The sequence below is a fragment of the Actinorhabdospora filicis genome, assembly GCF_030269765.1.
Lineage (GTDB): Bacteria > Actinomycetota > Actinomycetes > Mycobacteriales > Micromonosporaceae > Actinorhabdospora > Actinorhabdospora filicis.
The window spans coordinates 167995-282553 of sequence record NZ_BSTX01000003.1; the positions used below are offsets into that span (position 1 = coordinate 167995).

The 114559-nt window shown below is 72.2% G+C and carries 100 protein-coding genes, 1 tRNA gene, 1 pseudogene and 1 riboswitch (2 of these 103 running past the window's edge); of the genes and pseudogenes, 52 read left to right on the forward strand and 50 right to left on the reverse strand.

The window, feature by feature from the left end; all coding sequences use genetic code 11:
- Window positions 1-330, forward strand: the 3' portion of a protein-coding gene (locus tag QSK10_RS21085; RefSeq protein ID WP_285664635.1) for a Gfo/Idh/MocA family protein. 846 nt of this gene lie to the left of the window's left edge; only the last 330 of its 1176 coding nucleotides appear in the window; its start codon lies off the left edge, out of view; it ends in the stop codon at window positions 328-330.
- A 7-nt stretch (window positions 331-337) separates the two neighbouring features.
- On the opposite strand, the gene QSK10_RS21090 is transcribed toward QSK10_RS21085, so the two are convergent.
- Both QSK10_RS21090 and QSK10_RS21095 read right to left on the reverse strand, forming a co-directional pair.
- Window positions 338-1555, reverse strand: a complete 1218-nt coding sequence (locus QSK10_RS21090) for a chymotrypsin family serine protease (RefSeq protein ID WP_285664636.1) — start codon at window positions 1553-1555, stop codon at window positions 338-340.
- A 290-nt stretch (window positions 1556-1845) separates the two neighbouring features.
- Window positions 1846-1918, reverse strand: a tRNA-Asn gene (locus tag QSK10_RS21095).
- Window positions 1919-2079: 161 nt separating this feature from the next.
- Between QSK10_RS21095 and QSK10_RS21100 the strand changes: the two genes are divergently transcribed.
- Window positions 2080-2328, forward strand: a complete 249-nt coding sequence (locus QSK10_RS21100) for a hypothetical protein (RefSeq protein ID WP_285664637.1) — start codon at window positions 2080-2082, stop codon at window positions 2326-2328.
- On the opposite strand, the gene QSK10_RS21105 is transcribed toward QSK10_RS21100, so the two are convergent.
- Window positions 2329-3177, reverse strand: a complete 849-nt coding sequence (locus tag QSK10_RS21105) for a ThuA domain-containing protein (RefSeq protein WP_285664638.1) — start codon at window positions 3175-3177, stop codon at window positions 2329-2331.
- Between the two features lie 225 nt (window positions 3178-3402).
- Between QSK10_RS21105 and QSK10_RS21110 the strand changes: the two genes are divergently transcribed.
- Together QSK10_RS21110 and QSK10_RS21115 are read left to right on the forward strand one after the other, a co-directional pair.
- Complete coding sequence (locus tag QSK10_RS21110) at window positions 3403-3588, forward strand: hypothetical protein (protein WP_285664639.1); 186 nt, start codon at window positions 3403-3405, stop codon at window positions 3586-3588.
- A 19-nt stretch (window positions 3589-3607) separates the two neighbouring features.
- The gene (locus tag QSK10_RS21115) at window positions 3608-4555 is read left to right on the forward strand and encodes a DUF389 domain-containing protein (protein ID WP_285664640.1); all 948 of its coding nucleotides are present in this window, start codon (window positions 3608-3610) and stop codon (window positions 4553-4555) included.
- Here QSK10_RS21115 and QSK10_RS21120 read toward each other — a convergent pair.
- Window positions 4542-4949: a RidA family protein gene (locus QSK10_RS21120; protein ID WP_285664641.1), complete on the reverse strand. Its 408-nt coding sequence runs from the start codon at window positions 4947-4949 to the stop codon at window positions 4542-4544. The two genes, QSK10_RS21115 and QSK10_RS21120, sit on opposite strands and share 14 nt — an antisense overlap.
- 34 nt (window positions 4950-4983) lie before the next feature.
- Here QSK10_RS21120 and QSK10_RS21125 point away from each other — a divergent pair, with 34 nt between their 5' ends.
- Both QSK10_RS21125 and QSK10_RS21130 read left to right on the forward strand, forming a co-directional pair.
- The gene (locus tag QSK10_RS21125) at window positions 4984-6174 is read left to right on the forward strand and encodes an alanine racemase (protein WP_285664642.1); all 1191 of its coding nucleotides are present in this window, start codon (window positions 4984-4986) and stop codon (window positions 6172-6174) included.
- Window positions 6171-7706 carry an N-acyl-D-amino-acid deacylase family protein gene (locus tag QSK10_RS21130; protein ID WP_285664643.1) on the forward strand — a complete coding sequence of 512 codons (1536 nt, stop codon included), beginning with the start codon at window positions 6171-6173 and terminating at the stop codon, window positions 7704-7706. The genes QSK10_RS21125 and QSK10_RS21130 overlap by 4 nt, the downstream gene beginning before the upstream one ends.
- Here QSK10_RS21130 and QSK10_RS21135 read toward each other — a convergent pair.
- Window positions 7703-8206, reverse strand: a complete 504-nt coding sequence (locus tag QSK10_RS21135; protein ID WP_285664644.1) for an ABATE domain-containing protein — start codon at window positions 8204-8206, stop codon at window positions 7703-7705. The two genes, QSK10_RS21130 and QSK10_RS21135, sit on opposite strands and share 4 nt — an antisense overlap.
- A 92-nt stretch (window positions 8207-8298) precedes the next feature.
- On the opposite strand from QSK10_RS21135, the gene QSK10_RS21140 reads away from it, so the two are divergent.
- From QSK10_RS21140 to QSK10_RS21150, 3 genes are all read left to right on the forward strand, one after another.
- The gene (locus QSK10_RS21140; protein ID WP_285664645.1) at window positions 8299-8739 is read left to right on the forward strand and encodes a VOC family protein; all 441 of its coding nucleotides are present in this window, start codon (window positions 8299-8301) and stop codon (window positions 8737-8739) included.
- Between the two features lie 3 nt (window positions 8740-8742).
- Complete coding sequence (locus QSK10_RS21145) at window positions 8743-9627, forward strand: pyridoxamine 5'-phosphate oxidase family protein (RefSeq protein ID WP_285664646.1); 885 nt, start codon at window positions 8743-8745, stop codon at window positions 9625-9627.
- A gap of 158 nt (window positions 9628-9785) precedes the next feature.
- Window positions 9786-11141, forward strand: a complete 1356-nt coding sequence (locus QSK10_RS21150; RefSeq protein WP_285664647.1) for a C39 family peptidase — start codon at window positions 9786-9788, stop codon at window positions 11139-11141.
- Between the two features lie 648 nt (window positions 11142-11789).
- Here the strand turns inward: QSK10_RS21150 and QSK10_RS21155 are convergent.
- Window positions 11790-14333, reverse strand: coding sequence for a tetratricopeptide repeat protein (locus QSK10_RS21155; RefSeq protein ID WP_285664648.1), 2544 nt, complete (start codon window positions 14331-14333; stop codon window positions 11790-11792).
- A gap of 237 nt (window positions 14334-14570) precedes the next feature.
- Here QSK10_RS21155 and QSK10_RS21160 point away from each other — a divergent pair, with 237 nt between their 5' ends.
- Window positions 14571-14708: a hypothetical protein gene (locus QSK10_RS21160; RefSeq protein ID WP_285664649.1), complete on the forward strand. Its 138-nt coding sequence runs from the start codon at window positions 14571-14573 to the stop codon at window positions 14706-14708.
- Between the two features lie 260 nt (window positions 14709-14968).
- Here the strand turns inward: QSK10_RS21160 and QSK10_RS21165 are convergent, their stop codons facing one another.
- The 8 genes from QSK10_RS21165 to kdpF form a co-directional block, all read right to left on the reverse strand.
- Complete coding sequence (locus QSK10_RS21165) at window positions 14969-16087, reverse strand: DNA glycosylase AlkZ-like family protein (protein WP_285664650.1); 1119 nt, start codon at window positions 16085-16087, stop codon at window positions 14969-14971.
- Between the two features lie 88 nt (window positions 16088-16175).
- Window positions 16176-16700, reverse strand: a complete 525-nt coding sequence (locus QSK10_RS21170; protein WP_285664651.1) for a GNAT family N-acetyltransferase — start codon at window positions 16698-16700, stop codon at window positions 16176-16178.
- Between the two features lie 18 nt (window positions 16701-16718).
- A complete protein-coding gene (locus QSK10_RS21175) occupies window positions 16719-17393 on the reverse strand; it encodes a response regulator (RefSeq protein ID WP_285664652.1) in 675 nt (224 codons plus the stop codon).
- Entirely contained in the window at window positions 17390-19918 is a 2529-nt protein-coding gene (locus tag QSK10_RS21180) for a sensor histidine kinase (RefSeq protein WP_285664653.1), read from the reverse strand. Before QSK10_RS21180 ends, QSK10_RS21175 begins: the two co-directional genes overlap by 4 nt.
- Before the next feature lie 58 nt (window positions 19919-19976).
- A complete protein-coding gene (locus QSK10_RS21185; RefSeq protein WP_285664654.1) occupies window positions 19977-20873 on the reverse strand; it encodes a potassium-transporting ATPase subunit C in 897 nt (298 codons plus the stop codon).
- Between the two features lie 2 nt (window positions 20874-20875).
- Window positions 20876-23002: a potassium-transporting ATPase subunit KdpB gene (gene kdpB / locus QSK10_RS21190; protein WP_285664655.1), complete on the reverse strand. Its 2127-nt coding sequence runs from the start codon at window positions 23000-23002 to the stop codon at window positions 20876-20878.
- A 14-nt stretch (window positions 23003-23016) separates the two neighbouring features.
- Entirely contained in the window at window positions 23017-24666 is a 1650-nt protein-coding gene (kdpA, locus tag QSK10_RS21195; protein WP_285664656.1) for a potassium-transporting ATPase subunit KdpA, read from the reverse strand.
- Window positions 24666-24755, reverse strand: coding sequence for a K(+)-transporting ATPase subunit F (gene kdpF / locus QSK10_RS21200; RefSeq protein ID WP_285664657.1), 90 nt, complete (start codon window positions 24753-24755; stop codon window positions 24666-24668). The genes kdpA and kdpF overlap by 1 nt, the downstream gene beginning before the upstream one ends.
- Before the next feature lie 302 nt (window positions 24756-25057).
- On the opposite strand from kdpF, the gene QSK10_RS21205 reads away from it, so the two are divergent.
- Both QSK10_RS21205 and QSK10_RS21210 read left to right on the forward strand, forming a co-directional pair.
- Window positions 25058-25642: an ArsR/SmtB family transcription factor gene (locus tag QSK10_RS21205; RefSeq protein WP_285664658.1), complete on the forward strand. Its 585-nt coding sequence runs from the start codon at window positions 25058-25060 to the stop codon at window positions 25640-25642.
- Between the two features lie 75 nt (window positions 25643-25717).
- Window positions 25718-26986, forward strand: coding sequence for an MFS transporter (locus QSK10_RS21210; protein WP_285664659.1), 1269 nt, complete (start codon window positions 25718-25720; stop codon window positions 26984-26986).
- Here QSK10_RS21210 and QSK10_RS21215 read toward each other — a convergent pair.
- A complete protein-coding gene (locus QSK10_RS21215; protein WP_285664660.1) occupies window positions 26954-27556 on the reverse strand; it encodes a nucleotidyltransferase domain-containing protein in 603 nt (200 codons plus the stop codon). The genes QSK10_RS21210 and QSK10_RS21215 overlap by 33 nt on opposite strands.
- 51 nt (window positions 27557-27607) lie before the next feature.
- On the opposite strand from QSK10_RS21215, the gene QSK10_RS21220 reads away from it, so the two are divergent.
- The 4 genes from QSK10_RS21220 (at window position 27608) to QSK10_RS21235 (ending at window position 31105) form a co-directional block, all read left to right on the forward strand.
- A complete protein-coding gene (locus QSK10_RS21220) occupies window positions 27608-28411 on the forward strand; it encodes a MerR family transcriptional regulator (protein WP_285664661.1) in 804 nt (267 codons plus the stop codon).
- A gap of 34 nt (window positions 28412-28445) precedes the next feature.
- A complete protein-coding gene (locus tag QSK10_RS21225; RefSeq protein WP_285664662.1) occupies window positions 28446-29378 on the forward strand; it encodes a hypothetical protein in 933 nt (310 codons plus the stop codon).
- A gap of 69 nt (window positions 29379-29447) precedes the next feature.
- The gene (locus QSK10_RS21230; protein ID WP_285664663.1) at window positions 29448-29942 is read left to right on the forward strand and encodes a copper chaperone PCu(A)C; all 495 of its coding nucleotides are present in this window, start codon (window positions 29448-29450) and stop codon (window positions 29940-29942) included.
- 8 nt (window positions 29943-29950) lie between these two features.
- Window positions 29951-31105: a Dyp-type peroxidase gene (locus QSK10_RS21235; protein WP_432705362.1), complete on the forward strand. Its 1155-nt coding sequence runs from the start codon at window positions 29951-29953 to the stop codon at window positions 31103-31105.
- Here QSK10_RS21235 and QSK10_RS21240 read toward each other — a convergent pair.
- The 7 genes from QSK10_RS21240 to QSK10_RS21270 form a co-directional block, all read right to left on the reverse strand.
- Entirely contained in the window at window positions 31091-32518 is a 1428-nt protein-coding gene (locus QSK10_RS21240) for a pyridoxal phosphate-dependent decarboxylase family protein (RefSeq protein ID WP_285664665.1), read from the reverse strand. The two genes, QSK10_RS21235 and QSK10_RS21240, sit on opposite strands and share 15 nt — an antisense overlap.
- 555 nt (window positions 32519-33073) lie before the next feature.
- Entirely contained in the window at window positions 33074-36034 is a 2961-nt protein-coding gene (locus QSK10_RS21245) for an AfsR/SARP family transcriptional regulator (protein ID WP_285664666.1), read from the reverse strand.
- A gap of 58 nt (window positions 36035-36092) precedes the next feature.
- On the reverse strand, window positions 36093-37868 hold the full coding sequence (locus QSK10_RS21250) for a tetratricopeptide repeat protein (protein ID WP_285664667.1): 1776 nt from the start codon (window positions 37866-37868) through the stop codon (window positions 36093-36095).
- Between the two features lie 123 nt (window positions 37869-37991).
- A complete protein-coding gene (locus QSK10_RS21255; RefSeq protein ID WP_285664668.1) occupies window positions 37992-41498 on the reverse strand; it encodes a M28 family peptidase in 3507 nt (1168 codons plus the stop codon).
- A gap of 325 nt (window positions 41499-41823) precedes the next feature.
- Window positions 41824-44202, reverse strand: a complete 2379-nt coding sequence (locus QSK10_RS21260; protein ID WP_285664669.1) for a S8 family serine peptidase — start codon at window positions 44200-44202, stop codon at window positions 41824-41826.
- 134 nt (window positions 44203-44336) lie between these two features.
- On the reverse strand, window positions 44337-44837 hold the full coding sequence (locus tag QSK10_RS21265; protein WP_285664670.1) for an ArsR/SmtB family transcription factor: 501 nt from the start codon (window positions 44835-44837) through the stop codon (window positions 44337-44339).
- A gap of 140 nt (window positions 44838-44977) precedes the next feature.
- Entirely contained in the window at window positions 44978-45808 is an 831-nt protein-coding gene (locus tag QSK10_RS21270; protein WP_285664671.1) for a hypothetical protein, read from the reverse strand.
- A 444-nt stretch (window positions 45809-46252) separates the two neighbouring features.
- Here QSK10_RS21270 and QSK10_RS21275 point away from each other — a divergent pair, with 444 nt between their 5' ends.
- Complete coding sequence (locus tag QSK10_RS21275; RefSeq protein ID WP_285664672.1) at window positions 46253-48253, forward strand: SPFH domain-containing protein; 2001 nt, start codon at window positions 46253-46255, stop codon at window positions 48251-48253.
- 497 nt (window positions 48254-48750) lie between these two features.
- On the opposite strand, the gene QSK10_RS21280 is transcribed toward QSK10_RS21275, so the two are convergent.
- A complete protein-coding gene (locus tag QSK10_RS21280; RefSeq protein WP_285664673.1) occupies window positions 48751-49263 on the reverse strand; it encodes a MarR family winged helix-turn-helix transcriptional regulator in 513 nt (170 codons plus the stop codon).
- Between the two features lie 93 nt (window positions 49264-49356).
- Here QSK10_RS21280 and QSK10_RS21285 point away from each other — a divergent pair, with 93 nt between their 5' ends.
- Window positions 49357-50466 carry an epoxide hydrolase family protein gene (locus tag QSK10_RS21285; RefSeq protein WP_285664674.1) on the forward strand — a complete coding sequence of 370 codons (1110 nt, stop codon included), beginning with the start codon at window positions 49357-49359 and terminating at the stop codon, window positions 50464-50466.
- A gap of 98 nt (window positions 50467-50564) precedes the next feature.
- On the forward strand, window positions 50565-50756 hold the full coding sequence (locus tag QSK10_RS21290; RefSeq protein ID WP_285664675.1) for an Lsr2 family DNA-binding protein: 192 nt from the start codon (window positions 50565-50567) through the stop codon (window positions 50754-50756).
- Here the strand turns inward: QSK10_RS21290 and QSK10_RS21295 are convergent.
- Window positions 50722-52998: a toxin TcdB middle/C-terminal domain-containing protein gene (locus tag QSK10_RS21295; protein WP_285664676.1), complete on the reverse strand. Its 2277-nt coding sequence runs from the start codon at window positions 52996-52998 to the stop codon at window positions 50722-50724. The two genes, QSK10_RS21290 and QSK10_RS21295, sit on opposite strands and share 35 nt — an antisense overlap.
- 119 nt (window positions 52999-53117) lie before the next feature.
- A complete protein-coding gene (locus tag QSK10_RS21300) occupies window positions 53118-55865 on the reverse strand; it encodes a helix-turn-helix transcriptional regulator (RefSeq protein WP_285664677.1) in 2748 nt (915 codons plus the stop codon).
- Between the two features lie 146 nt (window positions 55866-56011).
- On the opposite strand from QSK10_RS21300, the gene QSK10_RS21305 reads away from it, so the two are divergent.
- Window positions 56012-56506, forward strand: coding sequence for a hypothetical protein (locus QSK10_RS21305; protein WP_285664678.1), 495 nt, complete (start codon window positions 56012-56014; stop codon window positions 56504-56506).
- Here QSK10_RS21305 and QSK10_RS21310 read toward each other — a convergent pair.
- Window positions 56503-57165, reverse strand: a complete 663-nt coding sequence (locus tag QSK10_RS21310; RefSeq protein WP_285664679.1) for a hypothetical protein — start codon at window positions 57163-57165, stop codon at window positions 56503-56505. The genes QSK10_RS21305 and QSK10_RS21310 overlap by 4 nt on opposite strands.
- Window positions 57166-57511: 346 nt before the next feature.
- Here QSK10_RS21310 and QSK10_RS21315 point away from each other — a divergent pair, with 346 nt between their 5' ends.
- Complete coding sequence (locus QSK10_RS21315) at window positions 57512-57955, forward strand: hypothetical protein (protein ID WP_285664680.1); 444 nt, start codon at window positions 57512-57514, stop codon at window positions 57953-57955.
- Between the two features lie 141 nt (window positions 57956-58096).
- Here the strand turns inward: QSK10_RS21315 and QSK10_RS21320 are convergent, their stop codons facing one another.
- From QSK10_RS21320 to QSK10_RS21345, 6 genes are read right to left on the reverse strand one after another with little or no spacing between them, the layout of a single operon-like run.
- Window positions 58097-58612 carry an SUKH-4 family immunity protein gene (locus QSK10_RS21320; protein WP_285664681.1) on the reverse strand — a complete coding sequence of 172 codons (516 nt, stop codon included), beginning with the start codon at window positions 58610-58612 and terminating at the stop codon, window positions 58097-58099.
- Window positions 58609-59196: a hypothetical protein gene (locus QSK10_RS21325; protein ID WP_285664682.1), complete on the reverse strand. Its 588-nt coding sequence runs from the start codon at window positions 59194-59196 to the stop codon at window positions 58609-58611. The genes QSK10_RS21320 and QSK10_RS21325 overlap by 4 nt, the downstream gene beginning before the upstream one ends.
- Window positions 59196-59774, reverse strand: a complete 579-nt coding sequence (locus QSK10_RS21330) for a hypothetical protein (protein ID WP_285664683.1) — start codon at window positions 59772-59774, stop codon at window positions 59196-59198. Before QSK10_RS21330 ends, QSK10_RS21325 begins: the two co-directional genes overlap by 1 nt.
- Window positions 59767-60261, reverse strand: a complete 495-nt coding sequence (locus QSK10_RS21335) for a WXG100-like domain-containing protein (RefSeq protein WP_285664684.1) — start codon at window positions 60259-60261, stop codon at window positions 59767-59769. The genes QSK10_RS21330 and QSK10_RS21335 overlap by 8 nt, the downstream gene beginning before the upstream one ends.
- Window positions 60262-60273: 12 nt before the next feature.
- The gene (locus tag QSK10_RS21340) at window positions 60274-60597 is read right to left on the reverse strand and encodes a hypothetical protein (RefSeq protein ID WP_285664685.1); all 324 of its coding nucleotides are present in this window, start codon (window positions 60595-60597) and stop codon (window positions 60274-60276) included.
- Window position 60598: 1 nt separating this feature from the next.
- Complete coding sequence (locus tag QSK10_RS21345; RefSeq protein WP_285664686.1) at window positions 60599-61003, reverse strand: YbaB/EbfC family nucleoid-associated protein; 405 nt, start codon at window positions 61001-61003, stop codon at window positions 60599-60601.
- A 247-nt stretch (window positions 61004-61250) separates the two neighbouring features.
- On the opposite strand from QSK10_RS21345, the gene QSK10_RS21350 reads away from it, so the two are divergent.
- From QSK10_RS21350 to QSK10_RS21365, 4 genes are all read left to right on the forward strand, one after another.
- On the forward strand, window positions 61251-61715 hold the full coding sequence (locus QSK10_RS21350) for a hypothetical protein (protein WP_285664687.1): 465 nt from the start codon (window positions 61251-61253) through the stop codon (window positions 61713-61715).
- A gap of 117 nt (window positions 61716-61832) precedes the next feature.
- On the forward strand, window positions 61833-64598 hold the full coding sequence (locus tag QSK10_RS21355; protein WP_285664688.1) for an AfsR/SARP family transcriptional regulator: 2766 nt from the start codon (window positions 61833-61835) through the stop codon (window positions 64596-64598).
- A 302-nt stretch (window positions 64599-64900) separates the two neighbouring features.
- Window positions 64901-66370 carry a glycoside hydrolase gene (locus QSK10_RS21360; protein ID WP_285664689.1) on the forward strand — a complete coding sequence of 490 codons (1470 nt, stop codon included), beginning with the start codon at window positions 64901-64903 and terminating at the stop codon, window positions 66368-66370.
- Window positions 66371-66439: 69 nt separating this feature from the next.
- Entirely contained in the window at window positions 66440-67711 is a 1272-nt protein-coding gene (locus QSK10_RS21365) for an alpha-hydroxy-acid oxidizing protein (protein WP_285664690.1), read from the forward strand.
- Here the strand turns inward: QSK10_RS21365 and QSK10_RS21370 are convergent.
- Genes QSK10_RS21370 through QSK10_RS21380 form a run of 3 tightly spaced genes read right to left on the reverse strand, consistent with a single transcriptional unit; the run spans window position 67701 to window position 69954 of the window.
- A complete protein-coding gene (locus tag QSK10_RS21370; protein ID WP_285664691.1) occupies window positions 67701-68351 on the reverse strand; it encodes a response regulator in 651 nt (216 codons plus the stop codon). The two genes, QSK10_RS21365 and QSK10_RS21370, sit on opposite strands and share 11 nt — an antisense overlap.
- Entirely contained in the window at window positions 68321-69460 is a 1140-nt protein-coding gene (locus QSK10_RS21375) for a sensor histidine kinase (protein ID WP_285664692.1), read from the reverse strand. Before QSK10_RS21375 ends, QSK10_RS21370 begins: the two co-directional genes overlap by 31 nt.
- Before the next feature lie 5 nt (window positions 69461-69465).
- Window positions 69466-69954, reverse strand: a complete 489-nt coding sequence (locus QSK10_RS21380; protein ID WP_285664693.1) for a hypothetical protein — start codon at window positions 69952-69954, stop codon at window positions 69466-69468.
- A 500-nt stretch (window positions 69955-70454) separates the two neighbouring features.
- On the opposite strand from QSK10_RS21380, the gene QSK10_RS21385 reads away from it, so the two are divergent.
- On the forward strand, window positions 70455-71147 hold the full coding sequence (locus QSK10_RS21385; protein ID WP_285664694.1) for an SGNH/GDSL hydrolase family protein: 693 nt from the start codon (window positions 70455-70457) through the stop codon (window positions 71145-71147).
- Here QSK10_RS21385 and QSK10_RS21390 read toward each other — a convergent pair.
- On the reverse strand, window positions 71139-71954 hold the full coding sequence (locus QSK10_RS21390; RefSeq protein ID WP_285664696.1) for an alpha/beta fold hydrolase: 816 nt from the start codon (window positions 71952-71954) through the stop codon (window positions 71139-71141). The two genes, QSK10_RS21385 and QSK10_RS21390, sit on opposite strands and share 9 nt — an antisense overlap.
- A 68-nt stretch (window positions 71955-72022) precedes the next feature.
- Here QSK10_RS21390 and QSK10_RS21395 point away from each other — a divergent pair, with 68 nt between their 5' ends.
- Entirely contained in the window at window positions 72023-72760 is a 738-nt protein-coding gene (locus QSK10_RS21395; protein ID WP_285664697.1) for a TetR/AcrR family transcriptional regulator, read from the forward strand.
- Between the two features lie 163 nt (window positions 72761-72923).
- Window positions 72924-73601 carry a CHAP domain-containing protein gene (locus QSK10_RS21400; RefSeq protein WP_285664698.1) on the forward strand — a complete coding sequence of 226 codons (678 nt, stop codon included), beginning with the start codon at window positions 72924-72926 and terminating at the stop codon, window positions 73599-73601.
- Between the two features lie 57 nt (window positions 73602-73658).
- Here QSK10_RS21400 and QSK10_RS21405 read toward each other — a convergent pair whose 3' ends face one another.
- The 5 genes from QSK10_RS21405 to QSK10_RS21425 all read right to left on the reverse strand — a co-directional run bounded on the left by QSK10_RS21405 (window position 73659) and on the right by QSK10_RS21425 (window position 79196).
- A complete protein-coding gene (locus tag QSK10_RS21405) occupies window positions 73659-74117 on the reverse strand; it encodes an Imm1 family immunity protein (protein ID WP_285664699.1) in 459 nt (152 codons plus the stop codon).
- Window positions 74118-74185: 68 nt separating this feature from the next.
- A complete protein-coding gene (locus tag QSK10_RS21410; RefSeq protein WP_285664700.1) occupies window positions 74186-76729 on the reverse strand; it encodes an ATP-binding protein in 2544 nt (847 codons plus the stop codon).
- A 179-nt stretch (window positions 76730-76908) separates the two neighbouring features.
- Window positions 76909-78159, reverse strand: a complete 1251-nt coding sequence (locus QSK10_RS21415; protein ID WP_285664701.1) for a hypothetical protein — start codon at window positions 78157-78159, stop codon at window positions 76909-76911.
- Window positions 78159-78608, reverse strand: a complete 450-nt coding sequence (locus QSK10_RS21420; RefSeq protein WP_285664702.1) for a hypothetical protein — start codon at window positions 78606-78608, stop codon at window positions 78159-78161. The genes QSK10_RS21415 and QSK10_RS21420 overlap by 1 nt, the downstream gene beginning before the upstream one ends.
- Before the next feature lie 54 nt (window positions 78609-78662).
- Window positions 78663-79196 (reverse strand): hypothetical protein, encoded by a 534-nt coding sequence (locus tag QSK10_RS21425; RefSeq protein ID WP_285664703.1) that lies wholly within the window; start codon window positions 79194-79196, stop codon window positions 78663-78665.
- Between the two features lie 122 nt (window positions 79197-79318).
- Between QSK10_RS21425 and QSK10_RS21430 the strand changes: the two genes are divergently transcribed.
- From QSK10_RS21430 to QSK10_RS21495, 14 genes are all read left to right on the forward strand, one after another.
- Window positions 79319-80302 carry an aldo/keto reductase gene (locus tag QSK10_RS21430; RefSeq protein ID WP_285664704.1) on the forward strand — a complete coding sequence of 328 codons (984 nt, stop codon included), beginning with the start codon at window positions 79319-79321 and terminating at the stop codon, window positions 80300-80302.
- A 202-nt stretch (window positions 80303-80504) separates the two neighbouring features.
- Window positions 80505-80891, forward strand: a complete 387-nt coding sequence (locus QSK10_RS21435) for a hypothetical protein (protein WP_285664705.1) — start codon at window positions 80505-80507, stop codon at window positions 80889-80891.
- 90 nt (window positions 80892-80981) lie between these two features.
- Window positions 80982-81620, forward strand: coding sequence for a hypothetical protein (locus tag QSK10_RS21440; protein WP_285664706.1), 639 nt, complete (start codon window positions 80982-80984; stop codon window positions 81618-81620).
- 141 nt (window positions 81621-81761) lie between these two features.
- On the forward strand, window positions 81762-82301 hold the full coding sequence (locus QSK10_RS21445) for an EXLDI protein (protein ID WP_285664707.1): 540 nt from the start codon (window positions 81762-81764) through the stop codon (window positions 82299-82301).
- A 74-nt stretch (window positions 82302-82375) separates the two neighbouring features.
- Window positions 82376-83305: an ATP-binding cassette domain-containing protein gene (locus tag QSK10_RS21450; protein ID WP_285664708.1), complete on the forward strand. Its 930-nt coding sequence runs from the start codon at window positions 82376-82378 to the stop codon at window positions 83303-83305.
- Complete coding sequence (locus QSK10_RS21455; protein ID WP_285664709.1) at window positions 83302-84069, forward strand: ABC transporter permease; 768 nt, start codon at window positions 83302-83304, stop codon at window positions 84067-84069. Before QSK10_RS21450 ends, QSK10_RS21455 begins: the two co-directional genes overlap by 4 nt.
- Window positions 84070-84124: 55 nt before the next feature.
- Window positions 84125-84598: a hypothetical protein gene (locus QSK10_RS21460; RefSeq protein WP_285664710.1), complete on the forward strand. Its 474-nt coding sequence runs from the start codon at window positions 84125-84127 to the stop codon at window positions 84596-84598.
- 4 nt (window positions 84599-84602) lie between these two features.
- Window positions 84603-84808: riboswitch (cobalamin riboswitch) on the forward strand.
- Between the two features lie 117 nt (window positions 84809-84925).
- Window positions 84926-87163 (forward strand): 5-methyltetrahydropteroyltriglutamate--homocysteine S-methyltransferase, encoded by a 2238-nt coding sequence (gene metE, locus QSK10_RS21465; protein WP_285664711.1) that lies wholly within the window; start codon window positions 84926-84928, stop codon window positions 87161-87163.
- Between the two features lie 297 nt (window positions 87164-87460).
- Window positions 87461-89005 (forward strand): aldehyde dehydrogenase family protein, encoded by a 1545-nt coding sequence (locus QSK10_RS21470; protein WP_285664712.1) that lies wholly within the window; start codon window positions 87461-87463, stop codon window positions 89003-89005.
- The gene (locus QSK10_RS21475; protein WP_285664713.1) at window positions 89002-90336 is read left to right on the forward strand and encodes an aminotransferase class III-fold pyridoxal phosphate-dependent enzyme; all 1335 of its coding nucleotides are present in this window, start codon (window positions 89002-89004) and stop codon (window positions 90334-90336) included. The genes QSK10_RS21470 and QSK10_RS21475 overlap by 4 nt, the downstream gene beginning before the upstream one ends.
- Entirely contained in the window at window positions 90333-91238 is a 906-nt protein-coding gene (locus QSK10_RS21480; protein ID WP_285664714.1) for a CoA transferase subunit A, read from the forward strand. The genes QSK10_RS21475 and QSK10_RS21480 overlap by 4 nt, the downstream gene beginning before the upstream one ends.
- Window positions 91235-91945, forward strand: a complete 711-nt coding sequence (locus QSK10_RS21485) for a CoA-transferase subunit beta (RefSeq protein WP_285664715.1) — start codon at window positions 91235-91237, stop codon at window positions 91943-91945. The genes QSK10_RS21480 and QSK10_RS21485 overlap by 4 nt, the downstream gene beginning before the upstream one ends.
- On the forward strand, window positions 91942-93231 hold the full coding sequence (locus QSK10_RS21490; RefSeq protein WP_285664716.1) for an aminotransferase family protein: 1290 nt from the start codon (window positions 91942-91944) through the stop codon (window positions 93229-93231). Before QSK10_RS21485 ends, QSK10_RS21490 begins: the two co-directional genes overlap by 4 nt.
- 34 nt (window positions 93232-93265) lie before the next feature.
- On the forward strand, window positions 93266-94009 hold the full coding sequence (locus tag QSK10_RS21495; RefSeq protein WP_285664717.1) for a hypothetical protein: 744 nt from the start codon (window positions 93266-93268) through the stop codon (window positions 94007-94009).
- Here QSK10_RS21495 and QSK10_RS21500 read toward each other — a convergent pair.
- Together QSK10_RS21500 and QSK10_RS21505 are read right to left on the reverse strand one after the other, a co-directional pair.
- Window positions 94006-94389, reverse strand: coding sequence for a nuclear transport factor 2 family protein (locus tag QSK10_RS21500; protein WP_285664718.1), 384 nt, complete (start codon window positions 94387-94389; stop codon window positions 94006-94008). The genes QSK10_RS21495 and QSK10_RS21500 overlap by 4 nt on opposite strands.
- 74 nt (window positions 94390-94463) lie before the next feature.
- Window positions 94464-97622, reverse strand: a complete 3159-nt coding sequence (locus tag QSK10_RS21505; protein ID WP_285664719.1) for a CHAT domain-containing protein — start codon at window positions 97620-97622, stop codon at window positions 94464-94466.
- A gap of 144 nt (window positions 97623-97766) precedes the next feature.
- On the opposite strand from QSK10_RS21505, the gene QSK10_RS21510 reads away from it, so the two are divergent.
- The 4 genes from QSK10_RS21510 (at window position 97767) to QSK10_RS21525 (ending at window position 103997) form a co-directional block, all read left to right on the forward strand.
- Window positions 97767-98507: a DUF8817 family protein gene (locus QSK10_RS21510; protein ID WP_285664720.1), complete on the forward strand. Its 741-nt coding sequence runs from the start codon at window positions 97767-97769 to the stop codon at window positions 98505-98507.
- Window positions 98508-98559: 52 nt separating this feature from the next.
- On the forward strand, window positions 98560-99675 hold the full coding sequence (locus QSK10_RS21515; RefSeq protein ID WP_285664721.1) for a hypothetical protein: 1116 nt from the start codon (window positions 98560-98562) through the stop codon (window positions 99673-99675).
- Window positions 99676-99706: 31 nt separating this feature from the next.
- Entirely contained in the window at window positions 99707-102136 is a 2430-nt protein-coding gene (locus tag QSK10_RS21520) for a helix-turn-helix domain-containing protein (RefSeq protein ID WP_285664722.1), read from the forward strand.
- 91 nt (window positions 102137-102227) lie between these two features.
- Complete coding sequence (locus tag QSK10_RS21525) at window positions 102228-103997, forward strand: S8 family serine peptidase (RefSeq protein WP_285664723.1); 1770 nt, start codon at window positions 102228-102230, stop codon at window positions 103995-103997.
- Here the strand turns inward: QSK10_RS21525 and QSK10_RS21530 are convergent.
- Both QSK10_RS21530 and QSK10_RS21535 read right to left on the reverse strand, forming a co-directional pair.
- Window positions 103994-105493 (reverse strand): serine/threonine protein kinase, encoded by a 1500-nt coding sequence (locus QSK10_RS21530; RefSeq protein ID WP_285664724.1) that lies wholly within the window; start codon window positions 105491-105493, stop codon window positions 103994-103996. The two genes, QSK10_RS21525 and QSK10_RS21530, sit on opposite strands and share 4 nt — an antisense overlap.
- 48 nt (window positions 105494-105541) lie before the next feature.
- Window positions 105542-106183 (reverse strand): helix-turn-helix transcriptional regulator, encoded by a 642-nt coding sequence (locus QSK10_RS21535; RefSeq protein WP_285664725.1) that lies wholly within the window; start codon window positions 106181-106183, stop codon window positions 105542-105544.
- A gap of 87 nt (window positions 106184-106270) precedes the next feature.
- Between QSK10_RS21535 and folE the strand changes: the two genes are divergently transcribed.
- Window positions 106271-106873 carry a GTP cyclohydrolase I FolE gene (gene folE, locus QSK10_RS21540; protein WP_285664726.1) on the forward strand — a complete coding sequence of 201 codons (603 nt, stop codon included), beginning with the start codon at window positions 106271-106273 and terminating at the stop codon, window positions 106871-106873.
- 64 nt (window positions 106874-106937) lie between these two features.
- Here folE and QSK10_RS21545 read toward each other — a convergent pair whose 3' ends face one another.
- Both QSK10_RS21545 and QSK10_RS21550 read right to left on the reverse strand, forming a co-directional pair.
- Window positions 106938-108233, reverse strand: a complete 1296-nt coding sequence (locus QSK10_RS21545) for an FtsX-like permease family protein (protein ID WP_285664727.1) — start codon at window positions 108231-108233, stop codon at window positions 106938-106940.
- 1 nt (window position 108234) lies between these two features.
- Window positions 108235-109017: an ABC transporter ATP-binding protein gene (locus tag QSK10_RS21550; RefSeq protein ID WP_432705353.1), complete on the reverse strand. Its 783-nt coding sequence runs from the start codon at window positions 109015-109017 to the stop codon at window positions 108235-108237.
- Window positions 109018-109079: 62 nt separating this feature from the next.
- On the opposite strand from QSK10_RS21550, the gene QSK10_RS21555 reads away from it, so the two are divergent.
- Window positions 109080-109634 (forward strand): TetR/AcrR family transcriptional regulator, encoded by a 555-nt coding sequence (locus tag QSK10_RS21555; protein WP_285664728.1) that lies wholly within the window; start codon window positions 109080-109082, stop codon window positions 109632-109634.
- Between the two features lie 41 nt (window positions 109635-109675).
- On the opposite strand, the gene QSK10_RS21560 is transcribed toward QSK10_RS21555, so the two are convergent.
- Both QSK10_RS21560 and QSK10_RS21565 read right to left on the reverse strand, forming a co-directional pair.
- Entirely contained in the window at window positions 109676-110035 is a 360-nt protein-coding gene (locus tag QSK10_RS21560) for a hypothetical protein (RefSeq protein WP_285664729.1), read from the reverse strand.
- Complete coding sequence (locus tag QSK10_RS21565) at window positions 110032-110739, reverse strand: SDR family NAD(P)-dependent oxidoreductase (RefSeq protein ID WP_285664730.1); 708 nt, start codon at window positions 110737-110739, stop codon at window positions 110032-110034. Before QSK10_RS21565 ends, QSK10_RS21560 begins: the two co-directional genes overlap by 4 nt.
- A 71-nt stretch (window positions 110740-110810) precedes the next feature.
- On the opposite strand from QSK10_RS21565, the gene QSK10_RS21570 reads away from it, so the two are divergent.
- The 4 genes from QSK10_RS21570 to QSK10_RS21585 all read left to right on the forward strand — a co-directional run bounded on the left by QSK10_RS21570 (window position 110811) and on the right by QSK10_RS21585 (window position 113898).
- Window positions 110811-111611, forward strand: a complete 801-nt coding sequence (locus QSK10_RS21570) for a helix-turn-helix transcriptional regulator (RefSeq protein WP_285664731.1) — start codon at window positions 110811-110813, stop codon at window positions 111609-111611.
- A gap of 154 nt (window positions 111612-111765) precedes the next feature.
- Entirely contained in the window at window positions 111766-112584 is an 819-nt protein-coding gene (locus QSK10_RS21575; RefSeq protein WP_285664732.1) for a peptidoglycan-binding domain-containing protein, read from the forward strand.
- Window positions 112585-112744: 160 nt separating this feature from the next.
- Window positions 112745-112912: a hypothetical protein gene (locus tag QSK10_RS21580; protein WP_285664733.1), complete on the forward strand. Its 168-nt coding sequence runs from the start codon at window positions 112745-112747 to the stop codon at window positions 112910-112912.
- Between the two features lie 89 nt (window positions 112913-113001).
- Window positions 113002-113898 (forward strand): aminoglycoside phosphotransferase family protein, encoded by an 897-nt coding sequence (locus tag QSK10_RS21585; protein ID WP_285664734.1) that lies wholly within the window; start codon window positions 113002-113004, stop codon window positions 113896-113898.
- Window positions 113899-114242: 344 nt separating this feature from the next.
- On the opposite strand, the pseudogene QSK10_RS21590 reads toward QSK10_RS21585, so the two are convergent.
- Window positions 114243-114559, reverse strand: a pseudogene (locus QSK10_RS21590) (class I SAM-dependent methyltransferase); its annotated part runs 25 nt beyond the window's last position; the annotation flags it as partial.

A 114559-nucleotide genomic window follows, 5' to 3' on the forward strand; every position in this document is an offset into this window, starting at 1 on the left:
GAACGCCCCAACGAGCTCGACTTCCACGACACCGACGTGGCCACCGTCGAGCAGGGCTTCCGGCGCATCCTCGTCACCGAGAAGTCGCACCCCTACTTCGACGTGTGGTGGCCGCCCGGGCACACCATCGGCTACCAGCAGCCCTTCACCCACCAGGCCCACGACTTCCTGCGCTCCATCATCGACGGCGTCCCCGCCAGCCCCTCCTTCGCCGACGGGCTGCGCGTCCAGCGCGTGCTCGACGCGGTGGAGAAGAGCGCGGCGAGCGGGGGCTGGGTCGAGGTCGGCGAGGAGAAGAAGCGGCGGGGACGCCGGGGGCGCAAGGGGTAGCCGCCGGTCAGGCGATGTGCATCCCGAAGGAGCCGAGGATGTCGGTCGCCTCCGTCCAGCGCACGAGGGAGCGGCCGCCCCAGCTCACGATGCCCCGGACCTGACGCGAGGAGCCGGTCGTGGTCCACACCGTCCCGCCGGAGTCACCGGGGCGGGCCGCGTCGCCGGGGGTGTCCTTGGCGGCCTCGACACCGCGGTGCCCCTTGCCGTTCTCGCCGGTCCACGTGACGTCCTGGTTGATGACGTGGATGTCGCAGACCTGCCCGGAGCTGAAGCCCGAGTGGCAGACCCAGTCGCCCTGGTAGGAGTAGCGGATCCCGCTGATCTGGCGGTCGACGGTGGAGTCCTGCCCGCCCTCCCACACCCACGCGGCCGTGGTGCCGGTGGAGGAGGTGTCGATGGCGGCGGCGTCCCACCAGTCGTTGACCCCGGAGACGTAACCGATGCGGTTGCGGCCGTAGTTCTCCCAGCCGGTCCACACGTCCTGGCCCGAGCCGAAGCAGTGCGCGGCGGTGATCAGGTACGAGCGGTTGTCGGAGTTGGCGCGCGCCGGGATGCCCGACGTGCACAGCCAGCCGTCGCCCGCCGTCGTCCCCGAGCCGCTCAGCGCGGCCCCGCCGATCCAGGACGTGGTGTCGCGCCGCCGCGAGGTGTCGCCGCCTGCGGCCGCGGCCTGCTCCACCCGCACGCTCACCCCGAACAGCTCCGGGGCGGCGCGCAGGCCCGCCGGGGCCGCCGCGAGGTCCCGGACCCGCAGCGTCAGCCCAGAGCCGGTGGGCGCGACGACGATGGACTCCACGTCGAGCCCCAGGGAGGCGCGCTCGGCGAGGACGCGGTCGCGGGCCGCGCCCAGTCGGGCGCGGGTGTAGGCGGCCCGCTCGAAGCGGAGCAGCCCGAAGTCGGCGCCCTTGTCCAGCCGCCGCGCGGCGGCCAGGAGGGCGCCCTTGCGGGAGGGGTCGGTGAGGTGCGCGAGGACCGCGCCGTGGTTGGCGTCGAGGACGACACCGGCGTAGTAGGCGGCACCGGTGTCGCGGCCGGCGGCGTCCACGGCGTCGGCGACCCGGCGCAGCGGTTCCAGCAGCTCGTTCTGCTCGGCGAGACTCAGCTCGGCGATCTCGGCGTCGGTGCGGACGGTTCCGGCCGCCTGGGCGGTGCCCGCGTGGAGCAGGCCGGCCAGCGTGGCGGCCGTCGCGAGGACGGCGAGCGCCCTTGCCCGAATGCGCATGAGGGGTTCCTTTCGAAGCCGCGCGTGGGGGTGAGGGCAGAAAGCTAGGCCGGGGGCGGCCCGTCCGGCAAGATCGGCGCTCCAGTGTGGAGCGGGCGGGCCGGGAACGCGTCAAGGGCCTGAGCTGGGCGAAGTAACTTGACAATGGCTAAATTCCGGCGCGCCTTGATGTGATCGACCGCACGAAGGCCTGGACGATCGATCATCGCCGGGCTAGCCGTGAGCCACGTCATGCGCACGGCGGGTACGCAAAAAGACCCGGCCATCGGCCGGGCCCTTCCCCTCGCTCGCTCCCTGTGATGGACTCGAACCATCAACCTGCCGGTTAACAGCCGGCTGCTCTGCCAATTGAGCTAACAGGGATCAGCGCCTCGTTCGGCGCCGGACCAACAATACAGGAGCCCTCCGGGGGTCGTTCAAGGGGATATCCCATGTCCGGTTCGGCGGCTCTGCCAGCCAAGACGCATGATCCCCGGCAAAATGGGCACCCGACGGGCAAACGGGTACGACGAAAGGGGTGTGCCATGCGGAAAGTGGCGTTCGCGGCCGGGCTGGCGATCGGTTACGTACTCGGTGCCAAGGCGGGCCGGGAGCGTTATGAGCAGATCCTGCGGGGCTTCAAGCGGTTCCGCGACAACCCGACGGTCCAGAGCACGGCGGGGCTGGTGCGCGGCCAGGCCACGCGGCTGGCCGACAAGGGCAAGGACGCCTTCGCGCGCACCAAGGTCGGCGCGGCCGTGATGGGCGCGCAGGACGAGCACGGCGGCTTCTAGTCAGGCCGCGGGCACCGGGCGTCCGGTGCGGGTGACGGCGATGACGCCGCCGACGACGATCGCGCCGATCCACAGCACGAAGGCGACCACGTAGGGCCAGGCGGGCGCGGCCTGGTCCGTTCGCTGAAGCTGCGGCTCGGACGTCCCGCTGGCCCACCAGAGGCCGCCGCGCAGCAGCTTCAGGAAGTCGCCCTCGCCCCAGGCCTCCCAGTCGTTGCCCATGGACGTGACGAAGACGCGGCCGGAGTCGAGCTCGTGGCCCCAGGCGGAGGTGGTGGGCTTGCCGCCGGGGCCGGGGTAGGTGGCCAGCTGCGTGAAGCCGGGCAGGTCGACGGGGTCGGTGGAGGGCGTCCACCAGGTGTCGATCACGTCGAAGGAGCTGGGGGACTTACCCGTGGCCGGGTGCGAGGGGTAGACCGTCACGTCCCGCTTCTCCGCCGACTGGTCCTTCGTGGACACCCGGGTGCCGACCAGTTCCTCGTACCAGGTCTCGGCCGGCTGGGCGTTGACGCTGCCGGCACCGGCGATGACCAGCCCGTGCCCGGCGCGGGTCCAGGCGCCCAGGGCGTCGCCGCTGAACGAGGTGACACCGGCCAGTAGGACGGCCTGATAGCCCGCCAGGCGCTCGGGGGTGAGCGCGGTGTCGTGGCTGACGTCGAAGCGGACGCCGTAGGTGCGCCCGAGGATCGCGGTGGCCTGCTCGGCGCGCTCGGAGACGATGTCGTCGGGCAGGTCCGGGGTCAGCATGAGCACGGTGAAGGCCGGCTTCTCCTCGGCCGCGGCGGCGGGCGCGCCCGCGAGCAGGGCGAGGAGCAGCGTGAGAGCGGAGAGGACGACCCGGCGCACCATGGGGTCAACCTACCGGGTCCGGCCCGCGCCGCGCATTGTGCGGCCGATCGGCGACGGCCGTCACGAAAACGCGAGGTACATCTGTCGGATCAACGACAAACGGAGTCGCACGGATCCGTCCGGCCATTCCTCAGAATCACCCTTCTGTGACACCCCACGGGTACTTCGGCGCTGCGATATTTGAAGCACGCAGCAGGCCGACAAGGACCAGCGCAAGGGGTTGCCGTGACCGCCATCGACGAACTTCGCTCCCGGATCCGCGCCGCCGAGACCGCGCTCATGGCCCACGCCCCCGACCCGTTCTCCGGCTGGTGCCACACCTGCCGCGTCCCCGGACCCTGCCCCGCCTACCGCCCCGCCGCCAGACGGCTCGGCGAGCTGCGCGAGCTGCGGGACCGATCCGACGGGTGACTGCCGTACGGTGACTCGCGTGCTGCACCTGCGAATCATCGTCCCGGCCGACCGCACCGACGCCGTCTGCGAGCTGCTCCTGGCCCACGAGGGCGTCACCAACCTCGTCGTGCTCCCCAAAGCGGCCCGCGAGCCCGCCGGCGACGTCGTGATGTGCGACGTGGCGCGCGAGGCGGCCAACGGCGTCCTCGCCGGACTCGACGAACTCGGCATCGACCACGACGGCTCCATCGCCGTCGAACGCGTCGACCTGTCCATCTCCGACGGCGCCGAACAGGCCAAGGAGACCGCGCCCGGCCACTCCGACGACGCCGTCGTGTGGGAGGAGTTCGGCAGCCGCGTCGAAGAGGGCAGCCACCTCACCTGGTCCTACGCGGCCTTCCTGGCCATCGCCGTGCAGATCGCCGCCATCGGCGTCCTCGTCGACTCGCCCATCCTCATCGTCGGCGCCATGGTCCTGGGCCCGGAGTTCGGGCCCATCGCCGCCATCTGCTTCGGCCTCCTGCGCCGCGAATGGCGCCTGGTCGGCAAGGCCACCTGGACCCTCGTCGCCGGATTCGCCTCCGCCATCGCCGTCACCTGGCTGTGCGCCTTCGTCTCCCACAAGATGGGCTGGTTCGACGGCTCCTGGCTGGAGGGCGTCGGCCGCGAGACCCAGTTCATCGTCAAACCCGACCGCTGGTCCTTCATCGTCGCCCTGCTGGCCGGCGCGGCCGGGATGCTGTCGATGACCTCCGACAAGTCCACCGCCCTGGTGGGCGTGTTCATCTCGGTCACCACCGTCCCGGCCGCCGGGTACATCGCCGTCGCCCTCGCCGTGTCCCACTGGGAGGAGGTCACCCCCTCCCTCGTGCAGCTCGGCGTCAACATCGCCGGAATGATCGTGGCCGGACTGGCCACCCTCATCGTGCTGCGCGTGGTCTGGGGCAAGGCGCGGTTGCGCCAGCGCCTGGTCAGTCCGCGATGACGGCCAGCGCGTCGATCTCGACCAGCATCTCCTCACGCGGCAGGCCCGTCATCACCGTCGTCCGCGACGGCAGCACACCACTGGGCACCCGCGCCGAGACGAACTCGCCGTAGGCCTCGTTCATCTCCGCGAAGTGATCGCGGGTGGTCAGGTACACGCGCAACATGATGACGTCGTCCAGGCTCGCGCCACCCGCCTTGAGGATCGCCTCGACGTTCTCCAGGGTCTTGATCGTCTGCGCCTTCACGTCACCGGGGAACAGGTACTCACTCGTCGCCGGATCCACCGGCCCCTGACCCGAGACCTGCAGGAGCGGTCCTTTGCGGACACCCTGTGAGAAGGTGTGGGCGGGGGCTGGGGCGGCGTCGGTACGGACAGCGGTCTTGTCGGCCATGCGGGTAACTTACATCCGTGATCTAGGAGGCGCGATGCTCGACGAGTCGATCCTGCGCGGTGAGCGGGACATCCGGCTGGACTGGCGATGGAAGGCCGTGCCGCCCTCGGCGCACGGGCTCACCCTCGACGAGTGGCTGGCCACCCGGCCGCGCCTGGACGACCTCGGCACGCCCCTGCTGACCCTCGACGCCGACGCCCTCGCCCACAACATCACCGCCATGGCCGCCTGGTGCGCCGAGCGCGGCGTCCTGCACGCGCCGCACGGCAAGACCACCATGGCCCCCGCCATCTGGGACCGCCAGCTGCGCGCCGGAGCCCACGCCCTCTCGCTGGCCACCGTCCCGCAACTGCGGGTCGCGCGCGCCTTCGGCGTGCCGCGCGTGCTGCTGGCCAACGAGCTCGCCGACGCCGCGTCCGCGCGCTGGATCGCCGAGGGCGACACCGAGGTGTGGTGCCTGGTCGACTCCGCGGACGGGGTCGCGGTGCTGGACGCCGCGGGCGCGCCGCTGCGGGTGCTGGTCGAGCTGAGCGCGCCCGGCGGGCGGGCAGGCGCGCGGTCGGTCGAGGACGCCCGCGAGGTCGCCGCGGCCGTCACCGCCTCGCGCAACCTGAGCCTGGCGGGCGTCTCGGGCTGGGACGGCGGTGTCGCCCACGACGCCTCGGCGGCCGACCTGGCCAAGGTCGACGACCTGCTGAACGGGCTGCGGACGCTGCACGAGAGCCTCGACTACGGCGTGGACCGCCCGATCGTGACCGCCGGCGGCTCGGTCTACTTCGACCAGGTAGCCGATCACCTGGCGGGGCTGGCGGGCGCCGACGTCCTGGTGCGCTCGGGCTCCTACGTCACCCACGACGACGGGACCTACGCCGAGCTGAGCCCGGGCCTGCGCGGCCACAGTGGACCCGCGCTGCGTCCGGCGCTGCGGGCCTACGGGCGGGTCATCTCGCGCCCGGAGCCGGATCTGGCCATTGTGGACGCCGGTCGCCGCGACGTGCCCTTCGACAACGGCCTGCCGATCCCGCTGGACCTGCCCGGCGCGCGGGTGACCCAGCTGAACGACCAGCACATCTTCCTGGCCGGTGAGCTGGACGGCGTGCGCGTCGGCGACCGGGTGCGCTTCGGCATCTCGCATCCGTGCACGGCCTTCGACAAGTGGGACCTGATCCCGGTGCTGGACGCCGAGGGCGTCGTGGTCGACGCGATCCGGACGTACTTCGGGTGATCGTCTCCGGCGCGACCATCGTGGACGGCACCGGCGGCCCCGGCCGGGTCGCCGACGTGCGCATCGCCGACGGCCGCATCGCCGAGATCGGCCGCATCGGCGGCGGTCTCGACGCCACCGGGCTGGTCCTGGCCCCGGGTTTCGTGGACATGCACTCGCACTCCGAGGCGCGGCTGACCGACCCGGGCTTCACCGCCAAGGCCCGGCAGGGTGTGACCACCGAGCTGGTGGGGCAGGACGGGCTGTCCTACGCGCCGGTCTCGCCGTCCACTTCGGACGGTGTGCGGGCCACCATCACCGGCTGGCACGGCGCCGGGCATCCCGGCTTCGCCTCGGTGGCCGACTATCTGGCCCACTTCGACGCCGGGACCACCGCGAACGTCGCCTACCTGGTGCCGCACGGCAACATCCGGGCGATGGCCGTCGGCTTCGAGAACCGCGCGGCCACGCCGGAGGAGCTGGACGTGATGCGCGGCCTGCTGGCGCGCGGGCTCGACGAGGGCGCCTTCGGGATGTCCACCGGGCTCACCTACGTCCCGGGCATGTACGCCGGCACCGGCGAGCTCGTCGAGCTGTGCAAGGTGGTGGCCTCGCGCGGCGGATTCCACGACACGCACCACCGCTCCTATGGCGCGGGTGCGCTGGAGGCCTACGCCGAGATGATCGCGGTGGCCCGGGAGTCGGGCTGTGCGCTGCACCTGGCGCACGCGACGATGAACTTCCCGCCGAACAAGGGCCGCGCGGCCGAGCTGCTGTCCCTTGTGGACGAGGCGGTGTCCGGCGGGCTCGACCTGAGCTTCGACACCTACCCGTACCTGGCCGGTTCGACCACGCTGGCGGCGCTGCTGCCCAGCTGGGTGGCCGCCGGTGGACCGGCGGCGACGCTGGAGCGGCTGGCCGATCCGGCGCTGCGCGAGCGCATCCGCCACGACATGGAGGTAGTGGGTCCCGACGGCTCGCACGGCGTCCCGATGGACTGGTCCACAGTGGAGATCGGGGGAGTGGCCGACCCGGCGAACTCCCACGCCGTCGGCAAACGGGTCAGTGAACTCCCCGGTGAGCCGTTCATCGCCTATGTCGAGCTGCTGCTGGCCGACCGGCTCGGTCCCACGATCCGCCAGCACGTCGGGCACGAGGAGAACGTGCGGGCCATCATGACCCACCCGGCGCACACCGCCGGGAGCGACGGGCTGTTCGCCGGTGCGATGCCGCATCCGCGCGCTTTCGGGACCTTCCCGCGCTACCTGGGCCACTACGTGCGCGAGACGGGCGTCCTGACGCTGGAGGAGTGCGTGCGGCACCTGGCGGCCACTCCCGCGCGGCGGCTCGGGCTGCGCGACCGCGGCCTGGTCGCCGAGGGCTATGCCGCCGACCTGGTGCTCTTCGACCCGGCGACGGTGGCCGACACCGCGACTTACGACGACCCGTTCGGTGAGCCGGAGGGGATTCCGTGGGTGTGGGTCAACGGCGAGGCGGTGGTCGCCGACGGGAAGCCGACGGGCGCGCTGCCCGGTAAGGCGCTGCGTTCTTAGAGCCCTTTGACCTTCTCGTAGTGCCGGGCCGCGCGGACCTTGTTGCCGCAGCCGGGCGAGCACCACTCGCGGCGCGGGTGGTCCTTGACGAACAGCAGGACGCATTCCTTGCGCCCGCACACCCGCACGTGCCCCTCGGTGAGCAGTGTGATCGCGTCCTCGGCGAGGGCGGCCAGGGCCGCGGCGACCGGGGGGCCGGTGCGCGCGTCGCGCGTGGTCAGCGCGGGCGTCAGCTCGCGCCAGTGGGGTGCGGCGGCGGTGGTGGCGTTGATGACGGCGAGGTCGCCCGGGGCGGGCGCTTCGCCCTCGGCGAGGGCGGCGGCAGCGGCGCGGAAGGCGTCGCGCAGGGCCCGCGCGGCGTCCAGGTCGTCCCCGGTCGGCGTGGCGTCGACTGTGAGGAGGGCGGCCAGCTCGGCGGTGGTGGTCAGGCCGTCCCGGAGCTTGCCGCGCACGGCGTAGGTGGTGTTGGCCAGCCCGATCGCGGGCGGGGGAACCGTCATGGTCTAACGGTAGCGCGGCCTTGCGTCCGTTAGATATCCATGGCAGGATTCTCACGGATGGAGTTGAGTGTAACCGTGAGAAAAGAGGGATCATGAGCCTGAAAACTTCGCATGTCGGCATCAACGTCACCGAGCTGAGCCGCTCGGTCGCCTTCTACGAGACCGTCCTGGGCCTGACGTCCGGCGGTGAGCGGACGCACGAGGGCCTGCGCTTCGCGATGCTCGGCCGCGACGGGCAGCTCGTGGTGACGCTGTGGCAGCAGAGCACCGGGACCTTCGCCGCCGACCGGCCCGGCCTGCACCACCTCGCCTTCGAGGTGCCCGACCGGGAGGCCGTGGAGGCGGTCGCCGCGCTCGTCGAGGACGCCGGTGGCGCGTTCGTCCACGATGGAGTCGTCCGGCACGGCGAGCACGGCCATTCCGGCGGGATCTTCTTCACCGACCCCGACGGGACGCGCCTGGAGGTGTCCACATCGGACGTCGGTGACGCGCCGGTGCCGGTCTCCGGCGCCCCCACCTGCGGATTCTTCTAGACCATGCTGCACACGGGAGAAGTCGCCGTCCAGCAACGCGCGGGCGTGCGGGCGCCGAAGATGGGCTCGGCCCGCGTCGGCGCCGACATCCCCGAGGTGGCCGCCGGGTTCCTGGCCGCCCAGGCCGTGGTCGTGATCGCCGGGGACGACGCGTCCGGCGACCGCTGGGCGGGCGCGGTCTTCGGCGCGCCGGGCTTCGCCACCGCGCCCGACGCGCGGACCGTCGACCTGCGCGCCCTGCCCGGCGAGCCCCTCGGCGGGGCCTTCGACAATGGCGCGGAGATCGGCATGATCGCGATCGAACCGGCCACCCGGCGGCGGATGCGCGTCAACGGCCGGGCCGAGCGCGACGGCGAGGGGCTGCGGGTGCGGACCACTCAGGTCTACTCCAACTGCCCCAAGTACATCCAGGCCCGCGAGACCACCGGCCTGTTCACCGATCCGCCCGGACCGGCCGTGCGCGGCGGCGCGCTGACCACGGGGCAGCGCGAGCTGATCGCGGCCGCCGACACGTTCTTCATCGCCACCGGGGCCGAGGGCGTCGGGCTGGACGCCTCCCACCGGGGCGGCGCGCCGGGCTTCGTGACCGTCCACAGTGGCTCGCGACTGTCCTTTCCGGACTACCGGGGCAACGCGATGTACATGACCCTGGGCAACCTGGAGCTCGATCCCCGCTGCGGCCTGCTGTTCTGGGACTTCGAGGGGGATCGCGCGCTGCACGTCACCGGCACCGCGAGCACCGATTGGGACGCCGATCGGGCGGCGGCGGTGCCGGGGGCGATGCGCATGGTCGACGTCGAGGTCACCGGTGTGGTGGAGGTGCCCGGCGGGCAGCGGCTGCGCTGGGACTTCCACGACTACTCGCCGGCGAATCCCGCGCTGGTCTGACGGGGGCGGCGCGCGGTCCTCTTGGCGGGCCGCGCGCCGGATCCGGTGGTCCCTATCGGATCCCGGGCCCGTACGGGAGCCCCTTTTCGGTGCTTGCCTACGCCATGCGCGGTTGGGATAGTAGGAATCCTTCATTCACGCACGCGTAAGGGAAGCCCATGAGTCAGTCCGTGTCCCGCCGGACCGTCCTCGCCGCGGGGCTCGCCGCGGCCGCCTCCACCGTCGCCGTCCCCGCGCTGGCCGGGACCGCCGCCGCCGGGCACGGCGACCCGATCGACGCCCCCGTCGACTACCGCGGCTGGGAGTCCATTCTCGACTGGCTGCACGGCCGGGGCCAGGGCGTCCGCGTCGAACCGCGCGGCCGCGACGGGATCGTCATCTCGCGTCCACAAGGGATGTTCGATTACACGGACCCGCACACCGGCACCACCGCGAGCTGGGAGTACGGGACCTGGACCGGGCCGTGGCACGAGCTGCCCTTCGGTGCGAGCGAGCTGGTGGCGTCCTGGAACGCCGACACCCCCGCCGGAACCTGGATCCAGATCGAGATGCTCGGCCGCTACCAGGACGACACCGAGACCCCCTGGTACGTCCTGGGCCGCTGGGCCGCCGGTGACGGCGACATCCGCCGCACCTCCGTCGACGGTCAGGGCGACCCCCGGTCCACCATCTACACCGACACCTTCTCCATCGACGACCCCACCGTCAACCGCCTGGCCGCCTACCGGCTGCGCGTCACGCTCTACCGCCGTCCCGGCAGCCACCTCAGCCCGCGGGTGTGGCGGGTGGGCGCGATGGCCTCCGACATCCCCGACCGCTTCGAGGTGCCCGCGTCCACGCCCGGCGAGGCCGCCGGGATCGAACTGGTCGTGCCGCGCTTCTCCCAGAACATCCACGCCGGTCAGTACCCCGAGTACGACAACGGCGGCGAGGCCTGGTGCAGCCCGACGTCCTCGCAGATGATCCTGGAGTACTGGGGCAGGAAGCCCACCGCCGAGCAGCTCGCCTGGGTCAACCCTGCCTACGCCGACCCGCAGGTCTGCCACGCCGCCCGCTTCACCTACGACTACCAGTACGAGGGCTGCGGGAACTGGCCGTTCAACGCCGCCTACGCCACCACCTACAACGGCATGGACGCCATCGTCACCCGCCTGCGCTCGCTGGCCGACGCCGAACGGCTCATCGCCGCCGGGATCCCGGTGATCACCTCGCAGTCGTTCCTCAAGACCGAGCTGGACGGCGCCGGCTACGGCACCTCGGGGCACCTGATGACCGTCATCGGCTTCACCGCCGAGGGCGACGTCATCGCCAACGACCCCGCCTCGCCCAGCGACGAGGCCGTCCGGCACGTCTACAAGCGACGCCAGTTCGAGAACATCTGGCTGCGCACCAAGCGCTACAACTCCTCCGGCAAGGTCGTCGGCGGCAGCGGCGGCGTCTGCTACCTGTACAAGCCGGCCGGCAAGAAGTGGCCGCGCCTGGTCGACCGCCGCGTCCGCGTCTGGGGCGACTAGGGAGTGTCCGGTGGATCGTCGGTGCCTGATCATGATGGCGGCGGTGGCCCAGGCGGCGTTGCGGCGGGCGTAGAGGGTCCTATCAAAGGCCGGTAGCCGCCCGCTGCGGAGCCCTTGATGGGGTGGTGGTTGCCTGCGCTGGCCGGGGATCACATGCCAGATCCCCTGTCGGCACAGGTGCCTTCAGGCTAGGTAATGGATGTGTAGCCCAGAGTGTCGATTAGTATCTCGGGACGCCGCCTTGGTGATCTGCGCTTCCCTTCAGAACCGCGATTGCATCCAGCAACGGGAACAACGTCGGGTGTCCCCTGCCTGGCCCGGGGTGGCCAGAATCGACAGGGGCCAACCTGGCCATCGACGGCAAAGTGGATCTTGGTGGACGGCCCGCCATGCGGGTAGCGACGACCCTGGAGGTTCCTCCTTGATACGGGTAGCGGCCGCATGCTGATGCACCCGCACCATCGAAGAATCCGCACTGATGACCCACTCCTCCGGCTGTCCGTCGTCCTGAACGATCACTTGGGCGAGGATGTTGTCCCACACGTCACGAGGTTGAGGGGTGGTGGTTTGGATTTGACGGCCTTTGGCATGCTTTTGCCGAAGGGGAGAGGGAGGTGACTCTTCGGGCGGCCGCAGAACCCCAGCTAGCTACGGGCCGAAATCCAGCTGAGTCGCGATTTCCCCTGCTCCTGTCAGCCCGAACCTCGACGCACGATCAGTTGCCCCGGCGTCCCCAGCTTTCTCCCGGAGTCCGGCCAGCTTCAGCAGCGCTGAGGAATCGCCGCGGTCGACTGCCTGCTGGTATAGGGCCTCGGCGCTCCCTAGATCCCCTGACTCCTCCCGGAGCTCAGCCAGCTCTCGCAGCGCGTCGGGGCGTCCGTCATCGGCGGCTTGGAGCGCCAGGGCTTCAGCGCCTACTCTGTCCCCAGATTTCTCTCGGAGTTGGGCCATGGTCACTAGCGCGCCGGGGAGGCCGTACTCGGCGGCCAGAACAGCCAGAGCGAGGGCGCCTGAGGTATCGCCGCGGGCCTCCCTGAGCTCGGCCAGGTCTAGCAGCGGGTAGAGGCGGCCACGGTCGGCGGCTTGAATGGCCAAGGCCTCGGCACCCGCAGCGTCCCCCGCTCGCTCCCGGAACTGCGCCACGACTTCTAGTGCAACGATATGGCCGCTGTCGACGGCCTGCTGGTACAAGGCCTCGGCACCCGCAGTATCCCCGCTCAACTCCCGTAGCTGGGCCAGGTTCAGTAGCGCGTGAGGGTGGCCGTCGTCAGCGGCTTGGATGGCCAAGGCCTCGGCACTCGCAGCGTCCCCCGCTCGCTCCCGAAAATAGGCCAGGGCCACGAGTGCGTTGATATCACCGCTGTCGACGGCCTGCTGGTAGCAGGCCTCGGCACCCGCAGTATCCCCGCTCATCTCCCGAAGCAAAGCCAGGATCTGCAGTGCGAAGGTGTCGCCGCCGTCGACGGCCTGCCGGTAGTAGGCCTGGGCACTTTCTCGGTCTCCAGCGTTTTCCCGCAGCTGAGCCAGATTCAGGAGCGCGCTGGTATCGCCGCCGTCGACGGCCTGCCGGTAGTAGGCCTCGGCACTTTCTCGGTCTCCAGCGTTTTCCCGCATCTGGGCCAAGGCCCGCACCGCGTAGGAGCGACCCTGGGCGACGGCCTGCTGGTACAAGGCCTCGGCCCCCTCGCGGTCCCCGGCGCTTTCCCGCAGCTGCGCCAGGGCTAGAAGTGCGTGGGAGGCGCCTTGGTCAGCGGCGGCGGTGTAGAACCAGATGGCGTGCTGGTAGCGGCCGCGTTGGCGGGCATGCTCGCCGAGGCTGCACTGCAAGGCGAGGTCGGTGATGGACGTAGCAAATGCCTGCCAAAGACTATCGGGCGGGTAGTTGGCGGCACGTTCGTGGCGGCCTATCTGTTCAAGGTAGTCGGCCAGGCGGTAGCTAGGCTGGTCGCTGTCACTAGTGGGCTCGCTGGGGCGCGACCGGATACGTGTTAGCGGACCGCGGGTCCCTTTGCAAGGCTTGGCCGTGTAAGCCAGGGCCTGTTCCAGCCAGTCCTCGCCGATGGCGTCCCAGTCATGGTCATCGAGATAGCCCGGTGCCGCCCGTTCGAGTAGGGAGTGGGGCAGCGCGAGCGGGTGACCGAGTCGGCGGGCGTCCATAGCTACTTGCAGAATTGCGCGGACAGGCGGCGATGCGGTGCGGTAGCGGTCTTCCAGCTCCGGCGCACCGGCGAGATACTGGGTAATGCGGCCATCTGGCGCGTGCTCGGCCGCCTGACGCATCCGTGCGTCCATACCCACCCCCAGCAGGCGTGCAACGTCGGCGGCGGTGAACCTATCCTCCACATTCACCCTGGTGCCGGCCAGTAGTTCACGAGTTTGCGGATAGCGGTCAGTGCCTCCGGGCTCGGGCCGCGCGGTCAAGGTATCCCAGTACTGGGGCCACAAGGTGGCCAGGACCAGTACTGGGCTTCGGACCCGGTCGTACAGCAGGGTCCGAAGCCCCGCAGCGATGCGTTCACCCAGACTGGCCTCTGTCGGGGCGAGGTAGAATTGGGCTTCGTTGAGCCACACGATCGTGTGCGGCCCGGCCCGATCCAGCGCAGCCAGGGCCGCCTCCGGCCGGGTCGGGTCATACGGGTGCCACAACCGCCACCGGCCAGGATCGCGCTCCTCTAGGTGGCCAACGAGCTCCCAGCAAGCCCGAGTTTTGCCGGTCGAGGACCCGCCCACCAGCGTCACCAGCCGCGACCCCCCACCATCCAGCATCCGGTCTGCGATCTGACGCAACTGCCGGTCATGAGCGCGCGGTAGGTATTCCGGTAGCGGATCCCTCGGGGCGCCGACAGCGTGGATCGCCGGGTGCACCTCCAGCGCCAGCGGGTCGCACTCGGCGACTAGGCGTCCCAACCGCTCCAACGGTGCAGGCGCCATTGGTGTCGGAGCGACGCATGCCTCAACCCAAAGACCGCGGACCCGATCGGCCACCAAGCCAGCATCGTCGCGGCCAACTGCGCGGACCAGCGCCACCGCCACGGTTACCGTGTCCTGCTGCGTAGCCAAGGTACTGCCCGCGATAATCGCGCCGATCAAGTCCTTCTTCGGCGCCCCTGGCAGATCATCGTCGGCGCTGATGTCCGCAGCCAGGTCCTCAAGCCGGGGACGGTCCGCCTCGGCGTACAGCCGGTACACCACGTCCCGCAGAGCGCGCCGAGGTCCCGGCGGCAAAACGACCCGCTCGACTGCGCGACTACGCCGGACACCTGATCGGGACTCATCGGCACTCGTCACCTTCCCAGCATGCCCGACCCGATTTTCCGGCGAGCCCATCGGCACTCATCGACGTCTAAATCAGCCCTCACCTGTGGGCCTGATCCTGAATACAGCCCGGCGCCGGGCCTAGATTCCCGATCCAGACCTACGGAGCACCCGATGGACCGATCTCGTCGCCGTCCCAGACAGAAGCACATCCACGCGCCTATGACGCGCGCCGCGATCACCGGAGTGCTCGCCGGAGTCGCACGTGCCGTGACCGACTGGCTCCTCGACCAGCTCACCGCTGGCGGCTAACACCTCCACGAGCGGGATCGACATGGCACCGCAGATCCCGCCCACCCCCGACCATCGACTTCCGCCCGCCTCCAGGTCAGCGGCTACCGGCCTTTGGCGTGGCCTTCTACGCCCGCCCCAGCGTCATTGAACGCTGCTTCAACCGGCCGAAGCAGTGGCGGGACCTGACCACCCTCGACACCAAGAGAGCCTGCGTCTACCACGCCTGCCCGACCGCTGCCGCCATCATGATCAGGCACCGACGATCCACAGGACTCCCCCTAACCCACCCCGGCGAACACCGCCAGCTCGGCGAGCTCGGCCTCGACCTCCTCGCGGAGGCCGGGGCCGGGCTCGCCCTTTTCGAAGAAGAGCCCCTCGACGGTCAGCTCGCCCTTCTTGCGGTCGGCCCGCAGCGCCGCCCGCCCGGCGAGGTCGTTGCCGCGCAGCAGCGGCAGCACGTAGTAGCCGTACTCGCGCTTGTCCTTGGGCACGTACATCTCGTTCTTGAACGCGAAGCCCCACAGCCGCTCGGCGCGCTTGCGGTCGGCGATCAGGCCGTCGAAGGGCGAGAGGAACACCGTCCGGCCGCCCTCGGCGACCGCCGGATCCGCCGGCGTGAACCAGCGCTCGTCGCCGCCCTCCACGCGCACCTCGACCGCGCGGCCCTGGGCGAGCAGGGCGTCCAGGACCTCGCCGGTGAGGTAGAGATCGCCCAGGAAATGCGACTTCAGGTCGGCCGCCCGTGCCACGCCCAGCGCCTTGAGCGCCAGCTCGATCGCGGTCTCCGCGGCGTCCCCGGCCTCCATGGGCGCGACGATCGCCCCGGCGGGCAGGCACGCCTCCGGCAGCGCCCACAGCCGGTTCTTCTTCACCCGCCCGGCGACCATCACCCGGCCCTGCCGCCACAGGAAGGTGAGCATCCGCTCGACGTTGCGGCCCTTCGTCCAGCCCGTCGACTCCCACGGCCGCACCGCCAGGTCCTCGAAGCCCGACGTCGCCGTCGGCACGCCCTCGCCGAGCCGGGTCAGGATGTGATCGCGCAGGACGTGATTGTCGGCGATCCACTCGCGCACCACCGGCCAGCGCGGGTAGGCGTCCATGTCGACCCGGTGCAGCGGGTAGTCCTCGGTGAGGACGATGGCGGCGGCGTGCGTCCAGTACTCGAACATCTCCCGCCGCGCCATGACCGCGGCGAACGCCGCCCGCACGTCACCGGCGACACGGCTGCGCAGCACCAGCTCATGGCTGGGCGCGACCACCGAGATCGGGTCGAGCTGGAGGAACCGCAGCGCGCGCAGCACGTCCGGCAGCGCCTCCGGCCCGGGGCGCGGACCACCGAGCCGCTGCCCGGCCACGGCCAGCGCCCGCGCTTCGGGGAGGGAGAGGGTGTCGATCACCGGGGGAGCGTAGCTCGGGGGGCTGACATGGGACGGGGAGCGCGGAGAGGGCGGGGGTATAGGGGATGGCGGGTCGAAAACCGCCCGCCTAACCCTCCCACCCCTCGTTCACCACCTGAAACAGCACATGGTCCTGCCACTCCCCGTCAATCCGCAGGAACTTCGGCGCCAGCCCGATCCGCTCGAACCCGTTGCGCGCCAGCACCCGCTGCGAGCCGTGGTTGTGCAGCAGCGTCTCGGCCTGCACCCGGTGCAGCCCCAGCTCGTCGAACGCCACCCGCAGCATCGCCGCGACCGCCGCGGAGGCCACGCCGCGTCCGTTCGCCGACGAGGCCACCCAATACCCCACGCTGCACGAGTGGAAGGGGCCGCGGACGATGCCGGCCAGCATGATGCGCCCGGCGAGCTCGCCGTCCAGCTCGATCACGTGGACCTCGGCGTTGCCGGAGGCCTGGAGCAGCAGCTGCGCCTCGATGACCTCGCGCTGGCCGTCCTCGGTGTAGTACTCCTCGGTGCGGGCCGGTTCCCAGGGCTTGAGGAACTCGCGGTTGGCCGTGACGAGCTTCGCGAGGGCGGGCGCGTCGTCCATGGTGAGGCGGCGGGTGGTGATCATCGTGGCACCCTACCGGCGTTAGGGGCGGAAGCGGTAGCCCATGCCGGGTTCGGTGAGCAGGTGGCGGGGGCGGGACGGGTCGGCCTCCAGTTTGCGGCGCAGCTGGGCCAGGTACTGCCGCAGGTAGTTCGTCTCCTTCTCGTACGCCGGGCCCCACACGTCGTGGAGGAGCTGGCGCTGGCTGACGAGTTTGCCGGGGTTGCGCAGGAGGATCTCCAGCAGCGACCACTCCGTCTTCGTCAGCCGGATCGCCTCGCCGTCGCGGACGACGGTGTGCGCCGACAGGTCCACCACGGCGTCGCCGAGCTGGACGGTGGGGGACTCCTCGGCGGCGGCGCGGCGGCGGGTGACCGCGCGGACGCGGGCCAGCAGCTCGCCGATGTCGAAGGGCTTGGTGACGTAGTCGTCGGCGCCGGCGTCGAGGGCGCGGACCTTGTCGGGGCTGCCCGCGCGGCCCGATAGGACCAGGATCGGGATGTCGGTCCAGCCGCGCAGGCCGCCGATGACCTCCGCGCCGTCCATGTCGGGCAGCCCGAGGTCGAGGATGACCAGGTCCGGGGGCGAGGCCGCCGCCGAGCGCAGGGCCGCGGCCCCGTCGGCGGCCACGGCGACCTCGTAGCCGTGGGCCGAGAGGTTGATGCGCAGAGCGCGCAGGATCTGCGGTTCGTCATCGACGACGAGGACGCGCGTCATTCTCCGGTCTCCGGAAGTGTCAGCACCATGGTCAGCCCGCCGCCGGGCGTGTCCTCCGGCAGCAGGGTCCCTCCCATCGACTCGGCGAGCCCGCGCGAGAGCGCCAGCCCGAGACCGACACCGGTCCCGGCCTGCTGGTCGCCCAGGCGCTGGAAGGGGGTGAAAATGAGCTCCTGGGCGTCCTCGGGGACGCCCGGCCCGTGGTCGATCACACGCAGCTCGACCAGCCCGGCGTGCGCGCTGGCGCTCACCAGCGGCGGACGGTCGGGCGGGCTGTGCCGCAGCGCGTTGCCGATGATGTTCACCAGGATCCGCTCCAGCAGCCCCGGATCGGCCGAGACGGCCGGCAGGTCGTCGGCGATGCGGATGGTGACACCGGCGGCGGGCTCGCCGATCTCGTCCAGCGCGGGCGGGACGGCCTCCTCCAGCCAGATCGGCACCGGCCGCGCGCCCAGGACGCCCGCCTGCAGCCGGGACATGTCCAGCAGGTTCGCCACCAGCCGGCCCAGCCGGTCCAGCGACTCGTCGGCGGTGACCACCAGCTCGGCGCGCTCCTCGGGGGAGAACATCTCGGCGGTGTTCCGCAGCCCCGCCACCGCGGCCTTGGCCGAGGCCAGCGGCGTGCGCAGGTCGTGGGAGACGGCCGCCAGCAGCGCCGTGCGCATCTTGTCGGCCGCCGCCACCGGGCGCATCGCCGCCGCCTGCGCCGACAGCCGCTCCTGCCGCAACGCCACCGCCGACTGCACCGCGAAGGCCTCCACGATCCGCCGGTCGGACGCCGGGAGCGTCCGCCCCCGCAGCGCCAGCGACAGCTCGTCGCCGACCGGGATGTCGGTCTCGGCCGCGCCCGGGGACGTGCACGGCTCGCCCACGCACGCCACCACCCGCCAGTCGTTGGGGTCGCGGCGCTCGCCGGGGCCCACGCCGGGCTCGGGGCCCAGCTCCAGCAGCGTCACCGAGGTCAGCCCGAAGGTCTCCCGGACCTGCTCCAGCAGCGCCTGGAGGGGATGGTCGCCGCGCAGGACGCTCCCGGCCAGCGCCGCCAGGGTGTGCGCCTCGGCGCGGGCCTGCGCGGCCTGGGCGGTCTTGCGCGCCGAGATGCCGACGATCACCGCCACCAGCACCGCCATCAGCACGAACAGCAGCAGGTTGAACAGGTGCTCGCGCGTGGCGATCGTGAGCGTGTTGTACGGCTGGACGAAGTAGAAGTCCAGCAGCGCGAACCCGGCCAGGGAGGCCACCAGCGCGGGCCAGATGCCGCCGATGAGCGCGATGAGCAGCGTCGCCGAGAGGTAGACCAGCAGGTCGGTGGTCAGCGACAGGTCGTCGCGCCAGGGATGCATGATCGCCGTCAGCGCCGGCAGCCCCAGGACCGTGAGCGCGAAACCGGCGATCATCCGCATCCGCGAGATCGCCCCCGGCAGGCCCGTGCGGCGGGAGCCGCGCCCGACCTTCTCGTGGGTGACCAGGTGGACGTCGATGGAGCCCGACTGCGCGGTGGTCGTCACGCCCACGCCCCGGGAGAACAGCTGCGCGGCCCGTCCCCGCCGCGACGCCCCCAGCACCAGCTGGGTGGCGTTGACGCCGCGCGCGAAGTCCAGCAGCGCCTGCGGGATGTCGTCGCCGACGACCTGGTGGTAGGTGCCGCCCAGGCTCTCCACCAGCAGCCGCTGGCGCGCCAGGTGCCGCGTGGAGCCGGTGCCGTTGAGGCCGTCGCCACCGGCCACGTAGACCGCCTGGAGGTCGGCGCCCGAGCGGGCCGCGATGCGCGCGGCGCGGCGGATGAGCGTGTCGCCCTCCTCGCCGCCCGACAGCGCCACCACCACGCGCTCGCGCGCCTCCCACGTCTCGGAGATGTCCTTGTCGCGGCGGTAGGCGGCCAGCTGCTCGTCGACCTTGTCGGCCAGCCACAGCAGCGCCAGCTCCCGCAGCGCCGTCAGGTTCCCCACCCGGAAGTAGTTGGACAGGGACGCGTCGATCTTGTCCGGCGGGTACACGTTGCCGTGCGTCATCCGCCGCCGCAGCGCCTCCGGCGTCATGTCCACCAGCTCGACCTGATCGGCCCGGCGGACCACCTCGTCGGGGACCGTCTCCTGCTGCGGCACGCCGGTGATCTTGGTGACCACGTCGTTGAGGGACTCCAGATGCTGGATGTTCACCGTCGACAGCACGTCGATCCCGGCGTCCAGCAGCACGTCGATGTCCTGCCAGCGCTTCTCGAAACGCGAACCCGGCACGTTGGTGTGGGCCAGCTCGTCGACCAGCACGACCCTCGGTGCCCGCGCCAGGACGGCGTCCAGGTCGAACTCGGTGAACGACGCCCCCCGGTACTCGATCGTGCGGCGCGGCACGATCTCCAGATCGCCGATCATCGCGCCGGTGTGCTCCCGGCCGTGCGTCTCGACGAACCCGACGACCACGTCGGTGCCCCGGGACGCCCGCCGGTGCGCCTCCTCCAGAGCCGCGTACGTCTTGCCGACGCCGGGGGCGGCCCCGAGGTAGATGCGAAGCTGACCGCGTGCCATGACCACGATGGTCCCTCACTCTCACCTCGGAGCCGCCCCGAAGGCGGCCGAATGTCGGCTAGCTCGCGTACGGACGCGCTTTGTCGAGCGCCAGGTTCAGCTCGACGACGTTCACCGCGGGCTCGCCCATGAACCCCAGGAACCGCCCGGTGGTGTTGTCCTCGATGAGCTTTTCCACCGCCGTGACGTCCATGCCCCGCTCCTTGGCGATCCGCTTCGCCTGGAGCTCGGCGTAGGCGACCGAGATGTGCGGGTCCAGGCCCGAGCCGCTGGCGCTGACCGCGTCGGCGGGCACCGCCGGGTCGGCCGGGGCGTCACCGCGGATCGGCGTGACCAGCGCCTTGGCGTAGTCCTCACCGAACTTCGCGCACTCGACCGTGACGCCCTCATAGGTCGCCATGAACGGCGCCGGCGTGCTCGCGCAGTCCTCGTTCAGGCTCACCACGCGGGTGATCGCCCCGGTCAGGCCCTCGGCGCGGAACACGCCCAGGACCGCCCCGACACCGGCGTCGGTGCAGTACGGACGTGAGCCGTCCACGCCCTCGCGCTCGCCGATTTCGACGCTGCGGGCGCAGACCTGCGTGAGCAGGCTCGGCGCCCCCGACTCCTCTGGATTGGCGGGGTCGGCGAGGGTGTCGACGATGTTCTCCGGGCCGAGGTTGGACGCGCCCGAGGCGAGCGGGTCGTAGCCGTCCCCGGCGGCCGAGGGACGCGACTGGAAGTACTGCTTGAGCGCGGCGCCGTCGGCGTCGGTGTAGGCCTGCCCGATCAGCGAGGAGCCGATCACGTTGCCCTTGTCGTCGTAGATCAGCGAGCCGTCGGCCTTGTCCTTGAGGCCGGGGATCTGGCCGATGGCGACCATCAGCAGCGGGTAGGCCAGGCCGAGCAGGAGGGTGAAGACCAGCATCGCCCGCAGCGCGGCCAGGTGGGAGGAGATCCAGTTCGGGAGTCGCATGGCTAAAGCCCCGGAATGAGAGAGATGAGGAGATCGATGAGCTTGATTCCCACGAACGGGGCGACGATGCCGCCGACGCCGTAGATCAGCAGGTTGCGGCGCAGCAGCGACGAGGCGCTGGCCGCGCGGTACTTCACACCCTTGAGGGCGAGCGGCACCAGCAGCAGGATGATGATCGCGTTGAAGATGACCGCGGAGATGATCGCCGAGGTCGGGCTGGACAGGCGCATGACGTTCATGGCGTCCAGGCCCGGGTAGACCGCCGCGAAGATCGCCGGGATGATCGCGAAGTACTTGGCGATGTCGTTGGCGATGGAGAAGGTGGTCAGCGCGCCGCGCGTCATGAGCAGCTGCTTGCCGATGGCCACGATCTCGATGAGCTTGGTCGGGTCGGAGTCCAGGTCGACCATGTTCCCGGCCTCCTTGGCGGCCGAGGTGCCGGTGTTCATCGCGACGCCGACGTCGGCCTGGGCCAGCGCGGGGGCGTCGTTGGTGCCGTCACCGGTCATGGCGACCAGGCGCCCGCCGTCCTGTTCTTTCTTGATCAGCTCCAGCTTGTCCTCGGGGGTGGCCTCGGCGAGGAAGTCGTCGACACCGGCCTCCTTGGCGATGGCCGCGGCGGTCAGGGGGTTGTCGCCGGTGATCATCACCGTGCGGATGCCCATCGAGCGCAGCTGCGCGAAGCGCTCGGCCATGCCCTCCTTGACGATGTCCTTGAGGTGGATGACGCCCAGGACCTCGGCGTCGTGGCCCGCCTTGTGCTCGGCGACCAGCAGCGGCGTGCCACCGGCGTTGGAGATCCGGTCGACCAGTTCGGTGACCTGACCGTCGGGGTTGCCGCCGTTGTCCTTGACCCACTGGATCACCGAGGCCGAGGCGCCCTTGCGGATCTCGTGGAGGCCGTGCTCCTCGGCCAGGTCCACGCCCGACATGCGGGTCTGGGCGGTGAACTCCACCCACGTGGCGTGCGAGAGCTCTCCGGCGGAGCGCTCGCGCAGGCCGTAGGTCTCCTTGGCGAAGACCACGATGGAGCGGCCCTCGGGGGTCTCGTCGGCGAGGCTGGACAGCTGGGCGGCGTCGGCCAGGCGGGCCGCGGCGACGCCGGGGACCGACAGGAACTCACTCGCGCGGCGGTTGCCGTAGGTGATGGTGCCGGTCTTGTCCAGCAGCAGCGTGTTGACGTCGCCGGCGGCCTCGACGGCGCGTCCGGACATGGCCAGGACATTGCGCTGGACGAGACGGTCCATGCCCGCGATGCCGATCGCCGACAGCAGCGCGCCGATCGTGGTGGGGATCAGGCACACCAGCAGGGACACCATGACGATGCCGGTGACGCCGCTCGCGTTGAGAACCTCGGTGTCGGGCGCCGCCGCCATCCAGTCCTTGGAGAAGATCGCCACGGGCTGCATGGTCACGGTGGCCATCAGGAAGATGATGGTCATCGCGGCCAGGAGGATGTTCAGCGCGATCTCGTTGGGGGTCTTGCGCCGGTTGGCGCCCTCCACCAGCGCGATCATGCGGTCCAGGAAGCTCGCTCCCGGCTCCTGGGTGATCTTGACGACGATCCAGTCGGACAGCACCTTCGTGCCGCCCATGACCGCCGAGCGGTCGCCGCCCGACTCGCGGATCACCGGCGCGGACTCACCGGTGATGGCCGACTCGTCGACGCTGGCGATGCCGGTGACGACGTCGCCGTCGCCGGGGATGACCTGCCCGGCCTTGACCAGCACGAGGTCGCCGCGCTGGAGGCCGGGGGCGGCCACCTCGGTGACCGTGATGTCCCTGGGCGAGGTGATGGCCGAGGAGGCGACCTTGTAGGCGATGGTGTCGGTCTTGGCCTTGCGCAGGCTGTCGGCCTGCGCCTTGCCGCGGCCCTCGGCGATGGCCTCGGCGGCGTTGGCGAACAGGACCGTCAGCCACAGCCAGACGGTGATGATCCACGCGAAGGCGGAGGGGTCGGCGATGGCCAGGACGGTGGTGAACACCGCGCCGATCTCGACGATGAACATGACCGGGTTGCGCCACATCAGGCGCGGGTCGAGCTTGCGGAGGGCGTCGGGGGTGGACGCCAGCCACTGCTTGGGGTCGAGCAGCCCGTTCTTGGAACCGGCCGCCGTAACGTTCGACATTGACGGGCGTCCTTTTAGAAGAGTCCCTCGGCCACCGGGCCGAGCGCGAGTACGGGCAGGAAGGTCAGCGCGACCAGGATCAGCGTGGTGAAGACGACCATGCCCACGAACAGGGGCTTGTGCGTCGGGAACGTGCCCTCCGACGCCGGGGTGGCCTTCTGCTTGGCCAGCGATCCGGCCAGGGCGAGCACGAAGATGATCGGCAGGAACCGCCCGAAGAACATGCACAGGCCCAGCGCGGTGTTGAACCAGTCGGTGTTGGCGCTGAATCCGGCGAAGGCCGAGCCGTTGTTGTTGGAGGCCGAGGCGAAGGCGTAGAGCATCTCCGACAGCCCGTGTGTGCCCTTGTCCTGCATCGACGTCAGGTTGTCGGGTACCGATATGGACGCCGCCAGCCCGATCAGCACCAGCGCGGGCGTGGTCAGGAAGTACATCGAGGCGAGCTTGATCTCGCGGGCGCCGATCTTCTTGCCGAGGTACTCCGGGGTGCGCCCGACCATGAGCCCGGCGACGAACACGGTGATCACGGCCAGCACGAGCATGCCGTAGAGACCGGCGCCGACACCGCCGGGCGCGACCTCGCCGAGGAGCATGTTCAGGGTCAGGACCCCGCCGCCCCAGGCCGAGTAGGAGTCGTGGAAGGAGTCCACCGCGCCCGTGGAGGTGAGCGTGGTCGCGGCGGCGAAGAAGCTGGAGTTGGGGGTCCCGAAGCGGACCTCGCGTCCCTCCATGGCCGCGCCGATCGCGGTGGGCACGGTCCCGTCGGCGGCGTTTTCGAAACCGACCACCAGCAGGACGCTGGCCAGCGCGATGACGGCCATGACACCGGCGATCGCCAGGCCCTGGCGCTTGTCGCCGACCATGCGCCCGAAGGTGCGGGTGAGGGCGAAGGGGACGCACAGGATCAGGAAGATCTCGAAGAAGTTCGTCCACGAGGTCGGGTTCTCGAAGGGGTGGGCGGAGTTGGCGTTGTAGAAGCCGCCGCCGTTGGTGCCCAGTTCCTTGATGACCTCCTGGCTGGCCACCGGCCCGCCGGTGATGTGCTGCCCGGCCTGCGTCACCGTCTCGGCGGTCAGGTTCTGCACCGCGCCGCCGATGATCAGCACGACCGCGCCGACGATGGCGATGGGCAGCAGGACCCAGATGGTGATGCGGGTCAGGTCCACCCAGAAGTTGCCGAGCCGGTCGGTGAGCTTGCGGGCGAAACCGCGGACCAGCACGATCGCCACGGCCACGCCGACGGCGGCCGAGACGAAGTTCTGCACCGCCAGGCCCGCCATCTGCACGAGGTGACCCATGGTCGACTCGCCCGAGTAGGCCTGCCAGTTGGTGTTGGTGGTGAAGCTGACGGCGGTGTTCCACGACAGCGCCGCCGGGACCTCGGCCATGCCGTTGCTCCAGGGCAGGTGCTCCTGGAGGCGCTGGAGTCCGTAGAGGAAGAAGATCGACAGGGCCGAGAAGGCCAGCACCGAGCGGGCGTAGCCGCCCCAGGTCTGCTCGGTGTCGGCCTTGACGCCGACGAGCTTGTAGACGAACCGCTCGGGCGCGCGGTGCTTCTCGCGGGTCACGACCCGGTAGATGTAGTCGCCGAGTGGTTTGTAGACGGCGATGAGCGCGACGATCATCGCCGCGATGAAGACGTAGCCGGCAGTGGTGGTGCTCATCAGAATTTCTCCGGCCAGATCAGGGCGGCGACGAGGAAGATCGCGAGGCCGACGGCGATGACCCCGCCGACGATGTTGACCGCGCTCACAGCTTCTCCACCGCCTTCACCACGAGCGCCAGGACCACAAAGCCCACGACGGTGATGGCCAGGTACACAAGGTCGGGCATCGCCTTCTCCTACGAGGGGAACCGCGTCCGTTGACGGACGCGTTTGCGAGTGAACGTCGCCTTGAGCGCTGCGTACAGGGGGGATGACGGGCTCCATACGGGGCCCTTGCGCTTCTTGACGGGGCGTTGACGGGGGCGTGACCGGGCCGCCGCGCGGAGATCGCAGAGAGAATTTTGCAGAAATCTCTTTGCAGAATTCTCTCTGCGGTGTACGGTCATCCCATGAGCAAGCCCGACCGCACCTCCGTCAAGCGCGTCACCGACGCCGCGACGCTCAAGGCCATCGCGCACCCGCTGCGCGTCCGGATGCTCGGCGAGCTCCGCATGGAGGGCCCGGCCACCGCCTCCGAGCTGGGCCGCCGCTTCGGCGAGAGCTCCGGCACCACCAGCTACCACCTGCGGGTGCTGGAGAAGGCCGGGTTCATCGAGGCCGACCCGGAGCAGCCCAATGCGCGTGACAAGCGGTGGCGGGCGATGCACATGTACACCTCCTGGAAGAACTCCGAGTTCCAGGACGGCAGTGAGGGCGCCGAGTTCGCCCGCGCGATGCGCCGCCGGCAGCTGGAGAACGTCATCGCCGCCACCGAGCGCTTCGAGGAAGAGGCCGCCACCTGGGGCCCGGCGTGGATGGACGCCGCCGGCCACTCCGACCACGGCGTGCGCCTGACCCCGGCCGCCGCCGGTGAGCTGATCAAGCGGATCGGCGAGATCGTCCGCGAGTACGAGACCCGCAGCGAGAACGAGCCCGGCGCCGAGCTGGTCCGCGTCTTCGTCGCCGGGTTCCCCGTCGGCGACACCGACAACTAGACCCCACCGACACCCCACGCGAGGCCGCGCCGGTCATCGCGCGATGCCCCACGCCTTCCAGAGGGAGCCACCCCGATGCACGACCTCACCGTCCTCCGCCGCCGCTACGTCGCCATCAGCGCGCTCGCCTGGCTCGGCACCAGCCTGCTGATCCCCGTGATGGTCCTGCTGATGACCGACCGGGGCCTGGACCTGGCCACCATCGGCCTCACCTTCGTCGTCCACGGCATCGTGGTGACCACCCTGGAGCTGCCCACCGGCGGACTCGCCGACGTCATCGGGCGCCGGGGTGTGCTGGCGGTCTCGGCGGCGCTGGGGGCGGGCGCGGCGGTGTGGATGATCTTCGCCGGTTCGGCCTGGGAGTTCATCGCCATCACGGTGATCCGGGGTGTGGCGCGCGCCTTGTCGACCGGCCCGTCCGAGGCCTGGTACGTCGACGCCGTGCACGCCGTCGACAAGAACGGCGACATCCGCTCCGGGCTGGCCGCCGGGCAGACCGCCGGTTCGTGGATGCTCGGGATCGGCACCGTCGCCGGTGGCGCGATCCCGCTGCTGCCGATCGCCGGAGCGCTGGCCGCCCCGGTGGTGCTGAGCGCGCTGGGCTACCTGGTGCTGATGGCCGCCGTCATGGTCTACATGAAGGAGGACCGGACGCAGGCGGCCACGCCCAGGTTCGGCGAGCTGTTCCGCTCACTGCCGTCCACCATCGCCGCCGGTGTCAGGCTCGGGCTGCGCAACTCCACCCTGGCCCGCGTCATGGCCGGGATGGCCGCCGTCGGCATCGCGCTGGACTCCGTCGAGCTGCTGGTCCCCGGGCGCGTCGCCGAGCTCACCGGCGACACCGCCACCGCCGCGACCGGCTACGGCGTCATCACCATGATCGGCTTCGCGGCCAGCGGCATCGGCTCGGCGATCTCCACCAAGGTCACCCGCTGGACCGGCGGCAGCCCCGGCCGGGCGGCCATGACCGGCGTGGCCGTCACGGGCCTGGGCCTGGCGCTGCTGGCCGCCACCGGCTCCATCGGCGGCCCGGCCGGCTACGTCACCATCGGCGGCGGGTACGCGCTGCTGTTCATCGGCCTGGGCATCGCCGGTCCGGTCCGCGCCGAGATCATGCACAACCAGGTCGGACCCGAGCAGCGCGCCACGGTCGTCTCGGTGCAGTCGCTGGCGATGCAGGCGGGCGGCTTCCTCTCCGCCCTGGGCTTCCCGTACCTGGTCGCGGCCACCTCCCGGCCGGTGGCCTGGGGCGTGGCGGCCGCGGTCATCGCCGCCTCGGCGCTGCTCTTCCGCCGCCTGGACGCCGCCGCGTCACAGCCGCTGGAGCCAGCCGTGGCCCGGTAGGTGCCGCTCGATCGACTCCCGCAACCACGACCTCGCCGCCGTCGTGAGCCCCGGCTCCGCGGCGGCGAAGTCGTGCTCGTCCTTCTCGCGCATCATCCGCGCCTTGTACAGCAGCGCCAGCTCCGGCGCCAGGTAGCGGACCCCGTCGCGCTCCCAGCCCGCCCGCTCCAGCGGCAGCCCGATGGCGTGGTCGCGCTTGAACAGCAGCCGCTCGCCGTCGTCGGGGGTGAGCAGGACGTCCAGCAGCCACGGCGAGTACGCGTCATCGCGGAGCCACAGCTGCTCGCGCTCCTCCTCCAGCTCCCATTCGGGCAGCAGCGGCCGGATCGCCCCGGCGTGGGCGGTCCACAGGTGCCGCCCGGCGAAGAACTCGCGGATCGCGGGCAGGTCGCGGCGCAGGACCACCACGTCGATGTCCTCGTGGAAGCGCGAGACGCCGGTGAACGCGTCCAGCGCCCAGCCACCGGCGACCCACCACCGGAACGGCGCGCCCGCCAGCAGCGCCGCCGCGCCCGCCGGGTCCGGCGCGGCCCACGGCCCGTAGATCGACTGGAAGGTGGCGAAATCCATGTCATTCATGGTCGGCTGCGGCATCCCGCGATTCTGCCGCACACTGTCACCATGCGCGAGGGCCTGCTGCTGCCGGGGGCGTTCGGGGCGGCCACCAAGCTCTCCCCGAAGGCCCTGCGCCTGTACGCCGACCAGGGACTCCTCCCGCCCGCCGAGGTCGACCCCTTCACCGGCTACCGCTACTACGAGCCCGCGCAGATCCCGCGCGCCCGCCTCATCGTCCGGCTGCGCGAACTCGGACTGCCGCTGGCGCGCGTCGCGCACCTGGTCGACCTCGAACCCGCCGCCCGCGACGCCGAGCTCCAGGCCTGGCTCGCCGCCCGCCGCGCCCAGCTCGACCGGCACACCGCCACCGTGGACGCCATCGCGCGCGCCGACGGCGGCACCGCCGCCCTCGCCGAGCGCGTCACCGTCCGCGCCCGGCCCGAGCGCAAGCTCCTCTACCGGCAGGCGCACGTGCGCATAGACGGCCTCGACCCGTTCATCGACGAGACCAGCGAGGCCCTGCGCGCCCACCTGCGCGCCGCCGGGCTCGACGACGGCGGCCCGCTCATCGTCCAGTTCCACGCCATCGTCGGACGCGACGGTGAAGGCCGCGTCGAGGTCGCCGTGCCCTTCACCGGCAGCGCCGAACCCGCCGGTGACCTGCGCCTGCGCGTCGAACCGGCCGGGACCGAGGCCTACCTGCCCGTCCCGGCCGACATGGAGGACTTCCCGCTCGTCCTGCGCGTCTACGACGCCGTGACCGCCTGGATCGCCGACCACCCCGGCATGACGGCCGTCGACAGCCCCTACGAGGTCTGGCCCGGCGCGGGCGGCGCGCGCTTCGACGTGGTCTTTCCCGTCGCGGCTTGACCTCGCCCCAGGGGCGAGGCCCACAGTCGTCGGCGTGACCTACTACTTCGGCTCCGGCCCGTACTGCTACTCCAACTCCTTCGCGATGATGATGGGCGAGCACGCCCCCGCCACCGCCGTCCTGGAAACCCTCACCGGCTCGCCCTTCGGCATGCAGTACCTCGGCGGCGGCATCGACACGTTCTTCTTCGACCCCTACGCCTGGGACCCCGCCGAGGGCTTCGCCAACGTCCTGGCGGCCACCGGCTGGACCAGCGAGACCGCCTCCGGCGGCGACGCCGAGGCGGCCCTCGACCGGCTCCGCGCCGCCCTCGCGTACGGGCCGGTGTGGATCGGCCCGGTCGAGATGGGCCACCTGCGCCACCAGCCCGGCATGACCGGCCCCATCGGCGCCGACCACTACGTCGTGGTCCTGGAGGCCGACGACGAGACCGTCCTCATGCACGACCCGCAGGGCCACCCCTACGTCGCCATGCCCACCACGCCGTTCATGCGCGCCTGGGCCAAGGAGACCGTCGGCTACGGCGAGCCCTACTCCATGCGCTGGGGCTTCACCCGCGTCGAGGAGGTGGACGAGGTGACGGCCCTCCACCGGGGCCTGCCCGAGGCCGCGACCTGGCTCGCCGGGAAGGACCTGCCCGCCCCGCCCGGCAGCCTCGCCAACGGCGACGCCGCCGAAGCCCTCGCCGCCCTCGCCGACGACGGCCTCAAGCCCGGCCTGCGCGGCCACCTCGCGCACTTCGCCGTCCGCGTCGGCGCCCGCCGCCTCGACGACGGCGCCCGCTCCCTGCGCCGCGCCGGGCACGAGACCGCCGCCGCCGTCATGACCCGCCAGGCCCGCCTCGTCGGCGGCCTCCAGTACCCCGTCATCGCCAAGGACGACGCCGCCGTCGCCCGCGGCCTGCGCGAACTGGCCACCACCTACCCCGAACTGAGCGCGGCCCTGGCCACGTCGTTTGGATCATGATTCTGGTTCCCGCGTGTCGCGAGATCGACACGCGGGAACCCGGACCGCCCCCGGGCCGACTCGTCCGGCATGAGACTGCGCGTACTGGCGATCCTCGGCCTGACCCTCCTGCTGGCCGCCTGCGGGGCCAAAAAGGACCCCGCACCCCAGCCCGAGGGCACCCCGGCGGGCCTGAGCGTCACCGACCCCTGGGCCAAGGCCGCCGACCAGGGCATGTCCGCCGTCTTCGGCGCCCTCGTCAACCACTCCACCAAGGACATCACCGTCGTCAAGGCCGAAGGCCCCATCGGCCCGATGGAACTCCACGAGGTCGTCGACCAGAACGGCGACATGGTCATGCGCCCCAAGGAGGGCGGCTTCGTCATCCCCGCCGGAGCCACCGTCCGCCTCGAACCCGGCCACGACCACATCATGCTCATGGCCCCCGCCAAGCCCCTCAAGCCCGGCGACGAGGTCGCGGTGACCCTCACCTTCGCCGACGGCGGCACCATGGCCTTCACCGCCATCGTCAAGGACTTCGCCGGCGGCGGCGAGAGCTACATGCCGGGCATGGACCACTCGTGAGCGGAGGCATCAGCCGCCGGGGAGCTCTGAGCAGGGCAGTACTTCTCGGCGGCGCCGCCGGACTCACCGCGGGCGCGGGCGGCACCGCCCTCGCCCTCTACCGCAAACCACCCGCCGAGACACCGGCACCGGTCACCGTCGAGCCCTTCCACGGACCCCACCAGGCAGGTGTGGCCACCCCACCCCAGGCCCACGCCCTCCTCCTCGCCCTCGACCTGCGCGAAGGCGTCGACCGGGACGCCCTGGCGCGCATGATGCGGCTCCTCAGCGACGACGCCGCCCGCCTCACCCAGGCCCGGCCCGCGCTCGCCGACACCGAGCCGGAACTGGCCACCGCGGCCCGCCTCACCGTCACCTTCGGCTTCGGGCCCGGCCTCTACCGCGCCGCCCGCCTGGACGCCCCCGTCGCGCCCCTGCCCGCCTTCGCCATCGACCGGCTGGAGGCCCGCTGGTCGGGCGGGGACCTGCTGCTCCAGCTCTGCGCCGACGACGCGCTGCTGCTCGCCCACGCCCAGCGCATGCTCGTCAAGGACGCCCGCGCGTTCGCCACCGTCCGCTGGACCCAGCGCGGCTTCCGGCGCGCCCCCGGCACGTCCGGGACGCAGCGGAACGTGCTCGGCCAGCTCGACGGCACCGGCAACCCCGTCCCGGGCGCGCCCGGCTTCGACACCGCGCTGTGGCGTCCCGATGGCGGCACGACCCTGGTGGTGCGCCGGATCCGCGCCGAACTCGACGCCTGGGACGCCGTGGACCGGCCCGTCAAGGAGATGGCCGTCGGCCGCCGCCTCGACACCGGCGCTCCGCTGACCGGGACGAACGAGTTCGACACGCCCGACTTCGACAAGCGCGACGGCCTGGGCCTGCCCGTCATCCACCCCGACTCGCACGTGCGCCTGGCGACCATCGGCGACCCGGCGCGCAAGATCCTGCGCCGCCCCTACAACTACGACGACGGGCCCCGGCCCGACGGCTCACCCGACACCGGGCTGATCTTCGCCTCCTACCAGGCCGACGTGGAGCGCCAGTTCACCCCGATCCAGAAGGCGCTGGCCGAACGCGACCTGCTGAACAAGTGGATCACCCCGATCGGCTCGGCGGTCTTCGCCGTGCCGCCCGGCTGCGAGCCGGGCGGCTGGATCGGGCGGGGGCTACTCGGCCAGTAGCCGCGCGGTCAGCTCGGCGATGACGTCCAGGATCAGGTCGATGTCGGCCCCGGTGGTCCGCCAGTTCACGATCGCCGGGCGCAGCACGACGGCACCCCGGTAGATGCTGGTGCCCAGGTAGACCCGGCCGTCCTCAAGGATCGCCCGGCCCAGGCGCCGGTTGAAGTCGTCGAGGTCGGCCACGCCCGCAGGGGTCGCACGGAAGCACACGATGTTCAGCCTCACCGGGGCCATCAGCTCCAGCTCCGGGGACGCCTCCACGCCGTCCCCCAGGCGCCGCGCCAGGTCCAGGTGCCGCTCCACCATCGCCCGGTGCCCCTCGCGGCCGTAGGCGCGCAGGGTCGCCCAGATCGGGAAGGCCCGCGCCCGGCGCGAGGACTCCGGGCCCAGCCGGTTGTAGTCGAGCCGGTCGGGATCACCCATCGTCAGGTACGCCGCCGCCGCGCCCCAGCTGCCGAAGGCCAGCTTGAGCATCTCGGGGTTCTTCACGAACGCGAAACCCGACTCGTAGGGCACATTGAGCCACTTGTGGCCGTCGGAGGCCACCGAGTCGGCGCGCTCGACACCCGCCAGCAGCCCGCTGGTGCGCGGGGACAGCGCGGCGAACAGCCCGAAGGCACCGTCCACGTGCAGCCAGGAGCCGTGGCGCTCGGCCAGCTCGGCCATCGCCTCGATCGGGTCGAAGTCACCGGCGTTGACCTCACCGGCGTTGGCGATGATCACCGCCGGACCCGACTTCCGCAACGCGTCCTCAAGGGCGGCCAGGTCCAGCGAGCCCCTATCGTCGCCGGACAGCGTCACCACCCGGTCGCGGCCCAGCCCCAGCAACTGCATCGCCTTGCGCGACGAGGCGTGCACGTACCCGCTGGAGAACACCGGCATCCGCGGCAGACCCGCCAGCCCGTCGGCCACCACGTCCACACCGTGCTCCGAGGCCCACCACATGCGCGCACACGCCAGACCCGTCAGGTTCGCGAACGTCGCCGAAGGCGTCAGCACACCACCGAAGGACTCCGGCAACGCGAACAGGTCCTTGAGCCAGTCCAGGACCACCGTCTCGGTCCGCGTCGCCAGCTGCGAGGCCGTCTCCAGCCCGCCCGCCTGGTCCAGCAGCGAGGTCAGCCAGTCCGCGCCCTGCGCCGCCGGAGTCGAGCCGCCGGTGACGAAATGGAAGAACCGCGGCCCGGACGAATGAGTCGCGGCCACCGTCCCGACCCGCGCCAGCTCCTCCAGCGCACTGATCGAGCCGTGCCCCTTCTCCGGCAGCGGACCGGCGAGCGCGTCGAGCAGGGGAGCGGTGGAGTGGTCGCGGACGGGCCGCGCGTCGAGTCCGTCGAGATAAGCGGGCGCGACCCCGGCGATGACGCCGAGGGCCTCGGCGGCCAGGGCCGCCTCGAAGATCGGATCGCTCATCGCCGAAGCAAACCACGCGCGCGTGGCGCCGTCCAGAAAGGATGGTCAGCGCTCGCCGGTCTCCCGGATCGTGGTCGCCACAACCCCGTCGGGTGTCCACGGTGTCCTGCCGGTGAGCCGCTAACCGCGACCGGCTCGCGATCGCCGCCGCCATCGCCGCCTCGATGTCATCGGTCACCGTCACCACCGGGCCGTCCTCCAGCAGATAGCGGACGTCGGCGAGGACCTCCGGGGCGGGTCCGGCCAGCATCAGCACGTCCAGCCGCTCGTGCCCGAGCCCGGCCAGCAGCCCGCCCACCGGCGTGTCGCCGATGACGGGGAACGCCCGGCCGCCCGACTCGCGGACCGCCGCCACGATCGCCTCGGCGTCGGGCCCGTGCACCGCCACCAGCGCGCCCTCGGCGGCCAGCCGCAAGGCCACCGCCCGTGCCGCGGCCCGGCGCGGGCCGGTGACCAGCGCGGTCCGCCCGGTCAGTCTTCTCATGTCGTCCTCCTCGGTTCACGATCAACATCGCCAGCGTGGCCGCGGGCGCTGACCGGAACCTGACGGCGGCCTTACCGGGTGCCAGTCAGGAGCGTGACCGCCTCGTCCCGGTCCAGCTCGCGGCCACGGGCGTAGGTCTCGGCGTGGCCCTCGGGGACGGGGGTGGGATGCCCGTGCGCGGCGGCGAAGCCGCGCAGCAGCGCGGCGCCCTCGGCGTCCCCGCGCGCCAGTAGCCAGTCGGCGCGGGTCTCGGCCAGGATCGCCACGCTCGGCAGGTACCAGCGCGCCACGGCCGCCACCGCCGCCTCCCGAAGCGCCGCGTCGGCCTCGTCGAGGCGGCCCTCGGCGATGTCGAGCGCGGCCAGCCCGCACCGGACCTCGATGCCGATGAGCTCGGCGACGAACGTCTTGCTCGGCAGCCCCGCCAGGACGCGCTCGTACAGCTCCCGGGCCCTGGCGCCATCGCCGTGCAGGCCCGCGATCCGCGCGAGTCCACTGTGGGCGGCCGCGCGGCCCAGCGGGCTGCCGTCGCGGCGGGCCAGCTCCATCGCCTCCTCGTAGGCGGCCATCGCCGCCGGCAGGTCACCGGCCAGGATCAGCTCGTCGCCCTTGCGCCGGGCCAGGTCCGCGCTGTCCGATGTGGACCCAAGCTCGGCCGACATCACCAGCGCCTCATCGAACATCGCCAGCGCCACCCCGTGCTCGCCGCGGCCCGAGGCCAGCCGCGCCAGCTCGTCCAGCGCCTGCATCTGGCCCCACCGGTCCCCGCTCTCCCGGAAACCCGCCAGGGCCTCCCGGAACGCCGACTCACCCCGGTCGCCGTGCCGCCCGAAGTAGCGCATCATGCCCGAGCCCAGCGCCATCAGCGCCCGCGACCACACGTCCCGCGCGAACAGGTGATCCGGCGGCGCCTCCTGGAAGGACGTGTCGCTCGGCCCGGCCGTCAGCGCCCAGATCACCGTGGTGAACGCGTGCTCCGGCGGGCGGCTCAGGTCGTCCATGACCGCCGCGGCCCGCGCGAACAGCTCCGGCGGCACCTCCTCGGTGACGGCGGCGTTGGCCACGCACAGCACGAGGTGCTCGCCGTCGGCGTCGGCGCCCAGGTGCGGCAGCAACCGCCGCGCGCGGCTCGCGCCGTCCAGCCGCCGCCCGCGCAGCCACCAGTACGACGACAGCTCGGTGAGCAGCGCGAAAGCGGTCGGGACGTCCTCGGTGACGGCCCAGTCGAGCGCGGCGTGCAGGTTGCCGGCGTCGGTGTCGAGGGCGGTCATCGCGTCGAGCTGCCCGGCGGTGCGCAGCACCGGCTCCAGCCGCTTGGCGAGGGCCAGGTGGTGGAGGGCGTGGGCGCGGCGGGCCGCGGCCTCCTCGCCCGCCTCGGCGAGCTTCTCCGACCCGAAGGCGCGCACCGTTTCCAGCAGCCGCGCCCGGCCGTCCCGGATGTCCACAAGGGACTTATCGGCGAGGTCGGCGATCAGCTCCTCGGCGGCGAAGGTGTCGAGCCCGGCGACCGCCCCGGCCGCCTCGACGCCGGTGCCGCCGGTGAAGACGCTGAGGCGGCGCAGCATCAGCTGCTCCCCGGGCGACAGCAGGTCCCAGCTCCACTCCACGACCGCCCGCAGCGTGCGGTGGCGCGGCGAGGCGGTGCGGTCCCCGCGCGAGAGCAGCCGGAAGCGGTCGTCGAGCCGCTCGGCGAGCTCGGCCGCCGACAGCTGCCGCAGCCGCGCGGCGGCCAGCTCGATGGCCAGCGGCAGCCCGTCGAGGGCGGCGCAGATGCGGCGGACGTCGGCGTCCCCGGCGTCGAAGTCGGGACGCACGGCCCGGGCCCGGTCGGCGAACAGCCGCACCGCCGCGTCCTCGGTGTCCAATGGGGACAGTGGAAAGAGGACCTCGCCGGTGATGCCCAGGGCCTCCCGGCTGGTGGCCAGCACCCGCACCCGCGGGCAGCCCGCCAGCAGCCGGTGCGTCAGCGTGGCGACGGCGTCGATGACCTGCTCGCAGTTGTCCAGGACCAGCAGCAGCTCCTCCTCGGCGAGCGCCGCCGTCAGCCGCCCCGCCGGGTCCGGCGCCTCGCCGCCGCCCAGCAGCGCGCTCTGCCGCAGCCCCAGCGCGTTCAGCAGCGCCTGCGCCAGCTCTCCGGGACCGGTGACTGCGGTCAGGTCGGCGAAGACCGCGCCGGTCACCGACTCCACCGCCAGCCGCGTCTTGCCGACCCCGCCGGGACCGGTGATGGTCACCAGGCGGTGCGCGGACAGCAGTTCCCGCAGCCGCCGGTGCTCCTCCTCGCGCCCGATGAAGCGGGTGAGCTGGGCCGGGACGGTCGTGCGCGCCCGCTCGGGCACCGCCCGCAGGATCGCAGTGTGCACCGCCGTCAGCTCCGCCGAGGGATCGGCGCCCAGCTCGTCGGCGAGCAGCTCCCGCGCCTCCTCGTACAGCCGCAGCGCCTCGGCCTGGCGGCCCTCGTCGGCGAGCGCGCGCATCAGCTGCGCCCGCGTCTTCTCATTCAGCGGATCCCGCGCCAGCCGCGCGGCCAGCTCACCCGTGTCGCCCCACCCCAGGGCCAGCGCGGCATCGGCCTGCGCGCTCTCGGCGTCCCGGCGCAGGCCCGCCAGCCGCACCGCGTACTCGGCGAGCTCCGGGACGTCGGCCAGGGCCTCGCCCCGCCACAGCGCCAGGGCCCGGGTGAGCAGGTCGTGCGCGGCCCGCGCGTCACCCGCGGCGAGCTTCTGGCGGCCCTCCCTGGCCAGCCGCTCGAAGAGGAGGGCGTCGACGTCGTCGGGCTCGGCGGCGATCCGGTAGCCCGCCGGGTGCAGCTCGATCGCCGGAGCGTCGGGACCCAGACGACGGCGCAGGCGCGAGACCTGCGACTGGAGCGCGTTGGCGGCGTTCTGGGGAGGGGCGTCGCCGTAGATCCCGGCGAGCAGGCGGTCGAGGGGGACGACCCGGCCGGCGTCGAGGAGGAGAAGTGCGAGGAGGGCGCGGGGGCGCGGGGAGAGGTCGGCGGGGGTGAAGGGGGCCAGGAGGGTGAAGCGCACGGGGGGAGTTTACGGCGGGGTGGGGGAGGGGTGAGGTGGCTCTGGGGGTGGCGGCTCGTTACGAATCGTCAGCTTCATCGGCCTTCTGGAACCATACGCGAGCTTCATCGAGGTCCCCGCGCTGTTTGAGCAGGATCCCGAGGTTGTTCATCGCGTTGGTGTGCCCGGTGTCGGTGGCGCGCCGGTACCACTTCTCGGCTTCATCGAGGTCCCCGCGTTGTTCGAGCAGGACCCCGAGGTTGTTCATCGCGCCCGTGTCCCCGGTGTCGGTGGCGCGCCGGTACCACTTCTCGGCTTCATCGAGGTCCCCGCGCTGTTCGAGCAGGATGCCAAGGTTGAACGTCGCGTCGGTGTGCCCGGTCTCGGTGGCGCGCCGGTACCACTTCTCGGCTCCATCGAGGTCCCCGCGCTGTTGGAGCAGGATGCCGAGGTTGTACATCGCTGCGGGGTGCGCGTCGGGTGTCTGTGCTGCGCGGGTGATGGCGCTGAAGGCGATGTCGGGGCGGTCGTGGCGGAGGTAGGCGGCCGTGGCGATGGCACTTGCCTGCATAGGTGTGGCGTGGGTTTGGAGGATGGTCCAGGTCGCGTCGGGGACGGATTGCCCGTGCAGGGGGCTGCCGGGCTGGTCGGCGCGGTCGGTGAGGTAGTCGGCGGCGGTGTAGGTGCCACCGGGAAGGGGTATGAGGCAAGAACTCGCGGTGGTGCCGGTGACGATCTCGGCGGCCCAGTCCCTTCCAGCCGCAGCTGAGGGGGTAGTGGCGCGCTGGCGGTACTTGGGCGGCAGGTACGCCGGGGTGAGCAGGTCCAGGACATGCCCGGGCAGGGGATCGTCGAACCCGGCGCGGCGGGCGTCGACCGCCGCGCTGATCACCGCCCGCCCCACCGCCTCCAGCACCTCACCGGTGTCACGGGACCAGCGGGCCATCTGGGCCGGGCCTGCGATCAGGTACTCCCCGAACCCCACATCAGAGTCCACCGCCCGCCAGATGCGCCCATCACCGTCCAGTGCCCGCGCGCGCTTGGTTTCCCCCGGGCTCAAACCGGAGGCGACCTCGATGATCCGGTCCTGCCGGCGCAGGCCCTTCAGCAACTCCACACCGGGCCGGTAGAGCGCCAGGCCCGTGCGGGACTCCAGCCCCCCGTCGAGTCCCTCTTCCAGCCGCGCCAGCACGTTGGCGCGGATCGTGGCGACCACCACCGTCGACGGCCCGGCACAGATCCCGGCCAGCAGAGCCGCGTCCAGGCCACCATCGCTCAGGAAGTGCTCCAGATCGTCCAGGACCACCACCGTGTCGGCGAACCGATACCCGGCCGAATGCAGGGCCCGCAGGGACCCCGCACCGACTGGGACCAGCAGCCGCCGCCGGGAACGTGACGCGAGACGGTGGACGGCCTCGGCGGCCAGCCGCGACTTGCCCGCCGCGGCCGGACCGGCCAGCACCAGCATCCCCCCGGCCGCCACCAGCCCATCCACCCGCTCGTCCACGTCACGAGCCACATACGGGGTCTGCCCGGCCTCAGCCGAACCGATTGGCGGCTTGGCGCCCAGCCCGGTCACATCGACCTCACCCGCCCACGGCACCCGCCCCCGCACCAGATGCCGGACCTGACCGGCCACATCCGGACGAGCCGCCAGCCGCCGCCGGTACCCGGCCACCGCCTGCACACCCGACGTCGCCCCCGACACCGCCAGGCCCACCAGGCCGACCACACCCGCCCACACCGTCGTCCACGCCGCCACAGACTGAGGGTCCAGCCGTCCCCACAGCCACACCCCACCCGCCACGACGGCCGCCACCACCGCCACCACACCGACCCGCCCCAGCCATCGCACCCCATTACTGTTCCGGAGCCGTCCACAAGGTCACAAGACCGGACCCGCCCGCACACAAAAACGGGGCGCGCCCTCTCGGACGCGCCCCGCCTTACCGTGCGGTCTTGCTACTCGCTCATTCCACTACGAAACCGTGAAGGTCACGTCGTCCACGACGAAGCTCGTCTGGAGCGACGCGTCCTCGACCCCGGAGAACCGGACGGCGACGGTCTGGCCGGCGTAGGAGCCGAGCGGGACGGTCACCTGGACGTAGCCGCCGGCCGCGTCCTGGTTCGAGAAGGTCTGGACGGCGGTGCCGCCGACCGAGACGGTCAGCACGTCGTAGTCGACGGCCTCGGTCTCATCGGTGTCGATGTGGATCCAGAAGGACAGGCTGGTGCTGCTGCAGCCCGCCGGCACGGTCACGTTCTGCGTGATCGTGTCGGTGGCGGCGTAGCCGTAGCCGTCGATCCAGGCGGCGCGGGTGCCGCCGTGGGCCGGCTGGCCCTGCGAGCCCCAGGCGCCGATGGCGCCGGTGGAGCCGGTCCAGGGGGAGGCGCCGGATTCGAAGCCGCCGTTGGTGATCTTGTTACCGCCGCCGGTGCAGCCCGGGCCGCCACCGACGGTGACGGAGTAGGTCGTGCTGTGCGAGAACTGGGTTCCCGTACCGGTGATGGTGACGGTGTAGGTGTTGTTGGGGGTGCCCGTCGGGACGTTGATCGTCGCCGAGGAGCTGCCGCCGGAGGTGACCGACGACGGGTTGAAGCTGACCGTGATACCGGCCTGGGCGGTGTAGCTCAGGTTGACCGTCTGAGCCGGGGCGACGACGGTCGAGGTGTTCACGGTGGTGCTGACCGAGCCGCCGGCGGTGGTGCTGCCGGAGGACGAGCTCAGCGAGATCGAGAAGTCCGGGTCGGTCGGCGTGGTCGTGCCCACCGAGGTCTTCCAGATCGCGTACGCCACGCCGTCGGCCGAGCGGTCGAGGACGGTGGTGTTGATGTTGCTGGGGTAGGAGTCGCACGACGAGTGGTAGCAGGCGTCGTACGCGGCGTTGGCCGTGCCGCCCCACTTGGTCGCCTGAGCCGACGTCTTCCGCGCGCTCGCACCCGCGGCGTAACCGGAGGTGGCGATGCCCGCGTTCTGGAAGGAGTAGTCGTCGGAGCGGCCGGCGCCCTCGGTGTTCTCCTCGGGCGACAGGTTCAGCGGCGCGGTCGACCAGTAGGCCTTGAGGTGCGTGGCGGCCGCGGAGTTGATGTTGTTGATGAAGTAGCCGCCGTTGGTCGAGCCCACCATGTCGAAGTTCAGGTAGGACTTGATCTTCGAGCGCTCGGTGGAGGACAGGTTGTTGACGTAGAACTTCGAGCCGTTGAGGCCCTGCTCCTCGTCGGTCCACCACGCGAACCGGACGCGTCCGGTCATGGTCGGGTTCTTCGCGGCCAGGGTCAGCGCGACCTCAAGGAGGGTCGCCGAGCCGGAGCCGTTGTCGTTGATACCGGGACCGGCCGAGACCGAGTCCAGGTGCGCGCCCAGCATGAGGACGTTGTTGGCGTCGCCCTGCGGCCACTCCGCGATCAGGTTGTTCGAGGGGTAGGTGCAGGAGGAGCAGTTCTGCTCGGACACGGTGTAACCCGCGGCCTGCAGCTTGCCCTTGATGTAGGCCACGGACGCGGTGTAACCGGCCGAGCCCGCGCGGCGGTTGCCGCCGTTGTTGGACGCGATGGTCTGCAGCTGCTGCAGGTGGGCCTTGACGTTGTCAACGCTCACGTCCGGCACGCCCGGGTTCGGGTTGGTGCCACCGATGGTCAGGTTGTAGGTGACCGAGTGGGTCGCGGTGCCCGTACCGGTGACCGTGATGGTCCGCGTGCCCGTCGATCCGGCGGCCACGGCGATCGACAGGGTCGCCGAGTTGCCCGTGGTGACGGAGGTGGGGCTGACGGAGGCGGTCACGCCGCTGCCGCCGGAGACCGCGGTGGTCAGGTTGATGGTCTGGGCGGTGCCGATGGTCGTGGTGCCGACCGTGGCGGTGCCGCTCTGGCCCGGGTCGATGGTGCCGGACGACGGGCTCAGGGTGATGGTGAAGTCCTGCGAGGGACCGGAGCAGGTCGGGTCACCCGGCTGCGCCGGCACCGAGACGGCGTCCCAGGCGGCCTTGGTCTTGTTGAACAGACCACAGGTGCTGTCCAGGTTCTTGGCCGAGGTGAGGGTCGCGGTGCGGTACTTCTTGTAGGTCATGCCGCTGGTCTTCAGCAGCATGCCGCCCATCCAGATCTTGCCGGCGGTCTGCACGGTGACACCGGTGACGGCCTGGCTGTTGCAGGTGGGGCTGTTCGGCTTGCCGCCACCGGGCGCCGAACCCTCGGCCAGCAGGTAGAACCAGTGGTTGAGAGGACCGGCGGCCTTGTGGACCTCGGTGTTGGGGATCGACGCCGAGTAGCAGTTCGGGTCGTTGTTCACCAGCGACGGGTTGTACATGTTACGGATCGGGCCGGTGCCGACGAGGTTGATCTCCTCGCCGACCAGGTAGTCCGGCTCGTCGTAGGTCGTCGACTGGTTGGCGTAGGCCTCGGTCAGCGCGCCGAAGATGTCACCGGTGGCCTCACCGAGACCGGCTTCGGAGCTGGTGCCGCCCGGGGTGAACTGGTCGAGACCGTGGCCGTACTCGTGGCCCACGACGTCCATGGACGAGATCCAGTTGCCCGCGCTGTTCTTGCCGATCGTGACGGACGAGCCGTCCCAGTAGGCGTTCTGCTCGTTCAGGCCGACCGACACCGGCCAGGAACCGCCGGAGCCGTTGTGGCTCGTGCGGCCCAGCCAGTCGCGGAGCATGTTCCACTCCGTCTGCGCGCCGTACATGGCGTCCACGCAGCCGGTCTCGGTGCTGGTGCCGGTGCCGTTGCCCCAGCTGTCGTCGGGGCCGGAGTAGACCGAGCCGTTGTAGGGCGAGCACTGCAGGCCGGGACGCGTGGTGTCCCGCATGTAGTACGTGGAGCCCTGCTGGCTGGTCTGGATGGTCAGCGGGCTGGGGCCGTTCCACTTGCCGGTGCCGGAACCCTCGCTGACGTCCTCGCGCTCACCGAGGACCTTGCCGGTCTGGGCGTCGACCCACACCGTCAGGTGGCTCGGGGCGCCGTTCTTCTGAGTACCGCGGAGGACCGTCTCCCAGGCGAGCCTCTGCGTGTCGTCCTTGACGTGGACCACCAGGCGCTTGGACTCGACCGTCTGGGTCGCCCCCTGCTCCTTCTTCGAGGTGGTCACGGCCTTGTCGGACGCGATCGACGGGTTGGTGTCGAGGGCGATCGTGATGCTGGTGGCCGTGTTGACCTGCCGGACGGCGCCGTTGCCGTCGGCCAGGACGACCGCGTCACCGCCGATGACGGGGAGACCGTGGTAGCTGCGCTCGTAGGCCACCGAGTACAGGCCGGTGCCGTTGCCCCAGGGGAAGACCTCCTGGCGCTCGTACTGGTCGCTCGCGGTGAGCGTGAGCGAGTCGTAGCCGGCGTTGACGGCGCGGTCGGCCGCCGCGATCGCATTGGCCATGGGGTCGGACGCGGCGGTCGACGGATCGGCCGCCGCCGGTGTGGCGGTGAGAACCGCCATCGATCCGGCGAACAAAGCCAGGGTGGTCCCGGCCGTCACCATCTTCTTTAACATCGGGGACTCCTTTGATGACGCCGCTGTTGCGGCGCTCGAAAGCCAATCAGAAATCCCGGGGATCCATTCGGGTGGTTATTCAGTTGGTCGATGGGGCTTGTGCATAGGGGTCCTGTCGTGCGCGTGTTACCGAGGGGTATCACCGCAGGTCAGCGGCAATAAGGGAAAACCCTTGCGGCATTTGGGGTGATCCGGGCCACCCCGATGTCACTGAATGACGCGCCCCCTTGTGAGGACTCCCTTTTGGCTTCGGATCACGTAATGAAGGAAGCCCGTGCGGACTACGTCCACACGGGCCATCTCACCTAGGCTGTAGCGCCGCCGGTCACCGCCGGACGGTGATCTCCGGCGAGGTCCAGGTCTCCGGCGCGCCGGTGGCCAGGATCTTGTCGAAGACCAGGCGCAACCGGTAGGTCCCGTTGGCCACGGGCGTCCCGTCGGCCGCGGTCAGGTTCCATTCCAGGAAGTCCAGCCCGGTGCCCGCGCCGGAGTTGCGGACCACCCATTCCTCCCGCACCGGGACGGCGATGACGCGCCCGGTGGAGTCGACGGCCTCCATGCGCAACTCGCGCAGCGTGGGGAATCCGTGGGACAGCATCAGCCAGGCGCTCTTGCCGGCCTCGGTCACCGTCAGGGCCTCGTTCTTCCCGAAGGAGAAGTATTCCGGCCGCAGCGCGGGATTGTCCAATGTGGAATTGATGTCGGTGAAGGTCGGGTTGATCGCCGAGACCTTGTGCCAGTCGCCGGACACGCCCATGTAGGACGCGCGCAGCACCTCGCCGCCGCGCTTGGGCGTGAAGGTCACCCAGCCGCCGAAGACCGTGCCGTCCACGACCCCCTTGGGCTGCCTGATCGTCACCGTCACCGTCACCGACTTGCGCGGCGGGACGGTCACCTTCTTCGCCGAGAGCGTCACCCCGGCGTCGGCTTTCACCGTCTTGTACTCCGAGGTGTACGGGGGAGCGGCGCCCATGCCCGACTCCAGCCCGAGCTCGTACTGCACGGCCCGGTGTTCCTTGTTGGTCAGCGTGATCGTCCGGGTGACCGCGCGGCCCTCCAGCTCACCCAGCGGCAGCTTCGCCGGGGACACCTTCGTGGACGCCTCCAGCGCGGCCGGGACGTCGATCAGGCCCGCGCCCTGCTGCGCCACCTGGTGCAGCGCGCCGGAGGTGTCACCGCCGAGCTTCGTGGGCTTGGCGGTGGACTGGAGCAGGTCGCGCATCGCCGGCACGCCCATGTCGCCGCGCTCGGCCAGCAACAGCGCCACCGCGCCCACCACGTGCGGGGTCGCCATCGACGTGCCCGACTTGACCGCGTAGAAGCCCTGGTCCCGGGGCACCGTGGAGAACACGTAACCGCCGGGCGCCACGACGTCGGGCTTGTAGTCCAGCTCATGGCTGGGACCCCACGACGACAGCTGGTCGGGGGTACCGGCGAACTCGCCCTTGACCTCCTGGCTCCAGTACGAGCCCCACTTCGCCTTCACCGACTTGCCGGCCGCCAGGCGCGCGCGGATCGCCTCACCGTCGCGCTTGCGGATCGCCACCGCCGGGATCGTGCTCTTGTCGCCCCAGAACATGCCCAGCGGCAGGTCCTCGGGGTCGGCGAACTCCGAGGCGTCGAACCAGATGACGCCCGCCGCGCCACCGGCCTGCGCGTTGGTCACCGCGCTGGTCGGTGTGCACGGGTACCAGCCGGAGTTGGCCAGCACGAGCTTGCCCTTGAGGGAGCCGGGCGCGGCCGGGGCGCAGAGCTCACCGGCGTCCACGATGGACACCGAGCCCTTGGCGGGGGAGTTGGGGCCGGTCACGAACGTGTTGTACGGCACCGGAACGCCCTCGACGGTGAAGGCGAGGTTGGTCGCCTCGGTGGCGTAGACGCTGCCCACGGTGATGGCGTTCTTGGCGATGCCGGGCGAGCCGGGCGAGAAGGGACCGGCGGCGCCGTTGCCGATCGCCACCACGGGGATGACCCCGCGCTTGGCGACGGCGTCCAGCGCGCGGGGGAGCAGCGCGTCCTGCCGGACCTCGCTCTGCGCCTGGCCCAGGCTCAGGTTGACCACGTCCACGCCGTCCTCGACGGCCCGCTCCAGGGCCTCCAGGATCACGTCGTCGGTGGTGGGACGGGCGTCGCCGAAGACGCGGTAGGCGTACAGCTTCGCCTCCGGCGCGACGCCGACCATGTGGCCGTCGCTCCCGGCGATGATCCCGGCGACGTGCGTGCCGTGCCCCGAGGCGCCCGAGGGCGAGTCCATCGGGTCGGCGTCGCCGTCCACGACGTCGTAACCGCCGACGACCTTCTTGTTCGGGAACGGCCCATTGCCCAGGGCCGGGTGGGTGTAGTCCACCCCGGAGTCGATGATGCCGACCTTGATCCCCTTGCCGCGCACGCCGTCGCGGTGCGCCTCGGGCACGCCGGTCAGGCCGGTGACGGTGACGTTGTCCCGCTCCACCTCGTGCGGCGGCTTGGGCAGTGTGTCCACCGCTCCGGTGATGGGAGTGGGCACCGAGTAGGTGTTGACCGGGTAGACGTGCGCGACGCCCGGCAGCGCGGCCAGCTCACCGGCGCGCGCGGCGTCCACCGCCACCGCCATCCCGTTGAACAGGGTGTCGAAGCGGCGGACCTCCTCGACGAACAGGCCGCGACCGGCGGCCTTGTCGTCCAGATTGGACGGTGAATAGGACAGATTCGGGTCGAACTCCACGATCCGCAGCACCGTCGAGGCGGGCTCGGCGGCGTAGGCGGGTACGGAAGAGACGGCCAGGGGCGCGGCGACGGCGACGACCGCCAGCGCGAGCCCGGCCCGGGTGAGGGGTCGGATGGGGGCCTCCGGGGTGGTTACGGGGTGGGGTAGACGGTGAAGGCGATCCCGTAACGGGTCTCGTCCTCACCGGCGTCGGGCAGGTCGTCGGGTCCGGCCAGGTGCTTCAGCGTCTCCACCAGCGCCTCCAGCTGCGCCGCGGTCAGCCGCGCGTGCCGGATGGCCAGCAGGACCGGCGCCGGGGCGAGCGCCATCTCCTCGGCCACCGCGTGGATCAGCTCACCGGCGCCCTGGCCGGTGACGCGCTCGCGCGGGATGTGGATCCGCGTCTGGGCGCGGGTGTAGTACTTCTCGGTCCCGCCGCGCACGGTGTTGGTGCGGGAGACCTCGACGAGCCCGGCCTTCTCCAGGACCTTCAGGTGGTGGGCGACATTGCCCTTGAGGGTGTCCAGACGGGCGGCGAGGGTGGCCATGGTGGCCTCGCCGAGCTCGTCGAGGGTGAAGATCACGCGCTGGCGCGTGGGGTGGGCGAGGGCCTTGTACTGCTCGGCGCTGGCGGTGATCTCCGGCTCGGACACGGGGCTAAGTGTCAATGATCTTTGACGCTTGTGTCAATGGGTGCCGACGGGAACATGGCGACGGGGTGATGACGGGCGGGTTTCGCCGGGCACGCCGACGGCCCGCCGCCTCGGGGCGACGGGCCGTGCGGTGCGGGTGGTCAGGCGATGGCGTCCACGATGTCGCGGGCCTTGTCCTCGTGCTGGGCGTAGGCGTCCGGGAAGGCCGAGACCTGCACGGCCTGCGCGGCGGAGGTGAGGGCCATGTCCTCCCAGCCGGAGATGCGCTGGAGCGCGGCGAAGAAGGACTTGGCGGAGGACTTGGGGTCCATGATGGTGCCGACGTCGCCCCAGCCGCCCTGTGCGCGCTGCTGGAACAGGCCGATGGAGTCGTGGTCGGCGCCGGTGCCCTGGTGGTCGTAGTCGAGCGACTCGGGGACCACGTAGCTGGCCAGGTTGTACAGCCGGGACTCCTGCATCGCCGTCATGATGGCGATGACCAGGGCCTCCTTCGGCACGTCCATCTCCTTGCCGGCCTCGATGATCTTCGCCGCGTTGTTCGTCTGCTCGGAGTCGAGCCCGGCGACCGGGGTCAGCTCCGCCGACAGCTTCTTGATGTCGATCTCGCTGACCGGCTCCTTGGGCGGGAGCGCCGGTGGCGCGGTGGCCGGCTCGCGCTCGGTGGAGCGGGAGGCGGCGTCCATGACGGCGATGGCGGCCATGCGCGGCTCGGCGGCCAGCGCGGGGGCCTGTACGACCACGCCACTGGCGGTGGCGGCGATGACGCCGGTCAGCGCGAAGTGCGCGACGCGGCGGCGGTGGTGGAGCGCCTGCTCCACGAGGAGCGCGATGGCGCCCGCCGGGACGGTGAGCCAGTCGGCTCCCCGCTCGGCGCGGTGGCGACCGGAGCGGAGCCGATGCCGCCCGGGTGCTGTCTGGTCATCGAGGCGGATCCGGTGATGCCCGGTCTCCGAGTCTTTGGCTGCTGGCACTCGGCCACCCTAGGCGGTGATCTCGCAGGTCACAGGGACCGAATGTGCGACTAGACATCGATGATCTTCGATGGAGTGACGGGTGTCCGGCGCTGTCCGACATGCCGGTCCGGGCACGGTTCGCCTTCATTGTGCCCACGTCGACCGGCAAAGCGGGATGCGCGGTCATGCGGACGAGTGAAGGGGTTCCGCCGTTCGGGCCGAACCGGACGGCCTAAGAACCCGGGTGTGATCTGGGTCACGAATGAGCCCGAAAGAGGGAGGTCGGTCCGTCGATGTCCCCTGCCGGGCGACGGAAACCCGACACCCGGGGGGTGGTTCCGCGTTTCTTGACGCTCGCTTGACGGACGGTGTGGCGCGGCGGGCGTACCGTCCATCCACACTGCCCAGTACGTAAGACAGTGCCCCTCAGAGCACGTGCCCTTCGCTGAACTGGAGGCCCCCATGGGGGTTGCTCAGGTCTCTTATCTCGTGGGTGCCGGTGTGCTGGCGCTCCTCCTCCTCATCGTCTTGGCGAAGTCGATCCACCGCATCCAGCCCACCCAGGTCGGGCTGGTCAACAAGCTCTTCAGCTTCCGCAAACTGCCCGGCGACAACCCGATCGCCTTCAACGGCGAGGCCGGTTACCAGGCGGACATGCTGATGCCCGGCACGCGATTCAAGCTCTGGCCGATCTACTCGGTCAGCAAGTTCCCGTGGGTGCAGGTGCCCGCCGGCGAGATCGGCGTGGTCATCGCGCAGGTGGGACGTCCCCTGCCGATCGGCGCCAAGAGCGCCCGCTACCGCCCCGAGTTCGGCAACTACGGCGACGTGCGGTCCTTCCTCGGCCACGACGGCGAGAAGGGCGTCCAGCGGCCGGTCCTCCCGCCGGGAACCCTGGCGCCGATCCACCCGGTGGCGTTCATCGTCCTCACCGCCCGCGAGGTCTTCGGCCTGCCCGTGGCCCCCGAACTGGCCTGGGAGGAGCACGAGAACAAGCTCACCGCGGCCTCCTTCGGGCTCAACCCCAAGCAGCTCAGCGTCGTGATCATCGCGCCCGGCCAGGACCGCGACATGGTCGGCCTGGTCACCGTCCTGGAAGGCGAGCCCCTCCCGTCCGGCGACATCGCCAGCCGCCTCGGCGGCTTCGACGACGTCCTCGCCCTGGAGGCCGAGGGCACCGACGCCGAGATCATCGACCTGCTCCTGGGCTCCAAGAACGATCTCCACAACAACTACCAGGACTTCCAGGCCTTCCTCGACCACGGCGGCCGCATCGGCCTCCAGCACGACCCCCTGCTCTACGGGGCCTACCTGCTCAACCCGTTCCTCGTCCGCGTCGAGATGGTCCCGATGCTGGTGGTCAACCAGGGCCAGGTCGCCGTCATCAAGGGCTTCGTCGGACTGCCCACACTGGACACCTCCGGCGCCGAGTTCAAGTTCGGCAGCATCGTCCGCCCCGGCCACCGCGGCATCTGGCAGGAACCCCTCCGCACCGGCAAGTACCCCATCAACCCCCGCGTCTACGCCGCCGAGATCGTGCCCACCTCGATCCTGACGCTCAACTGGGCCAGCGCCTCCTCCCAGGCGCACAACCTGGACGCGCGACTGGAGTCCATCGTCGGCAAGAGCCGCGAGGGCTTCGTGTTCACCATCGACCTCCAGGTGCAGATCCACATCTCCGACACCAGGGCACCGAAGGTGATCTCCTCGGTCGGGACCATCCTCAACCTGGTCAACGAGGTCCTGCAATCGGCCGTGGGCAACCACTTCCGCAACACCCTCCAGGACCTGGAGGCCATCCGCTTCATCGAGACCCGCCAGGAGGTCCAGGAATCGGCCTTCGCCGCCGTCAGCCGCTACCTCGCGGGGTACGAGGTCGAGACCCGTGGTGTGTACATCCAGGACGTGATCTTCCCGCCGGAGCTGGTGGAGGTCTTGACGCACCGGGAGATCGCCAACCAGCAGCGGGCGACGTATGAGGAGCAGCAGCGGGCGGAGACCGTGCGCATTGAGACGGAGAAGGCGCGGGGGACGGCGAACATGCAGGCCGACCTTGCCGCTTCTCAGGTCTCCGTCGAGATCAATGCCAACCAGGCGGATGCTCGTGAAGCCCAAGCCCGCGGTGACGCCGCGTACGTCCGGGTGACCGGGCAGGCTGAGGCCGACAAGATCGCGGCGATCGGTCTTGCGGAGGGTAAGGCGGTCGAGGCGCTCGGGCTGGCTCGCGCGGCGGGGTTCGAGGCGCAGCGGGAGGCGATCGGGGAGTTGCCGACGGCGCTGGTGGCTGTGGCGGGGGCGATTGCGGAGGGGCGGATCAAGGTGGTTCCCGACGTGTTGGTGGCGGGGGGTGGGTCGAGTTTGGACGGGCTCGCGGCCACGCTGATGAAGTTGCTGGGGGATGGGGGGCTTGGCTTGTCGAAGCCCACGGTGGTGGAGGCCGAGGAGGTTGAAGTGCGGGAGTAGGGGCTGCGGATCGCCCGTCTTCTCGGCGGGGCGCTAGGGCTTCGTCGTGGGTCACCCTCTGGACAGGGCTTTCAGCCCTAGGACCCGGACCAGGACGCTGTCCTGGACCAGGGCCTCCCTCCGGAGGCTCCTCCTCTGGCCGGCGGGCGAGACGGTGAACGCAGAACCCGGGGGTGTCAAGACGGAAGAGCTGTCTTGACACCCCCAGAACCTGCGTTCGTTGATCCGTCTGGCCGACCGACGGAGGATCCCCCTCCGGGGCGGGTGGGTGGGGGGATGGCTTTGTTCGGGGTTGCGGCGGGTTTTTGGGTTGCGGGTCTCGGCTGGTCTACGGTTGCCGTCGGTTTTTCGGCTCACCCCACGTGGGTGGGGAGCGCGTCTATCTCGAACAACTCCACTACCGTGACGATGGCTCACCCCCACACCAGTGGGGAGCACCCTTCCCGACCTGCGCCTCTACCTCACCCCGCGCACGTTCCCGTCCGCTCGCGAGCCCCTCACCCCTTCCCCATCCCCGGCTTCCTCTCGCCCGGCTCAGTGGCCCACGAACCCGAGCCCTTCCGCTTCGCGTGGTGCCCCACCATCTGCACCAGCGACGCGGTGAACCTCTCCCGCTCGCCCTCGTTCAGCGGCGCGAGCAGCTCGTCCTGCGCCTCCGACACCAGCTTCGCCAGCCGCTCTCTAAAGGCCAGGCCGTCCTCGGTCACCGAGACCACGTTCCGCCGCCGGTCCGCCGGGTCCGGTGTCCTGGTGATCAGTCCTTTCTCCTCCAGCTCGCTCGTCACCGCCGTGACGTCGCTTCGGTCGAGGTGTGTATGCCGCCCGAGGTCGGCCTGGCTCATCGGCCCGAATTCCGCGAGTGCCGACAGGGCCGAGTAGTGGTGTCGGCGGACTCCCAGTGACTCCAGGCGCTCGCCGACCATGCGCTGGGCGTGTGCTGCGAGCTGGTTCATCAGCCAACTCGGCGTGCGCCGAAGGATCGCCGGGGGAGCATCGTCGGCGGGGTCCATGGGGCCTCCAAAATTATTGGCACTGCCAACGTTGGCAAGACCAACAGTTCCTGTTAGTGTTGGCGCTACCAACGAATCCTATCGGGAGACGACATGAGCGACACCGCTATCCACCCCTTCCGTCTCGACGTTCCCCAGGCCGACATCGACGACCTGCGCTTCCGGCTCGGCCGGGTGCGGTTCCCCGCCGCCGCGCAGCGGGATGACCAGGGCATCGCCCAGGACCGCGTGGCGGCTTTGGCCGAGTACTGGCTGGAGAAGTTCGACTGGCGCGCCGCCGAGGCCCGCATCAACGCGTTCCCGCAGTTCACCACCACCATTGACGGCCAGAACGTTCACTTCATCCACGTGCGGTCCGAGCGTGCGGACGCCGTGCCGCTGCTGCTGGCGCACGGGTGGCCCGGCTCGGTCGTGGAGTTCCTGGACGTCATCGGGCCCCTGACGAACCCGGACGAGGGTCCGGCCTTCCACCTGGTCATCCCGTCGATCCCGGGCTTCGGGCCCTCCGGCCCGATCACCGCGCCCAACTGGGATCCGGCGCGCATCGGTGCGGCGTTCGCCGAGTTGATGGCGCGGCTGGGCTACACGCGGTACGGCGTGCAGGGTGGGGACTGGGGTGCGGGGCTGGTCCGGCTGGTCGCCGCGCACGCGCCGGAGGCGGTCATCGGCATCCACATGAACTACGCGCCGCACCCGCCGGCCGCCGATACCACTGGTTTCAGCGAGGACGATGTCGCGCGCAACGAGCACATCCGCGACTTCATCGCCAACCGGCCCGCTTACTGGCGCGTGCACGAGACGCGCTCGCAGACCATCGGGTACGCGCTCGCCGACTCGCCGATCGCAGCGCTGGCCTGGTACGGCGAGAAGCTGGACGCCTGGGCGGACCCGAGCGCGCCGCTGACGGACGAGCAGATCCTCACCGACATCTCGCTGCACTGGTTCTGCGGCACCACCGCCACCGCGCCGCGCATCGGTGCCGAGGCCGCCGCCGTTCCGGGGCCGCCTCCGGCGGTGAGCGCGCCGATCGCGGTGATGGTGTTCCCGCACGACATCGTGCGGCCGGTGCGGAGTGTGGTGGCGAAGCTGGCGCCGACGCTGGTGCGCTGGACGGAGGCCGAGCGGGGTGGGCACTTCGCGGCACTGGAGGTGCCGGAGATCTTCGCCGCCGACGTCCGGGCGTTCTTCGCCGATCTGTCCTGAGCCGTCCCGGCGGACTGACCGAAAGGGCGGCCGGACGGACCTAAACGCCGCCTGATCGACTCTCCACTTCGCCTGGCCCCGCGCATAGCGTCGGGGCCATGCCGACGTCAGCCCAGAACCCCGACGCGGCCGCGCAGCCCGAGGAGACCCCGGTGACCGAGCCGCAGAAGAAGACCACCACCACCGCCGAGATTCGCAAGTGGGCCGTCGAGGGCGGCTACGGCGTCGCAGACCGGGGGAAGCTGCCGACCGCGATCATCGAGGCCTACCGGGCGGCTCATCCCGACTGAGTTCTACCAGCCCGGTCCACGGGTAGGGCGGGATGAGGAACCGCCCGAGCCGGGGCGCGAGCCAGCGGCCGTCCCGGAACTCCAGTCCGGTGGCCGGATCCGGCGGCGGTGGTCCATGGTGGACGGTCACCTCGCCGTCGCGGACGATCGCGTGGCCGAGCCGGTGCCCGTCCAGTACCAGCGCGAGGACGACGGTTCCGCCCGCGCGGGACCAGTCGCCGCGCCGCTCAATGAGGTCGATCCGGCCGCCGGGGTGGTGGACCTCGGTGGCCGCCAGTGCCGTGCCCTCGTAGTGGTGGCGGACGCGGCGGCCGTCGGCTATGTCCACAAGGGACAGCCGGTCGGCGGCGTCCCAGGCCAGTCGCGCGCCCGGCACCCGCACGGTCCGGCCGCGGCCGTCGTAGTCGAAGAGCGCGGAGAACACCCCGGCGGCGTCGCGGGGGCGGCTGTGGGCCATGAGCCGGTTGGACAGCGGGTCGCCGGTCTCGGGATCCTCCTCGTGGTGGAAGAACCGCGTGCCCTCCAGGGAGGCGGTGACCAGGGTGTTCCCGGCCGGGTCGTAGCCGCGGTGGAAGAAGGCGGTCGGCGTCATCGTGGCCACGTGCCGTCCCAGCGCGTCGTGGGCGTAGCGGACCGGCCCGTCGGCGACGAGTTCGCCGGTGGCGTTGTAGAAGCGGGTGAACTCGGCGCCGCCGAGGTGCCGGACGCGCGTCGGCCGCCCGCACGGATCGCGGTCGAGCACCTCGATCAGGCGGAGGGTGCGGCCGCCCAGCCGCAGCGACAGTCCATTGTGGTCGCGCAGCAGCTCGCTCCCGTCCGGGAACGGTCCGGTGTGGACGGACGGCTCGGCGCGCTCGATCGCCGCCCCCTCGCCGTCGCGGCGCTCCACGGCCCGTCCGGCGGCGTCGGGCAGCGTGATCCGCACGCCCGCGTCGGCGTCCACGGCCGCCAGTTCGCGCCCGAGCAGGTCGTTGACCCGGCGCAGGACGGTCAGGCCGCGAGGGTCGGTGACCGCCGCGACCGCGCCCGAGGCGTCCAGCGCGGTGTGCGTGGCGTACTGGTCGACGCCGCCGGCGTCGGCGATCGCGATGACCGCGCGCCCCAGGGGATCCAGGTGCGTGGTCGCGGGGGTGTCGGCGTGGCGGGCCGAGAGCCAGGCCGCGCGCGCCCCCGGCCCGGGCGGTTCGGGCCCCACCGGGTCGGGGGCGCCGCGCGCGGCGTACCAGCGGGAGGAGAGCACGGTGTCCCCGGCGTCCCAGGTCTCCCGGCGCCAGGCGTGCCGGTCTGTGGTGGACACCGTGCCGTCGGGGCGCTCGGCGCGCAGGACGCGGCCGAGCGGATCGCGGACCACTGCCTCTTGGGGCATTGTGGACGAAAGAGGGCCGGATGGCGGGCGCGGCCCGGTTCCGGTGATCCAGTACCCGGCGCCGTCGACGAGGTAGCCGAGCGCGGCCATCCGCTCGTCGTCGACCGCCTCGCCGAAGACCGCGCGCAGCAGGCCGCGCGTGACGGCCAGGCGGCGGACGTGATGGACGAGCCCGCGCCCGGCCGAGCCGTGCGGCAGCGGACCGCGCATCGCCGCGTCCCAGTACCGCACGCGCGTGGCCGCGATGAGCCGGTGGCGCGGCGAGCGGTGGTCGGGGACGTCCTCGAAGGCGGCCGGGCGGCTCCCGGCGAGCGCGGCGGCCAGGGTCTGCGGCGTGAAGGGCTCGCCGGGTTCGGGCGCGGCCAGGCCGGTGACCTCGAAGCGGTCGGTCCCGGCGGTGCGTCCGTCCACATCGGAGAGCAGGTGGCGGGTGAGGGTGACGTGCAGGACCTCCTGCCCCGGCTGGCGGGGCACGATGCGCGGATAGGCCACGCGCGCCGACTCCAGGAGCTGCCCGCGCGGGCCGAAGGCGAGGGCGATCTCGTGGGTGACGCGCGGGTCGGGCTGCGGGAGGCAGCGCTCCAGGCGCGAGGTGATCGTCTCCAGTGGACGCACGACCGGCCCGTCGGGGGTGCGCAGGACGATGTGCCGGTAGCGGGTGACCAGGTAGGGCACCGCACCCCGGTCGCTGCCGTCCTCGGCGTGCGTTTCTGCGCGGACGACGCGCCCGGCGAGCAGCGCGCGCTCGGCGGGCGTGGCGTCGTCGGGCAGCACCGCCGGTCCCGGCGGCGGCACGGGAGCGTAGTGCCCGTACGTGTCCTCACCGTGCCGCCAGACCAGGGTCCGGACGCGGGGAGCGGTCCCGGTACCGCGCATCACCGGTCCTCCCCGTCGCGTCGGGCGTGGATCGGGCCACGGAGATGAGGTTCCGGCACCGCCGTGGCCCGACCGCTCCACTCAAACGCGGATCGGGCCGCGATGAATCGGGGAGAACCCTATGAGCCGCGCCGGATCAGCTCGATGCGGCCGCGTACACCGAGTTTGCGGTAGGCGCTGGACAGGTTGGCCTCGACGGTCTTGACGCTGACGTGCGCGGTGGCGGCCACCTCGCGGTTGGTCATGCCGTCGGCGACCAGGGCGACGATGCGCGCCTCGGTGGGGGTGAGCTCCAGCGGCGGGATGTGCCGCTGGCCGCAGCGGCTCAGCTCGTCGGCGGTCCGCCGCGACCACAGGACCGCGCCGAGCCGGGTGAAGATCTCCTGCGCCGACAGCAGGGCCTCCCGGGCGGCCTTCTTCTGCTTGCGGGCGCGCAGGGCGCAGCCCTTGACCAGCAGGGTCCGGGCGCGCTCGAAGGGCATCGGGAGCGTCTCGCAGGCGGTGAGGACCTCGTCGAGGGCGGCCTCGGCGGCCACGGCGTCCCCGGCGGCCAGCCGCAGCAGTGCCCGCGACCGCCCGACGGCCACGGTCAGCCAGGGACGCGGGGCGGCGGCCAGGCGGCTTTCCATGTCCCGCAGGCGATCGGTGGCCCGCGCGGGATCGCCGGTGGCGATCAGCGCCTCCACCTGGTCGGCGTGGAAGGCGTGCCGGGCCGGGTCGGGGATGCCCATGCGCGCCACCAGCGCCTCGGCGCGCGCGAAGACGTCCACGGCGTCGGCGGCGCGGCCCAGCGACAGGTCCAGGAAGCCCAGGACCTGGAGGTGCAGGGCCGCCACGTACGGGTCGTCGGCGCTCTCGGCCAGCGCCAGCCCGCGCGTGGCGTGCTTGCGGGCGGCCTCGTCGTCGCCGAGGTGCGCGTCGACCATGGCCAGCGCGTACAGGCAGAACCCGCACCAGCGGCGCTGCCCGGTCTGCTCCACCATCGCCAGGGCCGCGGTGGCGCGTTCCCTGGCGCGGCGCCAGTCCCCGAGCCAGCAGTCCAGTTCGGACAGCAGCATCAGCATGTGGCCCTGCTGCTCGTCGCCGCGCTCGGCGGTCCAGCGGTGCCGGGCGGCGAAGCGGTCGCGGGCGCGCGGCAGGTCGAAGTAGCGGTCCCAGTCGGCGATCGCCGTCCACGCCCAGGCTCCGGCCCAGGTGCGCGGCGCGGTCAACTCGAACAGCCCGGACGCCTCGGCGACGTCCCCATGGGACGGTCCGCCGCCGCTCATCATCCGGTACATCGCCGCCACCGACAGCACCAGCGCCAGCAGCTCCGGGTCGGGTTCGGGCAGCGCGCGCATGATCTCCAGCGCCTTCGCCGAGGCCTCGCTCTGCGCCCCGGCGTCGTGGGTGCTGAACCACGACAGCCGCAGCAGCAGGACCGCCTCCAGCTCCGGCGCGCCGGCCGCTTCGGTGAGCGCGGCGCGGCAGGCGTCGGCGGCCTCGGCGGTGCTGCCCTGGTAGAACAGGATCTCGGCGAGCTCGGACAGCGCCCGCGCCCGCGGCTCGCCCGCCGGTAGCCGCGGGACGGCGTCCTCCAGCACGATCCGCGCCCGACCGGCGTCGCCGGAGGTGAACAGGCAGCGCGCCTGCCTGCTCTGCCGCCTGGCGCGCTCGGGATCGTCGGGGAACGTGTGCCGCAGCGCCAGTTCCCAGAGCCTGGCGGCGGTGGCGGGCGCGGCCCGGGCGTCGGCGCGGCGCGCGGCGGCGTCCAGCGGCGCGGCCAGCTTCGGGTCGAAGCCCTCGGCGGCCAGCGCCAGGTGCCAGGCGCGCGCCTCCTCGTCGGTGACCACTGTGGACAGTCGCCTGTGGACGGTGTGCCGGTGTTCGCCGGTGGCGCGATCGTAGACGGCGGCCGCGTACAGCGGATGGGCGAAGGCGATCCGGCCCTCCCGGATCTCGACCAGGCCGGCCTCCTCGGCCGGGGCGAACAGCTCGCCCCCGTGCCTGCCCAGGGCGTCGCGGACGTCCCGGACCGTCGGATGCGCCAGCGCCGCCGCGTACAGCAGCGCCTCGCCGGTGGCCTTCGGCAGGGCCGCGACCCGGTCGGCGATCAGCTCGCCGACGCTCTCGGGGGCGGGCAGCCGCTCGGCCGGGGACGCCGGTGGCTCGCGGCGGATGCGCTCGGCGGTCTCCAGCGCGAAGAGCGGATTGCCCGCGCAGATCTCGTGCAGGTGCGTCAGGACCGGGCGCGACAGCTCCAGCCCCGCCCGGTCCCGCACCAGATGGTGCAGCTCGGTGAGGCCGAGGGGTCCGAGGTGGACGGTGGTGCGGTCGTCGGCCAGGCGGGTGTCGGTCAGGTCGAGCGGCCCGGCGTCCGGTTCGCTCGCGCGCACCGTCGTCAGCAGCAGCAACGGTTCCTTCGTCAGCCGCCGCAGCGCGTAGTTGAGGGCGCGGGCGGTGGCCGCGTCCAGCCATTGCGCGTCATCGACGGCGAGGACGGTGGGGCCGGGCAGCCGCCGCAGGACCGAGAGCGTGGCGACGCCGACGGTGCGCGGGTCGAGGGGCGTGTCGCCGGGGTGGGCGCGGAGCAGGACGACGTCCATGGCCTCGCGCTGCGGGGTGGGGAGGCCGTCGCGGACGTCGTCCCAGCAGCCGTCGAAGAGGTCGAAGAGGCCGGTGAAGGACATCCGGGCCTCGGTCTCGCTGGTCTTGGTGGACAGGACCCGCAGCTCTCTGGCGCGGGCCCGGTCGGCGGCCAGGGTCCACAGGGTCGTCTTGCCGATCCCGGCCTCGCCGTAGAGGATCAGCGCGCCCGGCGCCTCCCGGGGCGTGTCGAGGACGGCGCCGACCAGCGACAGCTCGGCCGCTCTGCCGAAGACACGCATCGCGCCACCCCTTTTACGCGAACCCCACGCGGTCATTACATAACGGCGGGAGGTTGATCACAAGCGTCCGCTTTCCCGACGGGGTCTTCGGGCGGTGGTGCTGTTAGGGTGCTCGGGCCCGGCCGCCCCCGATACACCGAGGAACCATGTCCGACTTCACCGTGACCTTCGAGCCCGCGCCCCAGAGCCCGGTCGTGCCGTCCGGTTCCCGCAACCACCGGATCGCCTCGGTGCTGCTGTGGGTGCTCTTCGGCGTCCAGGTGGCGCTGGTCGTGGCCGGCTATGTGCTCGCGGTGCTCATCGAGCGTCCCTACGACATCGAGACCGCCGCCGCGCTCTACGAGCTGCCGAGCACGGTGACCGGGCTGCTGTACGCGTCCGTGATCGCCTTCGCGGCGGTCGGTGTGCGCCGCGGCGTCCGGCTCGCGCGCTACGTCGCCTTCGGTGTGGCCTTCGTCGGCGAGTGGGGGTTCATCGAGAGGCTCGGCTGGTTCGCCTCGACGGTCCTGCGCTGGAGTGACACGGGGACCTGGAGTTTCCTGCCGCTGCTGGAGAGCGTCCCCGCGGCGGTGCTCGGTGTGATCGTCTTCGTCCTGCTCGTGCGGCGCGAGCCTCAGGTCCCGGTCGCGGGCGTCTCCTAGCGCTCCACCTCCTCGCGGCCGGTCACCGCCGAGGTCTCCAGGATCACCAGCTCGCGCCGGCCGGCGGTGAGCACCTTCAGGTAGCCCGGCGGAGTGTCCAGGACGTAGCCGTAGAGCGTGCCGTGGGCGGTGTCGATGCGCTCCAGCGACACCCACGGGTCGTGGATGACGGCCGCGCCGACCAGGACCACCGCGAGCGTGATGGCGCCGACCTGCGCCACGAGCCAGCGCGCGGCACGGCCGCCGGGGTTGCGGTGCCGCTCCCGCATCAGGAAGTACAGCCCGGCGGTCAGCAGCAGGACCAGCGGCGGCAGCCACCACGCGGCGAAGGACCACACCATCGCCACCGCGAAGGCGGTGAGGATCAGCAGCCCGGCGGCCGAGCCGCTGTACCGCTCGCCCTGGCGCCGCTGCCGCACGAGCCGCACCACCAGGATCGGGAACAGGATCAGCAGCGCCGCCGCGCTGATCACCTCGTCGGCCATCGCGGTGCCGACCGCCATGGTCAGCACGTCGTCGAGGTTGATGGTGTCGGCGACGGAGAAGGCGGTGCCCCAGTGCCAGTGGACGACGGCCATCATGCGCAGCACCAGGAACAGGGCGGCGATGCCGGTCCAGGTGAGGCCGCCGTGGGCGCCCTGGACCTTCTGGTGGCTCATCGGCCCTCCCCGTCATGGGCGCGTCGGACCGACTCACGGTATGACGCGGCGGGGGAGGAGGGTGGCGAATCGCCTGAGAGCGCACAAAGACACCGCCACACGGTGAGACCGGGTGGCGGGCCCTGTGGGGAGGGATCGCGCCGGGCCACGCTCGCCCTGCTGGAGGCTTGATCGGCCCGGCGCAGTGCGAGCATATTGTAGTTGCAAAGAGTTTGCAATAAGCGCGCCGAAACCGGCCCGGATCGTGGACGGGTGATGGCGCGGGTCGTGTGTGGATCTCGCGGGTGACCTTCGGCGGACGCGGACGCGGTGATGCCACGATGACGGACCCACCCCCGGAGGCTTCGTGACACCCGCCGACGCGCCCGCGCCGTTCGTCCCACTGGAGGGACTCGCCGCGATCGCCCCGCCCGAGGTCCGCGACGCCCTGCCCCTGGGCGGGTGGCGGATGGACGCCCTCCACAAGCTGCGGCTGCCCGTGCGGGACGTGGCGGTCGCCGAGCTCGGGTGGCTGCTCGACCTGCGCGTGTGGCAGGCCTACGGGCGGCACTTCGCGGTGAGCCCGAGGGACGTCCTGGCCGCGCCGGACGTTCTCGCCCACCAGCACGAGCGCGCGATGCGGGCCGACCTGGCCTACCCGGTCCACCTGTGCCCGTGGCGGGGCAGGACGGTGATCCTCGACGGCTTCCACCGGCTGCTCAAGGCGGTGCTGACCGGGCGCGAGACGCTGCCCGCGATGCTCCTCGGCGAGGAGGAGTTCGCGGCGATCGGTGGTTTGAGGGAGGGCTGACTGCCATCCCCGCCCTGCGGGGATTACGCCGATGGTGCGTTGATCATGCCCGGCAAGGGGGGCTCATCCCCGCGAGCGCGGGGAAACACCAGCGACAACTCGCGTCTCTGGCAAGTGCACGGCTCATCCCCCGCGGGGACCCTACTTCAGCTGCCCCAGCACCAGCGGCCACCAGCCGTCGCCCTCGAAGGCCGCCGGGTCGATGCGGCGCATCCGCTCGGCGAGCTCCTCCGCACGTGCCGCGCGGCCGGTCTTCCCCTCGTCCTCCTCGACGAAGAGGGCGAACTGGTACAGGAACTCCACGAAGGTCCGGTAGTTGGTGTTGACCCCTTGGACGTCCTGGGCCTCCAGGTCGAACTGGAGGATCTCGCCGCTGGCGGGGTCGAGCACGTACAGCAGGTTGGGGTTGTCGGCGACGGCGCCGACCACGATGAGCTGGATGTCGAGGGAGCCGTCCTCGGTCATCAGCCGGATCACGTCGAACATCTGCGGGCTGCCGGTCAGGTAGCCGGTGTAGACGATCTCCACGGCGAGGGGGATCTCGTCGCCGATGGGGAGCATGTCGGGCGTGAAGCCGCCCTCCAGCCAGGCCTCGCGGGGGTAGGGCCCGAGCTCCTCTTCGTCCCAGAGGGACAGGAAGCGGGGGTCGGCGCTCATGCGTTCTCCTCCGGCGAGCCGAGGAGCCCGGCCTCGGTCAGCAGTGTGAACCAGGCGTCGGACTTCGGCGCGCGCTCAAGGGCGTCGTCGCCGAGGACGGTCCGCACGAGTTCGGGGTAGCGGGGGCCGAGGACGAAGGCGTCGAGGAACTCGGCGAGGGAGGGCGCGAAGTCCTCGATGGCCACGTCCTCGTCGGGGTTCTCCCACAGGAACACGTAATCGTCGGGGTCGAGCCAGTAGACGCCGCCGTCATTGGCGTCCATGCGAATGGGCGCGCCGTCGATCTCGGGGGGCGCGCCGAGGATCTCGAAACCGATCTCCACGGGATTTCCCATGGGGTCCTCGTCGTCGACCGGACGCGATTCCCACGCTTCCTGGGAAACGATCGAAGAAGGCGTCGGGAAACGGAAATAGGAGCCTTCGAGGTGCCCGATGATCCGGTACACCTCGCCCACTCCCTCGGGCAGCCCGTCGACGTCCTCGACGCCGGACGCCGGTCGCGCCACGGTCGCGCCGCGCACGGTCAGGCCGGTCACGCGGTCCATCTTCGCCCGCAGCGAGGCGAGCGCGTCCTCGACGCCCATCAGGGGATCACCTTCACGATCACCGGCGTTCCGGGCGGTACGTCCCGCAGCGCCACGCTGATCTCGCGGCCCAGGTGGCGGTTGGTGTAGGCGTCCATCATGCGGAGGTTACCGTAGATGTCCTTGCCGTCGAGCTGGAGCTCGTGGATGTGGTCGGGGTCGAGTCCGTCGCCGACTTTGGTGACGTTCTTCTTGCCGCCGTAGAGTTTGCGGACGAGTTCCTTGTTCGCCTGGTATTTGCGGCCGTTCTTGGTCAGCCGCCGGATCATCCGGTCGCGGTGGACGTTGGTGCGCGTGCGGTCCTTGCCGGTCTTCTTGTCGCGGACCTTCGTGCGTTTGGATTCGGCCTTCTTGAGTTTTCCCTCGCGGCCGAGCCGTTCCAGGTCCTTGGCCTTGCGGTCGAAATCGGCCTTGTGGAAATCGGGCCGTCTTTTCAGGACGAGAATGGCCGGGCCGTTGGGGGCGGGCCCGCCGCCCTTGGCGGTGCGGAACACGTCGGCGTTCTCCAGCCACGCCGAGACGACCTTGGCGCCCTTGGCCTGCGCGGCGCGGGGCGGGTTGGTGCGTCCCCTAACCATTCAGCACCGCCTCGATGGCCATGTTGATCAGCTGGTCGACGATGAAGCCGGTGATCATCTTGAAGATGGGGATCTCCAGCAGGGACGCCCCGAAGGTCACCGCGGCGGTGGCGATGGCCTGGGCGATCTGGATGGCCAGCAGGATGAGCTGGATGATCACCTGGATCTTCAGGGCCAGGACGACGCCGGCGGCGATCATCAGCCCGATGCTGATCACGTTGGTGGGCTCGGTGGCGTCCATGATGTTCTTCGCCGCCGACTCGTGGTCGGCCCACTCCCCGGCGAAGGCCTCGATGTCGGCGCCGGAGTTGTTCTCGATGATGGTGCGCGCGGCCGACTCCAGGTTCGAGACCGAGGAGTTGATCTTGTCGGCCATGCCGGTCCACTCGCCGGCCAGGGAGAAGATCTTCTGCTCGTCCGACTCCGGCCAGTCGTAGCCGATCATGGACAGCAGGGAGGTCAGCTCACCGGGAAGTTGCAGGCCCACGTCTCGTTCTCCCTATCCGCCGATGGCGCCGAGGATGGTCTCGAAGGAGGCCCTGGCCTTCTCCTCGCCCTCCTCGTGCTTGTCGGCCATGTCGTTGAGGGAGTCGACGTAGCTCTCCAGCTCGGTGACGTTGGTCGTCAGGCACTCCAGGGCGCCCTCGATGACCGACTGGTGGGCGACCCCGACGAGCATGCCGATGGTGTCGCCGCCGAAGGCCTCGGCGAAGGACTCCACGGCCGTCTGGAAGGCCTCCAGGTGCTCCCGGACGGTCTCCTTGGCGCGCTCCATTTCGGCGGCGCCGCGCCGGATGGACTCCACGTCGATGTCGAGCGCCATGTCAGTCCCTCCGCAGTTTCGCCATCACGTCGGTGATCGCCGAGGAGATCTCCCGCATCTGCCGCACGCTCTGGTCCTGGAGCCGCTCGATGGTGGCCTCCATCGCCGCCAGGTCCGGCATCGGCTCACCGGCGTCCTCGGACGCCTGCCCGGCGAGCGCGGCGTTGACCGCGTGGCGGACCTGCTCGGCCAGGTACTCGCTGCCGCCGCGCATCAGAGTCGGGTCGATGTACACCGACTCCACGCGCCCCTCGGCGTCCATCGCCACCCGCAGGAGCCCGTCGGCGGCCTCGCCGAGGGTCCCGACGCGCTCGGCGCCGGCGGCCGCGGCGGTGTTCTGGCGGGCCTCCCGCAATGAGGCGCGCGCCTCCATCAGCTGCTGTTCCATCGCGTTCTCACCGAACATGTCGCCCCTTTCCCGCCGTGACAGGTTACCGACGGGTCTCCACGTTCTCTCGACGCCGAGACAATCGTGCTCCACTGTGGATCCGGGCGTCCTGGCCGGTCAGCCCGCGCGCCGTCGGGTACCCACCCCTTGACGTGTTCACGACACGCTGTGGCCGGGCTCACCCGTCCGGCACCTCGCCGTGACCTCGCTGCCGCCTCGCCGCCCTTTCGTACGGTCGAACCGACCCGCACGGAGGAGTACGGCCATGGAACGGATCCGGATCACCGCCGAGGAGCTGCCGAAGCTCCTGGCGCGCCTGAGGGTGAGCGCGGGCTCACCCGACCGTTCCGTGACCGCCGTCCTCGACCTCGCCGGGACGCACGTCGAACTCGCCCACGCCCCACGGCGCGAGGACGACCTGGCGCGGCAGACCACCGCCGCGCTGGAGGCCGGACGCCACGGCTACCGCCGCGCCCGCGCCCTCCTGCTCGAACAGGCCGGGGACGCACCCGAACCCGCCCTCGACGGGGTCGCGGCCACCGCGACCTCACCCGACGGCGAGATCACCGTCCACCGCCGCGGCGCCCACGGCGTCGCCGTCGAGATCCGTCCCGGCGCGCTCGCCCGGCACGGGCGCGCCGGGGTGCAGACGAGCCTGAACGACGCCATCGGGGCCGCCGATGACCGCTTCGACCTGGAATGCCTCATCCGTTCGTCGGCCCGCCACTGACCTTCACCCGGGGACCGCCCGGTCCCTCTGGATCTCGCCGGAGGGACCGGGCATAGTGGACACCGCCACCATCCGCGGCGTCCCTGGGGTGAGATGCGATTCGATGTTCTGGGCCCTATGCGGGTCCACACCGGCGACACCACCGCGCACGTCGACGGCTCCAAGCAGCGCGCGCTGCTCGGCGCCCTCATCGCCCGCGCGGGCCGGGCGGTGTCCACCGACGCGCTGACCACCGCCCTGTGGGGCGACAGCCCGCCGGCGTCCCCGCGCAAGGCCATCACCTGGCACATCGGGCAGGTCCGGGAACTGCTCGACCGGCCCGACCGGCTCACCTGGCGCGGCGGCGGGTACGTCCTGTCGGCCGAACCCGGCGAGATCGACGCCGCCCGCTTCGAGGAACTGCGCACCGCCGGGCTGACCGCCCTGCGCGACGACGACCCGGCCACCGCCGCCGACCGCTTCGCCGAGGCCCTGGGACTGTGGCGCGGCGAGGCCTACGCCGACGTGCCCGAGCACGCCGTCCCCGACGGCGAGGCCACCCGCCTCGAAGGGCTGCGCCTGGACGTCCTCGCCCACCGCATCACCGCCGACCTCGACCTCGGCCGCCACGACGCCCTCGTCCCCGAACTGACCGGCCTCGTCGCCGCCCACCCCCTCGACGAGGGCTTCCGGGCGCGCCTCATGCTCGCCCTCTACCGCTCCGGGCGCCGCGCCGACGCCCTGGAGGTCTACCGCGAGGGCCGCCGCCTGCTGGTCAGCGAACTCGGCCTGGAACCCGGGCCCGAGCTGCGCGCGATGGAACAGACCGTGCTGGCCGGGGAGTCCGTCGCCGACGAGCCCGCCCGCACCACCGGCCCCGCCGAACTGCCCGCCGCGCCCCGCGCCTTCACCGGCCGCGAGGACGACATCGCCGGCCTCCTCGCCGTCTTCGACGACCCCGGCGCGGTCTGCGCCGTCGCCGGACCCGGCGGCATCGGCAAGTCCGCCCTCGCCCTGCACGTCGCCCACAAGCTCGCCCCGCGCTTCCCCGACGGGCAGCTCTACGTCAACCTGCACGGCACCACCCCCGACGTGAAGTCCCTCGCGCCCGAAGAGGTCCTCGGCCGCTTCCTGCGCTCCCTGCTCGGCGAGGCGCCCGCGGCCGCCCTGGACGTCGAGGAACTCGCCGGGCGCTTCCGCTCGGCCACCGCCGGGAAACGCCTGCTCATCGTCATCGACGACGCCCGCGACGCCGCCCAGGTCCGGCCCCTGCTGCCCGGCAGCCCCACCTGCGCCGTCATCGTCACCGGCCGCCGCCTGCTGTCCACCCTCGACGAGGCCGTCCTGCACCGGCTGGAGGTCCTGCCCGAACGCGAGAGCCTCGCCGTGCTCTCCCGCCTCGTCGGCGAGCGCCGCGTGGCCGCCGAACCCACCGCCGCCCGCGACATCACCCGCCACTGCGACGGGCTCCCGCTGGCCCTCATCGTCGCCGCCGCCCGCCTGCGCTCACGGCCCCGCGCCTCACTGGCCTCACTGGCCGTCCGGCTCGGCGCCGAGGACGCCCGCCTCGGCGAACTCGCCCTCGACGACCGCGCCGTACGCGCCAGCCTCGCCGTCAGCCACCGCGAACTGGCCGAGGAGGTCGACGGCGCCCGCGCCGCGCGCCTGTTCGGGCTGCTCGGCGTCGCCGACACCCCCGACCTGACCGTCCCCGTCGCCGCCGCGCTCGCCGACGTCGGCGACCCGGCCGCCGGAGAGCTGCTGGGCCGGCTGGTCGACGCGCAGCTGCTCGACGAGCACGACGAGCGCTTCCGCCTGCACGACCTGGTGCGCCTGTTCGCCAAGGAGCAGGGCGTGCCGCGCGAGGAGGCCGTGGACGCCTTCGAGCGCGTCCTGGGGCACTACGCCGGGTTCGCCCGGCGGATCCTGGGCGTCTTCGAGCCCTCGGCGACCTTCCGCCGCGAGTTCCGGGTGAGCGCCGCCGAGCGGCCCGGCCCGTCCCCGGCCGACCGCGAGGAGGCCCTGCGCTGGCTGCGGGCCGAGGTCGACAACCTGCACGCCGTCCTGCGGCAGGCGACCACGATGCCACCGGAGCGGGCCGCGCAGGCGGTGACGATCTCCTTCCTGGTCAAGCTCCCGCTGCACTATGCCAAGGCGTGGGGGGACATGCGCACCATCGCGCTCCAGGCCATCGCCGTCGCCGACGCCCTCGGCGATCCCGAACTGCGGCTCACCTCCCACCGCGACCTCGCCGAGATGCTGCTCCCGCTGAACCTCGTCGACGAGGCACTCGTCCACCTCGGCATCGCCCTGGAATCGGTGCGGCTCATGGACGAGCGCAGCGGCGAGGCCTCCATCCTGGGCATCACCGGCGCCGCCTACCGCCGCCTCGGCCGCTACCAGGAGGCCCTGGTCATGTTCGGGCAGGGCGTGGAGAAGGCCCGCGAGTACGGCCTGGCGCAAGTGGAGGCGGCGACCCTGGTCGAGATGGGCTTCCTGTACGCCAAACTCGACGACCGCGACGCCGCCCTCGACGCCCAGGAACGCGCCGCCGTCATCGCCGAAAGCCTCGGCAGCCCCCACGGGCAGGCCATCACCTCCGCGGCGATCGCCTCACTCCTCTACGACAAGAAACGCTTCCAGGAGTCGGCCGACCGCTTCCAGCACGCCATCGAAATGAACCGCGCCGCCGGGCAGGAGGACGTCGCCGTCGCCGCCGACTACACCTGGGGCCTGGCCGAAGCGCAGTACGCCATGGGACGCAAGGCGGAGGCACGGGTCAACTGGGACCTCTCGCTGGCGCTGCTCCAGCGGCTCGGGCTGATCACCGAGGAGGAGAAGGAACGCCTCGCGGGCGAGGAACTGCCGGAGCCGCCGCCGATCATCTCGATGCGGAGGACGTGAGGGGGTCTTCCCCCTAGGTGGGGGTCGCGGCCGTGGGTTGGCTGCGTCTCCGCTTGGTGCCCAAGGGGCTTCGCCCCCTGGACCCCCACCAGGGAACTCCGTCCCCTGGACCCCGGATCGAAAACCCTTCTCCCGAGTCGACGGTCGCGGTCACTTCCCCGTCCATCGGGTGCACGGTGGTCGCGCTGTCTTCGAGCACCCTTCGGCCATCGCCGAAGAGTTTCTCCGGTCTTCACCGCGTTCGTGAAGATTTCCACCGCCCGAAGGTCCACAAGAGACTGATCTTGCCCTATGGTCCCCTCATGGATCGCCGTCAGTTACTGCGCACCGCGCTCGCCGTCACCGCCGGCGCGGCAGGAGCCGCAGCACTCCCGTCCACGGCCTCGGCCGCCACCTCGACCATCGACCCGTCCCGCGACTTCGGCGCCTGGCAGGGCTGGGGCACCTCCCTGTGCTGGTGGGCCAACACCTTCGGCGACAACGACACCGTCGCCGACCTCTTCTTCAGCCGCAAAACCGTCCCCTATGGAGGGACGAACCTGCCCGGCCTCGGGCTGAACATCGTGCGCTACAACGCCGGTGGCAGCAACTGGGACCCGGCCGGGGGCGAGACCATGAAGGTCTCTCCGAACATCCCGCGCTTCAAGCAGATCCAGGGCTACTGGCGCGACTGGAACTCCGCCGACCCCGCCTCCGCCAGCTGGAACTGGTACGCCGACGCGCCCCAGCGCAACATGATGTGGAAGGCCCGCGACCGCGGCGCCGACACCTTCGAGCTGTTCTCCAACTCGCCCATGTGGTGGATGCTCTACAACCACAACCCGAGCGGCCCCGACGTCAAGGCCACCGAGAACCTGCAGAACTGGAACTACCGCCAGCACGCCGTCTACCTGGCCACCATCGCCCGCTACGCCCACGACCACTGGGGCGTCGACTTCACCTCCGTCGAGCCCTTCAATGAGCCCTCCGGCGACTGGTGGACCAGCCAGGGCACCCAGGAGGGCTGCTACGCCGCCCCGGGCGTCCAGCGGCAGGTCATCGACCACCTGCGCGCCGAACTCAACGCGCGCGACCTGTGGTGGATGAACGTCGCCGCCCCCGACGACGTCACCTTCGACGCCGCCACCTGGACCTGGGGCCAGTACCCCTCGGCCACGCGCGGCAACGTCGGGCGCATCAACGTCCACGGCTACCAGTACGGAAACGGCCGCCGCGACCTGCTGTACAACGCCGCCCAGGCGTCCGGGAAGCCCATCTGGATGTCGGAGTACGGCGAGGGCGACGCCACCGGCATGAGCCTGGCGTCCAACCTCAACCTCGACTTCCGCTGGCTGCACCCGCGCGCCTGGGTCTACTGGCAGGTCCTCGACTGGAGCGGCTGGGGCCTCATCCAGTGCGACGGCTCCACCGGCTGGCTCGGCCCGGTCAACACCAAGTACCACGTGCTCGCCCAGTACACCCGGCACATCCGCCCCGGCATGCGGATCATCGACTCCGGCGACGGCAACACCGTCGCCGCCCACGACCAGAACACCGGCAAACTCGTGGTCGTGGTGACCAACTACGGCACCGGCCAGTACCTCGACGTCGAACTCGGCAAGTTCGGCGTCCGCCCCGGCGAGGGCGCCCTCGTCCGTCGCTGGGCCACCGTCACCGGCGGCGCCGAACGCTACGGCTACCACGAGGACACCTACATCCGCGGCTCCCGCTTCTGGTCGTGGTTCGAACCCAACACCGTGCAGACCTTCGAGATCGACGGGGTCCGCAAGTAGCGCCGCGCGGAGCCGCCCACGCGGCTCCGCGCAGCCCTAATCTGGGTGTCCCGTTTTGGAGGAGCGCCCATGTCGATCGGCCGCAGCGTCCAGTCCGGCGTCTACCGCAACGGCGCCCTCGGCGTCCCCATGCCCGTCCCGCGTGCACCCGCCGCCCTGGAGGCCAAGGCGCGCAAGAGGATGAGCGCCCGCGCCTACGACTACGTGGCCGGATCCGCCGGGACCGAACGCACCGCCCACGCCAACACCGCCGCCTTCGCCCGCCGCGCGATCCTGCCCAGGATGCTGCGCGACGTCGGCGAACGCGACCTGTCGGTGGAGCTGTTCGGGCGCCGCCTGCCGCTGCCGCTCTACCTCTCGCCCGTCGGCGTCCTGGAACTCGCCCACCGCGGGGCCGACGTCGCCGCCGGACGCGCGGCGGCCTTCGCCGGGATCCCCATGGCCTTCTCCAGCCAGGCCTCGCGGCCCATGGAGGAGATCGCGGCGGCCATGGGGGAGGGCCCGCGCTGGTTCCAGCTCTACTGGAGCAGCGACGACGACGTCGTGCTCAGCTTCCTCGAACGCGCCGAGGCCAGCGGCTGTGAGGCCCTTCTGGTCACCCTCGACACCCACGTCCTGGGCTGGCGGCCACGCGACCTCGACCACGCCTTCCTGCCCTTCGCCCACGGCATGGGCATCGCCCAGTACACCTCCGACCCGGCCTTCATGCGCCTGGCCGCCGCGCGCCCGCCGTCGGCGGGCGCGAAACCCAAACCGACCCTCACCGCGATCCGCACGCTGCTGGCCATGACCCGCAGGCACCCCGGCGGCTTCTGGGCCAACCTGCGCTCACCGCTGCCCCGGGCGGCGGTGGAGACGTTCCTGGACGTCTTCTCCCGCTCCACGCTCACCTGGGCCGACCTGGCCTTCCTGCGCGAGCACACCCGGCTGCCGATCGTCCTGAAGGGACTGTGCGACGCCGAGGACGCCGCCCGCGCGCTGGACGCCGGGGTCGACGGGATCGTGGTCTCCAACCACGGCGGGCGCCAGATCGACGGCGCGGTCGCCGCGCTCGACGCGCTGCCCGGCGTCGCCGAGCGGGTGGCGGGACGGGTGCCGGTGCTCTTCGACAGCGGCGTCCGCACCGGCTCCGACGTGCTCAAGGCGCTCGCGCTGGGCGCGGTGGCGGTCGGGCTGGGGCGGCCCTACGTGTACGGGCTGGCCGTCGACGGTGAGGCGGGGGTCCGCGCGGTCATCGACCACGTGGCCGCCGAGCTGGACCTGAGCCTGGCCCTGGCGGGGCTGCGGGACCTGTCCGAAGTGGACGCCGGTCTGCTCAGCTCATACTCCGCTAGCTCATGACCCCGTTACGGAAGGCGAAGGTCACCGCCTGCGCCCGGTCGCGGACGCCGATCTTGGTGAACAGGTTGTTGATGTGCGTCTTGACCGTCGACTCGCTCACGTAGAGCCGCGCGGCGATCTCGGCGTTGGACAGGCCGTCCCCGATCAGCCGCAGCACCTCCCGCTCGCGTTCGGTGAGCGCGTCCAGGGCCTCGGCGCGTCCACTGGCGGGCGGGATCATCTCCAGCAGCCGCTTCTGGACGCCCGGGTCCAGCTCCGCCTCGCCACCGGCGACCCGCCGCAGCGCGCGCTCGATCTCGGGCGCCCCGGCGTCCTTGGTCAGGTAGCCGCGCGCACCGGCGCGCAGCGCGGCCAGCACCTCGGCGTCATCGGAGAACGTGGTCAGCACCACGACCTGGGTGCGCGGGTGGTCGCGGCGGATGCGCTCGGTGGCGCCCACGCCGTCCAGCACCGGCATCCGCAGGTCCATCAGGACCACGTCGGGGGAGTGGGCGGCGACGGCGGTCACGGCCTCCTCGCCGTCGGCGGCCTGGGCGACGACCTCGAAACCGTCGATGAGCCCGAGCATCAGGTCGAGCCCGTCACGGATCATCCGCTGGTCGTCGGCGATCACGATCCGGATCGGGGAATCGTCAGGCATATCCGGTACCCCTCTCCATCGGCTCCCGTGGTCAGCGCGCCACCGATCAGCGCCGCGCGCTCGCGCATACCCGCCAGACCATAGCCCCCGCCGGTGTTGCCCAGCACGGGACCGCCACCGGTCGGCGCACCATTGTGGACCTCGACCCGGTCGCGCTCGCCGCCGTAGGTCATGGTGACCGTGACGGGCGCGCCCGGCGCGTGCTTGCGGGCGTTGGTCAGTCCTTCTTGGACGATGCGCTCGAAGGTCAGCGACGCCTGCGGTCCCAGCGGCCGCGCCTGGCCGTCCTGCCGGTACGCGGCCCCGGCGGTCTCGGCCAGCTCGCGCAGGGTCTTGGGCAGGTCGCGCTCCTCGCCCCGTAGCGAGTGCACCGCACGGCGGGTCTCGGTGAGCCCGTCGCGGGCCAGCCGCTGCGCCGCCTCCACCGCCTTGGCCGCCCGCGCCAGCACCGGATCCTCCTGCGCGCCGGCCTTCTCCAGCGCCAGCCGCGCGCCCTCCAGCTGCACCGCCTGCGCGGAGAGGGTGTGGGCGAGGATGTCGTGGATCTCGCGGGCCAGCCGCTGCCGCTCGGCGTAGCGCTCGGCCTCCGCCGTCGCCTCCCTGGCCGCCTTCTCGCTGGCCAGCAGCCGCTCGGCGGTGTCGGCGCGGGCCCGCACCCCCGCCAGGATCAGGCCCAGGATGCCGAAACCGCCGCAGGCCGCCACGATCGGCGGGATCGTGGCCGGCCCACCGCGCAGGAGCCCCGCGCCGATGGTGGCCGACGCGATCACGCCCGCCGCCACGAAGCCCGGCAGCGGCGGCAGCCGCACCAGGCACACCGAGACCGCCAGGCCCGCCGCGAGCAGTCCGGGCGTCCCCGGGTCCAGCGCCACCATCGCCACACCGCTCGCGCCGATCAGCGCCAGTCCCGCCAGGCGCCACTTCCACTGCTCGGTCGTCGCCCGCAGCTCCACCGCCGCGCCGACCACGCACACCGCCAGCGCGCCCATGACCGCCGGGCGGTTCTCCGGGCTGGCCCAGCTGTAGGCGGCCAGGAACAGCACCGCCAGGGCGAAAATGCGGCCGACCGGCAGCGCCACGCGCCACCGGAGGCCGGTCGGGGAGGTCATGTGGGTCAGCCTGCCAGCGCCGGGCGGCGCTCGCCACGGCCGATCAGGCCGGCCCGCTTGGCGATGATCGCGTTCTGCGCCGCGAAGGTCAGGGCCACGAAGAAGAACGCCTCGCCGGGACCCTGCGCCACGCCGTAGCGCATCCCGATGAGCATCGTGGCGATCCGGACGGCGAAGGTCGCCAGCCACAGCACCGCCGTCAGCCAGTTGCCCTTCTGCATCGGGCCTTTGGGGCCCTGCTCCAGCCTGATGGTCGCCGCCCGGGCGACGGCGAGGCCGATCGCGGCCAACGACCCGGTCACCAGCAGCAGGACCGCCATCCCGCTGCCGAGCTCGGCGAGCCAGGAGCGGTCCAGGCCCACCGACAGGCCCGTGAAGACCACCGGGAGGATGATCAGCGCCTTGGGGGTGACCCGCTTGCGGCGCACCTGCATCGTGACGATGAAACCGAGGAAGGCCAGGCCGGCGGCGGCCGCGATGATTCCGGTCAACATTGCTCTCACCCTTTTCCGTTCTCCCACCGGCGTTTCCGGCGATGAGAGAACGGTATGAAAATCGGGGCGCCCGGCGGATCGGCGCGGGAATGGAACCCGGCGCTCCACCCACGGGTGGAGGCGGGGCGATGGGCGTCCACTTCGGAGGCGTCAGCCCAGTGTGAGGGGCAGTCCCATGCCCAGCAGCGCGCTGGCGCTCAGGCCGAACTGGCGGCGGAAGGTCTCGCCGAGCTGCGACAGGGTGGCACTGTGTTGCAAGGCGGATCAGCTCCGCCGCGCGCCGCGCACCCGGGTGCAGTGGCTCGGGCGCGGGCCCGGCGGCCAGCTCCAGCAGCCCACGAGCGTCCACACTGGACGCGGTGGCGGCCGCGATCAGCTCCCTCTCGCGGGCGTGCGAAGGAGTAGCGGCCCGGTCCCCACTGGACGGACCCGGTCAGCGCCGGGCTCACCATGATCAGAGACTGGACGCGTACCGGTTCCACGGCCGCAAGGAGACCTCCGTGCACGTCCTCTGCCTCGGCGACAGCATCACCCGCGCGCAGGTCAGCGCCGACTACCTGGCCATCCTGCGCGAACTCGTCCCCACCGCCCGCCTCACCCGCGCCGGAGTCAACGGCGACCTCGCCTGGAACGCCCTCCAGCGCCTCGATCCGCTGCTGGCCCTCCAGCCCGACGCCGTCACCGTCCTCATCGGCACCAACGACGTCCGCGCGAGCCTCGGCGGACCCACCGCCGAACGCCTCATCGCCGCCAAGAACCCGCCCGCCCCGCCCACCCGGGAACGCTTCGCCGAGCACCTGTCCACCATCGTCGAGCGCGTCACCCGCGAGACCACCGCCCGCCTCGCGCTGCTGTCCCCGACCGTCCTCGGCCAGGACCCCGACGCCCCGCAGGCCCGCGCCTCGGCCGACTACGCCACCGTCGTCCGCGATGTCGCCGCCGAGCACGGCGTCACCTACCTGCCCCTTCACGAGCGGCAACTGGCGCACCTGCGGGCCGCCGCGCCCCGGCGTCCGGCCTTTGTGGACACACCCGCCTACCGCAACCGCGCCCTCGCCCGGCACCTGCTGCTGCGCCAGAGCTGGGACGCCGTCTCACGTTCACGCGGACTGGAGCTCACCACCGACTTCGTGCACCAGAACGAGCGCGGCGCCCGCATGATCGCCGAGGAGATCGCCGGATTCCTAACCTGACACCCGATCCAGCCACGGCCGCAGCACCGGCAGCACCGCGCCGGGCTGCATCGCCCCGGTGTGGTCGAGCCCGTCGAGGACCGCCACCTCCCAGCCCGCGCCGGCCAGATCCTCGCGTGCGAAGGCCCCGGCGATGTCGACGACGGTGTTTCCCCAGCGCTCGCCGTAGGCGATGGTGTCGGCCGAGCCCGCGAAGCACAGGCGCGGGACCGTGACCTCGGCCCTCGTGTCGTCGAAGCCGCGCAGGGCCTCATAGAGCGTCACGAACTGCCGGGTCTGCGCCTCGCTGAGGCCGACCCCGACGCTGTCCCAGTCGCCGTCCCACTCGCCGCCGGACGACGGCCGCCCGGCCATCGCGTGCGTCGCCCGCGTCACCACCAGCATATCCGCGTACGGCCCGCCCAGTGGCGGGAAGCCGCCCATCGCCAGCGCCGTCAGCCGCCCGGTGCGCACCGCCAGCTGGAGCCCGGCCAGCGCCAGCCACGAGTAGCCGTAGTAGGCGAAGCGCCCGGCCCCGGCGGCGTCGGCGACGGCGAGCAGGTCGGCGGCGATCGCGTCCGGCGTGAGCGTGTCCGGCTTCGGGTGGGCCAGCACGTGGCCCTCGTAGTCGGCGGCGATGACGGTGAAGGCGTCGGAAAGGCCGTCGATCAGCGTCCGGCCGAGTGCTGGATCCACGCCCCACTTCCGCAGGGAATCGGCCTTCTCGCCTTCGACGGGAATGGGGTTCACCGGCAGCAGAATCGCCGGTCCGGTGCCCTGGACGTGGACGTCGATGGTGTTTCCGTCGTGGAGTTCGGCGCTGGTCATGACGGTTTCCTCTCGATCTCTTTATGCTGTAAGCTAACAGTAGCTTATGGCGTAAGGAGTTGAACAAGGTGAGTGTCATCCCAGGTCAGGGCGATGCCGAGCGGATCATCAGGCTGCTGTGGCGCACCGACGACGACGTCGTCCCCACCGCCCCCGGCCCCCGCCGCGCCCTGTCCGTCGGGCTCATCATCGAGGCCGCCGTCGCCGTCGCCGACGAGACCGGCATGGCCGGGCTGTCCATGCGCGCCGTCGGCGACCGCCTGGGCCGCACCTCCATGGCGCTCTACACCTACGTCGCCGACAAGGCCGAACTCGTCGACCTCATGTACGACCACGTCCACGCCGAACTCGGCCGCGACCGGCCCGCCGGGCCCTGGCGCGACCGCGTCCACACCTGGGCCGCCGACCTCACCGCCATGTACCTGCGCCACCCGTGGGTGCCCGAGGTCTCCTACGCCCGCGCCGTCCTCGGCCCCCACGAGCAGGCCGTCCTCGAAGACCTCCTCGCCGCCCTCGAACCCCTCGCGCTGCCCCCCGAGACCCTGCGCGGCGCCGCCGGATCCCTGCACCACCTCGTCCGCGGCTTCGCCCGCACCCTCGCCGACGCCGAACGCCTCGGCGAACCCGACACCGAGACCTGGCAGCGCCGCGCTGACGCCCTTGCGGCGTCCGCCCCCGACTTCGCCGAACGCTTCCCCCTGTCCGTGCGCCTCTCCCGGGCAACCGGCTGGGACCCCGACTGGCGCGCCCGCATCGAGGCCACCATGCGCACCGGCATCGACCTCCTCCTCGACGGACTGGCCTGACCCCGTTCGTTCACAAAGCGAACGCCGACGCGAATGGGCCGGTGAATCCCGGTGCCCCCATTCGCGTTGTTCGAAGGCGTTCGGGCTCGTGCGAGAACCCTTCTGGAATGGCCGGACCGGTCGCTAGAAATACGGCGAACCGATTCCCCCATTGGAGGACACCTTGCACATCCTCAAGCGCGTACTCATCGCCGCCGCCGCAACGGCGAGCGCCATCGCGGGCTTCATGGTCCCGTCCACCGCCGCCAACGCCGCCGACACCGCCCTCGGCACCGACGTCGGCAACATCGCCTACGACCAGTTCAGCAGCGACAGCGACGACGTCAAGAAGCGCCTCACCGAGCACGGCGCCAACTGCAACTTCTACACCGGATTCTGGGCCGACCCCGCCAACGACCGCTACGACAACAACCCCACCGGAACCTGCGGCTACTCCAGCAAGGGCTACGAGTACCGCAACGGCACCAAGTCCTGGGTGACCGTCAACTACCGCGCCCGCGCCTGGTGCGCCGACTTCGCCAAGTTCGCCTTTTACTGGGGCGGCGCGAAGTACACCGGCCTGAACGCCATGGCGTCCAGCTTCAAGTCCTACGGCCAGGCCAACGGCACCTGGCACGCCAAGGGCAGCTACGTCCCCAAGAAGGGCGACGCGGTCGTCTACGACTGGGAGGGCGACGGCGTCATCGACCACGTCGGCATCGTCACCTCGTTCTACGACACCAACACCGACGGCACCTTCAACTCCGTCGAGGGCAACCGCTCCAACATCGTCAACCACGTGATGAACACGTCGAACAAGGCCTCGTCCGTGGTCGGCTACGCCTCGCCGGCGCCGAAGTAGGACGGCTCGCTCGCACACCGCTGCCCGCCCGGGAGACCGGGCGGGTATTGGTGTGCTCTAGGCGAACCCGGGTTCCTTCCAGCCCACCACCGCCGGGCGCTCGCCGCCACCGGCGATGAACTCCGCGACCGCCTCGGCCGCCACGGACGGAGGCACCGCCGCGTCGGCGTACGGGGTGGTCCGGTGCCCGCCGTAGTCGAAGGCGAGATCCGCGGGCTGCTCGACCGTGCCCACGCTGCACGCGATCTCATCCAGGCCCTCATGCCACACGAGGAAACTCACCGACGGATGCCCCACCAGCACCTCCAGAACACGCTCGGCGGGTCCCTCCAGCGCCACCAGCCCCGGAATCGGCCGGTCGGACCACTCCTCGACCCGCTCGGCCAGCCACCCTTTGACGGCCGCGGCCGGGAGAGTCGTCGGGGGAGTGCGGCCACCCGCGAACACCTTGACCTCAAGGAGTGCTCTCCCCGCATCGGGAAGTCGCCCCTCGTAGTCCGCGCCGCTGTCGCTCACGCCAGCCCCTTTCCGTCTCCCGACGCCCACTCAGGACGACGCCATCGCCACCGTAGGACGAAACGAGCTCACCCCACCTCCCCCAGCAGCCACCGCGCCCGCTCCACCGCCACCTCCGTCCCCGCCTCCACCGCCAGCGCGTACGCGCGCTCCGCCCACACGCGCGCCTCGCCGCTCTCCCCGCGCGCCAGCAGCAGCGACGCCGTCCGCGCCGCCGCCTGCCGCTCCAGCGCGGGGTGCCGCGCGCGGGACGCGGCCAGCACGGCGCCTTTCGCCGCCGTGAGGGCCTCGTCGCCCGGGAGCAGGTGCGCCAGGGCCAGGCGGGCGCGGATCTCGGCGTGGGCGTCGCCGGAGCGGGTGGCGACGTCGAGGGCTTCGGCGGCGAGGCGGGGTCCGCCGTGGCCGGGTTCGATGGTGGCGAGGGTGATGAGGGCGTGGGCCTCGACGGGCCGGTCGTGTCCGGCGCGGGCTTCGCGCAGGGCCGCCACGGCGAGGGATGCGGCTTCGGCGCGGTGGCCGAGTCCGGCGGCGGTGTAGGCGGCGGCCTGGGTCATGTAGGCGGCGAGGCGGTGGTCGTCGAGGCGGGTGAAGAACTCCGCGACGCGTTGCAGCATCGCCACGTCGGCGGTGCGGGCGAGCAGGGCGTAGCCGGGTTCGGGTTCGCCGTAGTCGTTTCCGGCGTCGCGGTACCAGCCGAAGACTGTCTCGACGGCTTCGGCGGCCTCGCGGGCGGCTTCCTTGTCGCAGGGGTCGAGGGCGCCGAATATCTCCAGCGCGGACGCCAGGTGCGCCACCGCCTCCTCGGCGCGCCCGGCCTCGCGGTGGGCCATGCCCAGCCGCAGCAGCATGTTCGCCTCCCAGCGCGGACGCCCCATGCGCCGCGCGAGGTCCAGCGCGGTGCGGCACAGCTCCAGGGAGGCGGGCGGGTCGGTTTCGGCGAGGGCGTAGCCGAGGCTGGCGTTCATGGCCATGACGCCGACGGGGTCCTCGGCGGCGGCGAGGGTGAGGGCGGCGATCTCGCGCCATTCGGCGAGGTCGCGGCGGGCGGCGAGGTAGGCGCAGAAGGGGTCGGCGAGCCGCCAGGCCAGGGGTGCCTTGGACGCGGCGGCGGCGCGGATCAGCGCGGCGAGGTTGCCGCGCTCCTCGTCCAGCCACCGCCACGGGTCGGCGACGGCGCTGTCGCCGGGCGGCTCGACCCACGCCCGGCGGGGCCGGATCTCGCCGACGGCGGCGTTGGCCAGGCGCAGGTACCAGTCGGCGAGGCGGGTGTCGGCGGCGGTGTCGGCGCTGAGCCGGGACGCGTAGGCGCGCACCAGGTCGTGCGGCGCGAAGCGCTCGGGGGCGGCCTGTTCGACGAGGTGGACGGCGGTGAGCTCGGCGAGCAGCCGCCGGGTCCCAGCGGCGGTCTCGCCGGTGAGGACGCGCGCGGCGTCCAGGCTGACGGTGGTGCCGGGGAAGCGCGTGATCGCGGCCAGCAGCGCCCGTCCCGGTGGCGAGACGGTGGCGAGGGTGTCGGCGAAGACGCGGGCGAGGTCGCTGTCGGCGTCCTCGGGGACGCTGAGTTCGTCCATGATGGACTCCGCGCCGAGCCGCGCGGCGAACACGCCGGGATCGCCGCCGCCGGCGAGGTTCGCGCCCGCGATCCGCAGCGCCAGCGGAAGCCGCCCGCAGTGCCGCGCGATGGCGTCCAGCTCGCCCGCCTCGCCGCGCCCGCCGGTCGCGGCGAGCAGCAGCGCCCGCGCGTCGGCCGGGGACGGGACCCGCAGGTCGAGCCGCCGCGCGCCCTCGCGCACCACGAGCCCGGGCAGCTGGTGGCGGCTGGTGACCAGCGTGGTGCACCGGCGTCCGCCCGGCACGAGTGGCCGGACCTGCTCGGCGCGGGCGGCGTTGTCCAGGATCAGCAGCATCCGCCGGTCGGCCAGGACCGAGCGCAGCAGCCCGGAGCGCGCGGCGAGGTCGGCGGGGATGTCGTCGACGGGCAGTCCGAGGCTCTCCAGCAGGATCGCGATCGCGCGCTCGGCCGTGAGTGCGGCGTGCGCGGAGAACCCGCCGAGGTCCAGGTAGAGCTGCCCGTGCGGGAATCGCGCGGAGGCCGCCTGCGCCCAGTGCACGGCCAGCGCGGTCTTGCCGACCCCGCCCGGGCCGCTGATGACGGCCAGCGCGCCCTCGGCCGACGTCGACTCGTCCAGCCAGGCCAGTTCGGCGGCGCGCCCGACGAAGCCGCGCGTGCATTGCGGGAGCTGGCGCGGCACCCGGCCGGGTTCGGGTGCGTCCACATCGGACGCCCGTCCGGCGGCCGAGACGCGGCCCGCGTGGGCGATCCGGCTGCACGCCGCCAGCCACCGCGCCCGTAAAGGCGCCGGGACCTCGCAGGCGCGCAGGACCGCGAGCAGCATCTCCCGCCGCGGCAGCGTGTCGCGTTTCAGCGCGGAGGCGAGGGTGCTCGGCGGGAGGGTGTCGCCGTGGGTTTCGGCGCGCCGCTGGAGCTGGCGGTAGGTCAGTCCACTGTCGTCGATGAGCCCGCGGAGCAGGAGGAGGAACTCACCGGCCGTTCGCGCCGAACCCGGATCGAAGGCCGCACCGAGATGCCGATCATCGCTGGCCAGAGGCATGAGCTCATCGTAGGAAGACCGGCGCGGGCTGTCAGACCCGTCGAAGATGTGGATCTATCGGGCACGAAGGGCACCGGAGTGACCTGGAATGACCCGGTGGGCGTGGTGTATCAGTGATTGCGCACCACCCGGCCGACCGGCCCGTCATCCGGTCGGCCGGGTGGAGTCATCGAGGGACCTCAGTTGGACTCGGTCACGTCCCGCACGTTGCCGGGGGTCGCGTTGAGGAAGGCGTCATTGGGTTTGGGCGCCTCGTAGAGGACCGGGCTGGACGAGATCACGTTCACCAGCTTGTTGAAGCCGTTGCCGATCTCGGTGTAGCCCTTGTCGAGTTCGGTGTAGGTCTCGTCGGTGGCGTCGAGGATCTTGTCGACGGTCTCCTCCAGGGTCTTCCCGGCGAGGTTCATCGACTTCTTGCGGTCCCCGGCCTTGCCGGTGAGCTCGTTGGTGTCCTTCCAGGCGCTCATCGCGTCGGAGATGATGCTGACGCCGGCGGCGATGCCGACCGCGCTGAGCCCGCCGGACTCCGGCAGCGCGATGATCCCGGCGATGACGGCGGCGACACCGGCGGCCACGGCGAGCCAGGCCACGACCTCGTCGCCGCCCTCGCAGCAGTCGTCGAACTTCTCCACGGCGGTGATGCCGTCGTGGAGGAGCCCGTCGATGTCCTTGCGGGCCAGGGCGACGATGCCGGAGTGGGCGGCGAGGATGTTGCGGACGCCGCGCACCGCCGCGATCTGGTTGGTCACCGCGGTGGGGATGCGGGGCAGGAACTGCTTGGAGAAGCTCTCCGCGGTCGCCGCCTGCCAGCCCTTCACATCGCCCTGGATCGTGGAGACCAGCCCGAAGGTGCCCGCGCCGAGCAGGCCCTGCCCGGGATGGGTCGCCTCGTTGATGTTGACCTGCGACTGCCCGGACTTCTCCGAACCGGTGATCACCACGAGCTGCCCCTCGCCGCCGACGGCGTTGAGGTCGTTCAGTTGCGAGTCGGAGGCCTTCGGGTCGGGGAAGCTGTTGGCGGCCCGGTCGAAGCGCTGCTCGATCCAGGTCAGGTGGACGTCGCGCAGCTGCTTCTCGGCCTGGTCGCGGTTCTTGGCGTCGAAGGTCAGCAGGTCGACGTGGTACTCCGTGCGGTACTTGTCGACCATCTTGCGCCAGTCGGCGGGCAGGATGCTGTAACCGTGGTCGGGCCCGACCTGGGACGGCCGGTAGCCGGCGAGGTTGCCGTGGTCGCGCTGGTAGTCGCGCTGCTCGTCGATGTGGTTGTTGCTCAGGACCTGCTGCACGACCTGCTGGACGTTCTTGGCGTCCCGCAGGACGGTGTCGGCGGCGGTCTTGGCGACCTTCTCCTTCAGCTCCTTGGCGAGTTTCTTGACGTGGGCGCCGTACGCGCCCTTGTCCATGCCCTCGTGCTCACCGCAGGCCCCCATCAGTTGCCTCCCGGACGGTCGGCGGGGGTGTCGGTCGGCTCGTCGACGGTGGTGCCGTCGGGGTCGCCGGGCTTGACCTCGGGCAGCTCGTTGCCCAGGTCGCCGCCGCTGTCGCGCTCCTGCTCGGCGAGGGAGGCGTTGAACGCGTCCCGGTCGCGCTTGAGCTCGGCGGCGGCCGCGGCGTCGGTGGCGCACACCGCGTTGATGTAGCGGATGAGCGTGCGCGCGCTGGCGTCGAGGTTGTCGGAGGTGTTGGCGCTGATCGTCCACAGTTTGTTGATCGCGGCCCCGTACGGCCCGCTGGCCGAGCCGCTCTCGAACGCGGTCGTGGAGGACCCCGCCGACTTGAACTTGCCGATGATTCCGTCGTACACGTCGGCCATCTCACTCAGATGCTGTGAGGCGGCCAGGACGTCCTCAAGCTGGACCTTGAGAACCTCACCACCCATGTCGTTCTCCGTTCCGGCCGCGCGAGCGCGGCCAATGCCCGTGGGGGAGGCGCGTCAGCGCGGCACCATCCCCTTGTAGATGAAGCTGGGCCCGTACGCCTCTTGGCGCACCATGTGCATGCGGGCCCGCCAGTGGCCGATCGCGGTCGTCGCCGCCGTCGCCACCTCGCGCAGGAACAGCTCCTCGGGGACCTCTCGGACCGTTCCCGCCTTCACTTTCACCCGCCAGGACGTGCCGCCCTCGACGCGCACCGTCACGTGCGTCATCTCCACGTCCACGACGAGGTTCTGCTGCTCCTCAAGGGCCTGCCGCGACTGCGCGGAGTCCGGGCGCATGGGCTCGGGGTCGTAGGGACCGTCGACCGCCGCCCGCAACGCGTCTCTGCGCGCGCGGGCCCGCGCCACCCACACCAGCCGGGACAACCCGGCCAGCTGAAGTTCCAGGGCGGCGTCGCTGTACTGCTCGTACGTGCCCGGCTTGAAGGCCAGGCCCTTGATCTCACCGCCGGTGACCCGCGCGGTGATGTTGCCGTCAGGAGAACGGACCTCGTCGTCCTGAGCGGCGATGTGGTCGGCGAACGTGCCCATGTTCGGTTCTCGTTTCACGCTCGGCTACCGGGGACGTGTCCGAGCATGTCAAAGCGGGTGTGAAATGCCGGTGAGCCGGAAACTTGACCTGGAGCGCGCTCTAGGTTGCAGACTCCACTGCCATGGAGTACCGCAGCATCGGGGCCGACCCGAAGACCGCCCGCACCGTCAGCTCCATCGCCCTCGGGGCGATGCTGCTCGGCACCTTCACCGACGAGCGGACGTCCTTCGACGTCCTCGACCGCTTCGCCGAGGCCGGCGGCACCTTCATCGACACGTCCAACAACTACGCCTACTGGTTCGACGGCGGAACCGGCGGCCAGAGCGAGGAACTGATCGGCAAGTGGCGCCGCAGCCGCGGTGTCGGCGACGAGATCACCATCGCCACCAAACTCGGCGCCCGCCCCCTCACCCCCGGCACCGGCTACGCCGACAACCCCGAGGGCCTCTCCGCCAAGGCCATCCGCGCCGCCGTCGAGGGCAGCCTGGAGCGCCTCGGCGTGGACAAGATCGACGTCCTCTACGCCCACATCGAGGACCCGCACACCCCCGTCGAAGAGACCATGGACGCCCTCACCGGCCTCGTCGCCGAGGGCACCGTCGGCCTCATCGGCGCCAGCAACTGGGCGGTGTGGCGCCTGGAACGCGCCCGCGCGCACGCCGAGGTTTCGGGCGCTACGGGCTGGAGCGTCCTGCAGTACCAGCACAGCTACCTGCGTCCCCGCATGGACATCCCGCAGCCCCTCTTCCGCGACGGCAGCTTCGGGACCGTGACCGCCGACCTCGCCTCCTACCTCCGCGAGCAGGGCACCACCCTCGTGGCGTACTCACCCCTCATGGGCGGCGTCTACACCAACCCCGCCAAGAAGATCCCCGACGACTACGACCACCCCGGCACCCCCGCCCGCCTGGCCGCCCTGCGCGAGGTCGCCGCCGAGACCGGCGCGACGCTCAACCAGGTCGTCCTGGCCTGGCAGCTCGGGCACGACCTGCCGATCCTCCCGCTGGTCGGCGCGTCGTCGGTCGCGCAGATCGAGGAGACCCTGGGCGCGGTGGACCTGAAGCTGACCGCGGAGCAGCGGGCGAAGCTGGACGCGGCCCACTAGCGCGCCGAACGATGCCGCGGGTCCGGTGGTGACACCGGGCCCGCGGTGTTCGATGTGGACGGTCGGGCCATGTCGCGCGGGCGGACGCGGTCGTAGTCTGCCCTTGCCCGAACGGCCACCTTGCCCGTGGAGCGCCCAGATGCCCAGGTCACGCCCTCACGCCCGTGTGCCCGCCGATCACCCCTCGGGTGGGTGAGCGCAGATGCCCTTCCTTCGATTCCTCGCCCGCTGGAGCCTCGCCTACGCCGTGCTCATGGCCGCGGCCCTCGTCATCGCCCACGGGTGGAGCGTGCTGAACTCGCTGGGCACCGCCGAGGGCCTGGTCTGGATGGGCGTGCCCGTGGTCCTGATGCTCCTGGTGCTGGCGGTCCTGGCCCTCGTGCGCGCCGCGGGGGCCGGGAAGGGCGGCGCGATGGTGGTCCAGTTCCTGCCGTATCCCCTCGTGGCGATCCCGGTGCTGCTGTGGCTGTTCTTCTGGTGGGGGACCCTGGGCGTGTGGTCGGCGGTGGTGCACGGCCTCTTCGCCGCCGCGATCCACCTGGCCGAGTTCCGTCCGGGTGTGCTCGCCGAGGCGAAGGCGCGCCGGTAACGAACGTGCCATGCCCGGCAGATGGTGCTGCGGCAACGCGGTGATCATGGCGGTGCCGCACCGTAGCCGGTCGGGTGGTTCGATCGGCCCATGCGACTTCCCGAGTTGATCGTCCGTCTCGCCGAGCCCGGTGTGCTGCGAGTGAACGGCCGCGCCCTGACCATGCTCGATCTGGTCCTCGGCGATGATGTCGGCCACCGCTTCATCTCCGGCTGGCGTCCCGGCCGCGACCTGCTCACCTGCGAGGACGGCGCGGGCAACGAGTACGGGGTCGTCTTCGCCGAAGAAGGGACCTTCGCCTACGTCTTCGAGCACGAAACCTCGGGGCTCAGTCCACAAAGGCACGGCATACTCACCTGGCCCGGCGCACTCGACGGCTTGCCGGACTTCCTCGATGCCGACGTCGCAGAACTTGTCACCGCCGCGACCTTGTGCGTCTGGTGGACACCCGGCGAGGGCTGGCGCCATGGACCGGCGGAGTTCCCCGAGTGGGAGGACATCGGTGCCGGCTGGCTCATCGAGCTGAACCTCAACCCGGCCTCCCTCGACGAGTACGCCGAAGAACTGGCGGAGATGCACGACCTCGATTTCACCCCGAACGACGTGGCCTGGGTCTTCGCCCGCGAGGAGCTCACCGCCGAGCGCGTGGCCGCTTTGCGGCCGGAGGCCGACTGGGCGGAGCTGGCCCGAGTGGCGCGCCGGATCGGGTACCCGGTCACCGGGCCCTAGCAGGCTGCGCGAAGGCGCACACACCCCGCCGCGATCCCGTCACCCTCCATCCGGGATCGTTCTCACCAGCGCGAACTCCCACCCCCGCCAACCCTTGTCGTATACACACATCTATACGTAGACTGATCCCCGGAGGTTGTCATGCCGAACAAGACGATCTACGTCTCCGACGAAGACCTCCCGCTGTTCAAGCGGGCCCAGGAGCTGGCGGGCGGGAGCCTGTCCGCGGCGATCGGGACCGCGCTGCGCCGCTTCGTCGATGTCGAGGAGGGCCGCGAGCAGGGCTTTGGGGAAGTCATCGTTCGGGTCGGTGTGGGCGTGGGCCGCAAGCAGCGGTTCGTGGGCGTCCTGCTGGCCGAGTGGGGACGTTCCATGGGCGACCTGGTCGAGGTCTACCGGGTGTACCGCTCGCGGTCCGGGAAGTTCGTCGTCCACCTCAAGAAGTCCCCGACGTGGCGCACGGGTGCCGCGGGGGAAGAGGAGGGCGACTGGCTCAAGGGCCTGATGGACTGGCGGTCGCTGCTGGGCATCGGGGAGCAGACCTGGTCCTTCACACAGGGCGAGGCGCGGCTGGAGGTCGTGGGCACGCTCGAAGAGCTCGCCGAGAAGGTGCCCGAGGACCTCTACAAGATGGTCGCCGCGGTGGCCGAGCAGCCGCCGGTGGAGGACCTCGACATCTGACGCGCGAAACAGGGCGGTGGCACCCGGGGGCGTGAGCGTCTCCGGGCGATGGACGCCGCCCGGAGAGAGGAACCATGACCGCCATCCGGGTCGCCGGGCTGCGCAAGTCCTACGGTGACCAACGGGTCCTGGACGGCGTCGACCTCGACGTCGCCACCGGCACGATCCACGCTCTGCTCGGCCCGAACGGGGCCGGGAAGACCACGATGGTCCGCATCCTGTCCACCTTGATCCCCGCCGACGCCGGGACGGCCTCGGTCGGGGGCTTCGACGTCGCCGCCGAGGACGCGCGGGTGCGCGAGCTGATCGGCGTCACCGGCCAGTTCTCCGCCGTCGACGGCTTACTGACCGGGCGGGAGAACCTGCTCCTGATGGCCGACCTGCATCACCTGCCGCGCAAGGCCGGCCGCGCCAAGGCCGAGGCGCTGCTCAAGCGCTTCGACCTGGGCGAGGCGGCCGGGAAGGTCGCCGCGCAGTACTCCGGCGGCATGAAGCGGCGGCTCGACCTGGCGATGACCCTGGTCGGCGAGCCGCGCGTCATCTTCCTCGACGAGCCCACCACGGGCCTGGACCCGCGCAGCCGGCGCGAGGTGTGGGACGTGATCCGCGAGCTCGTCGCCGGTGGCGTCACCGTCTTCCTCACCACGCAGTACCTGGAGGAGGCCGATCAGCTCGCCGGGCGCATCTCCGTGCTCGACAAGGGCGTCATCGTCGCCGAAGGCACCGCCGACGAGCTGAAGCGCCTCGTCCCGGGCGGGCACGTGCGGCTCGGTTTCGCCGACGCGGCGGGCCTGGCGCACGCCGCCGCGCACTTCCCGGGCGGTGTGCGCGACGACGAGGCGCTGACGCTGCTGGTCGAGGGCGACGGCGGCGTGGGTTCGCTGCGCGAGCTGCTCGACGAGCTGGCCGCCGCCGGGATCGCCGCCGAACGGCTCAGTGTGCACGGTCCCGATCTCGATGACGTGTTCCTGGCCCTGACCGCACGAGAGGGGGCGGCCCGGTGAACGCTCTCGCCGACTCGTACACGATGTTCCGCCGCAACCTCAAGCACGCCCTGCGCTACCCGGGGCTGACGCTGGGGATCCTGGCGCTGCCGGTGATCCTGCTGCTGCTGTTCGTCTTCGTCCTCGGCGACGCGCTGAACGCCGGGATCGGCCAGGGCGGGCGCTACGTCGACTACCTGACGCCGGGCGTGGTCCTCATGACCGTCACCGCGGCGAGCATGTCGGCGGCCATCGGCGTGTGCAACGACCTCACACAGGGCATCATCGCGCGTTTCCGGACGATGGCCATCGCCCGCAACGCCGTCCTCACCGGACGCGTCGTGGGCACCGTCGTGCAGACCCTCATCGGCGTCGCCCTGGTCATCGGGTTCGCGATGATCCTGGGCTTCCGTCCGCAAGCCGATCTCGTCGGGTGGCTGGCGGCGGCGGGCCTGATCCTGCTGCTGGCCTTCGGCGTCACCTGGATGGGCGTGGCCATGGGCATCCTGTCCAAGACGCCGGAGGGCGCCAGCAACATCGTCGCGCCCCTGCTCTACCTGCCCTTCATCGGCAGCAGCTTCGTCCCGCCGGGCGCGATGTCGCCGGGGCTGCGCTGGTTCGCCGAGCACCAGCCCTTCACCCCGATCATCGACACCCTGCGCGCCCTGATGCTGGGGACGCCCGTCGGCGCCGACGGCCTCTGGGCGGTCGGCTGGTGCCTGGCCATGGCCCTCGGCGGCTACCTGTGGGGACGCTCCACCTACCGACGCCGCGCGGGGGAGTAGCCGCCTCGTAGCCGCCTAGCCCACGCCTCGCCGGAACTCCATAGCGTGCGGGCGCATGACCGCACCGTCGTCGCGCCCGTCCGCTATGGAGTTCCTGGCGGGGCTGCGCGCCCTCACCGTCCGCGCGCCCTCGCCCGACGCGAGCGTCCACGCCGTCCTGGGCCCGGGCGGGACGAGCGTCGAGCTCGGCGACACGGCCGGGCGCGACCCCGGTGGGCTCGCGCGGCAGATCGCGGCGGCCCTGACCCGGGCGCAGCGCGAGTACCGCGACGCGCTCTGCGTCCTGATGGGCGGTGAGGTCCCGGACGCCCCGCCCGGCCCCCTGGTGGCCGGGCTGGAGGACGCGCTCGGCGCGATCACCGTCGAGGCCGCCTCGCCGGGCGGGCTGGCCCGCGTCCGCCGCCACGGCGCGATCGGCGTGAGCGTCGAACTGGCCCCCGGCGCGCCCGGCCATCCCGCGCTTCCGGCCGAGCTGGACGCGGCCCTGCGCGCGGCCGACCGCGCCTTCGCCGCGCGCTTCGCGTCCTGACGGCTATGCTCGCGGTGGCGCTGGTTCGCCGTGACAACCCGGTCACGGCGTCGCAAGAGGGAACCCGGTGGGAATCCGGGACTGCCCCGCAGCGGTGAGCGGGAACGAAAGCCGTCAAGAGCACTGGACCACGCGTCTGGGAAGCGACGGCCGGTAGGCACGAGTACCACGCCCGCGAGTCCGAAGACCTGCCCGTGCCGCGCGCGCCGACCGGCGTGCGCCGCCGTCGGCCTCGCGGGTGGGCCGGTGCCGTGCGCGGGCCGTGGCCCGCCGTGCGCCTTCCCCTCCCACCGGCCGGTGGTGTCGTTCTCGTGGGAAGGACACACCGTGAAGATCAGCACGACCGTTCTCGGCCATCCGCGCATCGGGCGCCGCCGCGAACTCAAGAAGGCCGTCGAGGCCTACTGGACCGGTGGCCTGGACGCCGCCGGGCTCGCCGAGGCCGCCGCGCGCATCCGCCGCGACACCTGGACCGCGCTCGCCGACGCCGGCGTCGAGCTCCTCCCCTCCAACACCTTCTCCCTCTACGACCATGTCCTGGACGCCGCCGTCGCCGTGGACGCCGTCCCCGCACGGCACCGCGACCTCGGCCTGGACGCCCTGGGCACCTACTTCGCCATGGCGCACGGCACGGCCACCACCACGCCCCTCGAACTGACCAAGTGGTTCGACACCAACTACCACCACCTCGTCCCCGAACTGGCCCCCGGCACCGTCTTCCGGGCCGTGCCGGACAAGCCGCTCGCCGAGTACCGCGAGGCCCTCGTCCAGGGCCACGACACCCGCCCGGTCCTGGTCGGGCCCGTAACGTTTCTGCTGCTGTCGAAGGCCGCCGAGGACGCCCCCGGCGGCTTCGCCCCGCTGGACCTGCTCGACGGGCTGCTGGACGCCTACGCGGGCGTCCTCACCGCCCTCGGCGCGGCCGGCGCGTCCTGGGTCCAGCTCGACGAGCCCGCCTTCACCGCCGACCGCTCGCCCGCCGAACTGGCCGTCCTGCGCACCGCCTACACACGACTGTCCACCCTGGAGGGCGCGCCGAACATCCTGGTGACCGGCTCCTACGGGCACCTCGGCGAGGCCCTCGACGTCCTGCTCGGCACCCCCGTCCACGGCATCGGCGTCGACCTCGCCACCGACACCGCCGACGCCGAGCGCCTGGCCGCGCACGGCCCCACCGGCAAGCTCATCGCCGCCGGGGTCATCGACGGCCGCAACATCTGGCGCGCCGACATCGCCGCCGCGGCCGCGCTCGCCGCCCGCGCCGGTGGCGACGACCTGGTGGTGTCGACGTCCTGCTCGCTGCTGCACGTCCCCCACGACGCCGAGGAGGAGACCGGCCTGGCGCCCGAGCTGCGCGAGCGCCTGGCCTTCGCGCGGCAGAAGGCCGGAGAGGTCGTCGCCGTCAAACGCGTCCTCACCGGAGAAACACCGCCCGCCGCGATCGGGCCGGTCCCGGACGCCTGGCGCGACGAGCGCGTCCGCGAGCGCGTCGCGACCGCCTCCCACGAGGGACGCGGCCCGGCCGAGGAGCGCCGCCGGATTCAGGCCGCGCGCCTGAACCTGCCGCCGCTGGCCACCACGACCATCGGCTCCTTCCCGCAGACGCCGGAGATCCGCGCGGCCCGCGCCACCCACCGCGCCGGGCGCATCTCCGAGGCCGAGTACCGCGACGCGATGCGCGGCGAGATCGCCCGCGTCATCGGCCTCCAGGAGCGCCTGGGCCTCGACGTGCTCGTGCACGGCGAGGCCGAGCGCGACGACATGGTGCGCTACTTCGCCGAGCGGCTGGGCGGTTTCGCCACCACCGCGCACGGCTGGGTGCAGTCCTACGGGACGCGCTGCGTGCGCCCGCCGCTGCTGTACGGCGACGTCCACCGGCCCGCGCCGATGACGGTGGAGTGGAGCGCGCACGCCGCCTCGCTCACCGAGAAGCCCGTCAAGGGGATGCTCACCGGCCCGGTGACGATCCTGGCGTGGTCGTTCGTGCGCGAGGACCAGCCGCTCGCGGCGACGGCCGCGCAGGTGGCCCTGGCGCTGCGGGAGGAGACGGTGGACCTGGAGGCCGCCGGGATCGGCGTGATCCAGGTGGACGAGCCCGCCCTGCGCGAGCTGCTGCCGCCGCGCCGCGACGACCACGCCGCCTATCTGGAGTGGGCGGTGGCTGCCTTCCGGCTGGCCACCTCGGGTGTGCGCGACGAGACGCAGGTCCACACCCATCTCTGCTACTCGGAGTTCGGGCCGGTGCTGCCCGCGATCGACGCGCTGGACGCCGACGTGACCAGCATCGAGGCGTCCCGCTCGCGGCTGGAGATCCTCGGCGAGCTGCGCGAGGGCGGCTACTCGCGGGGTGTGGGGCCGGGTGTGTACGACATCCACTCCCCGCGCGTTCCGGACGCCGCCGAGATCGCCGCCGCGCTGCGCAAGGCCGCCACCGCGGTCGATCCGCGCCTGCTGTGGGTCAATCCCGACTGCGGCCTGAAGACCCGCCGCTACGCCGAGGTCGAACCGGCGCTGGCGGCGATGGTCGCCGCCGCGGCCGAGGTCCGCGCCGAGCTGAACCTTTAGGTCCCCTTCACCGCCGGGAGCACTCCGCCGTCGAGGAGGAGCGTGCTCCCGGCGCGCCCCCGTGCACCCACCGTCCAGAAAGGAGGGTCGCGCGCCCGCGTTCCCGGCGACCGGCGTCCCCGCCGCTCGCTTCTTCGTGCTGCCGTAAGAACTACTGCGAAGACTGCTTCAGAAGAAGAAATCTCCGGTAGATCGATGAATCAAAGAAAGATTTTCCCGCCGAAGTCTTGTGTCGCCGAGGTTTCTTGACGCAGACTCGACGGCACCGCCGCCCCCACCCGCGAAAGGAGCGCGCCGGTGACCGAGAGGTTCCGGGTCACATACGCGACCCTGACGGCCGACAACCCCGGCCTGCACGCCGCCTACGAGGACGGCGTCCGCGCCGCCCGCAACCGGCTCGGCGCCACCATCGCCCCGATCATCGACGGCGAAACCGCGACCGGCGGCGAGCCCGCCGTCCTGCGCAGCCCCGGCGACACCGCGCTCGTGCTCGCCGAGGTCCGGCCCGCCACGGACGCCGACGTCGCCCGCGCCGTGGCCGCCGCCCGCGCCGCCGCGCCCGCCTGGGCCGCCACCCCGTGGCGTGAGCGGCTGGCCGTCCTGCGCCGGGCCGCCGACCTGATCAGCGAACGCTCGCCTGAGCTGGCCGCGATCATGACCATGGAGGTCGGCAAGAACCGCCTGGAGGCCCTCGGCGACGTCGAGGAATCGGCCGACCTGATCCGCTACTACTGCGACCAGGTAGAGGCCCACGACGGCTTCGACCGCCCGATGGCCACCATCGCCCCGCGCGAGACCACCCGCAGCGTCCTGCGCCCCTACGGGGTCTGGGCGGTCATCAGCCCCTTCAACTTCCCCATGGCCCTGGCCGCCGGACCCGCCGGGGCCGCGCTGGCCGCCGGGAACACCGTCGTGCTCAAACCCAGCCTCCAGGGCTCCTTCAGCGCGCTGCTGCTGACCGAGTGCCTGCTGGACGCCGGGCTGCCCGCCGGTGTCCTGCACCTGCTGCCCGGCGGCGACGAACCCGGCCGCGCCCTCGTGGCCCACCCGGGCGTCGACGGGCTCACCTTCACCGGCTCCACCGCCGCCGGCGAGGCGATCACCCGCGCCTTCGCCGGTCCCGCGATCTGCGAGATGGGCGGCAAGAACGCCGCGATCGTGACCGCCACGGCCGACCTGGACGACGCCGCGCTCGGCGTGGCCCGCTCCGCCTTCGGCCTGTCCGGCCAGAAGTGCTCGGCCTGCTCCCGCGTCTACGTCGAGGCATCCGTCCACGACGCCTTCGTCGAGCGCCTCGTGAAGCACGCCGAGACCTTCGCGGTCGGCGACCCGCTGCTGCCCGGCACCTACGTCGGCCCGGTCATCGACGCCGGGGCCGTCACCCGCTACGAGGACGTCGTCGCCCACGCCCGCTCCGCCGGGCGCGTGGCCGCCGGTGGCGCGACGATGACCGAGCTCGGGGGCTTCTACGTCGCGCCCACCGTCGTCACCGGCCTGCCCCTCGACGACGACATCTTCCGGCGGGAGCTGTTCCTGCCGCTGGTCGCCGTCGCGCCGGTGGCCTCCGCCGAGGAGGGCATCGCGCTGGCCAACGCGTCCCCCTACGGCCTGACCGCCGGGTTCTTCTCCGGCGAGCAGAGCGAGATCGACCTGTTCCTGGCCCGCGTCGAGGCCGGTGTCGTCTACGTCAACCGCCCGGCCGGCGCCACGACCGGCGCGTGGCCCGGCGTCCAGCCCTTCGGCGGCTGGAAGGCCTCCGGCAGCACCGGCAAGGCCGGTGGCGGCCCGTACTACGTCCAGAGCTACCTGCGCGAACAATCCCAGACGGTGGTGACCTCATGACTTCTGTTCCTGCCTGGTTCGATGCCTCCCGGCCCGTGCCCGACCTGCGCACGCCCCTCCCCGGGCCCGCCGGTCGCGCGGCGGTCGCGCTGGACGCCTCGGTCACCAGCCCCTCGCTGCCGCGCGCGTACCCGATGACGCCGGTGCGCGGCTACGGCAGCGCGATCGAGGACCTCGACGGGAACCTGTTCCTCGACTTCAACGCCGGGATCGCGGTCAACTCCACCGGCCACGCCCACCCCACGGTCGTGGCGGCGGTACGGGAGCAGGCGGAGAACCTGCTGCACTACTCGGCCAGCGACTTCTTCCTGCCCATCTACGCCGAGTACTGCCGGGCACTGACCGCGACGGCGCCGATGGGCGTGCCGACCCGGGCGTTCCTGACCAACTCCGGGGCCGAGGCGGTGGAGGGCGCGCTCAAGCTCGTCCGCTTCGCCACCGGGCGCCCCTACGCGATCAGCTTCTTCGGCGCCTTCCACGGCCGCAGCTTCGGCGCGATGACGCTGACGGCGTCCAAGGCCAAGTACCACTCGGGCTTCGGGCCGCTGCTGCCCGGCATCCTGCACGCCCCCTACGCCCCGGCCTCACCGTCCTATCTGGAGGACGTGCTCTTCCGCTTCCAGGTGGACCCCCGTGAGGTCGCGGCCGTCTTCGTCGAGCCGATCCAGGGCGAGGGCGGCTACATCGTCCCGCCGCCGGGCTGGATGGCGCGGCTGCGCGAGATCTGCGACCGCCACGGCATCATGCTCGTGGCCGACGAGGTCCAGAGCGGCATGGGCCGCACCGGGAAGATGTGGGCGATCGAGCACACCGGCGTGCGCCCGGACGTCCTCATCACCGCCAAGGGCATCGCCTCGGGCCTGCCGCTGGGCGCGTTCGTCGCCCGCGCCGACCTGATGGAGAGCTGGCCCATGGGCGCCCACGGCTCCACCTACGGCGGCAGCCCCGTGCCCTGCGCGGCCGGGCTGGCCACCTTGCGGGTCATCGCCGAGGAGAACCTGATGGCCAACGCCACCGCCCAGGGCGACTTCCTGCTCACCGGGCTGCGCGAGCTGGCCGAGCGCGAGCCGGGCACCGTCCGCGACGTGCGCGGTGTCGGGCTGATGATCGGCGTGGAGTTCGCCGACGGGCGCGTGGCCGGGCTCGTGCAGCAGGCGTGCTTCCAGCGCGGCCTGCTGGTGCTGGAGGCGGGGGAGAACGTGGTCCGCATGTCCCCGCCGCTGACGCTGACCCGCCAGGACGCCGCCACCGGGCTGCGCCTGTTCGGCGAGGCCGTCAGCGAGGTCGCCGCCGACCTGCGCATGAGCCGCGACCTCGGGGCCGCGCGGTGAGCAAGCTGCTGCCGATGGACGAGGCCGTCGCCGGTCTCGTCCACGACGGCGACACCGTCGCCATCGAGGGCTTCACGCACCTGATCTCCTTCGCCGCCGGGCACGAGATCATCCGCCAGGGCCGCCGCGACCTCACCCTGTGCCGCCTGACCCCCGACGTCATCTACGACCAGATGATCGGCGCGGGCGTGGCCCGCAAGCTCGTCTTCTCCTGGCTGGGCAACCCCGGCGCCGGTTCGCTGCACGCGATCCGGCGGCTCGTGGAAGGCCCCGGTTTCGAAGTGGAGGAGTACTCGCACTTCGGGATGGTCGGCCGCTACGCCGCCGGGGCGGCGAAGCTCCCCTTCTACCCGCTGCGCAGCTTCGAGGGCAGCGACCTGCCCTCGGTCAACCCGAACATCAGGACGGTGGCCTCGCCCTTCGACGGCGAGGAGGTCTACGCCGTCCCGCCGCTGAACCCCGACGTCACGATCGTGCACGCCCAGCGCGCCGACGTCCACGGCAACACCCAGGCCTGGGGCCTGCTCGGCTGCCAGAAGGAGGCCGCCTTCGCCGCCCGCCGCGTCATCGTGGTGGCCGAGGAGATCGTGCCCGAGAGCGTCATCCGCGCCGACCCCAACCGCGTCCTGCTGCCCGGGCTCATCGTGGACGCCGTCGTGCACTGCCCGCGCGGCGCCCACCCGTCCTTCGCGCAAGGCCACTACGACCGCGACAACCGCTTCTACCTCGCCTGGGAGCACATCAGCCGCGACCCGCAGCGCCTTTCGGCCTGGCTGGACGAGTGGATCCACGGCACCAGCGACCACGCCGGGTACCTCGCCAAACTCGGCGAGGCCCACTGGGACGACCTGCTGCCGGGCCCCGCCCTCTCCGGCGAAGTCGACTACGGAGACCACCGATGACCTTCACCCGAACCGAGACCATGGTCGTCGCCGGAGCCCGCGCCCTCGAAGGACGCCGCGTCTGCTTCGTCGGCATCGGCCTGCCCAACATCGCCGTCGCCCTCGCCCAGCGCACCGTCGCCCCCGGCATCGAGCTGATCTACGAGTCCGGCGTCTACGGCTCCCGCCCCAACCGGCTCCCGCTGTCCATCGGCGATCCCTGCCTGGTCACCGGATCCCTCGCCGTCATGCCGATGGCCGAGCTCTTCCAGTACTACCTCCAGGGCGGCCTGGTCGACGTCGGCTTCCTGGGCGCGGCCCAGATCGACCGGCGCGGCGACCTCAACACCACCGTCATCGGCGACGACTACCACCACCCGAAGGTCCGGCTGCCCGGCTCGGGTGGCGCCTGCGACATCGCGCAGAACGCGCGCGAGGTCATCGTCCTCATGCGACAGTCCCGGCGATCCTTCGTGGACACCGTCGACTTCCGCACCAGCCCCGGATCCCGCGTCGCCCGGGTGATCACCGACCTCGGCGTCTACACCGTCGGCGAGCGCCTCGAACTGACCGCCCTGCATCCCGGGGTGACCCTCGACGAGGTCCGCGCGGCCACCGGCTGGGACCTCGACCTCGCCCCCGGCGTGACCGAGACCCCGCCGCCGACGGCCGAGGAGCTGCGGATCCTGCGCGAGGAACTCGACCCGGAGAGGATCTACCTGCGATGAGCCGCGTCTTCGCCCGCGGCCCGGCGAGCCTGCCCCGGGTCGCCACCGCCCTGGGCTCCCGCGTCTGGGACACCGACGGACAGTCCTATCTGGACGCCTCAGGTGGCGCGATCGTGGTCGGCGTCGGCCACGGCAACGAGACCGTCATCGAGGCCGCCGCCCGCCAGGCCCGCGCGGTCTCCTACGCCCACGCCACCATGTTCGCCGCCGACGTCCTCGACGACTACGCCGAGGCCCTGGCCGGGCTCGTCCCCGTCGACGACGCCCACGTGTACCCCGTCTCCGGCGGCAGCGAGGCGGTGGAGACCGCGCTGAAGATGGCGCGCGCCTACCACCTGGCGCGCGGCGAGGACCGGCACGTGATCGTCTCCCGGCGCGGCTCCTACCACGGCAACACCCGCGGCGCCCTGGACGCCTCCGGGCGCGACGGGCTGCGCGCGCCCTACGCGCCCTGGCTCGGCGCGGCCGTCCACGCGCCCTCGCCCTACGAGTACCGCTGCCCCTTCCCCGAGGCCCACCCGGACGGCTGCGCCGCCGCCCACGTGGCGGCCCTGGACAAGCTCTTCGCCGAGTGGCCCGTCGCCGCCTTCATCGCCGAACCGGTCGCCGGGGCGGGCCTGGGCGCCTGCGTACCGCCGTCCGGCTACTGGCCGGGCGTCGCCGAGGCCTGCCGACGCCACGGTGTCCTGCTCATCGCCGACGAGGTCATGACCGGCTTCGGCCGCACCGGAACCTGGTTCGGGCTCGACCACTGGGGCGTGCGCGCCGACATCGTCACCGCCGGGAAGGGCGCGGCCTCCGGGTACTGGCCGCTCGGGCTGGCCATCGCCTCCGGCGAGGTCCACGCCACCATCGCCGGGGCGTTCACCCACGGCTTCACCTACTCCCACCACCTCGTCGGCGCCGCGACCGGGCTGGCGGTGCTGGACGCGCTGCGCCCGCTCGTCCCCGGCGTCGCCGACAAGGGACGGTTCCTGCTCGACGGGCTGCGCGCGGTCCTCGCCGCCGACGAGCGCGTCGGCGACGTCCGCGGCCTCGGCCTGCTCACCGGGATCGAACTGGTCGCCGACCGCGCCACACGGCGTCCATACCCGCGCGCCCACCGCCTCGCCGAACGCGTCACCGCCACCGCCCGCGACCTCGGCCTGCTGATCTACCACGGCACCGGCTGCGCCGACGGCACCGACGGCGACCTCGTCCTGCTCGGCCCGCCACTGTCCACAAGCGAGGACGAGCTCGCCGAGATCATCGCGCTGTGCGCGCGGGCGATCGCGGCCACGCGGTGAGGAGCGGTTTGCCGGGGCACGCGACGATGGGTCCATGACCGAAGAGCTGTTCGTCGCCTCCGGCGCGCCCTCCGAGCTCGACGCCCTCCTCGTCGAGGAGGAGCTGGGGCTGGCCGGCGTCCGCCACGGCGTCGGCGAGGTCGCCCTGCCGCTGCGGGACCCCAGCCACATCTCCATCGGCGAGCCCCTGGCCCTGCCGCTGGACGACGTTCCCGCCCAGATCGCCGACGCCCACCCGGACGCGGAGTTCTGGCAGGTCGGGCTGTCGTGCTCCTTCCAGGCCGCGCCCGGCTCCCGCTTCGCCGACGCGCGCCTCGGCGTCGAACTGTCCACCGTGGACGGCGGTGGGGCCGTCGCGATGGACATGTTCCCCACCCTCATCGAGGAACAGCGCACCGTCACCGTGACCTCCACGGCCGGGCAGGCGTCCTTCGGCTTCGACGCCATCGGCGCCGAACTCAGCCTGCCCACGCGCGAGCAGACCACCGAGCTGATCCGCTACTCCGGCCGCGTGGTCGCCTTCGGGCTCGGCGGCGACCGGCCCGCCTGGTCCTTCCAGCGCACCGAACAGCGCGAGATCGCCGGACCCCACCGGCTGTACCTGCTCGTCCGCAAGCCGCGCGGGACGGCCGTCCACGCCCGGTTCACGCTGAGCGCGCGGGTGGAGTTCGTGATCGGCGGACGCGGCTTCGCGCCCACCGACCTGGTGATGCTGTTCCGTAAGCGGACGCGGACGGGCGAGCTGGTGGACGCGCCGACGGTGCCGCTGGTGCCCTAGGGCGCGACGAGCGATCCGTGCGCGGCGGCGATGACCCAGCCGTTGTCGGCGGGGATCCAGGTGCGCGTGTACGCCATCGTCGCCTCGATCTTGTCGCCGGCGAGCGTCCCCACGACGCGCAGGGTCACCCGGGTGACACCGATCCCGCCGATGACCTGGACCTCACGGCCGAGCTCGTCGATCTCGCTCAGCAGCAGCGTCCGTGAGCGGTGCACGGCCAGGTCGGCGGCCTTGTCGATGGTGGAACCGTCGGGGCCGGTGAAGCGCACCTCGTCGTGCAGGAACGCGTCGAGGGCGGACACGTCGTTGTCCAGCATCGCGGCCTGGAAGCGGTTCTCGGCCTCGTTCAGCGTGGTGGTGTTGAAGCGATCGGTGTCCATGCCCCCGAGGGTAGCCAAGGGGACGGTGATCACCTAGGCGCCGAACACCGCACTCTGTTCGCCTCTTCCAAGTGTCAAAGACCGAACACTTGGAAGCCGGCCCAGTGCACCGGATCCGCATAGGGCCGCCCCTCCGGATCCACCTCCGCCCGGCGCCCGGCCAGTGCGGCGGCCAAGTGTGCCGCCTCCTGTGCGCCGTAGCGGAAGCCGCGTCCCCGTACCGCCGCCGGGCCCTCGTCCAGACCGGCGAGCTCGGCGTACGTGGCCTCCCGCAGCCATGCCTGCGCCCTGGCCAGGGCCGCCGAGGGTGAGCCGTTCCCGGGCAGCCATTCGCGCATGAACCGCACGATCAGCAGGTAGGTAGCCCGGTCGTCGACCGGCCACAGCGAGGCCAGCACCGCCCGCGCGCCCGCCTGGAGCATTCCGGTGGCCAGGCCGCGCGCCTCGCCGAGGGCGCCGCGCCGGATGTCCATGACGGCCGTCTGGCAGGCCGACAGGACCAGCAGCCGCAGCCCGCTCAGGTCGGCGGCTTCGCCGAGGACGTCGTCGAGGGTGAGGGTCTCGCCCCGGGCGAGGAACAGGCGGGAGGCGAAGACGTTCCACGCGTCGAACTCGCCGTGGCAGGAGGCGACGACGGTGTGGCCCTCGCGCAGGGACTCCAGCAGCCACGCGCGGGTGGCTTCCTCGCCGACGCGGGCCCTGGTGGCGTCCCCGGCGAGTGCGGCGACGGTGAGGGCCTCGGCCTCGCCCCAGCGCAGGGGCAGGTGCGTGGGACGCGGGTCGCCGAGGGTGTAGACGCCCTCGCGGGTGGTCTCGCTGCTCCCGGCGACGGCCCGCGCGCTGGGCGCGATGGTGAAGGCGACCCCCGGAGGAGCGGCGGCCAGCAGCGGGAACGCGGGCAGCGCGCCGCAGGCGACGAGCGCGGCGGCGTCCACATCGGACGCCCGCAGCCAGGCCACCAGCGGACCCATCACGGTCTCGGCGAGCGCGGGCAGGCAGCGGGCCAGCTCGGCGCGCAGGAACTCGTGGCCGAGGGTGGTGTCCAGGCGCGAGCGCGCGGCGGGCTCCAGATCGCTATAGGGCGCCAGGGTGCTCTCGGGCAGGCCGGGATGGGCCATGGCCAGCACCGCCCGCGCCGCCGCGCTCAAGGTCCCCTCCGGCAGGGTGGCGGCCTTGTCGGCGAAGGAGACGCCGGGCCGCGCGGCCAGCAGGCGCGGGCCGAGGCCGTCCTGCGCGGCGAAGTAGCCGCCGATGAGCGTGCCCTGGTGGAGGGTCTGGCCGAGGCCGGTGGCGACGTCGTCGGTGAGCGCCGGGATCGCCAGCACCGACGGCTCATCGCCCGGCCGGGTCAGGATCGCGCGGCCGCCCCACGGGGTCGAGAACAGGTACACCAGCGGGACCTCCACCGGCGTCTCCTCCTCCGGCTCGGGTGCGGGCGCGTCACTGCCGTAGAGGCCCTCCAGCGCCTCGGCGAACTCGTGCCGGGCTTCACGCGCGGCCCGGCCGAGTGCGGCCGCTCGCGCCAGGCGCTCGGCGTAGTCGTTGCCCTCCGGTGGAGCGTCGACGGCGAGCTGCGCCGCGACCCACGCCGCCCTGGCCCGCCGGTAGCGGAGCACTTCCGGCTCGGGCTCCGTCCGGCGTGGACGGACGGCCTCGGCCAGCGACCGCGCCCGGCCCCGCTCGACGGCCGCGACGGCCTCGGCCGCGCGGCCGAGTTCGGTGAGCGCGTAGGCGTCCAGCTCGCCGATCTGGTGGCCCTCGCGGACCACGTCGTCGATGAGCCGCGCGTCGCCACCGGCGGCCGCCAGCAGCCGGTCCTCGGCCCGCCCGCCGGAGTCGAAGACCTCGTGCGCCCGCTCCCACTCGCCGCGCCCGGCGAGGATCTCGCCGAGCGCACCCGCCGAGCGCCGGTGCTCGAAGGGGAACGTGGCCGCGTCGTGGACGGCCAGGACCTCGGCGAACTCCTCCGCGGCCTCGTCGAGCCGCCCGGACGCCCGCAGCGCCTGCGCCAGGTTGTGCCGTGTCTCGGCGGTCTCGGGCGCGGAGCGCTCGATGCCGAGGGCGTCCCGGAAGCACGCGATCGCCTCGTCCAGCGCGTCGGCCGCGCTCAGTGCCGCGCCCAGGTTGGCCGTCGTGCCCGCCCACTCGTAGGCGTGGGCGTCGCGGGTCAGCACGGTCAAGGCCTCGCGGAAGCCGGCGGCGGCCTCCTCGAAGCCGGTGGGACGCCCGAGGCGGCCCAGTTCCAGGCGGGTCAGGCCGAGGCTGTTCATGGCCCGCGCCCACAGGTACGGCTCACCCGCCGGGCCCCAATCGTCCACCGTGGACGCCAGCAGCCGCTCGGCCTCGGCGAGGTTGCCGCGCGGATCGCCCAGCCGCCGGTCGCGGTACAGCTGCCCAAGCTGCGCGCGCATCGCGACCTCGTCGGGGGCCTGCGCCAGTGCCGCCGTCGCGTAGTCGATGGCCCGCTCCATCTCGGCGGCGTGATCGCCGAGGATCCGCTCGGCGTGCGCCACCGACAGCAGGTGCAGCGGGATCGCCCGCTCGCCGGGCTCGTGCAGTTCCAGCGCGACCTCCAGCGCGGCCAGCAGTTCCTCCTGCCAGTCGAGCGCCGAGCCACAGTGGACGGACAGCAGCCGCTCGGCCGTCATCACCAGCAGGTGCGCCCGCAACGCCGGCAGGATCGCGTCCTGGGCCAGCACCGCCCGCAGCGCCTCCATGAGCAGGTACGGGTCCTGCGCCCAGAACTCCTCCTGGACCAGCGCCACCAGGTCTTCGGCGGGCAGTGCCCGGTGCCACTCCACCCGGACCGCGTCGAACAGCTCCGGATCGGGCGACCACTCGTCCTCGGTACCGTCGTCCAGCGCGCCGCCGGACTCCTCGTCCACGCCGTTCAGCGCCAGGAACACCGATCGCGGATCCGGCTCCGGCGCGCCCCACTCCGCCAGCGACCGCAGCACGATCAGCACCGGCCGCAACAGCCGTGCCACCCCCTCGCGCCGCTCTTCCGGGGTGAGCCCCATCCGCCGCTCGAAGGCGTACCGCAAACCTCGCACCACACCGGGATCCGGCCGCCCCAGCAGCGACAGCAGGTAGTGCCCCATCGCCGTGTCGAGTTCGGCCACGGCATCGCTCTCGAAGGCCTGCGCGTTGCCCAGCATCGCGTGCAGCCGCGCGTACTCCACCGGAGACGTGAGGCGATCGGGAAGGTCCTCTTCGGACGGTGGCGGCGCCATCGTCCCACGCTACGCCCATCGCGCCAGGTGACGCCATCATGACCCGGAACCCCGCAAAACCACGATCAACACCATGGGACGGTGACGGGATTTCCTGGCAGCCTTACCGCCCCGCGCACCCGTCGAGCAGTGAGGAACCCAGCCATGGCGACCGCCGAGGCCACCGTCCGCCCCAACGAGACGACCGCCCCGATCATGCCCTGCGCCTCGGTCGAGGAGACCCGGGAGTTCTTCGAGAACCTCGGCTTCACCGCGGCCTACGCCCAGACCAGGCCCTACCCCTACCTGATCATGGCCTGGAGCGGCTTCGCCCTCCATTGGACCCGCCTGCCCAAGGGCGGCGATCCGTCCAATGAGGACCTCGGCGCCTGCATCGTCTACGTCGACGACATCGCCCCCTACCACGCCCACCTCACCGCCAAAATGCGCGAGGCCTACGGCAAGGTCCTGGCCACCGGCCGCCCCCGCCTCACCCGATACCGCCCCGGCGCCTCCCGCTTCACCCTCGTCGACCCCACCGGCAACGCGATCATGTTCATCCGCCGCGACGAGCCCCTCGAAGTCGAATACGGCGGTGCGAAAGAGCTGACTGGCCTGGCGAAGGCCCTGGACAACGCCCGCATCCTCCGCGAGTTCAAACAGGACGACAAGGCCGCCCACCGCGCCCTCAACTCCGCCCTCCGTAAGCACCCCGACGCCCCGGCGGTCGAGCGCGCGACGGCACTGGCGGCGATGATCGAGCTGGCGGTGGCCATGGGCGAGCACGACCGCGTCCCCGCCCTGGGCGAGCGGCTGGGGGCGATCGCCCTGACGGCGGAGGAGCGCGCGCGGGTGGAGGCGGAGCTCGGCAACGCCGGGGACCTACGGGAGTGGCTGGGGGAGTAGGGCCGTCACAGCCGCCGCATAGGGTGCTCTCACCCGACCCCAGGAGACGAACGTGCGCTTCGCCGACGATGTGGCCGCCCCGGAGTCCGACGACTGGGCCGACTGGCTCGCCTACGCCGACGCGCTGACCGCCGCCGGCGACCCCCGCGGCGCGGCCATCCACGCCGAGCACCGGGGCGAGCCGGACTACGCCGAGGCCGAGCGGGAGCTCGGCCTCGACGGGCCGCGGGCGGAGGGATCCTGGCGCTTCACCTGGTCCCGGGGCTTCATCGACCGGGCCGCCTTCCGGCTCTCGGCCGAGGGCACGGCCCGCCGCCGCGAGCTGGTGACCGACGCCGGGGACCGCGCCGACCCCGAACGCTGGGAGGCGGCGCTGGTCGAGCTGCTGCTGACCCACCCGGCGGCGGCCCGGCTGGCGGCCCTGGAGCTGCGGCTGACCGACTACCACCACTCCGCCGCGCGCGCCGCCCGCGCGCTCGCCCGCCGGTCGTGGCCGCGGCTGACGTCCCTGAGCCTCGGCCACGACTACGAGATCCTGTTCGCCCTGCACGAGACCTCCACCGGCAACCGGATCAACCCGGAGAAGTACCTGCACGACCCCGTCATCCCGGCAGAGGCCGGCGCGGCGCTCTGGCTGGCGCTGCCCGCGCTGCGGATCGAACTAGAGGGCGCGTTCCTTCTCGACGACCTGGACCACGAGACCCTCACCGGGCTGCGGACCCGGGGCAGCGTCTTCGCCGACGGTTCGCTGTTCGCGTTCTCCACCCCGGCCCTGACCTCGCTGGAGGTCGAGATCGACCACGACGTCCACGGCACCCTGGCCACCAATGTCCAGCTGGAGGAGCTGAGCCCGCAACGCTTCCCCGCGCTGAGCCGCCTCGACTTGAGCCGGGCCTTCTTCGAGCCCGAGGAGGGCGCCGACCTCGTGGTCCTCGCCGCGCATCCGATCCTGCCGCGATTGCGGAACCTGGCCATCCGGGACCTGGTCATCGAGGACGTACCCGAGCCGCTGGAGCTGCTTGCCGGGCTGGCCCCGCGCTTCGCGCACCTCGACCTGCGGATCGCCGGTGACATCGCGATAGCGGGCGCCGCCGACGGCGAGGCCGAGCGGGTGCTGGCCGCACACGGCCTGGGGTGGCACGGGGACGACGAGGCGTCCCGGCCTTGACTCCCTCGCCCGCACCCGGTTGGCTGCCCCCATGGAGCCACCGGGCGTCGTGCACATCGTCGGCGGCACCGGCATGGGTAAGACCCACCACGCCACCCGCATGGCCGCCGCCGACGGTGTTCTCGTCGCCTGCCGAGGGCTGCCGGACGAGCCGCTGGCCACCGTCCGGGAGCTCCTGGCCGCCCTGGGCGCGCCGGTGGATCTCTCCGGTGACCGCTACGACCTGTGCCGCCGCCTGCGCGGCCTGGTCGCGGGCCGCACGCTCGTCCTCGACGACGCCGACCACGCCGACGCCGACTCGGCCGTCGTCCTGCGCTGCCTGGCCACACGGCTCCCGGCCGACGCGACCCTGGTGCTCACCGGTGTGACCGCGCTCGACGCCCCGGGACGCCGCGTCGGCCTCGTCCCGCTCACCCCCGCCGAGGTCGCCGCCCTCACCGGCGAGGCCGCGCGCGTCCACGCGCTCACCGGCGGCGTCCCGGGCCTGGTGCACGCGGTGGCCACCGGCGAGGAGGCCGCCGTCCGCGAGCACACCACACGCCGACTGGCCACAATGGACCCCGATGCCCGGCGGCTGGTGGAGTCCCTGGCGTTACTAGGACGTCCCACCCCCATACGTCCCGGCATGACCGGCCTCGACGAGGCCCTCGCCCACGGACTCGCCACCACCGACGGCGACCACGTCCACTGTGGACCACCGCTCATCGCCGAGGCCGTCATCGCCGCCACCCCGCACGCCCGCCGCCGCGAGCACCACGCCGCGATCCTCGCCGAGCTCACCCGGCAGCCCGGCGACCTCACCGAGCTGCTGCGCCACGGACGCGGCGCGGGCGACCTCGCCGCCGTCGCCGCCTACGCCGTGGACGCCGCCCTGTGCGCCGGAGGCGGCCGGAACCTCGCCGGGCTGCTCCGCGAGCTCCTCGCCGACCGCGACCTGCCGCCCCGCCTGCGCGCCAAGGTCGGCGAACGCCTCAACCACCTCGTCGTCACCGGACTGGAGGCCCGCGAGGCGATCGCGCTGCTCCTCGACGCCATCGCCGACGAGCGCATCCCCGTCGGCGCGAGAGGCGAGCTGCGCCTCCAGCTCGGGCTGCTGCTGATGAACCAGGACGGCGACAGCGACGGCGGACGCGCCCAGCTCGCCCTCGCCGCCGCCGAACTGCGCCGCCGTCCCGCGCTAGCCGCCCGCGCCATGACCGCCCTCGCCCTGCCCTACTGGGGATCGGCGCCCGCCGCCGAGCACGCCGGCTGGCTCGCCCGCGCCGAACGCGCCCTGCCCGAGCGCGGCGACCCCGGACCACGTGCCGCCGCGCGCGTCAACCTCGTCACCGCGCTCCTCCAGTTCGGCGACCCGCGCGGCATCACCGAGGCCGCCGCCACCCCCGTCCACGCCGACGAGGCGGCCGTGCGCCGCGAACTCCTGCGCGGCCACAGCAACGTCGCCGCCGCCGCGCTCGCCCTCGGCCACGACCGCGCCGCCGCCACGCACCTGGAGCACGCCGAGGCCCTGACGCGGCGGGTCAGCGACGTCTACACCCGGCCGGTCCTGGAGTGCACGCGCCTGCGCCTGGCCCACCTGCGCGGCGACTGGGACGGCCTGGCCGAACGCGCCACCGCCCACGTCACCGCCTACGCCGACACCCCGTTCGTGGCCTGCACCGGCGCGCTCGTCCTGGGCGAACTGGCCATCGCCCGCGGCGAGTTCGCCGACGCCGCACGGCATCTCGCCCACCCCGGCCTGCGGCCCGACCCGCGCCGCATGGAGGCCGAGGCGATGGCGGCGGTGGCCGCCCGCGCCCGGCTCGCCGCCCGCACCGGCGAACCGGCCGCGCACGAACTCCTCGAAGCCCTGGACCGCCTGCGCGCCAAGGGACTCTGGACCTGGGCCGCCGAACTCGCCCACACCGCCGTGACCGGCCTCCTCGACGCCGATGACGCACCCGGAGCCAAGGCGCTCACCGCCGAGTTCGCCGCCGCGATCGAGGGCTGCGACTACCCCGCCGGACGGGCCGCGCTCGCCGCCTGCCGGGCGGCGCTGTCCGGCGATCCGGACGCCCACGCCGAGGCCGCCGCGCTGTATGCCGCCATCGGCCGCCCCTACGACGGTGCGCTCCAGCTGGAGGCCGAGGCCCGCCGCCGATCCGACACCGGACCACTGACGCGGGCCCTGGCACTGCTGGAGTCCCTGGGCGCGACCCACGACGCCGCCCGCTGCGCCCGCCTGCTCCGCGAGCACGGCGAGCCGCCCTCACGCGGCCGCGGACGCCCCGGCTACGGCCGGAGCCTGTCACCCCGCGAGCGCGACGTGGCGCGGCTGCTGGCCGCCGGGCGCGGCAACCGCGAGATCGCCGAGGTCCTGTTCCTGTCGGTGCGCACCGTCGAACACCACGTCGCCAGCGTGCTGCGCAAGCTGGACGCGCCCGCGCGCGACCGGGTCGTCCTGCCGCCCGAGGCGCATTGATTGGGTGGCGCCACCCAGCATCGCCACGATTGATGGCCCGCCGCCGCGACCGCGAGGATGCCCACCAGTCCCTTCCAACCTGGAGGAAACAGTGCGCACACCTCTCACCGTCCTCTTAGGAGCGACCGTCGCCCTGGCCACGCTGGCGGTCCCGGCACCGGCACAGGCCTCCGAGACCGGCTCCTACATCGTCGTCCTGCGCGACGGCGCCGACCCCGCCTCCGTTCTCTCCCGGCACGTGAACCGGTACGGCGGGCACGCCGGGCACCTCTACACCTCGGCGATCCACGGCTTCTCCGCCGAGCTCACCACCGCCGGCGCGAACGCCCTGCGCGCCGACCCGCTGGTGGCCTCCGTCGACGCCGACCACGAGGTCCACGTCACCGACACCGTCCCCACCGGCGTCAAACGCGCCTACGCCGCGTCCAACCCGAACCTGCGCATCAACGGCAGCGACGATTACAGCGTGGACGCCGACATCGCCGTCATCGACACCGGCGTCGACGTCGGCCACCCCGACCTCAACGTCGTCGCCCGCACCAGCTGCCTCAACACCACCAGTTGTACCGACGGCACCGGCGTCGACGACCACGGCCACGGCAGCCACGTCGCCGGGATCGCCGCCGCCCGCGACAACGGCGTCGGCGTCGTCGGCATGGCCCCCGGCGCGCGGATCTGGTCGGTGAAGGTCCTCGACGCCTCCGGCAGCGGCCAGCTCTCCGGCGTCATCGCCGGGATCGACTGGGTCGCCGCCCACGCCGACGAGATCGAGGTCGCCAACATGAGCCTCGGCTGCGAGAACTGCGACAACGACGCCATGAACCGCGCCATCGCCAACGCCGTCGGCAAAGGCGTCGTCTTCGCCGTCGCCGCCGGCAACAACCACAAGGACGCCCGCACCTTCTCCCCGGCCAACCACCCCGACGTCATCACCGTCTCCGCCCTCGCCGACTTCAACGGCACCCCCGGCGGCGGCGCGGCCTCCACGTGCCGCGCCGACCAGGACGACACCCTCGCCGACTTCAGCAACTTCGGTCCCGCCGTGGAGATCGCCGCCCCCGGCGTGTGCATCTACTCCACCAGCAAGGACGGCGGATACGCCACCCTCAGCGGCACCTCCATGGCCTCACCCCACGTCGCCGGAGCCGCCGCGCTGCTGACCGCCGGCGGCCACCACGCGTCCGGACGCGACGGCGCCCTCGCCGTCCGCCAGCGCCTGATGGACACCGGCAACACCGCCTGGTCCGACGACTCCGGCGACGGCTTCCGCGAGCCGCTGCTGGACGTGTCCTCCACCGCCGACTACCCGGCCAACCCCGACCCGGGCCGCCCCACGGCGTCCTTCACCGCGAGCTGCTCCACGCAGAACCTCACCTGCTCCTTCGACGCCGGTGCCTCGGCCGACCCCGACGGCACCATCACCGGCTACGCCTGGGACTTCGGCGACGGCACCACCGGCACGGGTAAGACCGTCTCGCACACCTACTCGGCGGCCGGTTACTACAGCGTGCGGCTGACCGTCACCGACAACTCCGGCAAGACCAACGTCGGCCGCCGCATCGCCAAGGCCGGGGACCTGCCCCCCTCGGCGGCCTTCACCGGCCGCTGCAACAGCGGCAACTGCACCTTCGACGGCTCCGGATCCAATGACGCCGAGGGCCCGATCGCCTCCTACGCCTGGAACTTCGGCGACGGCACCACCGCCAGCGGCAAGACCGCCGCGCACGCCTACCCCAACGTCACCAAGATCTACACCGTCCGGCTCACCGTCACCGACGGGAAGGGCCAGGCCGGTTCGGCCACGCACACCGTGCGGTGCAGCAAGGTGGTGAACTCACCGATCTGCTTCTACATCTCCTAGCCCGGGGACGAGGGACGCCACCACGGTGGCGTCCCTCGCACATGCGCCACGGAGCGGGCGGCGAGCTCATCGGGATCGCACGTGGCCGGATTGCTGATGTAGTAGTCGATCTGGACGGTCACCGCCTTGTCGACCGACTCACCCGCGGCCGGGGACTGGCCGTAGACCAGGCAGTTCGGCTGGTTCCAGGCCCGCTTGAAGACCGGCCGGGTGTGCGTGAAGCCCTCCTCGGCCAGCCGCGACTTGGCGTCGCGCAGCATCATCCCCGACAGGTTCGGGACCTTCGCGGTGTGCGGATCGGGGCCCGGGCCGGGATCGCCGCCACCGGGATCGCCACCCGGGTTCCCGCCGTCGTCGTTGCCGGGGCCGGTACGCCCGCCGTCCTGCGGTTTCGTTTCGCCGGACGCCGACGGGCTCGGCGAGGGAGACGGGGACGACGGGGCCGCGCTCTCCGGAGCGCTCGCCACGGGCGGGTCCGCCGACACCGACGGCGCTCCACCGGCGTCATCGCGCTCGCCCGGCCCGAGGTTCCGCCACGGCCGCAGGACCAGCGCCAGCGCCAGCAGCACGGCCAGGGCCAGCACGGCCGCCAGGACCAGGGGACGGCGGCGCGGCCCCGGGGGAGTCCCGGCCGGCGGAGCCTCGTCCTCGGCCACCACCGTCTCGGCCGGCTGCGCCCCGACCGCCTCCCGGCAGGCGTGCGCGAAGGCCCGCACCGACTTCCAGCGCTCGCCCGGCTCCTTCCGCAGCGCCCGCATGACCGCCGCCGACAGCGCGGCCGGGACCGTCTCCGGCAGCGGCGGCGGGTCCTGCGCGAGGTGCCCGAAGATCACCGCCGCCGGGTTGTCGGCGCCGAAGGGCGGCGTCCCGGCCAGGCACTCATAGGCGACCACACCGAGGGAGTAGACGTCTCCGGCGGGCGTCGGGTCCTGGTCGGTCAGTTGCTCGGGCGCGGTGTAGGCGATCGTCCCGATCACCGAGCCGGTCGCGGTCAGCCCGGTCTCGCCGCTGACGCGGGCGATCCCGAAGTCGATGATCTTCACGACCCCGCGCCGGGCGATGAGGATGTTGGCCGGTTTGACGTCGCGATGGACGATCCCGGCCGCGTGGGCCGCGCCCAGTCCCTCGGCGGCCGCGGCGATCACGCGCGCGGCCAGCCGCACCGGCAGCGGACCGTCCTCGCGCAGCACCTCGGCCAGCGAGCGGCCCTCGACCAGCTCCATGATGAGGTAGGCGCGGGTGCCCTCGGGGGTGTCCTCCTCGCCGCAGTCGTAGATCGCGGCGACGCTGCGGGTGTTGAGGGCGGCCACCAGGTTCGCCTCGGACACGAAGCGCGCCTTGAATGCGGCGTCCTCGGCCAGGCCCGGGTGCAGCAGTTTCACCGCCACGCGGCGTCCCAGGCGGGTGTCGAGCCCGCGCCAGACATCGCCCATGCCACCGGCCGCGATGCGCTTCGTTAAGCGGTAACGTCCGCCGATCAGGTCCCCGGCTGCCACACTCGTCCTCCCGCGATGGGGCCGACACTAACGCACCCGCGCCGGTTGTCAACGCGCCCCGGGATCCAGCCGGACGCAGCACGCGCCCGGGCCCGTGTCGAAGCCGACGGTGTAGCCGCGCCCCTCGGCGATGCCCTCCAGCAGGCGCAGGTTCATCCCGCACACCAGCGCGCCGTGCTCGGCGGCCAGCGCGTGGAAGGGGCAGTTGCCCAGGGCGATGCCGTCGTCCCCGGCGCGCGGCTCGAAGCCGTTCTCCTCCAGGACGCGCACCAGCTCGCCGTCACCGGCCATCGCCCGCCCGGCCTCGCGCGCCAGCCGCTCCAGTACCTGCCGTGCCGGGGCGCCCGTGGCGTCGGACTCCTCCACGGCCGCCGCCAGCAGCCGCGCGGCCAGCTCGTAGCTGCGCGCGGGCAGGCTGAGCGCGAACTGGCGTCCGGACCGGCGGTAGACCTTGGCGGTGCGCCCGGCGCCGGGCCCGCTGCGCCCGGTGAGCCTGCGGTAGTCGACGTCGAGGAGGCCCTGCTCGACCAGCCGGTCCAGGTGGAAGGCCGCCGTGGCGCGCGCCAGTCCCACCGCCGCGGCCGCCTCGTCGCGCCCGACCGGCTCCGGCTGGCGCGCGACGTACTCGTAGAGCCTGCGCCGGTTGGGCTCGTCGAGCGCCGCGACCGCCGCGAGCTGGGTGTCCTCCATGCCCCGCATTCTATGACCAATGCCGGTTGACAGAAGAGATCGACCGACTTCTAATAACAGTCATTGCTTGTCTTAGAAGGAGAAATCATGACCATCGACGCCGACATCACCCGCCGCGTCACCGGGAACCGCTCCGAAATGGACCTGGCCGCCGCCGAGAAGGCCGTCGCCGACCTGCTCACCGCCCTCGGCCGCGATCCCGGCAACGAGCATCTGGCCGATACGCCCAGACGCGTCGCGGCCAGCTTCGCCGAGATGCTCACCCCCCGCGAGTTCGACCTGACGACCTTCCCCAACGACGAGGGCTACGACGAGCTCGTGCTCGCCAAGAACATCCCCGTCCGCTCCCTCTGCGAGCACCACCTGCTGCCCTTCCACGGCGTCGCCCACGTCGGCTACCTGCCCGGAAAGCGCATCCTCGGCCTCTCCAAGCTCGCCCGCGTCGTGGAGCTGTTCGCCCGCGACCTCCAGGTCCAGGAACGCCTCACCCGCCAGGTCGCCGACTGGCTCGGCGAGCACCTCGACCCCCTCGGCGTCGGCGTGGTCATCGAGGCCGAGCACATGTGCATGTCCCTGCGCGGCGTCCTGGCCACCGGCTCCAAGACGGTCACCTCGGCCCTGCACGGCACCCTCCGCGAGGACGCCCGCACGCGCCGGGAGTTCTTCGCGCTGACCGGCATCGCGGCCTGACACGCCGACGGGCGGCCACCGGTGGGTGGCCGCCCGTGCGAGCGATCGGGGCGGAAACGGTGCTTCACGCCGTGCGGATCACCCGCCTCCCCGCCAGCGTCGCCACCACGAGCGCGATCGCCGCCCCGGCCACGATCGCCAGCGCGTAGGGCAGCGGCGCGAACGCCGCCGCCGGCGAGCCGGTCTTGGCCACCGCGAACGGGACCACGCACGCCATCGCGCCCAGCGTCCCGGCCACGACACTGGCGGCGATGCCGGTGCCGACCTCGCGCAGCAGCATCCGCAGGGTCTGCGCGTGCGTCGAGCCGACCAGGGACATGGTGGCGAACTCCGCGCGCCGCTGGGCGATGGAGGCCATCAGGTTGTTGGTGAGGGCGATGGCCATGAACGCGCCCAGCAGCACCACCACGAGGTAGTTGATCGCCGCCAGCAACTGCGCGTCGCCGCCCGGCGCGGCGTGCCCGTTCTCCACGCCCTGCATGGACAGGGTCCCGGCGCTGACACCGACGAACAGCACCAGGAACGTGACCAGCGGCCGGGTCCGGCGCGGCACGACGGTGACGTTGATCCGCGCGACGTGCGCCGAGGCGTTCGAACCGGACCGGGCCAGCCGGTTGGCCAGCAGCAGCAGTTCCGGGGCGAGCGCGCACAGCCCGACGGCGACGAGGACGACGGCCGGTCCGGTCATGGCGGTGGTGAGGATGTCGTCGGCGTCCATGCCCAGTACCGCCGAGGACGAGCCGAGCCCGGCGACCAGCAGCAGCGCCGCCGCGATCCGCCGGGGGCGGTTGCGGCCGCGGCCGGTGGGCGCGGCGGGTTCGGGATCGGCGACGGGGCTGCGGTTGGCCAGCGTCCGGCTGCCGATCCAGGCCGCCACGACGCTGACGGCGAGCACGAGCACGGCGGCGATGACGGGCAGGACGATGCCGGGCGCGTAGACGGTGCCGGGCTCGGTGAGCCCGGCGGCGTCCATGCGGTCGAGCACGAAGCCGCCCATGAGCATGCCGGCCGCCAGGCCCGGGACGGCCGCGATCGCCGCGACGGTCAGGGTCTCCCCGGCGAAGCGGGCCTGCACCTGGCGCGGGGTCGCGCCGACCAGGCGCAGCCCGGCGATCTCCTCGACGCGCCCGGCCAGGGCGACGCCGACGGTGGAGACCATCGCGAACAGCACGATGGCGACCACCCAGCCGCCCAGGATGATCGGGAACTGGGTGAGGAAGCTCTTGTCATCCCCGATGGTGGTGTCGGCGAGGCCGGTGCCGAGCAGCCCGGCCATCGTGGTGACCAGCACGGTGCCGATGAAGGCGACCAGTCCGGAGGCGACGGCGCCGCCCCGGTGGTGGGCGAGTGAACGCAACATGTCAGACGATCTCCACGGTGTTGGCGGCGCGTTCGGCGGACTCGACGAGGGTGGCCATGCGGGAGGCCACCTCCGGCGCCGACGGGCGGCGCAGGTGGTCGACGATCACGCCGTCGGCGAGGAAGAGGACCTGGTCGGAGAAGGAGGCCGCGACCGGGTCGTGGGTGACCATGATGATCGTCTGGCCACCGTCGGCGAGGGCCCGCAGCAGGCCCAGGACGTCGCGGGCGCTGCGGATGTCCAGCGCGCCGGTCGGCTCGTCGGCGAAGACCACCTCGGGATCGGTGATCAGCGCCCGGGCCACCGCGACACGCTGCTTCTGGCCACCCGACAGCTGATGCGGCCGGTGCTCGCCGCGCGCGCCCAGCCCGACCCGGTCCAGCAGTGCCTGCGTGCGCCGCGGGTCGGCCCGCTTGCCGTCCAGCCGCAGCGGCAGCTCGACGTTCTGCCGCGCGGTGAGCGCGGCCAGCAGGTGGAAGGCCTGGAACACGAAACCGACGCGGCGGCGCCGCAGTTTGGTCAACCGCGTGGCGTCCAGTGTGGACAGGTCGGCGCCGCCGAGCTCGACCATCCCGGACGTGGGCGTCTGCAACCCGGCGGCGCTGTGCAGCAACGTCGTCTTGCCCGAGCCGGACGGCCCCATGATCGCGGTGAAGGAGCCGCGCGGCACGTCGAGGTCGATGCCCCGCAGCGCGTCGACGGGCCCGGCCTCGCCTTCGTAGCGGACCCGCAGATCACGGACGCGGACGACGGGAGGAGCGGCGGCGTGGGAGGGATGTGACACGATGTCCCCTTTCGGATATAAACGTTCGTTTGAAATGAACGTTCATCTGATACGGTACCACCATGAGTCACAAGGAGAACCTGATGCGAGCGGCGCGAGAGTGTCTGCTGCGTACGGGCTACGCGCGCACGACCGTGCGGGACCTGGTCGCGTCCTCAGGCGCCAACCAGGCGTCGATCAACTACCACTACGGCTCCAAGGAGGCGCTCCTCACCCGCGCCCTCAACGAGCTGAACACCGAGTGGGGCGACCTGCTCTTCCGCGCCCTCGTCAGCCCCGACGGCGACACCGGCGAGGACGCCGAGCTCGCCCGCTGGGAGCGCATCATCGACTCGATCCAGGCGCAGCGCGACCTCTGGTTCGTCAACTTCGAGTCGGTCTCCTACCTCAAGCACGACGCCGAGATCCGCGCCATGAACGCCGAGGGCCAGCGCCGCTCCCGCATCGCCCTCGCCGCCGCCTTCGCCGGCCTCGGCGAGGACGCCGACCCGGCGCGCGTCCACGCCGTCGGCTCGCACTACTACTCACTCCTGGTCGGCGTCGCCCTCCAGTGGCTCACCGACCCCGAAGCGGCCCCCACCGCCGCCGAGATCGTGGCCGCCGACACCGGACGCTGAACCGGGCCGGTCCGGCGCGCCTCACCGGACCGGCCCCCCGGCTATCCCCTCGCGCGGCGGAAGGCATCCACAGTGGACTCTGGTGAGGTATTGAAGTACAGCCGGATCCCCGGATGCACCTCCGTGAGCGTGTTCACCAGCCGCTCGAAGAGCGCCGTGTGCTCCGGCGCCATCCGCACCCCCGCACCGATCACCGCCGCCGCGTAGCTCCCGCCGAGCGCACGGACGTCCCGCTCGGCCGCGTCGGCGTCCGCCACCACCTGCAACGACGTGAACGCGAAGCCCGCCGCGCGCAACGCGTCCTCACCCGCGGCGATACGGGCCGTCAAAGTGGCCTCATCGATGTGCGGGTACCGGGAGTAGTCCACGGCCGACGGGTGCAGCCCGATCGACAGGATCACCACGGCACCTCCCCGTTCCGGTCGAAGAACCCGCCCGTCGCCCCACTCGGCGGCGCGGTCGCCAGCGCCAGCACCGCATCCGTGCCCTCGGCGAGCGTCTGCACCCCGGTGTGTCCATTGAGGTCGGTGGCGGTGAAACCCGGATCGACGGCGTTGACCCGGAAGCCCGGCAGCGCCGCCGCGTACTGCGCGGTCACCATGTTCAGCGCCGCCTTGGACGCCGGATAGCCCAGCATCGGCGGCACCATGCCCTTCCACCGCGGGTCGTTCCACACCGCGATCGACCCCATCCCGCTGGAGACCATGATCACCCGCGGATCGGCCGAGGCCCGCAGCAGCGGCAGGAACGCGTTCGTCACCCGGATCGGGCCCAGCACGTTCACCTCGAAGACCCCGCGCAGATCCTCCGCGACCGTCTCCTCTGGACGATCGGCCGGAGCGCCCACGCCCGCGTTGTTCACCAGCACGTCCAGCCGCCCCGTCCGCGCGCCGACCACCTCCGCCGCCCTGCTCACCGACTCCGCCGAGGCCGCGTCCAGCTCCACGAACGTCACATCACCATCGATCCCGGCGGCCGCCTCGCGGCCGCGTTCGGCATCCCGCGCGGTGAGGAACACCGTCCACCCCAGCCCCGCCAGCCGCCGCGCGGTCTCCCGCCCCAAACCCTTGTTCGCCCCCGTCACGAGGGCCGTCATCACTGCCATGACCGAAGCATCACCCCGCCCACCGCCCACGGCCAGGTACCACCGATACCACCCCGGGCACTCTTGACGGCGTGGACCGAAGCGAACTGGGAACCGTGCTCCGCGAAGCCCGCGCCCGCCTGCGCCCCACCGACGTCGGCCTCCCCGAAGGCCCCCGCAGGCAGGTGACCGGCCTGCGCCGCGAAGAAGTCGCCCGCCTGGCCCGCGTCAGCGTCGAGTACGTCGTCCGCCTCGAACAAGGCCGCGGCCCCAGGCCCTCACCCCAGGTCCTCGGCGCCCTCTCCCGCGCCCTGCGCCTCACCCCCGCCGACCGCGACCTCGTCTACCGCCTCGCCGGTGCCGAACCACCCCGCGACGGACGCGTCCCGATGACCGTCCTGCCCGGCACCACCCGCGTCCTGGACCGCCTCGGCCACCTCCCCGCGCTGGTGCTGTCCGCCAAGTCCGACGTCCTCGCCTGGAACCCCACCGCCGCCGCCCTCCTCGGCGACCCCGCCACCTGGCCCCCCGACCGCCGCAACCTCGTCCGCGCCCGCTTCCTCAACGGCGGCACCACCACCGGCGAAGACGCCGCCCACTGCGCCGGCGCCCTGCGAGCCGCCCACTCCCGCTACCCCGGCGACCCCGACCTGACGGCCCTCATCACCGACCTGCGCACCGGCAGCCCGGCCTTCGCGCACCTGTGGACCTCCGGCCGCTCCGGCGGCCACCACTCGGCCACCGCCGTCATCGACCACCCGCGACTGGGTCCCCTGACGCTCGACTGCGACGTCCTGCACGTGGCCGAGACCGACCAGAGCGTCCTCGTGTACTCCGCGCGGCCGGGATCGGCGGCCGCGAAGGCGCTGGCGGAACTGGGAACACCGTCCTGACCGCGTCGTCCACGCGGCACCGTCATCGGCCGAGCCCTTCGGCGGACCCTTTCGGGCAGACCGGTGCGCAGCGATTTTGGGCCGATCGTGCCCTCCGGGCCCGACGAGCGGTGAGTCGAAGGCGGATATCGGGGCTGCTCAGGATAGTGGAGGCATGAGGACACGCAAGGAGTCGAGGGAGGCCCTTCCACCCACCTCGGCCGCGTCCGGACCGGTGCCCCGCCACCCGCTGCTGAGCCTTCAGCGCGCGGCGGGCAACCGCGCCGTGGTCACCCTCATGCGCCAGGTCGCCCCGGCGCCGGAAGAGCCCGAGGGCAAGCCCGGCGCACGCCCCAACCTCGGCCTCGGCGACCGTGGTCCCGGCGTGAAGCTCCTGCAGGCGAAGCTCACCGAGCACGGCTATCCGACCGCCCGAACCGGAACCTTCACCGCCGGCACCCTCACCAGGGTCAAGGAGTTCCAGCAGGACAGGCCGCACCTGCACCCCGTGACCGGAGGCGTCGGCCGCGGCACATGGGCCGCGCTCGACTCCGCGCCCATGCCCGAGACCGACATCGAGCCGGACGACTCGATGGTGGAGATAACCGTCATCGCCGCGTTCAAACGCACCGGCAAAGGCGTCACCATCGAACACCTCTACGCCGCCTGGGGCGACCTGAAACTCCGCCGCGACACCGAACCCCCCGACGCCGTCCCGGACCCGAACCTCGCCGCCGCCGAGCACTACCTCTGGGCCCGCATCGAGGCGTTCGTCATCCACGAGGAAGGCGCCAAACTGACCGCCCTGGCCTACACCGCCGCCAAGGCCATCGGCATCGTCCCCAGACTCGGCACCGGCAAGACCACCCCGGCCTCACTGTTCCAGCTGCGCTGGGAACTACGAGGTTCACACGACGGTGACATCGCCAATCCACCGGACACCCACCACATCAACCTGAACGCGATGGAAGAACGATCGGGCAAGGGCCACTAGCGCCCCGGCGAAGGCGGCCGTCCGGTGACGTGAGCCTCCTCGCCTTCGCCCGGCTCGGGCGATTGATCACCGCTCACCCCACTTGTGTCACCGGGGCGGCGCGCAAGGTGACGGCTCGGCATGCTGATGTCTTCGTGCCGAATCTCCCGAAGGAGTGAACATGACGGTTCTGCGACGTATCGCCGACGCCATCACCGAGCGGCTCGTGCCGCACGCCGAGGCCGCGGCGGCCGGCCAGATCTGCAAGCAGATGGGCACCTGCCCCGGCGGCGGAGCCAACTACTGCTGTCGCCCGACCTCCGGCGGCATGTGGGCCTGCATCTGCTAATCACCACCGGTGACACCGCGCAGGGGACCGCGACCGGGGTCCCCTGCAAGGCGGACGGGCGCCGAGCCAATTGGGTACCGTGTGGCCACATGACCGACACCGAGATCGACATCACCGCCGACCTGGTCCGCGCCCTCCTGCGGGAGCAGCATCCCGACCTCGCGCAGCTCGCCATCGAAGAGGTGGCGGGCGGCTGGGGCAACCAGATGTGGCGTCTCGGGGACGACCTGGTCGTCCGCATGCAGCGCATGGACCCCTCACCGGAGCTCCAGCTCAAGGAGCGGCGATGGCTGCCGGTGCTGGCCCCGTCCCTGCCGCTCCCGGTGCCCAACCCCGTGCGCTTCGGCGAGCCGTCCGGGCGCTTCCCCAAGCACTGGACCGTGATGACCTGGGTCCCCGGCGAGCCCCTCGACCACGCCACCATCACCCGCGGCGACCACGCAGCCGACACCCTGGCGGCCTTCCTCCGGGCGCTGCACGTGGAGGCACCCGCCGACGCGCCGGCCGCCACGGATCGCGGTGCCCATCCCAAGGACTGCGCGCGCGGCTTCGATTACTTCTTCCAGTCCGTCGCCCTCGGCGACATCGCCGAGGAGGTCCGGGCCGTCTGGGACGACGCGGTCGCGGCCCCGGAGTGGGCGGGCCCGCCGGTGTGGGTGCACGGCGACCTCCACCCGGCCAACGTCGTCGTCGCCGACGGGACCCTCTCCGGCATCGTCGACTTCGGCGACCTGTTCGCCGGTGATCCGGCATGGGACCTGGCCGCCGCGTGGCTCCTGCTGCCCGAGGGCACGGCCGCACGCTTCTTCGACGCCTACGCCCAGGCCGACGAGGGGACGATCCGCCGCGCCCGCGGCCTGGCCGCCATGAAGAGCCTCTTCCTGATGCTCATGGGCCAGAACGGCGACCGGGGCCTTCCCGGCGGCAAGCCCCACTGGGGACCGGTCGGGCGCGCGGCACTCGATCGCGTCCTGAAGGGCGTCTGAGCGGGCCATCTCTTCCGGAACTCCCAGGCGATGAGGACCGGCCCGCCCTCGAAGGCGGCGTTGGCCGCCTCGGGCGCGAAGGGATGCAGCGACCAGCGGTCGATGAGGCCGCCGGGATCGAACTCCGGCGCGGGCCCGGTGGCATTGTGCGGAACTCCCTCGCCGTCCACAAAGGCCCCGGGCAGGCGAGGCTCGACGCAGTCGAGGACCTCGAAGCCGCAGGCGATGGCGATGGTGAGGTAGTCGGCCGCCGAGCGCCCGATGTTGCGAAGGTAGATGGCACGCCCGTCGAAGGCGCGGCGGACGATCGGCTCCTCATAGACACCACCGTGCCCGCGCACGTCGGAGACGACGAGCCGCCCGCCCGGCTTCAGCACCCGCGCGAACTCGGCGAAGACGGGGGCCATGTCCGGCACGTGGCAGAGCGCCAGGGCACAGACGATGAGGTCGACGTGGGCATCGGGCAGCGGGAGGTGCTCCAGCGGCGCCTCGTGCAACTCGGCCTCGGGAAGCTTTTCGCGCGCGATGTTCAGCATCGCGGGCGAGGCGTCGACGCCGATCACCCGGTGCCCGCGCGCGGCGAGATGGGCGGCGTGGCGTCCGGTGCCGCAGGCGGCGTCGAGCGCGACACCGGGCTCCACCCGGTCGAGGAAGCCGCGCA

Coding starts and splice junctions, on each gene's coding strand:
- QSK10_RS21090 (WP_285664636.1), bottom strand. CDS start 1,555: ATGCGCATTCGGGCAAGGGCGCTCGCCGTCCTCGCGACGGCCGCCACG.
- QSK10_RS21100 (WP_285664637.1), top strand. CDS start 2,080: ATGCGGAAAGTGGCGTTCGCGGCCGGGCTGGCGATCGGTTACGTACTC.
- QSK10_RS21105 (WP_285664638.1), bottom strand. CDS start 3,177: ATGGTGCGCCGGGTCGTCCTCTCCGCTCTCACGCTGCTCCTCGCCCTG.
- QSK10_RS21120 (WP_285664641.1), bottom strand. CDS start 4,949: ATGGCCGACAAGACCGCTGTCCGTACCGACGCCGCCCCAGCCCCCGCC.
- QSK10_RS21125 (WP_285664642.1), top strand. CDS start 4,984: ATGCTCGACGAGTCGATCCTGCGCGGTGAGCGGGACATCCGGCTGGAC.
- QSK10_RS21135 (WP_285664644.1), bottom strand. CDS start 8,206: ATGACGGTTCCCCCGCCCGCGATCGGGCTGGCCAACACCACCTACGCC.
- QSK10_RS21140 (WP_285664645.1), top strand. CDS start 8,299: ATGAGCCTGAAAACTTCGCATGTCGGCATCAACGTCACCGAGCTGAGC.
- QSK10_RS21145 (WP_285664646.1), top strand. CDS start 8,743: ATGCTGCACACGGGAGAAGTCGCCGTCCAGCAACGCGCGGGCGTGCGG.
- QSK10_RS21150 (WP_285664647.1), top strand. CDS start 9,786: ATGAGTCAGTCCGTGTCCCGCCGGACCGTCCTCGCCGCGGGGCTCGCC.
- QSK10_RS21160 (WP_285664649.1), top strand. CDS start 14,571: ATGGACCGATCTCGTCGCCGTCCCAGACAGAAGCACATCCACGCGCCT.
- QSK10_RS21170 (WP_285664651.1), bottom strand. CDS start 16,700: ATGATCACCACCCGCCGCCTCACCATGGACGACGCGCCCGCCCTCGCG.
- QSK10_RS21175 (WP_285664652.1), bottom strand. CDS start 17,393: ATGACGCGCGTCCTCGTCGTCGATGACGAACCGCAGATCCTGCGCGCT.
- QSK10_RS21180 (WP_285664653.1), bottom strand. CDS start 19,918: ATGGCACGCGGTCAGCTTCGCATCTACCTCGGGGCCGCCCCCGGCGTC.
- QSK10_RS21185 (WP_285664654.1), bottom strand. CDS start 20,873: ATGCGACTCCCGAACTGGATCTCCTCCCACCTGGCCGCGCTGCGGGCG.
- kdpB (WP_285664655.1), bottom strand. CDS start 23,002: ATGTCGAACGTTACGGCGGCCGGTTCCAAGAACGGGCTGCTCGACCCC.
- kdpA (WP_285664656.1), bottom strand. CDS start 24,666: ATGAGCACCACCACTGCCGGCTACGTCTTCATCGCGGCGATGATCGTC.
- QSK10_RS21205 (WP_285664658.1), top strand. CDS start 25,058: ATGAGCAAGCCCGACCGCACCTCCGTCAAGCGCGTCACCGACGCCGCG.
- QSK10_RS21210 (WP_285664659.1), top strand. CDS start 25,718: ATGCACGACCTCACCGTCCTCCGCCGCCGCTACGTCGCCATCAGCGCG.
- QSK10_RS21215 (WP_285664660.1), bottom strand. CDS start 27,556: ATGGATTTCGCCACCTTCCAGTCGATCTACGGGCCGTGGGCCGCGCCG.
- QSK10_RS21220 (WP_285664661.1), top strand. CDS start 27,608: ATGCGCGAGGGCCTGCTGCTGCCGGGGGCGTTCGGGGCGGCCACCAAG.
- QSK10_RS21230 (WP_285664663.1), top strand. CDS start 29,448: ATGAGACTGCGCGTACTGGCGATCCTCGGCCTGACCCTCCTGCTGGCC.
- QSK10_RS21240 (WP_285664665.1), bottom strand. CDS start 32,518: ATGAGCGATCCGATCTTCGAGGCGGCCCTGGCCGCCGAGGCCCTCGGC.
- QSK10_RS21255 (WP_285664668.1), bottom strand. CDS start 41,498: ATGTTAAAGAAGATGGTGACGGCCGGGACCACCCTGGCTTTGTTCGCC.
- QSK10_RS21275 (WP_285664672.1), top strand. CDS start 46,253: ATGGGGGTTGCTCAGGTCTCTTATCTCGTGGGTGCCGGTGTGCTGGCG.
- QSK10_RS21280 (WP_285664673.1), bottom strand. CDS start 49,263: ATGGACCCCGCCGACGATGCTCCCCCGGCGATCCTTCGGCGCACGCCG.
- QSK10_RS21285 (WP_285664674.1), top strand. CDS start 49,357: ATGAGCGACACCGCTATCCACCCCTTCCGTCTCGACGTTCCCCAGGCC.
- QSK10_RS21290 (WP_285664675.1), top strand. CDS start 50,565: ATGCCGACGTCAGCCCAGAACCCCGACGCGGCCGCGCAGCCCGAGGAG.
- QSK10_RS21295 (WP_285664676.1), bottom strand. CDS start 52,998: ATGCGCGGTACCGGGACCGCTCCCCGCGTCCGGACCCTGGTCTGGCGG.
- QSK10_RS21300 (WP_285664677.1), bottom strand. CDS start 55,865: ATGCGTGTCTTCGGCAGAGCGGCCGAGCTGTCGCTGGTCGGCGCCGTC.
- QSK10_RS21305 (WP_285664678.1), top strand. CDS start 56,012: ATGTCCGACTTCACCGTGACCTTCGAGCCCGCGCCCCAGAGCCCGGTC.
- QSK10_RS21310 (WP_285664679.1), bottom strand. CDS start 57,165: ATGAGCCACCAGAAGGTCCAGGGCGCCCACGGCGGCCTCACCTGGACC.
- QSK10_RS21320 (WP_285664681.1), bottom strand. CDS start 58,612: ATGAGCGCCGACCCCCGCTTCCTGTCCCTCTGGGACGAAGAGGAGCTC.
- QSK10_RS21325 (WP_285664682.1), bottom strand. CDS start 59,196: ATGGGCGTCGAGGACGCGCTCGCCTCGCTGCGGGCGAAGATGGACCGC.
- QSK10_RS21330 (WP_285664683.1), bottom strand. CDS start 59,774: ATGGTTAGGGGACGCACCAACCCGCCCCGCGCCGCGCAGGCCAAGGGC.
- QSK10_RS21340 (WP_285664685.1), bottom strand. CDS start 60,597: ATGGCGCTCGACATCGACGTGGAGTCCATCCGGCGCGGCGCCGCCGAA.
- QSK10_RS21345 (WP_285664686.1), bottom strand. CDS start 61,003: ATGTTCGGTGAGAACGCGATGGAACAGCAGCTGATGGAGGCGCGCGCC.
- QSK10_RS21350 (WP_285664687.1), top strand. CDS start 61,251: ATGGAACGGATCCGGATCACCGCCGAGGAGCTGCCGAAGCTCCTGGCG.
- QSK10_RS21355 (WP_285664688.1), top strand. CDS start 61,833: ATGCGGGTCCACACCGGCGACACCACCGCGCACGTCGACGGCTCCAAG.
- QSK10_RS21360 (WP_285664689.1), top strand. CDS start 64,901: ATGGATCGCCGTCAGTTACTGCGCACCGCGCTCGCCGTCACCGCCGGC.
- QSK10_RS21365 (WP_285664690.1), top strand. CDS start 66,440: ATGTCGATCGGCCGCAGCGTCCAGTCCGGCGTCTACCGCAACGGCGCC.
- QSK10_RS21370 (WP_285664691.1), bottom strand. CDS start 68,351: ATGCCTGACGATTCCCCGATCCGGATCGTGATCGCCGACGACCAGCGG.
- QSK10_RS21375 (WP_285664692.1), bottom strand. CDS start 69,460: ATGACCTCCCCGACCGGCCTCCGGTGGCGCGTGGCGCTGCCGGTCGGC.
- QSK10_RS21380 (WP_285664693.1), bottom strand. CDS start 69,954: ATGTTGACCGGAATCATCGCGGCCGCCGCCGGCCTGGCCTTCCTCGGT.
- QSK10_RS21390 (WP_285664696.1), bottom strand. CDS start 71,954: ATGACCAGCGCCGAACTCCACGACGGAAACACCATCGACGTCCACGTC.
- QSK10_RS21410 (WP_285664700.1), bottom strand. CDS start 76,729: ATGCCTCTGGCCAGCGATGATCGGCATCTCGGTGCGGCCTTCGATCCG.
- QSK10_RS21415 (WP_285664701.1), bottom strand. CDS start 78,159: ATGGGGGCCTGCGGTGAGCACGAGGGCATGGACAAGGGCGCGTACGGC.
- QSK10_RS21420 (WP_285664702.1), bottom strand. CDS start 78,608: ATGGGTGGTGAGGTTCTCAAGGTCCAGCTTGAGGACGTCCTGGCCGCC.
- QSK10_RS21425 (WP_285664703.1), bottom strand. CDS start 79,196: ATGGGCACGTTCGCCGACCACATCGCCGCTCAGGACGACGAGGTCCGT.
- QSK10_RS21430 (WP_285664704.1), top strand. CDS start 79,319: ATGGAGTACCGCAGCATCGGGGCCGACCCGAAGACCGCCCGCACCGTC.
- QSK10_RS21435 (WP_285664705.1), top strand. CDS start 80,505: ATGCCCTTCCTTCGATTCCTCGCCCGCTGGAGCCTCGCCTACGCCGTG.
- QSK10_RS21440 (WP_285664706.1), top strand. CDS start 80,982: ATGCGACTTCCCGAGTTGATCGTCCGTCTCGCCGAGCCCGGTGTGCTG.
- QSK10_RS21445 (WP_285664707.1), top strand. CDS start 81,762: ATGCCGAACAAGACGATCTACGTCTCCGACGAAGACCTCCCGCTGTTC.
- QSK10_RS21450 (WP_285664708.1), top strand. CDS start 82,376: ATGACCGCCATCCGGGTCGCCGGGCTGCGCAAGTCCTACGGTGACCAA.
- QSK10_RS21460 (WP_285664710.1), top strand. CDS start 84,125: ATGACCGCACCGTCGTCGCGCCCGTCCGCTATGGAGTTCCTGGCGGGG.
- QSK10_RS21475 (WP_285664713.1), top strand. CDS start 89,002: ATGACTTCTGTTCCTGCCTGGTTCGATGCCTCCCGGCCCGTGCCCGAC.
- QSK10_RS21485 (WP_285664715.1), top strand. CDS start 91,235: ATGACCTTCACCCGAACCGAGACCATGGTCGTCGCCGGAGCCCGCGCC.
- QSK10_RS21490 (WP_285664716.1), top strand. CDS start 91,942: ATGAGCCGCGTCTTCGCCCGCGGCCCGGCGAGCCTGCCCCGGGTCGCC.
- QSK10_RS21495 (WP_285664717.1), top strand. CDS start 93,266: ATGACCGAAGAGCTGTTCGTCGCCTCCGGCGCGCCCTCCGAGCTCGAC.
- QSK10_RS21500 (WP_285664718.1), bottom strand. CDS start 94,389: ATGGACACCGATCGCTTCAACACCACCACGCTGAACGAGGCCGAGAAC.
- QSK10_RS21505 (WP_285664719.1), bottom strand. CDS start 97,622: ATGGCGCCGCCACCGTCCGAAGAGGACCTTCCCGATCGCCTCACGTCT.
- QSK10_RS21510 (WP_285664720.1), top strand. CDS start 97,767: ATGGCGACCGCCGAGGCCACCGTCCGCCCCAACGAGACGACCGCCCCG.
- QSK10_RS21520 (WP_285664722.1), top strand. CDS start 99,707: ATGGAGCCACCGGGCGTCGTGCACATCGTCGGCGGCACCGGCATGGGT.
- QSK10_RS21535 (WP_285664725.1), bottom strand. CDS start 106,183: ATGGAGGACACCCAGCTCGCGGCGGTCGCGGCGCTCGACGAGCCCAAC.
- folE (WP_285664726.1), top strand. CDS start 106,271: ATGACCATCGACGCCGACATCACCCGCCGCGTCACCGGGAACCGCTCC.
- QSK10_RS21545 (WP_285664727.1), bottom strand. CDS start 108,233: ATGTTGCGTTCACTCGCCCACCACCGGGGCGGCGCCGTCGCCTCCGGA.
- QSK10_RS21555 (WP_285664728.1), top strand. CDS start 109,080: ATGAGTCACAAGGAGAACCTGATGCGAGCGGCGCGAGAGTGTCTGCTG.
- QSK10_RS21565 (WP_285664730.1), bottom strand. CDS start 110,739: ATGGCAGTGATGACGGCCCTCGTGACGGGGGCGAACAAGGGTTTGGGG.
- QSK10_RS21575 (WP_285664732.1), top strand. CDS start 111,766: ATGAGGACACGCAAGGAGTCGAGGGAGGCCCTTCCACCCACCTCGGCC.
- QSK10_RS21580 (WP_285664733.1), top strand. CDS start 112,745: ATGACGGTTCTGCGACGTATCGCCGACGCCATCACCGAGCGGCTCGTG.
- QSK10_RS21585 (WP_285664734.1), top strand. CDS start 113,002: ATGACCGACACCGAGATCGACATCACCGCCGACCTGGTCCGCGCCCTC.